This window comes from Arthrobacter sp. H-02-3, from assembly GCF_003097355.1.
In the GTDB taxonomy this organism is placed as follows: Bacteria; Actinomycetota; Actinomycetes; order Actinomycetales; family Micrococcaceae; genus Arthrobacter; species Arthrobacter humicola.
Genome location: NZ_PYUI01000021.1, coordinates 1 through 89,731, shown reverse-complemented (window position 1 = coordinate 89,731; position 89,731 = coordinate 1). Strand labels below are relative to the sequence as shown.

Here is an 89,731-nt window from a genome sequence, read left to right as displayed (position 1 = left end):
TTTGAAACCAGCCAAAAACACCAGACCACACCACGGGGTGGCGGGCCCGGCACATTCAACCAATTCAATACAATAAATTGGTATCAACAAACTTGGCACACTATTGAGTTCTCAAACAACAGACACACCCGGCACCACCACAACCAACAAACAGTCGCGGATCGCTCCGGAGCAACTTTTCAAACTTACCCGATCTCGGGAGTGTTTGCAAATTCGCATTTCTGCGATCTACATTCTCTCGAAAAGGTCCCCACCCTTATTTGGCACGCTAATTGCGAACCATTTTCAGGCTGTTTAGAAGGGGGTCGGTCGCTCTCTTTCCGCATCAGCGGCGGCGACTCGAATTACTTTACACGCCGAGAGGACCCTGCACAAATCGGCCTGCGAAGGTGTCCCCTGGCGGCATATTCCCCGGATCCACGCGGAATCCGGCCGCCGCAGCCGCGCCCAAACGGCAGCGGGCCGGCGTCGGGCTTCTGTGGAGTGGGTCACACGGCTACCGGTCCCCCAGCAGCGCCTGCACCTGGAGCAGGAATTTCAGGCCGCCGTCGGTCAGTTCTTTCTCCCTAAGAAGGAAGCGCGGCGCGGGGACCGTGAGCTGGAGGCAGTCCAGGGTCTCGCGCACCGTGCGGTCAATGTCCCAGGCCCACTGCTCCGGGATCGGATCCCCCGAGCGGTTGACGAAGCCGGAGGCCTCGAGGGCACTGAGAATGACTTTGTCGCGCAGGCTGTAGGACGGGGCGAATCCCTGCACCAACCAGTGCGCCGCAAGCCGGGTCATGAGTTTCAAGGCGTCGTTCTGCGGAGCTCCGATCGTCCCCACCATGTAGTCCCAGAGCTCGTCCGGCTCGTCCAGGCCGATCTTGCCCAAGGGCGCCAGCACCAGCCTGCCATTGCGCTTGTGCAACAGCTTCCAGTCCAGCAGGTGCAGTCGGAGGTTGAGCACGTCCTTGGCGTTGAGTTCGCGGTTTCCCTTGCCCATGATTTCGTCGTGCCAGCCGAGCTCATCCAGCGTGCGACGGACCATCGCCGGCTTCAGGTAACCATCCTTCGTCAGTTCCAGCCCCTCGCCCGCGGTGTTCTCCAGGAACCACATGATGGGGCGGAGCACGGCGTCACGCTCTGCCGGAGTGACGGGCCGCGGCCATAGCTGGAGGCTGAGCCGCCCGAGCTTCCGGTTGACGGCGTCGAGGTCAAAGGCACCGACGTTGAACTTCGAGGCCCATTCGCCTGTGACCTCCGAAAACCAGGTTGCGGCGTCGTAAAACTCCGGGTGCTTCTCGTTCGCGAGCACCTCCGCCAGCCGCCGGTAGCCGCCGGGGCCGCCGGAGTCCTCCACCGGCCCGCGGTTAGCGCCGTCCACACACGTGATCGTCCCCTCCGGAGACAGCCCGGACCCCACAAGCTCCACCTTGTGAATCCAGGTGTCGCCAAAGTCGTATTCGTACTCGAACTGACCGGGACCGGTCCCTTGGGCGTCGATCAGTTCGAAGAGGACGACGCCGGACGCCGGCTCCGCGTCAACGTCCTCAGCTGCTTCGTCGGGGCCAACGATCACTCGGGGCTCGCCGTTGCGGTCGGAGCAGCGGATGCCGTAGAGGTGGCGGTCCTGCCACCCGAAGGCGCACTGGATTGCCTCGTGGAACTGCGGGACGGTGAGCGTTTCCGGGAGGAGGAGACGCCGCCAAATCTCGGGCTCGGTGCCCTCGATGCTGATGCGCAGATCGACGGCCGGGACTGTGCTGGGAACTGTGTTGGGAAGGGCGGGCCCCGCAGTGTGCATGCTGGCCATTGTGCCAGAGACCTGTGTCCCGGAAGCCTGTGTCCCGCCACGTCACGTGTCCCGGTCACGCCCGAACGACTAGCATTCAGCAGTACCGGTGCGATGCACGATCTGGGGCAACGCGGGTTGAGGCTTGAGGAGGAAATTATGTCCAGTTTCCTCTTCGCCACGCTCGACGCCGGCGGCAACCTCCCTCCCCCTCTGGGCATCGGCCGCGAACTGCTGCGGCAAGGACACCGGGTCCGCTTCCTCGGGCACGCGCAGCAGGCGACGGCGGTGGAGGCCACCGGCGCGGCATTCATCCCCTACCGGCACGCGGCCCCACTGGATCTCGCCGTGCCGGCCCCGGCGCACCGGCAGTTCGCGGCCATGCTTTCCTCGTTCAGCGACGCCGGCATCGGCCGCGACCTCGTAGCGGAGGCGCGACGCGAGCCGCCTGACGTCGTCGTCATCGACTGCCTGCTCCTGGGCGCGATCGATGCCGCCGCCAAAGCCGGGCTGCGGCACGTGGTGCTGGTCCACAGCTTCTTCGCATTCTTCGACGGACCGTTCCGGCACGCCCCCATGGGCGCCGCGCTCACGCTGAAGGGGCTGCCTCCGCGCCGCGTGATGCGGCATGCGGAACGGGTACTGGTCTGCGCGGACCCGCTCCTGGATCCGGCCGGCTCCTGGGACAGGGTCTCCTGGGAGAGCCACCCGGACAAGGTGGCGTGGTCCGGGGCCGTAGTAGACGACGTCATCGTGGCCCGTGCCGGGACGACGTCTGCCGAGCAACTGGTTCCCGCACCGCCCCCGTCCGCGGCGCCGTCGTCAGGGGTCTCGACTGCCGGACCGCCTCCCGGGCCCCCGCGGGTCCTGGTGAGCCTGAGCAGCATGGCGTTTCCAGGGCAGCAGGAGGTGCTGCAAAAGATCCTGGACGGGGCGGCCGGGCTGCCGGTGGAACTGATCGTGACCACCGGCGCCGCGGTGGATCCGGCGAGCCTGTCCGCGCCCAGAAACGCCGCGGTGCACCGCTACGTCGACCACAACCGGATCATGCCGGGCTGCAGTGCGGTCATTTGCCATGGCGGCCACGCCACATCCATGCGCGCGCTGGCCCACGGCCTGCCGGTCCTGGTCGTGCCGATGCACCCGATGATGGACCAGCACATGGTGGGTAAGGCCATCAGTACGGCAGGCGCCGGCGTCTTGCTGAACCGCACATCGTCGCCGGAACAGATCGGCGCCGCCCTCGCGGCCCTGTTGGCGTCCGAGAGTCACCGCAAGGCAGCGGCGTATATCGGCGACCGCCTCCGCAGGGCCGCCGGGGCCAGGGCCGGTGCGCAGATCCTCGCCGACCTGGCTGGTTGAGCGCGGGGCGTGAGCCTGCCGCTCCAAGCGGCTGAGCCTGCCGGCACAAGCGGTGGAGCTTCCCGCGACCTCTGTCCCGCCGTCGGCCGCAGGACTAAGATTCCAGCTGCACCGATGGGATTGCCACCGTGCTGAAACCGTTGCGTGGAAGGACATTTGTCATGGAATGCATAACGTGGTTCGCGCCGATCCTGCCCGGGAAACTGGAGGCGTGGAAAGCACTCGACGCCGAGATGAGCGGGGCCCGGGCCGAAGAACACAAACGCTCGCGCGAGCGCATGGGCATGACCCGCGAGGTTGCCAGCCTCATGCAGACCCCACAAGGGGACTTCGTCTGCCTGTTCCACGAGGCCGAGGATTTGGAGAAGGCGTTCCGGGCCCTTTCGACGTCGGACGATCCCTACGACGTGTGGTTCCGGGAGCAACTCGTGGAACTTCACGGCCTGACACCGGAGATGCTGCAGGGCCCTCCCCCGGCCCAGCTGACGTTCAACTACAAGGCGGACTGAGCGGCAAGCCTTCAAACTAGCCAAACCCGCCGGGACTCCTTCGGGACTTGACTAGCAGGGACTGGGAACTCTTCCTCGGAGCTCCCTCATCTGATCCTCAAGGGCCCGAATACCCCGAATTCTCCGCCGCCCGACGACTTCGCCCGCGACCGTCAAGACCACGTACGACGCCGCACTGATCCAGTAAAACCAGAGGCCGTCCGGGTCAATGAGTGCGTCATGGACATTTAGCGCGACGAGACCCGCCATCAATATCGGCGCTATCCAGCGGCCAAACACCAGGTTCCGCCGCCATCTGTCAAGCGCAGGAGCCCAGTCGGCAAAGAGGCTGGCGAGAGGAAGCACACCCGTGCGCAACGCCAGTTCCAACGAGGCGTTCTGCTCGTCGCTGAGCCTATGGTCGTCCTTGAGGACGGCTCTCTCGAGCAGCGGCGCAAAGAGAGTGGATGCCGTGACCAGGACCGCAAAGGTCGCCGCGGACGGCCACAGCTGATCCCGGAATGATGTTTCAGGTGCCAGGGCGACTTGAACGGCGACGCAAATCTGGGTCGCCACGACGAACTGCCCCGCAGTGGCCACCCAGAAGGCCGGTCGGGTCAGCACCCGGCTCATAGTCCATTTCATCAGCTCCAGGCCCCCATCGGTCATCGACCACGCCGCTGTTCCTTGCGAGGACTCTACGCCGCCTTAACGACTGATGACAGGAACTGGGTAGCAACGACAACTCCTGGCCTACTCGACGGCTCGAACCCGACGTTGTTCGGCTGTAGTAAGCGGCGCAAGAAGCCGCGACAGAAGCCCAAAGAGGAGCCGGGCGAAGAAAGCCTCACCCCGCAGGCAGTCCCTCCACGAAGGCCACCTGCGTCGAGTATTGCTGGTAGAGCTTGACGGCTTCGTCGATCTCAATGTGGCCGAAGTTCAACGCGACCTGCAGCCCCTCCAACTGGGCGCTGCAGGTCTCGGCCGCGCTCACGCGGTCTGCCAGCGAACGGGACGTGGCAAAATTTGTGGCCAGCGCCGCGGCAACGGAAAAGATCACCGCGAACAGGCACAGCACGCGCCACACCAGCGAGTCGTCGCTCAGGTTGAAGATTGCCGCCACCGATTCGGTGAACCCCGTGCCACCGAAGGCGGGGCCGGCCGTGAGCGCCGCGGCTAGTGCGCTGCCGACGATGCTGATATTGGCCAGCCGGGTGCGCCGGGGTCTTTCCTTGCTGAGATAGGAACGGAGGGCCTGCTGCTTCTCGTCGATGCGGGAGGACAGCCTTTGCCGCGTATCGGATGTTTCGTCCATGATCTGGTACCAGCTTCCCTCGCCGATCGTGTCCGCACGCCCGGAAAGGGGAACCCGACCGCCAGCGGCCCGACCGCTCCCCCGGAATCCCCCAGCCGGGGCGGCAACTCCCCGCCCCGTTGCCGCTCTCCACCCGAAACGCGCACACGTTTAGGATGCTCCCGCGTCACTGCGGGTGTCTAGACACTGGACCGCCGACGTCGGCCCTGCCCGCGCGCCCGGACTGCCGGCGTCGGCAGTCGCCGTGGGCCCGTCCCTTTCGCGCTTGAGCGCCTTAATGTCGCCTTCCACGGCATTTGGGGCCTATACGGGAGGCCGCCATATTCGCTGCTCGTCGAGAGGGAGGTCAGCCGGCGGGGCGGTGATCTGGGCCGTGATCCCCTGGGCACGGAGTTCGGCCACAAGGATGCGCAGCATTTCCTCCGCCATGCCTTTCGTGAGCTCGCCTTTGGTGTCAGTCCAAATCATGGGGCCCTGATCGGTCAGATAGACGTCGGAGACGTAGTTCGGCGTGTACTGGGGGTATTCGCCAGTCATTTCGGCGCGAGTGAGTTCATTGCCGTCCTGATCCACAGAATAGAAGCGCCCTGCCGCGGCATACAGCGCCCTGGCAGCCTTGTCCTGGTCGTCGGACACGACGAGGAACGCCGGTGACGTTTCCCATCCGTCGCCCAGTCCTTCCTCGTACTTCTCTCCCTGCTGATCGAAGATGTCAGGCGCCACGGTTACGCTCATCGCGCTGTTTCCCTTCAAGGTGCTGTCGCGGGCAATGGGCGTGCTCGACGGCGGGCTCGGTGCAGGGGTTGCCGCCCGCGGGGTGGGCGAAGTGATGACTGGACCGGGTTGTGTGAATCCAGAGCATCCGGCCAAGGCGATTCCCAAAGCCACCACTGCTGCCCCGCAAAGATGTCGTCTTGACATTTATCTCTCCCCCGACGCCTATCAGCCGAGGTCAGCGTACGCTACACCCCTCACGCCGGCCTACACCCGTTGGGGATGGGACCCGCTCGCCGACGCCGCGGGCGGTCTCCATGGGACTTGCCGGGCTGCCCGGCTGCCCGAACCACCGGGTTACCGGGTTATCGGCGGCTTCCGCCGGTGCCAAACCAAGAACCGCGCGACGACGGCGAACGACCCCCGCCTCCAGCGTTGGAGATGGGGGCCTTGTCCGCGCGGTTAGTGGCGTGCGGCTGCTGGGGTTCGGTCAGCGCAGTGACCGCAGCGACGCGTACGGTTCGCTGGGCAGGTTACCCGCCGTCCAGGGGCTGATGGACCGCACGGGCGGGGTGTGGCCCCGGCCGTCGCGGACGACCGCGACGATGGTGGCGACGGCTGCGTAGACCATGAGTCCAACGAGCAGGATGGCGGCAAATTCCATGGAAAAACACCTCGGGCGATTGATAAAGCTGGTTGTTGGGACGAGTGATGAAACTGGTTGCTGGGGCCGGATTCCGGGGTAATCGGTGCGGTGAGGGCTGGAGTTGTGGTCGGGTTTCCGGACCCTTTATTTCCGGTCCCTTGGGGGGACATGTCCAGTTTCCGCGGCCACCGTGTGAGCCAGCGTGTGAGGGGTTTCGCGCCCGTTTTGGCTCCGGCCTGGGTCCGGTCCCGCGAAGACGCCGACGTCGCTATGTCCTGCCTGCCCGAAGTGGAGACTGTTCCGCTGGTGTGGCCACACTGCTACCTTGGCTGGATGGAACGATCTCTAATGAGGCCAAGGAACCGCAAGATCCTCGCGGGAGTCTGCGCAGCTGTTGCTCAACGCTTCGGCATCTCCGTGACGCTGGTCCGCCTCGGTTTCGTGTTCTTCGGCTTTTTCGGCGTCGGCGAGCTGGTCTATATCGCGTTGTGGATCCTCATCCCGAAAGCAAAATAGGGGCCACTTGTCAGGACAGCCCGCCGCGGACACCAGCCCAACGGCGGGAGTCCGGCGGCGTTGCCGGCTTCCCGCCGTCGGGCATGGAGTCGGTGACGCGTTCGCGTTTGATTTCGTGTTCCGTCTGCTCCAACGCAGCCGTGATCGTGACGACCATCGACCCGCGGGAGCCGCCGGACGCTGGCCACTTCAGACGAAAAGTTGCTTCATCGCTCTGCGGTGCGTTGGGGGTCTGCGGCGTATTCGGACCAGCCGCCGGCGTAGAGCCGGCCTTGGCCGAGGCCTGCGTGTTCAAGGGTCAGCAGGTTGTGGCATGCCGTGATGCCTGATCCGCAGTAGGAGACGACGGTGGAACCGTCTCGGATCCCGGCGCGCGCGAACGCCTCGCGCACTTCCGGGATGGGGCGCAGGCGCCCGTGCTGGTCGAGGTTCTCCCGGCAGGGCACATTCACGGCCCCTGGGATGTGCCCTGCCTGAGGATCGGTGGGTAGCTGAAGGCTGCCGTCGAAGCGATCCGTGTTGCGCGCGTCGACGATCGCCCCGTGCCACCTGTCGAGGTCCCCGGCCTGCACCAGGTGTTCTGCGGGCCAGTCGGCAGCGGTGAATGTCGCCGGGAAGGGATGTGTCGGATTCTTCTCGAGCGGGTCCGCCCACGCGGCGATTCCGCCGTCGAGCAGGGCCGCGCGCTTTCCGAGTGCTCGCAGCATCCACACGAGCCGTGCTGCGATGACTCCGCCGGCGTCGTCGTAGGCGACGACCGTCGAGTCGTCGCCGATGCCAAGCGAGGACATTCCTTGCGCGAACACTGCGGGATCCGGCAGCGGATTGAGTCCGTGCGGCCCGGTGTCGCCGGACAGCCACGCGTCGAGGTCGACGAACACAGCGCCCGGGATGTGGCCGCCGTCGTACTGTGTCCGCCCGGACGAACCGTCGAGATACCAGCGCACGTCGACCACGACTACGTTGCCGAGGTTCGCCCGAAGCCACATCGCGTCAACGAAGACGGGAGGGAAGCCACGGGTTGCCTGAGTCGATTCCATGGCCCATGGTAATCATGACGTCCACGATTCAAGACAATAGGTCTCACATTTTGAACACTTGCGATGCGGGCTCTCATCTCAGCACACGTTGTCCGCCCCGGGCGGAGTGCGGGTTGGATGCCTCCAGTTTCTGCGGGGTCTTCTCCAACGGCCGTGAGCAAGCCCCCGAATCCCCCACCCCGCCGCCAGTCCCCCGGCGTAGCATGACTCATATGGCCGACACATGGATTCGGCTCCTCGGTCCGCCCAGGATCGAGTCCGCTGGCACCCCACTCCGGCAGCCCCGGGGCCGCAAGGCCTGGGCTGTGCTGGCCTACCTCGCGCTGCAACCGGACGGCACCGGCCGGGCCCGGACGGCCGCCCTCCTGTTCCCCGACGCCGAGGACCCCCTCGGCGCCCTGCGCTGGAACCTCTCCGAGCTGCGGCGGACCCTTGGCACGGAATCGGTCGGCGGCGACCCGCTGCGGCTCCTGCTGCCGGCCGGGTGGAACTGCGATGTGCTGGCAGCCCTGCACCCCGCCGGCGACGCCGACCCCCGCGCCTTCGACGGCCAGCTCCTGGAGGGTCTCGCCTTCGCGGACTGCCCCGTGTTCGAGTCGTGGCTGGAGGACCAGCGGCACCGGCTCGAGAACTGCGTGCTGGCACTGCTCTACGAGGCGTCGCTCGCCGCGCTGTCGTCAGGAAAGGCGGACGACGCCGTCGACCTCGCCACCCGCGCGCTGCGCCTGGACCCCTTCAACGCCGACTGCCACGCCGCGCTGATCAAGGCCCTGCTCTCCCTGGGCGAGTACCGGCGGGCACGGGAGCAGGCCGACAAGTGCCGGGACCTCTACCGGCGGGAGCTCGGACTCGGGCTGCCCGCGGAGGTGCGCCGGGCCCTGGCGGACGCAGACCCCGTGGCCGAGCCCGGGATGCCGGCCAGTGCGGCCACGGTGCGGTCCTACCTCGACGCCGCCGGGGCATCCCTCTCAGCGGGCTCGGTGGACCGCGGGCTGGAGCAGTTGCGGCTCGCCGTCGGGCTCGCGCAGCGGACCGATGATCATCATCTGCTCGCCGAATCCCTGGTGACGCTGTCCGGGGCCATGATCCACCAGGCCGGCGGCCGCGGCGCAGAGGTGGCCGATCTCCTGCACCGCGCGCTCTCAGCGGAGGGGCCCGACGGCGTCTCCCGGACTGCCGCCACGGCTTTCCGCGAGCTGGGCTACTTGTCCGTGCAGCGCGGCGTCCCGGACCGCGCGGCCGGCTGGCTGGACCGGGCGATGCGCGCGGCGCAGGGAATCCCGGACGAGCAGGCGAGGATTTTGGCGATCCAGGGCATGCTGGCCTCGGACACCGCGCACTACGGGGACGCAGTGACGGCCTTCACCGAATCCGGGCGACTGGCCCGGGAGGTCGGGAACCGTCGGCAACAGGCGTTCAGCGAAGCCCTTCTGGGACGCGTGCATCTGATCCGGGGCGACCTGGAGTTGGCGGCCGCGTGCTTGGACAGGGCCCTGGACTGGGTCGCCGGGGAACACTGGACGGCGTTCGAGCCGTTTGTCGCAGGAGTCCGGGGCGAAACCTACCTTGCCGCGGGTCGGCTGGACGCGGCGGCGGACCTGATTGACCGGTCCTGGGTCATGGCCGAGCTCGCCGGCGACCACTGCTACATGGCCCTGGCGGCGGGCGCCGAGGCCCGGCTGTTCCTGGCGCACGGCGACCTCGCCGCCGCCGAACACTGGATCAACCGGGGCCTCGAACCCACGCCGTGGTATCTCTGGTATTCGGCCCGGCTGCTCGATATCGCGGCGGAAGTGGCCATCGCCACCGGATCGCCGCGTGCTGCCGAGTTCGTGGAGCGTCTGGCCGCGCTGGCCAGCCGGAGCGGCATGCGGGAGTTCGTGGTCCGGGCGCAGTCGCACCGTGCGGTCCTCGGCGACGAGGCCGCAGCTCAGACCGTGCCCTGGCTGGCCCGGGAGATCGACAACCCCGCGCTGACCGCGTTCCTGGACCGGCGCCACGGCGTCTCGCTGTGATGGGGTTGGCCGGCACGTGACCGCGTCGTATTCGTTCCATGGCGAGCTGTGGCACTATCCCGAGGAATCCGGGTGGCACTTCATCACCCTGCCGACTGACCTTGCCGAGGAGCTACGGGACGACGCCGCCCCGTTCCGCAAGGCCTTCGGTTCGGTCAAGGTGACCGTTTCCATCGCCGGGCAGCGGTGGTCTACCTCGGTCTTCCCGGACAGCAAGAGCGGCTCGTACCTCCTGCCGGTCAAGAAGAGCGTGAGGACGGCGGCTGGCCTCCGCGCCGGAGACGAGGTCGACGTCGAACTTCAACTGGAGTTGGACAGTTGAGCGTGACCCAGCACGGGTGGGTTAAACAAAAAAGCAGGGCCCGTCCGAAGACGGGCCCTGCTAGAAACCTAACGGTTCCGGGTATCTAAGGAAATTAGATAGCCTGGATGTTGGTGGCCTGGGGACCCTTGGGGCCCTGCTCGGTTTCGAAGGAGACCTTCTGGTTCTCTTCGAGGGAGCGGAAGCCGGAGGAGTTGATCGCAGAGTAGTGTGCGAAAACGTCCTGTGAGGAGTCATCGGGGGAAATGAAGCCGAAGCCCTTTTCAGCGTTAAACCATTTGACGGTACCAGTAGCCATTATTTTTGTCCTTCGTGAAGGTGGAGGAACTGTCCCGACTTTCGGGTCCTCCTGTTTGGGGTGCTCAAAACCGCTGCTTCAGAAGAACATGGACTTTCGACCATGCGTACTGCCTGAACTACGAACTGCATAAACACAACAACAAGATCAACTGTACAGGAGATTCCGGACACGATTTACCACAGCCCCATCTTCTCAACATCTGCGCGGCCGCCGTCTGCGGCAGCCCCCGGGTGGCGCCGGCCCCGACCGCCTGCGGGCAGACTGCCTGTACCGTTCCCGGCCGCGGGCATATCCTGCAGGAAGACCAGTCCGTGACTATCAGTTACCGGAGGAAGACCCATGGAAATGCCGAAAGCGTCCGACACCGACAAGGAGCACTTCCGCTCGGTGCTCCCGGATCGTCCCGAGGTGGTCATAAAGCCGATGTTCGGGAACCTCGCGGCGTTCGTGCACGGCAACATGTTCGCCGGACTGTTCGGCCCAACCATCGGCGTGAAGCTGGACGAGGACGACAAGGAAATGCTCGAAGGCACCGAGCGGACTGTTCCGTTCGGGCCGCCGGAGCGCCCCATGGGCGGCTACACCGGGCTGCCGGAGATCTGGAATGCCGAGGGCGACGGCGATGAGGCGCGGGCCAGGGCTTGGGTGGAGAAAGCATTCGAACATGTGGCCGGGCTGCCCCCGAAGGCTTCGAAATCCCCCAAGGCTCCTAAGGCTCCGGAGGCGACCGCCTAGTCAAACATGCGAACCGGCCATGCAACCTGACCAAATGCCTCATCGCCGACCGCGCTGCACATCTCCCGGCAGTGCAGTCCCTCCAGTCCCAGCAACAGGACTCCGCTTGCCGCCGTTGCCCGCTGCTGCAAGTATCCCAACCCCGGCGGCCGTTGCTCCCCCGCCCTGCCGCCACTCCCTGCTAGAGGCAGCTGGGCTGATAGGCCGGATCAACGGGACCGGACACGATGCCCAGCGCGTGGTGTCGCTCTCCCGCGACCCAAAGTTACTGGTCAGTACATACTTTCCGCCGGAGGGCGGCCTGGGGAAACCGCCACCCGCGCCTGCACAAACGTTCATTCCACGGGCCGCCGACCGCGCTGGCCAAGGCGTTCGCCGGCTGCGCGCAGTACGAACCCGGCCACTTCACCGCCTACGCGCGGCTGGCGCAGGACCACCCGGACATCGTGCTGCACCTAGGCGACTGCTTGGACGAGTAGCAACGGCGTCTAGACGTCCGCACGGTACTTGATGATGGCTTCGAGCAGTTCATCCCGGAGCTTCTCGAAGCCATATTCAATAGGGCTCGTCGCGACCAGACGATGGCCGCGGCATAAACCCCTGTGGTCCGGTGGATCGGCGCATCAGCCGAAGTTGGGAGGGAAAAGCTGTGAGAACCGCAGAATTGTGAGCCCGACGGTACGATCATCTAGCTGCAGCGCTGCACGGATTCGACCGGGCTGAAGATCGATGGGGGACGACTGAATGGTGGAACTGAAACGCATTTACTGGAACCGCCAGGCTCTGAAGATGGCCTATTCGGCGGTGGTTGTGTGGTTGGGCGCCTCCGTTGTCCTGGCGCTCATGCCGAAGGCCGACGCGGCGGCCCGCCACAACGCATCCACCGTCGCTGAAATTCTTCGCAGCATGGTCGACGGCGTTCTGGCTGCGGTCATCGTCCCCGGGCTTTTCCTGGTGGTTCTGACGGTTGTTGCGGCCGTCATTCGCGCCAGAGACCTGAAGCGCAGGGACCCGGTCCGGCGGTTCAGCCGCCAGCAGCGCCGGGAAGGCCTGGCACGCGCCGGCGGCCAGTGCGAGATGGAGTCCGGACTCCGGCGGCGGTGCCCACGGCCCGCTGAGCACGGTGACCACTTCTACCCGTGGTCCAAGGGCGGATCCACTAGCATGCAGAACTTCGTCGCGGCCTGTGCCAGGTGCAACCGGACCAAGGGCGCGAGGGTTCCCTCGCCCGGTCAGCAGGAAAGACTGGAACGACGACGGCGGACGTACGTCACGCTTGAGGATGCGGTTGCCGTTGGCGAACGGCAACCGCTCGGCTGACCGCCTCAGAATGGAATATCGCTCCGGCGACTGCGTGGTCCAAAGAATCCACCACCTGCCCGGACCTGTACGCTGCGACGCTGCGGGCAAATCCTGCCAACACGTCCAGCCCTGCCCCTTAGCTTGGAAGAAGACCCATGGAGACCCAGGCGTTTACCCGCATCGCAGGCCTGCCACGACCGGCGCCACAACCGAGGCCGTCAGGAAGGAGCTGCGCCGCCCCCCGAACTGAACCGAAATCAGGCTCCGCAGTGGTCAACACCCTGGCGATGGGGACCGGGCAGGCCGGGCTGCCCACCAGCTACGGGCGTACGTGGGGCGAAACGCAGGGCTATTGCAGTTGACACAAATTAATGGCGTAAATGACAGATTTTGTTGAGTAGAAAGGTCTATATCGAACGCGAGTTCCGGTGCTAAGGTCGGCGAGAACTTTCATCTGAATCTGATTTGTGGGGGCACAAATGAATACACGCTTTGGGCGCAAAGATGTTCGATTTCCGGACGGAATGTCTTGCCAGTCGGCCGACGGCAAACGGCTTTCGCCAGTTTCTGGTCGGCTAGCAAAGACCGCAGTCATGGCGAGCGCTGCTCTCCTGGCGCTTACAGCGTGTGGAGGCCAAGCTGTGGCCTCACTAACGACGGCGTCAGCTTTTAGTTCAGCTACGCCAACAGCGTCGGACACAACTAGTGCGCCCGCAACAATCTCCTGCACCACGGAAGATTCAAGTGAAACCCACCAGCAAACCGTCTTTATCTGCACGAAGGCTGACGACGGAAAGCTGCTGTGGATGGAGCAATCAGCATCAAAGCGGGTAAAGGATGCTCGGGCAGCGGCCGCCTCGCTCGCGCTCAAAGCCGCTGCCGCCAAGGCAGCCTCTGATACAGCCGCCAAGGAAGCGGAAGCCAAAGCTGCGCAGGAACAAGCCGCGGCGGAATCCGCACGCCAGCAGGCTGCAGCCGCGGAATCCGCACGCCAGCAGGCTGCAGCAGCGGCGGCTGCCGCAGCCAAGGTTCAAACCCCCGTTCGGCCGGTTGTCCCAGCAGCTCCCTCTGGATGCGATCCCAACTATTCAGGCGCATGCGTACCGATCGCTTCTGATGTGGACTGCGCCGGCGGGAGCGGCAACGGTCCAGCGTACGTACGAGGACCAGTGACCGTAGTCGGAAGTGACATCTACGGCTTGGACCGCAACGGTGACGGTGTTGGCTGCGAATAGCGCGTCTACTCCATTCAACACGTGACCCGTCCGTGATCCTCCACCGGTGTGGGGATAGGATCGCCAAAACCGAGCAGCATGTAGGCCGCCCCTCGGTGTTGTAGTTGCCGCATATCCGCTGAGCGCGGGACTGCCTTTGCGGGGCCTCAAGAGGGCAAGCTGTTGCGGGGGACGGTGGCAGGCTGCTGACAGCGACCTGTACGTAGCGACGCTGCGGGCATATCCTGCCAACAAAGCCAGCCTTGCACCTTGGCTACGGGAGAAGAACCATGGAGACCCCGACGGCCGCCCGACATGCGGCTCCGCAAACCATCAACACCCTCATCATCGGGGCCGGGCAGGCTGGCCTGGCCACGAGCTACTGGCTGAGCCGGGCCGGCGTCGAACATCAGTTGCTGGAACGGCGTGAAACGCTGGGCGGGGCGTGGCAGGACCGGTGGGACGCGTTTTGCCTGAACACGCCGAACTTCTCGCTCGCGCTGCCCGGCATGCCGTATGACGGTCCCGCCCCGGAAGCGTTCATGCGGCGGGATGACCTCATCCGCCATTTCCGGCACTATGCGGAGATCATCGATGCTCCTGTCCGGACGGGTGCGGATGTCACGCGTATCGCGCCCGCGGAGGGCGGCGGCTTCAACGTGGCCACAACCCAGGGCAGCTGGCGGGCCCGGAAGGTGGTGCTCGCTACCGGCGGCTACCAGAAGCCGAAGATCCCGGCACTGTCGGCGCAACTGCCTGGCCACATCCTGCAACTTCACACCGACAGTTACCGCAACCCGGGCCAACTGCCCGAGGGCGCCGTGCTCATCGTGGGCACCGGCCAGTCCGGCGGCCAGATCGCCGAGGAACTGCTCGCCGCCGGCCGCGACATCCACCTGGCGGTGTCCACGTGCCCGGAAGCACCGCGCCGGTACCGCGGCCAGGACCTGATCTATTGGATGATGCAGCTGGCACAATTCGGCCCCGACTACGGACTGAACGGCCTCACCGTGGGGCAGCTGCCCTCCCCCGCGGCGAGGTTTGCCTGCAACCCGCTGGTGTCCGGCGCCGGCGGCGGCCACGACATCCACCTGCGGGACCTGGGCCGGCGCGGCGTCCGGCTGCACGGCCATTTGGAAGCAGCCGACGACGGCGACCTCGTCTTCAGTGATGACCTTCCGGAACGCCTGGGCCTGGTGGAGGCGGCGTTCTATCAGCGGATGAAGCCGATGTTCGACAGCTATATTGCCGCCACCGGCATGTCGGCGCCGGAGCCGGAACCGCCGCGAAAGGACGACTGGCTTCCCTCGGAGCCGGCCCGGCTGAACCTCGAAGCCGCCAACGTCACCTCGGTCCTCTGGGCCACGGGCTACCGGCTGGACTTCAGCATCCTGGACATCCCGGTGCTGGACGAATGGAACTACCCCCGCCACCACCGCGGCATCACCGAACACCCCGGACTGTACGCCGTCGGGCTGCCGTGGCTGACCGGGCACGGCTCGTCCATCGTGGCGGGCGTGGGCCGCGATGCCGAATACATCGCGCAGCACATCGCGGAGAGCAATGCACAGAACATCGCCGCCCGGTGAAGGCGACGTTCCAGAAGGTGGCTACCCCTGTCAAGAACCGTCGAAGTCCACTGGTGCGGTGAGGCCGGCCGAACTGAACCAGTCCCTGGCCCATGCCTGGACCGAGGGTATCGCGAGTTGCTCGGCAACAAGCTCCGGCGGCCCGTCGAACACAGACTTCCCCTCCTCCAGGAGGTCCCCGGTGCCGCTGCCGGCGAGGAGCCCGAAGAGGGCAGGCTGGTCGAGGAAGGGAAGCTTCCCGCCGTCGCCATCGGTCAGCACGCCCCAGCGCGAGGTGAACAGCGAGAACTCCTCCGGACGTTCCCCGTGGTCCGCCGTGAGCGGGCAGGCTTCGCCGTCGAGCTGGATCCGCCGGTAGTTGGGCTCCGTTGCGTCCAGGGCCATCAGTTGGACATCGTCCAGCCACGAAAGCCAGACCGCTGTGCACTCTCCCAGCAACGGATACGGGGCGGCGGCGATGTAGCCGGCCTTGCTCACGTGGGCGGAGTGGCCAACGGCGATGTTGTGGAGCTGCCCCCGGACCAGCGGCAGGACCGCGCTGACCGGCTGGTGGTAGCTGGCGAATTTCCGCCGCATCACGTCGGCGCTTGAATTCGAGCCGATGGAAACCACCAGGGAACGGGCTTCCAGCGGTGCCGCGCTGGCTTGCGCGAGGACTTCATCCAGTCCGGCTGAAAGCCCCAGGGGCCGGAATTCCTCGCCGTCCATGACACCCGAGGCCACGGGCGGCTCCCACGGATACAGCAGCGGATCGAGATGGCCGGCGCCGCTCAGTTCCATGGAGTCAGCCTGGTGAAGCCGTTGGCATCCTGCTGGGCTATCAACGTGGCCCGCTTTCGTGGTCGATACTTCCAGTGTCCCGCACTTTTGGGGGGGAACCGGACCTTCGGCGCTAGAGGCGCAGGCCAGCCGTGCCGCTTCGGCGCGAGGCCCATCCTGCGAACGGGCTTTGTTCAACAAACGTAGGCAGGCCGACTTTCACAGCCAGCCCGCCTTTTGGTGTGTCGGGAACTGTGCAGCTTCGCTAGTTTCACGACGGCGGCCTCCTAGCTTACGAAGCACCCGTCGGCCACGCTTTCCGTGTGGGCGACGATGCGGAGTTCCTGCCGGCGCATAAGGGCCCCGACGGCGCGCGCAGCCTATCCGCCACGGACGGTGGACGGATGGTTTGCAGCGGGCGCCGGCCTCCGTTTGTTGGAGACGACTGGCGGCGGCGTACCTGTCCCGCTTACGGAGGCGGGCAGCGCACGACGCCGGGACAGCCAGGACTTCTGCGAAATTCGCGACCTCAAAGCGTAAACGTTAGATATCGAGGTCAACCAATTTGACTCCATCCCAACTCCAGTTTGAAGCACCGTGAAAGTTGCTGGTTTTGCTAATCTTCGCTCCACTCCGTTCCTTCAGCACCTTCGTCAGCGGCCCGAGAGCCCACTCCTCGCCTTCAAACATGACCTTGGAATCGCTGATCACCTGTGCAGCCATTGCCGGATTTGAAATGAACTCGATTGTCTCTCCAATCAGCGGGTTCAATTTCGCTCGTTGATCGAATGAAGTAGAATTATGATCACTCTGATTCCAGTTGCTCGCGCGCTTAAAGCTGGCTGGAATATTTAGGATTTTCTGGGTAATTAATTCGATGACGTAGTCTTGTCGTCTCCTAATCGACTCGGCGTCCCAGGCCTCTCGGTCCAGGACACGATTCTGGGCGACTTGCAGACCCGATTGACCGGAGTAAGTCTCCTTCTTGTCGCCAAAAGACTTGTTACCGAGCTCCTGATTATGGCGAATTAGTGTAATATTCCCAATATTGTTCACAAACTCCTGATGCACTGCCTCAGAATCTTCCCCCAGCATCTGCCGCCAATCCGCGTTCAATTTCTGAGGCATGATGTGCTCAAGCTGTAACCGGGAATCATCCCATACGGGTCGAGACTTCGTAAGGTGCTCTTCGGCCATAGAGAGAAGCAGTCTAGGGTAACTCCGTGAGCGTCCTAGGTTGTAGAAGTTCAGCCCGCGGAGTCTTGATGTCATTTCATCATCATTGGGTAGTCGCAGCGCATACTCTTGAGAAGAAAGCTGGCGGAACAAGCTTTCCGTTTTGTCTTGAGAGCTAGAAAGCTCGCTCAGACGCTTGCCCAAAACTGGATAAAATTTGTTCTCAGCCGTATTGATACCAAGAACGCGTCGTCGCAACAAATATGTTCTGATGCCGGTCAATACCTCGATGACATCTCCGTCTGACAGAATTCGCGCTTCCCAAGCGGCTAGCACTTCTGCCAAGTACGAGTAGGCAGGCGCTACCCCCACTACGTTGAGATCAAAAATCACCTGGTCAAGCGTTCGGAGCTCCGTCTGGTTAAGTCCACAAACGATTGAGTACGGGTGGGAGAATCTGACGAAGCTCTCAAATAGTTCTTCTGCACTTCGCCCGCGAGTGATCTCCTTAAACGCACCATACAGCTCCTTATAGTTGCTTTCGCGAGCAACTTTGAAGCTCCTATGCTGGTCTGCCTGCATCCAGTCGCGGATGAATTCAGATAGCTTCCCAGGTAGTCGTTTCTCTAGCGTTAGCCAGAATCCATTGTAAAGCTCAGATTGCTGCCGCGTACTCTTCCCCATCAAGAGGTAGTTGCGAACCAGGTCAGCAAGTGAGAGTGGCTTGCCTAACGAGTTCATTGACTCGAATATTTCCTGAGGGTTCTCCCAGGGGTTGCGGTCTGGTTCGAGTTGTATCGAGATTATGCTGAACTTCATCAGGCCCTTTTCAAGAAGGTTCTTCTTGTCTTCGTCGGCCAAAGCGTCAAGCGACTTCAGGAAGAATAGATAATTCTGATATACAGATGAATTCTTCAAGTTCGCAGGCACGTCATGTCCGAGAACTAAGAGCTTATAGGCTTCCCAGTCCGTTTCTACCTGCTTGAGTTTGATTTTGTATTCGACACTTTCGTCAGCTCGATCGTTTTCGAGATAACGCCTTTGAATTTCCTTTTTGTAGTTGCTGTCTTCGATGCTGTCTCGTAAGGCTATCAGCAAGAGCATCGTCGTTGTTATACGCTGCTGTCCATCAGTAAGAACATACTTAGCGGGAACCCCGAAACCTACTTCCTCTACAACGTAGACAATGCTGCCAAAGAAGTGTTCTGTCTTTACCTGAGACAGGTTCGCTTCGGTCACCTGGCTAACATCGGAGAGTAAGACCTTGCAGTTGTCTGTCGACCACTCATAATTCCTTTGATACGGCGGAATGAAAAACGTAACATCGTTGTTTGAGAGAGAGTCGAGCAAATATGTGGGGCTTGCTTTCATGCGAAGTTCCTACCTGGTCGCGACCGGCTTCTAGGGATTCCTTTTCTGGGTAACCTTTTTCGAAGCGCTGGTACTTTTTTGATCCATAAAGTATCGGACTTAGCGTAGCCGTAGGCGTGGGCGAGTGCGCCCTTTGACACACGCAACGAGGCGAACCACCGCAAGAGGTGGCGGTACTTAATTCGGCCCGTTTCCCAGCTACTGAGTCGCGTTCTGCATTCGATGCCGATGAGCCCCGTGACGACCACCAACACCGCGGCCCCGCCGCTGCCGGCGGACCTGGAAGCGCTGATGCGGTCCCTGAAGATGCCCCACGCCCGGGCGCTGGCTCCGATCTGATCGCGACCGCCCGCGCCCAGCGGTGGGAACCGGCCGAGGTCATCAAGGCCCTCTTCGCCGAGGAAGCCGCCGGCCGGGCCCGGTCGATGCTCGCCTCCCGCCGCAAGGCCGCGGGCTTCCCGACCGGGAAAACCTTCGACGCCTGGGACCCCGTCGCGTCCTCCATCCCGGCCCCGACCCAGCAAGCGCTGCGAACCCTGGAATGGATCACGCGCCGGGAGAACCTGGTCGTCTGCGGGCCCTCCGGGACCGGGAAGACGTTCTTCCTCGAAGCCCTCGGCCAGCAGGCCGTCGAAGCCGGGATGCGCGTGGCCTGGCTCCGGCTCGAGGACCTCGGCGTCCTGATCCGCGCGCACCGCACCGATGACAGCGTCACCCGGGCAGTGTCCCGGATCCTGCGCGCCGAGCTCGTGGTGATCGACGATATAGGCCTGTTGCCGGTGGCCACGGACGCCGCCGAAGGCCTCTACCGGGTCGTGGACGCAGCCTACGAAAAACGCTCCGTCGCGATCAGCTCCAACCTGCACCCCGCCGGCTTCGACGAGCTCATGCCCAAAACCGTCGCCACCGCCACCGTGGACCGGCTGCTGCACCACGCCCACGTCTGCCAGACCAGCGGCGACTCCATCCGCCTCACCCAGGCCCTCGCCGGACAAGGAGTCACCCGACTGAACTGACCAACCCAACGATGGCCAACCCCGCCGAAACCAATCAGTGGGCAGATCTGTTGGCCATCACCGGGCAGTTTTACTGGCCACCAGCGGGCACATCAACTGGCCGCCCGTGGGCAGAAACTACTGGCCATTGACAGGCTTGAGCGGGCGCGCCCGATCGAACGGGCCTTCTTGATCATACTTAGGCTATCCAAGACGTCACGTCGCAAACCGGAACTCCACATTGTCGCCATCGTCCCTCAACTAGCCGGCCAAGCGGGAACACCCTCTTCTGGTGGGAGCCGTTTCCGTCCATCACATCTTCTGGTGGGCGAGCTCTACCGAAGCTTCGCGGAATCGATGCCGAACTATTGCGCCACCGCCGCCGCCATCGCAAACACATCCGCCGGCATCGGCCGGTGGAGCTTCCAGGTAATGGCTATAGGCTTCTCACTCGCATGCTGCACGTAGTCCACCTGGCCGAGGCACGTGTACGGAACCGTCAGCCCGGTCTCGTCCTCAGAGGTGTCGCGGGTGAAGACTAGGATCTTCGAGCCGTGCGAAGCCCGGTCCAGATACCGCTTGCCCGTCGGGCTTCCGGGTGAGGTCGCGTTCTGTGATTCCCAGTGAAAGAGCTCTGGACTGATGGCGTAGTCCTTGTACATTGTGGTGGCCGAATGCTTCTTGTCATCCTTGTTGAGCGTGACAAAGAAGGCGTCGGTGGACGTCGCCGGGCACCAGGCCACGCCCTCCCGGTGCTGGACGTTCTTGCCGAGCTCCAGCGAACCGTACTGGAGCGCCGCCAGGATTTCTTCCCGCCGGTAAGTGGCGTGCGAGAGCAGCGGGACGTGCTGCAGTCCCGCCCCGAGGCCCTTCGCGGCATGCTTGGACGAGCCCACTCCGAGCTTCACGATCTGGCGGATCTCGCTACAGACAAACTGGTAGCCGCGCAGATAGTCCAGGCCGGCGTCGTACGTCTGGAAGCCGCCGCCGTCGTCCCAGAGCGTGTAGAACAGCATGCGGGCGAACGTCTGTTCCCGCGTGCCGAGCTCCGCGTAGCGGGGCGCATCGGCGCCGACGAGCATCGAATAGGCTTCGGCGCGTTCTGGATCATCCACGTGGATCAGTGCGGCCATCCGGCCGAGGAGCCTCTTCTCATCGACGTCGGGGAGCTCCCGAATCCTGCCGCTCAGGACCGTCTCCAATGGCGAGAACCCTTTGATCAGCCCGGCCTGGCGCAGGTAGCCGGTCCACGAATCCTTGGTGGACCGGTAGATCGACTTCACGTCGTTCCCGGACCGCTCCAAGTAAGCGTCCAGTTCGGTCTCGGCGTACGAGGCGATGTCTCGGACCAGCTGGAGGCGGTTGAACCGCAGTTGCGCCTTGATGTTGTCCAACACGACTTTCTGCGCCACCCGGTCCAGCACGATCTGCGAGCCCGACGGCAGGTAGGGGAACTCTTCCTCGACAGCCTTTTCCAGCTCCTTGCGCCCGTAACCGGTCAGCGCCCGGTAGCGCAGATCGAAGCGGAACTCCCGGCGCTGCTGGCCAATGAAATCCATGACCGTCAGCACCGCCTTGCCCTCGGCGCGGCGCAGCCCGCGCCCAAGTTGCTGGAGGAAGACCGTGGCGCTCTGCGTGGGCCGGAGCATCAGGATGGTGTCCACCTGCGGAAGGTCCAGGCCCTCGTTGAAGAGGTCGACGGCGAAGATGCAGTTGATCTCCCGTACGGCGAGACGTTTCAGCGCCGCCGCACGGTCGGCGTCGTCGGTGCTCCCGTCGACCGCAACAGAGGCGATCCCGGCGCGGTTGAAGACGTCTGCCATGTAGTGGGCGTGCTGGACCGAGACGCAGAAACCGATGGCCCGCATCTGTTCCGTGCTGGTGACCTTGTCGCGCAGTTCGCGGATCACTTTGGCGGCGCGGGCATCGTTGCCCGTGTAGAGGTTGTTCAGCTGCGCGGTGTCGTAGTTGCCGCGCTTCCACTCCAATTGGCTGAGGTCGACGTCGTCCGAGACGCCGAAGTAGTGGAACGGCACCAGCAGATCGGCGTCCAGGGCATCCCAGAGGCGCAGTTCGCTGGCGGTGCGGCCGTCGAAGAACTGTTTGGCGACGTCGACACCGTCGCCGCGTTCCGGCGTCGCAGTGAGCCCGAGGAGTTGCTGCGGCCGCAGGTGGTCCAGCAGTCGGCGGTAGGTGGGCGCCATTGCGTGGTGGAATTCATCAATCACCACGACGTCGAAGAAGTCCGGTGCCAGCTGTTCAATGCCGAGGGATGACAGCGACTGGACGGAGGCGAAGATGTGCTTCCACTGCCCGGGTTTGTGTTCCCCGACGTAGAGTTCGCCGAAGGCGCCGTCCTGCATGACGTCACGGTAGGTGCGCATGGCCTGTTTGAGGATTTCCTGGCGGTGGGCGACAAAGAGCAGCTTGAGATCACGGCCGGCCGCCTCACACAGGCGTTTGTAGTCCAGGGCCGCGATGACGGTCTTCCCGGTACCTGTCGCTGCGACCACGAGGTTGTGGTCGAAACCCTTGAGCCGCTCAGCCTCCAGGTCTTCAAGCATCTCCTCCTGGTGGAGGAACGGCTGGACCTCGAGTCCGGTGGCTTCCCCGGGGATTGCCGTCCGCCGGCCGCCGTTGCGTTCCAGTGCGGCGTCCAGCTTTTCGCCGTCGCGTTCCGGATCGTAGCTTTGGAAGGCGCGCTGCGCCCAGTAGCTGTCGAAGGTGACCTCGAACTTGTTCAGGAGTGCGGGCGTGCCGACAGAGCTGAGCCGGACGTTCCACTCTAGGCCGTCGAGGAGGGCCGCTTGGCTGAGGTTGGAACTGCCGACGTAGGCGGTGTCGAAGCCCGAGTCCCGGCGGAACAGCCAGGCTTTGGCATGCAGGCGGGTGGCCTGGGTTTCGTAGCTGATCTTCACTTCGGCGCCGTATCGGGTCACGAGTTCGTCGATGGCGCGGCGTTCCGTGGCGCCCATATAGGTGGTGGTGATGACACGGAGTTTGGCGCCGCGTTCCTTAAGCTCCTCCAGCGCCGGATGGAGCAGGCGGAGACCTGTCCAGCGGACAAAGGCGCAGAGCAGGTCCACTGTGTCGGCGGACTCGATTTCGGTGCGGAGTTCCGCTGCAAGGTTGGGATCGTCTTTGCTGTTGGTGAGCAGCGCCGAATCACTCAGCTTCGTTGTGGGCCGGCGAAGGTTTCGGCGTTTGAGCGTGTCCGGGCGGTGGAGCGACTGGAGCTGGGTGGGGCCTTCAGCGATTCGGTCGCTGTGCTGGATCTCTTGGAGGAGCTTGTTCGCAAGGGCCACGCGTTCCGTCGGTTTGGCTGCGGCGAGGGCTTGGCGGACGGCGTCGGCGACGTGGCGGGACAGGATGTCCGGGCTGTCTTCATCGTCTATGTCCGCGAAGATTGACTGCAGTTCTGCCTCTTGGCTGAGACGGTTGCCGAGGACATCCGTGTTCAGAAGTTCATACAAGCCCTCGGGCAGTTGGACCGCTGCCTCTCCCCCAATGAAGTTAGTCACTGCGCCAGGGTATTGGGTTTCTGCTAAATATTCTCAATCCGACGACAGTTCCGCGAATAACCACAACTTTCGAGCCACGTCCTTGCGTGGCTACTCGAACTTGATGCCCGCCTTCGGAAACGCGCGTGATTGTGGAACACAAAGGACCGCTATAGGAGCACGTCGACGTTGACGAGCGTTTGAGCTTCATAGACGAGAATATCGTTCTCACCGCTGCCGTCCATCGCCTCTGGGAGTGAAGGCAGCACACCAACTGAGCTAGTCGCGATGTCAATGGTCACATGCTCGGCATACGAGTCTTGTACTAGCCGGCCGAGTTCCGGCGAGAACCCATTCTTGAGGAGGCAGATGAGGAACTCGTCGGATGTGCCGTATTTGATTCGCCAGTAGAGATCCCGATCGATCAGGCCGAGCGTGTTTAGAATTTCGATGTACTTCACCAGTCGGAAGTCAACAAAGTCTTGTTCTTCTTTGATCTTTACAACAGCGAGATTTATCCGTTCAGCGCGTGTCTTCGAATCCATTCGTACGAACAGGTTTCGGAATCCATCGCCAAAGGGCACTTCTCCCCATCGGTTGCCGACATAGACCAGCTCGTTGCCAAGAGTCTTCCAGTATGCAAGGAAATGGGCGATCATCCTTTTGTAGGGCTCGTTCTGAGACCTCCAGTTGAGAAACATCGAGTAGAAGTTCTGTGCTCTTTCGCTGTTGCGCACACGAATCAGGTCGTCTGAGTCGATGAGCTCGATCTCCTCCAAAAATATTTTGGAGACGACTCCAATAACACTTGAAACATCGACCAGTGGATGCCGTAAGCGCTCGGCGTCCACTCTTCGCTGGATTTCCGCTTCGTTCTCGAAAATGTCGAAATCATGGACACCGTTGCGAAAGCAGAGACGACCGACTTCAGTCTGCGCGCGTCGTGGAGCATGCAGCCCGGATGCTCCGGGCTCTATATTCTCTAAATATTCGAGAGCTGTATCTCGGCGGTTGTCTTGTTCAGAAGCTTGAAGCAGAGGGTTTTCAACATCGTCCTCCAACGATTTTGAGAGATTTGCCACGTTAGTGAGGAAGGAATGCACGTTCCAGTCTTGGCGGGCATAGCTGCTCGGGATCAAGTAGATCCTGGGTTGCAGTAGATCGAGGTTAACTTGAGACGGATCAAATACCTCCCGGAATCGCGCTACTCGACCTATGAGATTACGGAACGCTGATCTCGATAGGTGCCCTCGCCCTCTGCTGGGGGACATCATAACGAGGCTGTCAGCGGGTGTGTTGACGCCCTCCAGGAGTGTCGACGTCGTGACCAGAAGTCGCTTGCCGGTCGAATCGTCCTCGCGGAAGAGCCGCTCAATATATTGCCGCAGGAGGTCTGGGACTTGTCCGTGGTGGAACAAGACGCCGGCTTGGATCGCTTCGATCAGGCTGTAGCTGGGATCGATGAGATCAGCGATGGCTGTGATGGCTCGTCGAGCTTGGGAGGAGAGCTCCGTTTCGCCAGTTCGCTGCGCAAGCCGGATTGCTAGTCCTTGGGCATCCTTCGGCCTGTTGACGTAGACCAGCGTCCTGTGACCTGCCAATGCCAGTACCGCACTCAGCTCACCGGAAGGCACTTCCTCGTCAAGAGAAATCATCCTGTTGAGAAACTGGTCGTAGAGCTCCTGTTGCCCACCGAGCGGAGCGTGCACAATTCGCTCGGCCTTGACATGCTCGTTAACCGTTTTGCTTTTCGCCGTCACGTCAGCGTTGTTGACGTGACGCAGGTTGTCAGGCGCGGAGATGAAGGGGGTGTAGTAGGTGACAGCGAGTGAGACATTACGGGCCCGCGCCGTAAGGACAACCTGTGACAGTTCGATAGACCTTGAATCGTCAGGCAAGAGATTGTGCGCCTCGTCGACCAGCAACTGATCGAGCACAAGTTCCGGTTGCTCAGTGAATAACCTGTGCAGACGTTCTTGTGTCATGACGGCAACAAACCGCATTTCGGCCGTATACGCATCTGGATGGCTGATGATGCGGATCCTCGAGTCACGCACTCGCGAATCACCAACCAACATTGCACGTGTCTGCGCAATGAGCGCGCGCGAAGGGACTATCACGCACGTGGCACCGTCGAGGCGCGCCACAACCTTATCGACAAGCATCTCCGACTTGCCGTACGAGGTCGGCGCAACGACCACGGCTTCCGGTTCTCGCGAGTTGAAAGCGCGTAGCTCCATCTGACCCCGCGTACGAATGACGGCTTCCCCGCTCTGATCTCGGGTGACGAAATTTGTCCGGTGAGCAGCGAAGAGCACCTGCGCCAACGTATCTTGCTCGGCGAGGGCTGGATTGAGACGTTCCGTCGCCGCAACAATGGGCATCAAGTCGCGAGCCTGGGCGATGGCATGCAGTGGCTCGTAATCACGGGTAATCTCGCCGTATTGGAGGATAATCCGGTATCCCAAGCGAGATACGACCTCATCACCCGACCGCGAGAATAAGACCGCGAATCTCAAAGCGTCGGTGAGATCGTCGTCCGAGAGCGCCTCGGAGCGTATCAGTTTTTCATACAGGCGCAGAAAGTCTGAGCCTTCGATATTTGATCTATATCGGAGTTTTGCGATCGTGATCTCTGTCGGCTCAGGCATCAGCAGCCACTTCCGACCTTAGGTAACTCATTATGGTTTCGAGCTCTTCTTGTTGAATCACCAGGATCCGTGTGGCATCAAACCGCTTGCTGTTGACGATCTCCTCGGCGACGCCAGCCGTTGCTTCGACTGACACTCGGCAATGGCCAACCGAGTGAACAACTGTTGCGGCTAGCACCACGTTTTTCTTGATCTGTGTTCCGGTCGCGATAACCCGTGCATCGCTTCGCAGCAAGGCCTTGACCGTCTTCGCTTGGCTTGATTCCAAAGTGAGGCCCGCGTCGTAGACGGCTGCGTCCCACCGGGAACGTTGGGCATCGTGACTTAGCTTCCCCGCAACGTCCGCCGCGGCCGTCATGAGCAGGGAGGATGACTTGTCGTCGGCGGATTCGTTGTCCTTGACATGACCGGACTTGACCTCTCCATACCAGATCGCCTTGGTTCCTTCGTGGAACGTGAGGTCGAAACCCTTCTTGATGCTGCGCTCTTCCTTGTTGAAGTAGATTGCGGAACTGGACAAGGAGGGGTGTGAGCTTGGCATCAGGACATGGACGACTAATTCTCCGACCATGCCGATTTTGGTGGCTTTTGGCTTGCTATCAAATCGTGTGAGCAACTCGGTAATCGTGGCTTCGAAGGAGTAATAGTCAGAGTCCAGTTCGACCTCCACAGCTCCGAAGCAGAAGGCGGCGAGCCGTTGTCGGAGGAGCTCCTTCAATTCGTCCGAGACGTGCTCCACTACGAGTACAGCAGTATCGCCACTCGCCACCGCACTGATTCCCTCCATGGGGTCATTATGTATGGCCGGAAGCGTCCTCATGCGGAGGCCGAGATGGCTGTGCGTGTTGATAATGCATTCTCGGACATGGCGCGGCCGCTGGCGGCGAGGAATACTCGCCACACGATTCCAGTCAGTCCAAAGACTGAGGCTGGCTCCCCCTTTTGAGAATGTCCCTATATGACAGAACTGAATGATGCACCAGTTGCCTGGTGTTCTGCACCGCGACTTGAGCTGTACAGTCATCGCTTTCGCGTTGCTGACCGACTCATTTGAACTGATGAAATGGCGGGCATCTCGGACTCACGATCCCGACGGCTAAACACAACTTCGTAGTGAGTTTCCGCAGTCGCGTCCCCACGCAATCTCGGAACCAGCTGTTTGCATGTCTGGCGGTGCTGAAGAATGATCCTCGCGCGCCCCCTATCAGTGTCGGCTCGGTGTCGGCATCTTCCAATTTTGCAAAGGATCCAAGGGCGACCGTGAAACCGTCGTCGGTCTTCAATAGGCATCGCCTAATGGACCCCGCCCGGCGGTCTCGGAAGGGCCAGTTGGAAATTCTAACGGCGCGTTTGGATCCGCCTCGACCGGAGCAATTTCGCTGTCGCAGCGCCACTTGTCTCGGCATGCACACTTGAAGCGGCCACCCCGGCGAGTGGCCGGCCATTCCGAAATGATGTGACGCCATCGGCCACGCCCAGAGCCTCAGACTCTGGGCGCGCCATACCGCATGATCGGTTCCATGACTGCCCCCGTTTACGAAACGCAACGCGATCCCGCACGCACCCCCTACTGTTGAACCTGAACCGAACGAAACCGTTTACGTAAACCGTTTTCCGAAACCGATTACGTAGCGCACCTAGCAGCCGAAAACAGACACCCCGGAGGAGGAACAGTGGTCACCATTCGCGATGTCGCCAAGCACGCCGGCGTCTCCCCGGCCACGGTCTCCCGGGTTGTCAACGGGCTGGTGGGCTACTCGGACGAGACCCGCGAACGCGTCGAAACTGCGGTCAAGAGCCTCAGCTACGAAACGGACTACCTTGCCCGGGGCCTCAAGACTCGGCAGACGTCTGTGATCGGGCTGCTCGCACCCATGGTGTCCGACGCCTTGGCCTCCCAGGTCATGCAGGGCGTGGAGGAGGAAGCCCAGGAACGCGGCTACGCGGTAATGCTCGGCCGCACCGGTGCCAAATCGGCCTACATCGCCGGCTACCTGCGGACGCTGCGCACCTACCGGGCCGCCGGCGTCATCCTTATCTCCGCGGTGATCACGCCGGAGACGAGGCAACTGCTGGGGCCCAACGTCCCGATCATTTCCGTCGCCATCAGTGACAAGTCCGGCTCGCCCAGCGTGGCCATCGACGACGAGCAAGCAGCCTATGACGCGACCCGTCATCTGCTGCGGCTCGGCCACCGGCGCATCGGCCTCCTCACCGGAGACCCGGCGTCGATCTATGTTGCCCAGCCCCGGGAACGAGGCTACCTCCGTGCCATGGCCGAAGCCGGCTGCACCCCCGTGACCGCCACCGGCAGCTTCTTCTACGAAAGCGGCGCCGCCGGCACGGACGAACTGCTGCAGCAGGAACCCGGGCTCACCGCGATCTTCGCGATGAGCGACGAGATGGGTGCCGCCGCCGTCAATGAACTGCAGCGCCGCGGGCTCCGGGTGCCGGAAGACGTCTCCGTCCTCGGCTTCGACAACACTTCCACCTCCTTGCACGTAAACCCGCCACTGAGCACGATGGCCCAGCCGCTCGAGGACATGGGACGGATGGCCGTGAAGAAGCTGCTCCGCTCCCGCGACCTGGGGCCGAAGATCATGCCGCACCGGCTGATCGAGCGCGGCTCCACCGCACCCCCGGGTTCCGTGCCGCCCAGTCCAACACCGGTAACCCCGGCCCCGCCCGGCGAATAAGCCGGCGACCAAGTCCTGGTCAGCTAGCCAACACCCCAAACACCACCACCCACGGCGACCGCCGGCACTCCCCCGTGCCATCAGGCGACTCGCCGCGATTCCGCATGCACCAAACGACCCGCACCACCCACTTCGCACAAACCCAAGAAACAAGGAGCAACACATGAGGCAGCGCCGCCGCACCTGGCAGACTCTTCTCGCCACCACCGCATCCCTGGCCGTCGCCGCCGTCGCCCTCACCGGCTGCGGCGGGACCGCCACGGATGCGAAGAGCGCCCCGAAGGCCGCCGCCGCGTCCTTCGAGGGCAAGGGCCCCATCAACTATGTCTCCAACCGCGATGCCTCCGGCGCCGCGAACAAGAGCATCGAGGAATGGAACGCCGCCCACCCGGAGGAGAAGGTCACGTTCATCGAACTGCCGGACTCCGCGGACCAGCAGCGCCAGCAGCTCATCCAGAACGCCCAGATCAAGTCGGACACCTTCAGCGTGCTGAACCTGGACGTCGTCTGGACCTCCGAGTTCGCCGCCAACAAGTGGATTCTGCCGCTGCCCGCGGACGCGATCCCCACGGACAAGATGATCCCCGCCACCGTCAACGCCGCGACGTACCGGGACACCCTGGTGGGCGCCCCGTATTACACCGACGGCGCGCTGTTCTACTTCCGCTCGGACCTGCTCAAGGCCGCCGGCATCGCCGCCCCGCCCAAGACCTGGGACGAAATGAAGACCGCCTGCAAGGCCATCCTGGCCCTCCCGGAAGCCGCCGGCATGTCATGCTACGCCGGCCAGTTCGACAAGAACGAGGCCCTCACGGTCAACTTCTCCGAGGCCGTGGCCTCCGCCGGCGGCACCGTGGTGGACGCCGAGGGCAAACCCACCGTCAACACCCCCGAAGCCAAGGCTGGCCTAAACCTGCTGGTGGACGGCTTCAAGGACGGGCTCTTCCCCTCCGATGCCATCACCTACCTCGAAGAGCAGGGCCGCCGCGCGTTCCAGGACGGCAAGCTGGTCTTCATGCGCAACTGGCCCTTCCTGCACGCCTCCCTGAGCGCCACGGACGGCTCCAGCAAGGTGGCCGGAAAGTTCGGCATCACCTCCATCCCGGGCACCGACGGCCCCGGCGTCTCCACCCTCGGCGGCCGCAGCCTCGCCATCTCGCCGTTCACCGCGAACAAGGCCACAGCCTTGGAGTTCGTCAAGTTCTTCACCAGCGAGGAGCAGGCGCAGAAGCGCCTGGCCTTGTCCTCCCGCGCCCCGGTGTACGCGTCCCTGTTCGCGGATCCCGCCGTCGTGGCCAAGCGCCCGTTCTTCCCCACCCTGCTGACCTCGCTGAACAACGCCCAGCCCCGGCCCAAGGTGGTCCAGTACGGCGCCACCACCAAGGCGATCCAGGAAGAGGCGTACGCGGCCATCACCGGCAAGAAGGACACGGACACGGCCCTGAACGACATGCAGGCCAAGCTCACCGAGCTCTCCGCCAAGTAATTCCGGACTATTCGAGCACCAGCCGGGCCGGCCGGTTCACCCCGGCCGGCCCGGCAGCTGCAACCCCAGTGAGGTTCCCAGAATGACGACGACGACGACCGCCCCGCCCGCCGGCGCGCAGCCCGGCACGCCGCAAACAGCCAGCCCAGCCAGCCCGCGCAAACGCGGCCACCGCGGCAACCGCACTCCCGGCGAAGGCCGCATGGCCGCGCTGCTGCTCTCCCCCACCCTCCTGGTGCTGGCCCTGGTGATCGTGTACCCGCTGCTCGCCGCAGTGCACCAGTCCCTCTACCGCGCCGAATCCGGACTGGACGCGGACGGCTTCGTGGCCGACGTCGAATCCTTCGTGGGCCTGGCCAACTACGCCGACCTCTTCGTGGGCGAAACCGGTCGGCGCTTCCTCAACGCCCTCGGCAACACCACCTTCTTCACCCTCACCACCGTGTTCCTCGAGACCGTGCTGGGCCTCTGCCTGGCCCTCGCCATGAACCGCGCCTTCCGCGGCCGGTCCTTCCTGCGCGCCAGCATCCTGGTCCCCTGGGCTGTGCCCACCGCCGTGTCCGGCCTGCTGTGGCGCTGGATCTTCCAGTCCGACGGCATCGCCAACACCCTGCTGGGCAGCGAAATCCTCTGGACCGCCGAGGGCAACGCCTCCCGCGCGGCCATCATCATCGCCGAAGTCTGGAAGACCGCCCCGTTCATAGGCCTCCTGGTCCTCGCCGGCATGCAGGTCATCCCCGGCGAAGTCTATGAGGCGGCCAAGATCGACGGCGCCGGCTGGTGGCGCCAGCTCGGCTCCATCACGCTTCCCCTGGTCAAGCCCACCTTGCTGGTAGCCGTGCTGTTCCGCATGCTCGACGCGCTGCGCATGTTCGACCTCCCCTTCGTGCTGATCGGCCCCGGCAAGGAATCCGTGGAAACCCTCTCCATGTTGGCGTGGGATGAATCCAACCAGCTCCGCTACGGCTCCGCCTCCGCGTTCGCGATCATGCTCTTCTTGTACGTCGCCGTCGTCGCGATCGTGTTCGTCAAGGTGCTCGGCGCCGACGTCACCGGTGCCAAGGAACTGAAGCTGATCTCGAAGAAGTCCCGCACTAAGGCAACCCGCACCCAGAAGGCCGAGGCCACCCGATGACCATCTCCGACCTCCGCAACGCCGCCAAAGACTCCGGCGCCTCAGGCGCATCCGGTGCCGGCACGCCCGGCGCGAGCGCCGCCGTCGGCCGCTCCGGCAAACCGAAAACAGGCAAACCGAAAAAGCAGCGCACGTGGCGCTCCTACTCGGTGTACGTGGGCCTGGCGCTGATCTTCGCCTACTGTCTGGCCCCGTTCTACTGGATGCTGGTCTCTAGCCTCCGCCGCACCGCCGACATTTTCGACAACACCCTGCTGCCGGCCCCGTTCTCGCTGGAGAACTACGCCAAGGTGTTCGACGGCTCCACCATGTTCGGCCAGGCCCTGCTGAACTCCCTGATCGTGGCCGGCACCACCACGGTGTTCGCCCTGCTGCTCGGGGTCTTCGCGGCCTACGCGATCTCGCGGCTGAACTTCCGCTTCAAGTCGGTGATCCTGGGAGTTATCATCGCGACCTCGATGTTCCCCGGCATCGCCGTGGTGGTGCCGCTGCTGCGCCTCTTCACGGACCTCGGCTGGATCAACACCTACCAGGCGATGATCGTCCCCAGCCTGTCCTTCGCGATCCCGCTGGCCGTCTGGAACCTCACCACCTTCATGAAGGCCCTGCCGTTCGACCTCGAGGAAGCCGCCATGATCGACGGCTGCACCAAGTGGCAGGCGTTCCGCCGGGTCCTGCTGCCGCTCGCCGCGCCGGGCGTCTTCACCACCGCGATCCTGACCTTCATCCACAGCTGGAACGAGTTCATCATCGCGCTGTCCATGATCAACGACCCCCGGATCCAGACCGCCACGGTCGCGATCTCCAAGTTCACCGGTGCCACCGAATTCCAGGCGCCCTTCGGCGAACAGATGGCCGCCGGCGTGATCGTCACCGTACCGTTGGTGATTATGGTGCTGATCTTCCAGCGGCGGATCGTCGAAGGCCTCACCGCGGGCGCGAGCAAATGAGCGCTCCTCTTGTTGAGGGGACCGCCCTCGCGCCCGCCACCGACTGGTGGCAGTCGGCCGTCATCTACGAGGTCTACCCGCGCTCCTTCGCCGACGGCGACGGCGACGGCGTGGGCGACCTCGCCGGCCTCATCGCCCGGCTCCCGTACATCGCCGCGCTCGGCGTCGACGGCATCTGGATGACCCCGTTCCAGCCCTCCCCGCAGGTGGACCAGGGCTACGACGTCGCCGACTACTGCGGCGTGGACCCCCTGTTCGGCACCATGGAGCAGTTCGACTCGCTCCTGGAGCAGGCCCACGCGCTGGGACTGCGGATCCTGCTAGACGTCGTCCCCAACCACTGCTCCTCCGAGCACCCGCTGTTCCAGGCGGCCCTCGCGGCCGGCCCGGGCTCGCAGGAGCGGGACATGTTTCACTTTGTGCCGGGTCCCATGGGCATGTCCGACGACGGCGGCGCCGGCTCTGCGTCGGACGCCGCCTTGGGCGGGTCAGCCGCCGGCGCTTCAAACAGCGATGTGCCGCCGAACAACTGGCAGAGCGTGTTCGGCGGCCGGGCCTGGAGCCGCGCCAACCCGGGCTCCGACACGGACACGGACTGGTACCTGCACCTGTTCTCGGCCGGGCAGCCGGACTGGAACTGGCGCAATCCCGCAGTCGGCGACTACTTTGACGGCGTGCTGCGGTTCTGGTTCGACAAGGGCGTGGACGGGCTGCGCATCGACGTCGCGCATGCGCTGTTCAAGGCCGACGGCCTGCCGGACTCGCCCTCCACGGGCGGGGTCGTGGACGGGCTGCGGTCCAACCCGCAGGTCTCGGACCAGGAGGACGTCCACGAGGTCTACCGGCGCTGGCGCACCCTGGCCGAGAAGTATGAGCCGCACCGCCTGCTGGTGGGCGAGGTCAACCTGGAACCGGCCCGCGCCGCGCGCTACACCCGGGCCGACGAGATGCAGCAGGCCTTCGCGTTCGCGTTCGTGAAACTCGGCTGGGACGCTGAGGCGTGGGCCGCCGTCGGGAACGAACTCGAAGCCGCCCGGCAGCTCCACGGAGCCGCCCCCACGTGGGCGCTGGAAAACCACGATATCGTGCGCTCCGTCACCCGGTTCGGCGGCGGCGACCTCGGCGCCGTCCGGGCCCGGGCCGCACTCGTGGCTTTGCTCGGACTGCCCGGCGCCGCGTACCTCTACCAGGGCCAGGAGCTCGGCCTGCCCGAGGTCGACGTCCCGGCTGAAGCCCGGGTGGATCCGATGTGGGCCCGCGGCGGAGTCTGCCGCGACGGCGCCCGCGTCCCGCTGCCGTGGACAGGCGATGCTGCACTGAACCACGGCTTCTCGCTGGTTGAACCGGCTGCGGACCCGTGGCTGCCGGTCCCCTCAGGCTGGGGCGCAGTTGCCGTCGAGCGGCAGCAGCAGGACCCGGAATCCGCCCTGAACTTGACCAAGGCAGCGCTGGAGCTGCGCCGGCAGCTGTGGAACAACGAGGTGTTCACCGCGGACGACGGCGGCAGCTGGCGGGTCGAGGCCGGAAACCTCCTCATCTGCGAACGCAACGAGCACTTCCTCGTCGCCGTCGCGATGGGCACCGAGCCCGTGCAACTCCCGGCAGGATCGGTCCTGCTTAGCGCCGCGCCGCTGGCGGAGGACGGCTGGCTGCAGCCGAACAACGCGGCGTGGGTGCTGAAGGGCTAAAGGTCCGGCGGCCCGAATCTTGGTTAGTGTGGCCAGGTTCTGAGGAAGTCGATCAGGGCGCACTGTGTCACTGAAGTAGTGGGCAATTCGTATTCTCAGGGACGTAAGAGGCGCTGGGAACGTGAAAGCATAAGCCGGTGCACACGAACCAGTACGGACCAGAGAGCGCGCCTCCTGTCTTGCTCCTGCACGGTGGTGGCGCCGCCGGTTGGATGTGGCAATCCCTGCGTCGTAGCCTGGAATCCCGGCACCGTGTGATCGTCCCCGACCTCCCGGGGCACGGAGAGAGCTCCAGCGAGGAGTACATCTCGCATTCCGCGACCGTAAATGCCCTGGCCGAGCTGGTGTTGCAGCGGGTGGGTTCGCCAGTAGCAGTGATCGGCTTCTCGCTCGGGGCCCAGCTATCCATCGGTCTGGCGACTCAACATGCGCCCCTGGTGAGCCGAGTTATGGTCGTCAGTGCCCAAGCGAAGCCGATGGCGTACGGTGGCCTCACCCTTGGCATTCTCGGTTTGAGCGCGCCACTTGCACGGAGGAGATGGTTTGCCCGGCTGCAGGCCCGGCAGCTGTTCATACCCCCGGAGCTGATGGAGCAGTACATCGACACCAGTGCAGGCATAACGAAGGCGACATTGACGGCCGCCGTCGGGGAGAACCTGCGCTTCGCATTGCCTGAGAATTGGTCCCGCTTCCCCGGGGAAGCCCTCGTGATGGTGGGTCAGCGTGAACGGAGGCTGATGCGTGACTCTGCCGCTGCGATCCATGCCGCCTTACCTGGAAGCGACTTGGAGGTTGTGGATGGGTGTGGCCACGGAATCCCCCTTCAACGCCCGGACTGGTTCAACGCCACGGTCTCGGCTTGGCTCTCTCAGGAGTAATGAGGTGGACCGACCGGGCCGTCAGCAGCTGCGCGGAAGTTTGAAGAAGCCTGCAACGTCGGCGGCGCCCAGGAGATCGTGACGGAAGGCGATGGCGTCCACGGGCCGTGTGTCGACGAACAGGACCGCCACCGTCCGGGAGTGGACCACGGCGTACCGGGTCGGTCCGTCCAGCCAGGAGTGTGGGTCGTCCGCGTTCCAGACACACCCTCGTTGCGCTATCACCTATAGCTGTTCTCAGCGCTCAGAACGCCCACAAGTGCTAGCGCAACGGGACCACGTTCCGCAGTTGACTAACCTCCGGAGTTACTTCTAGACCATCGCCTCGCTGCCGGTCTCAGACCCCTCCGTCTGTTCGCCGCGCTTTTTCCGCTTGAACAGCCCTGCGACGCTTCCACCGACAGAGCCCGCAGTACCCGCGATGGCGCCGCCGACGCCCTTGACTGCACTGAGGGCCTGGGGCTCATCCGGGATCCCATCCCCGTCGATATCCACGCTCCGGAACGCGCGCGTTACCGTGTCGGCTGCGGTTGCCATCCCGGAGCCCACTGCCACAGCGCCCGTTGCAATGCCGCCCCCGACTGTGCTGGCAGTGCCGGCAATCCAGTTGCCCGTCACTTTTGCGGCATCTTCCATGGCTGCGAGAGCCCGGTTCTGTTCGAAGTCTCGGTCTTCGGCGCCAGCATCTACAGGAACGGCCAGATGTTCGGGGAACGTGTCTGGGGCCTCGGCGAATGCTGCCCGGGCTGCGACGATCACGTCGCGACCGAACACGAAGCGCGTGACGCCGCCTGCCAAGGCTCCAACTCCGTATTCAATCGTCGCCTGCTGCTTTCCACTCAAGTTTTCGCGCACGGCGTCCAGCTGCCCCGTCTCCATGGTCCGAACCAGACTCTGCGCGGCGCCTCCAGGGAGGGTGTCCGCGAGCGTGTTCGCCCAGTGCGACCAGTCCGTGCGGCCAGCAGCGATCTTATTGCCGACGCCGACGACGCCTTCAGACGACGCGCTCGATAGGTCTGTCGCCATCGTGGCGATTTGCTTCTGGCTCACACGTTCGTTCGAGAGTCCGTAGACAAGGGCGAGGGCCTGGTCTTTGTCGAGGTCCATTCCGTGAATATCGGCAATAGCGAGCGCGAAAACCGCGGTGATCTCGAACTGCAACTGCTCATCGCCGGCGGGAAGTAGAGCAGCGGCTCGCGTTGCACCGTTCTTCGCTGTACCAAGCGCCATGTTCTTTGCGGCCTGTTTCGCAGCGCTCTTTGCGGCAATTTTGACGGCTTCCTTGCCAGTCTTCTTGGCGGCCTGTTGTCCCGCACTCTTCATGCCGGCTGCTGCCGCCCCGACTCCGGGAATCATCGCGATACCAATATCAGCCGCGATCACGCCGGCGCTAATGAGGGCACCAGCGGTGGTGATCGAGGTTCCGTAGTGACGCTCTAGCATCTGGATCACCTCAGCGGGCGTTGCGTCCGGATGCCGCCGGCGGAGCCGCATGACGTACTTGCGAGCGATCGAGTGACGGGCGCTGACCGCCTTCGCAATGTCACGCGTGGCGTCCTCGCCGACGAGCTCCGCCTCCAGCGTGATGCTCTCGATATTGGTCATCGCATACTCCTCTGTGGTTGCACCTCTCCGGGAGGTGGGGACGCGGCTGATAGGTGAGAACCCGCCGGTGCCGCCTGGATCTCTGGTGATTGTATTCGTGGATCCTGGCTTGGCAGGTCGCGGCGCGTTCAAACTCCTCGACCAAGTGGCGCCCACCTGCTAAAACGAAGACCGGCCCTGAACCTACCGAAGTAAGCGGAGCCGGTCATGTTGCGATTGGATTACCTCACCATTCGGTGGCCGACGAGTTTCACCTAGAGTGCCCGTTAGACGGGGTGCCATCCTCATTTGGGACAGTCCTTAGGGAAATCTCCGCCTAACTTCCGAGCCCTCTGGTGTGCCGGAGGGATGGGATGGGGCCCCCACTACAGCCCACTCTGCGCAGTCGCGCAAAGGGCGCGCCCGGCCAAAGCCGGACCCGCCCTTCGTGTGTCCAAAACTAGTGAATCGGTACACACCACCTGATTCAGTCGATGAGCACCGGCTGCTTGGCACCATCCGAAAACTCGACAACCGGCGAAACCTTCCCCGACCGGTGGTGCATCCAGTTAGCCACCGCCAGAAGCGCTACGAGTCCGAAAGTGCTCAGGAGCTGGGGACGGGAATCCTCGCCGATGAAGCCCACCGTGAAGATCGCCGCGAGGATGAGCAGGCCAAAGCCCGTCAGCCACGGGAAGCCGGGCATCCGCAGGGGAAGCTCCGTCCCCTCGCGGTCGGCGCGGAGGCGCAACGCGAGCTGGGCGAGGAGCGCGGACGTCCACACCAGCAGGCACGTCGAACCCACAATGTTCAGAAGGACGGGAAGGACCTTCTCGGGGAAGGCCAGCTCCAGCACAACCGTGACAACGCCGAAAGCGACGCTGGCCAGGACTGCGACAACCGGAACCCGGGCCTTGGACACCGAGGCAAGCAGACGTGGTGCCTCACCCCGCTCCGCGAGGGAGTACGCCATCCGCGATGCACCGTAGAGGTTGGCGTTGAGGGCGGAGAGCAGTGCTGCCACGGCTACCAGGGTGATGGCGGTGGCCGCGCCGGGCATGCCGGCGGCGTCCAGCACAGCGGCGAACGGGCTCTTCAGCCCCGCCGAACCGACGGGAACCACGGCTGCGATGACGAAGATGGCGCCGATGTAGAAGACCAGGATGCGCCACAGCACCGTGCGGACCGCTTTCTTCACGCTGCGGGCAGGCTCGGCGGTCTCAGCTGCCGCCACGGACACGATCTCGGTGCCGCCGAATGCGAACGCCACCACGAAGAGTGCCGTGGCAATCCCGGCGAAACCGCTGGGAGCGAATCCGGCTCCGGTGAAGTGGGACAGGCCTGGCGACGGGACGCCCGGCAGCCAGCCGAAGAGCAGGGCAACGCCCACCAGCAGGAACCCGACGATTGCTGCCACCTTGAGCAGGGCGAACCAGAACTCGAATTCGCCGAAGTTCTTCACACTGGTGAGGTTCACGGCGGTGAGCACCACGATGAACACGAAGGCCATCAGCCACACCGGCAGGACGGGGAAGATGGTGGCCAGCAGGCCTGCCGCACCCAGCGCTTCGGCCGCGATGACCACCACGAGCTGCAGCCACCACAGCCAACCCACCGTGGCACCGGCCACCGGACCATAGGCCTTGGCGGTATAGACGGAGAAGGCACCGCTGTCCGGATTGGCGGCGGCCATCTCGCCGAGGGCCCACATCACCAGGATGATGAGGGTGCCGGCCACGAGGTAGGAGATCAGCACGGCCGGGCCCGCGGCCTGGATGCCGGCGCCGGAGCCGATAAAGAGGCCCGCGCCGATGGCGCTACCGAGCCCCATCATGGTGAGCTGGCGGGGTTTGAGTGCGGCGCCCAGTGGGCGGCCAGACGTCATTGTCTGTTGTTCCATGAGGAGTCCTCTGGTTTGTTGGTGGAACGGATGGGGTTTCAGGTCAGTCGGTTTCTCAGGCTGCGTGGGCTGCCAGGAGCCCGAGCACGCGGTCGTTGGAGGCGGGATCGGCAACGGTGATCCGCACGCCGTCGCCCTGGTACGCCCGGACCATGATGCCGGCGGCGTCAAACGCGTCCACCAGCCTCGCCCGGAGGCGTTCGTCCGCGCGGATCCACAGGAAATTGCCCTGGCTCGGCTGCAGCTTCCAGCCCTGGGCTTCCAGCTGCGCGGCCATCCGGGCGCGCTCCTGCCTGACCCCGGCGACCCTCGCTTCCATCTCCTCCCCGGCGTCCAGCGACGCGATGGCCGCCTTCTGGGCCAGCGCGCTCACCGAGAAGGGAAGGGCGGTCCGGCGCAGTCCCTCGGCGATGTCCGGCGCCGCCACGGCGTATCCAACGCGCAGGCCCGCGAGTCCGTAGGCCTTCGAGAAGGTGCGCAGGATGCAGACGTTCGGGTACTGGCGGTAGAGCGCCAGGGAATCGGGGCCGCTGCCCGCTTCGGCGTATTCCACATAGGCCTCGTCGATCACCACGAGGACGTCCGAGCGGACGGACCGCAGGAAGGCCTCGATGCGGTCGTGGCTGATCGGCACGCCGGTGGGATTGTTGGGGGTGCAGAGCAGGATGACCTTCGTGCGGGCAGTGACAGCCGCGGCCATGGCGTCAAGGTCGTGCCCCTCAGCGCCGTCCAGCGGGATGCGGACAGGCTGGGCGCCTGCCAGCTCCACCAGGATGGGGTACGCCTCGAAGGAACGCCACGCGAAGATCACTTCATCCCCGGCGTCGCACAGGCCGGTGATGATCTGCTGGAGGACGCCGACGCTGCCGGGTCCCACCGCCACCTCTCCGGCCGTTACGCCGAGGTGGCGGGCAATCCGTTCGCGGAGTTCGACGGCGGCACTGTCAGGGTATCGGTTCATCGTACCGGCCGCTGCGGCCACCGCAGCGGCGGCAGCGGGCAGTGGCTCGTAGTGGCTTTCGTTGCTGGCGAGGGCGGCGATGTCTGTGCCGGCGCTGCGCCGGCCCGGGACGTAGGGCGGAAGTCCGGCCACCGCGCCACGAAGGGTGGGAAGCGCGGTGTCCGGTGCGGTCAGGAGCTGATCACGGGTCATGAGGATCGATCATGATTGTGACCCCTCCCACATTGCAAGATACCCTCAAACCATTGGGACTTCTGCTCAAGATCTACTGTCTGTGGTGAAAATATGACCATCCCGAACTCTCGCACCGTGGATTCTCTCGACGGCAGGATCATCCTGGCCCTCGACAAGGATCCCGAAGCAAGCGCCCTGGCACTCTCGCGGACGCTCGGCGTCGCACGGAACACGGTCCACGCCCGGCTGGCACGGCTCGAGCGCAGCGGCGCCCTCCGCTCCTTCAGCCGGAGGCTGGACCCCGCCGCGCTTGGCTATGACCTGATGGCCTTCCTCTCGCTGTCCATCAGCCAGACGCGGACAGGTGCGGTCGAAGACGGGCTCGCCGCCATTCCCGAGGTCATCGAGGTGCACGCCACCACCGGCGACGCGGACCTCATGGCCAAGGTGGTGGCACGCAGTACGGCCGATCTCTACCGCATCACCAACCAGATCCTGGAAATCGAGGGGATCCAGCGGACCAGCACGGCCATTTCCGTTCTAGAACTCATGCCGCCCCGCTACGACGGCCTCCTAAGCCGGCTCTCGGAGCAGGAGTCCCACCCCTCCGATTAAGAGCGGGTGATGCACGCCACAAGTGGGCATATTTTCACTTCTAGCTCCAGCGCCTGCCAAATATCCCACCGCAATACGCGTCTCTTGCCTATCTGTGGGTCAGCACACAAGATTTCTGCATGACTTCACTTACCGTCTCCGGCCGCGTGACGCAGGTTCTCAGCAGCTACCTCAGCGATGTCTTCGGCGTCATGGGCAACGGAAACGTCTACTTCCTGGACGCCGCGGAAAAGCTGGGCCTCCGCTTCTCCCCCGTCCGCCATGAAGGCGCCGCCGTCGCCGCGGCCGACGCCTACTACCGGACGTCGGGACGTCTCGCAGCGGGCACCACCACCTACGGCCCCGGCTACACCAACGCACTCACCGCACTCGCAGAGGCGGTCCAGGCACAAATCCCGGTCGTGCTGGTCACCGGGGACGCGCCGAGCAGCGGCGCCCGGCCCTGGGACGTGGACCAGACGGCCATCGCGGCAGGCCTCGGTGCGGCGACCTTCACGGTCACGCGCGACGCCGCGGGCTCCATCACGCAGCAGGCGGTGGAGTACGCGCTCACTAAGCGGACCGCCGTCGTCATTGCCATTCCCTACGACCTCGCGGCCCTCGAGGCTGCGGACGAGGAACTTCCGGCGCCGCTGGCACCGGCGGTGAGTGACGACGTCGACGGCGGCCTCGGGCAGGTAGCCCGGCTGCTCGCCGGGGCGAAGCGGCCGCTGATCCTCGCCGGCCGCGGTGCGCATCTCGCCGGCGCCGGCCCGGAGCTCCGGGAACTCGCCGACCGTCTGGGCGCCCTGACCGCCGGAACCGCCCTGGCGCTCAACCTGCTCCAGGGTGAGGGATACCTCGGCGTCGCGGGCGGGTTCGGGACGGACACCGCGGCCGGGCTCATGGGTGAGGCTGATGTGGTCCTCGTGGCCGGGGCAAGCCTGAGCCCCTTCACCATGCGGTTCGGGCACCTGCTCGGCCCGGACAGCACCGTCATCCAGATCGACACCGCACTGCAGCCGACGCACCCCCGGGTGGACACGTTCGTCAGCGCGGACGTGAAATCTGCTGCGGGACGCATCCTGGGGATGCTGGATGGCACGGCCTCGCCGGACGCCCGCCGCGCAGAAGCCTGGCGCGCGGAAGCCCGCAGGCGCCTGGCCGAGGGACCGGGCCACCAGGCAGGCTCATCGGAGACGCCGGACGGCCGGCTGGACCCGCGCGCCCTTGCCACAGCATTGGATGCCGTGCTGCCGGAGCGCCGCACGGTGGTCCAGGACGGCGGGCACTTCCTCGGTTGGGCCCCCATGTACTGGAACATTCCGCGGCCGCAGGACCTGGTCATGGTGGGCACGGCCTTCCAGACCATCGGGCTGGGCCTTGCCAGCGCCGTCGGGGCAGCCCGCGCAGTGGAGGACGGCCGCACCCTGGTGCTGGCCTCCGGCGACGGCGGTTTCCTGATGGGCCTGTCCGACCTCGAATCGCTGATTGGGGCGGCCAGCAGCGCCGTCGTCGTGATCTACAACGATGCCGCCTACGGAGCCGAAATCCACCAGTACGGCTCCCGGGGCCTGACCGAAAAGCCCATGCTGATCCCCGAGGTGGACTTCAGCGGCATCGCCCGGGCGCTCGGTGCCAAGTCGGCGATCATCCGCTCACTGGCAGACCTTTCCGCGCTCCAGGACTGGATCGACGCCGGTGCCAGGGGAACCTTCGTGGCCGACTGCCGGATCACGTCGAGCGTCCGGGCACCGTGGATGAGCGAATGGATGGAGGCCTCGCAGGCAGCGAAGGCGGTGGTGGTGGTGGCGGGCTAGCGGAGAACAAGCCGCCACAGCGACGTGACCTCCGCGGCGCGCGCCTCGAACAGAGGATCGTCGCGGTCCGACGCCTTCGGATGCGTTGGCTTGGTGTCCAGCCGTTCCACCACCTTCAGCCCGGCCGCCGTAATGGCGGTCAGCAGATCCTGACGTGTCCGCAGGCCAAGGTGCTCGGCCAGGTCGGAGAGGACAAGCCAGGCCTCACCGCCCGGCTCCAGATGGTCGGAGAGTCCGTTCAGGAAGCGGAAGAGCATCCTGCTCCCGGGGTCGTAGACGGCGTTATCCAGGGTGGAGTGCGGCGTTGCCGGAATCCAGGGCGGGTTGCACACGATGAGGGGTGCCCGCCCGGGCGGGAACATGTCGGTCAGGACGGCCTCAGCACGGTCCTGGACACCGAGGTTCCGGAAATTCTCAGCGGCGCAGGCGATGGCACGCGGTTCATTGTCCGTCGCCACCACGCGGTGGACGCCACGGCGCGCGAGGACGGCAGCGAGCACACCCGTGCCGGTTCCGACGTCGAACGCCAGTGTGTCAGAGGGCAGCGCAGCGGCGGCCATGAGATCCACATACTCACTGCGGGTGGGGAAGAACGTGCCGTAGTGCGGGTGGATGCGGCCCTGCAGGGCATCGACGTAGACGCCATTACGCCGCCACTCGTGGGCGCCAATGGCGCCGACAAGCTCATGCAGGGACACGATGGAAGATTCACCGATCTCACCGTACGCTTCAGCGGCGGCCTGCCGGATGTCCGGTGCGCGCCGGAGCGGCACCACCGGGCCCGGATCAAGAGGAATCAGCAGCAGGCCGAGAACCCGTGCACGGTGCGACCGGGACTGGCGGTGCCGATAGAACTTATCGACCGGAGTTGCTGCGATCTCTTTCTTTCCGACGCCTATCCGCCGGTCCAAGGCGTTGAGGATCTGCCGTGCGTTGTGGAAGTCACCGTGCCAGAGCATCGCGATCCCCTGTGACGCCATCCGGTTCGCATCATCGGCCGTGAGGGAGTCGGACACCACTTCGACGCGCGTCGGCGCCGGTCTGCCGTTCGCCGACCGCCATCGCGCGGTCATGCTGATCCCGGCCTCGGCCCAGGTCACAATGGCCGGCTCATCCCCCGCAACTGCGCGCACCGGATTGGGGACGGGCGTCGGGATTCCCACGGGGGCTGGTGTGTCAATGCTGATAGAGGATCCATTCCGAGCATTCGGGAGCCGATCGCAGACTGACGATTGCGGTGGCGATTCGACGACGTCCAAGGCTGCGGCCCAGCTTCCAGACCCCTCATCCGGCTGCGCACCAGGCTTGGTCGATGGCCGCTGGGGCCCTTGAACTACATTCTCAGGATACAGGGGTGCCGCAGCCGCGCTGCGGGACCACACGCTTTAGGTCGTCAACCGTTCAGTTGCGTGCTCAGGGGCATTCCGTGCAGGGATTTCCGTGTCGACGGAATGCCCTGCAGAGATCTGCCGCTTAACCTGCGCAAGCTCGTCTTGGAGCAGGTCAACGGTGGCACGGTATTTCTCGAAGTCCGCCGAGCGGCGCCTCGCCATGGCAAAACTGATGACTGCGGGGCCCATCCGGCCCGTATTTCAGGTCCCTTGACGTCGTTGCGGCCCACCAGGCGCGAGGGACCCATACTGCCGGCGCACCAACGGGCTACTGGCACTTTGATGGTCGCACCCCGGCTGCGCCCGGGGTGCCGCCTCTAAGATGAGGCATGGACTTCGAGGACACGCTCTGGACGGTTTTGGGGACCGGGCTGGTTCTGCTGATGCTCGTTGACGTCTTCCGTACACTCCTTTATCCGCACGGTTCCGGTCCTCTGGGCCGGGCGATCATGCGCGGATTCTGGCTTGTATCGAGAAAACTGCGGGGCCGGGGCTCCTTCATCGCAGCACCCTTGGCGATGGCCGCTGTCATTGGAGCCTGGGCAGGCTTGGCGGCGATCGGCTGGGCTCTGCTATACCTGCCCCATCTGACGGACGGTTTTGTTTACGGAGCCGGGGTTCCACTGCGGGCCGACTTTGCCGAAGCCCTCTACATCTCCATGGTCACTCTTTCCACCGTGGGGTTTGGCGATATCGTGGCAACGGATCCGGTGCTCAGGCTGGTTGTCGCCCTCCAGGCCGTCACCGGTTTCGGCTTGCTGACAGCAACGGTCACTTGGATCCTGCAGACGTTCCCGGCCCTGAACCGCCGCCGGGCCCTTGCCCACCAGCTGACTCTTTTCAGGGAGGCTGCCGGTCCGGCCGGTGTATTGGACATGGAGCCCAGTCACGCTACCGGATTGCTGGAGGCAATTGCCGGAAACGTGGCCACGGTGACCATAGACCTGCTTGCCTTCCATGAAACGTACTACTTCCGTGAAATTGAGCAGCGCGGCTCCTTGCCCGCCACGGTGGCCTACGCCCACGAACTGGCATCCCAGGCCCAGCGCAGCGAGAGCTCTGAACTGCAGTTCGCTGGACGGATGCTCCACGCGGCGCTCGACGGACTCGCGGAGGTCCTTCGCGGCAAATTCGGCCATTCCGGAGCCACATCTTCCGATGTGTTCGACAGCTACGAACTCCACCACCGGCACCTCCGGGGTGGGAAACCCGACACGAACTAGGGTGCGGGTAGCCGCTGCTGCGAACGCTGCTGTTCTGAACGCGCTCGATGCCCTGTCCAGCGGCGACGTCATCCCCGAAACCGCCTCCCGCTTTGAAGGCGCGGTCCGGTTCCCTCCGGCTCCGTTGCCGGCGGTAGCGATGGTATGAGTCGCTGATCGGTGTCAGACTCCGGCCTACGAGCGCTGGGCGATGTTGATGATGTTCCCCTCGCTGTCCAGGAACCAGGCCGCCTTCCCCCAGCTAGCGGTGGCAATACCGTTCTCCGTCTTCAGGCCGGGAAAATCGTAATCTTCAAAGACGACGCCGCGGCCTCGCAGTTCCTCCATCTCGCGTTCGAGATTGTCCGTTTCCCAGCCCAACTGGGTGTTCTTGGCGGTCCCGGCATTCTCTGTCTGGTAAACGAGGAAGCGGGTTCCTTGGCCGCAGTTGTACATCACACTGCCCTCCTCCATGGATTCGGAGGGTTCGATTCCCAGCTTCTCCCGGTAAAACTCCTTCGCCCTGTTGATGTCCTTCGCGGGGAGGACAGCCATGATGTTTGAATCCTTGAGCATGATGATTCCCTTCAGTGCGTTAATGATCGCAGCAACGGCGTTGCTCCCCCCGGTTTCGGTCCCCGGAATCCTTGTCCGGAGCCCGTGACCGTCCCTTGTGCAAAGCCGGGGCAGCCACCTGGGACTCTTCAACGCCGCACCACCCATCGTCAGCGTGAGGGATCCCCGAAGTTATGTGGCCATTATGGACCGATTTGGGTCTGCGGAAATAGGGCCGCCTGGTATCCGGCTGACGTCTTGCGCGCAGCGCCGCCCGACGGCGAGCCCTTCCATTTCGCGTTGTCACGGACGCCCACGCTTAGAAAAGTACGGCCAGCAGGGCCCATGGCGCTCTCCGCCATCTGGACCGCTGTGCGACGATGTCGGAATGGAACAGACCACGGAAGTCCTGCGCTATGCCGCCTTCACCACCACCCCCGACGGCGGAAATCCGGCGGGAGTAGTCCTGGACGCAACCCGGCTCGATGAAGGCCGGATGCAGGCCATCGCAGCGGACGTCGGATATGCAGAAACGGTCTTTGTCACCGAGCCAGCGGTTGACGGAGACCCCCGACGAAACCGGGTGCAGTACTTCTCCCCGATCGCCGAGGTGCCGTTCTGCGGCCATGCCACGATTGCTTTGGCGGTCGCGCTGTCACGACGTGACGGTGCGGGGACCTTTATCTTCGACACGCCGGTTGGGCCCGTCGCGATCGAGACTGCAGGCCAGAGCTCAGCGGTGACGGCATCCTTCACGAGCGTAGAGCCGCGAGTGGCCGAGTTCCCCGACGGTGTCCTGACCACCCTGCTCGGGTTGCTCGGCGTGGACCGGGACGATCTGAACCCCACCTACCCTCCGATGATCGCTTTTGCCGGGAACTGGCACCCCATTCTCGTCTTCGCAGAACGAAAGACTTTTGACTCGTTCGTTTTCGAGCCGAATCCTATGCGCACGCTGATGGATGCCCAGAACTGGGCCGGCACCGTCACGACCCTCTACGAGATGGGGCCGGGCGAGTTCGACTCGCGCAACCTCTTCCCGGTGGGCACCATCACCGAAGATCCGGCGACCGGTTCGGCTGCCGCTTCTTTCGGCGGATACCTCCGCCTGCTATCACTTGTGGAGCCGCCAAGCCGCGTGGTGGTACACCAAGGCAGCCATGTCGGACGTCCGAGCGTCCTCACCGTCGACATTCCCCCGACCGGCGGGATTATCGTGAGCGGTGAAGCCGTCGAGATCAGTTGAATCGTGCGAGCCGGTCGTGGGGTCGAGCTCCTCAGGACTCGGCCGGCCGACGACTGGCTTCCCTCAGAGCCGGACCAGCTGGCCCTGGCAGCGGAGGGCGTGACGTCCGTCCTGTGGGCTACAGGCTAACGGCGCCGCCGTCGAGCAGCGCCGACGTCAAAAGGCTCCGACGTCGAAAGGCTGTCCGCGTTTCCCTGTAGGGAACGTGGACAGCCACTTTTTCTTTGCGGGGCGTCGGCCCCCTGTTGTTCGTCGCCTAGCTCAGCCAACGGCCACGGCGCCAATCTGCTGCATGAGGCTCAGGTTGTCCGTGGTGCCCCAATGCTCGGCCACCTTGCCTCCCTCGACACGGATGATGTCAGTGCAGTCGAACTCGACACTCTTTCCCGTTGCGGGGAAGCCGGCCAAGTCCCCACGATGCGTTCCCGCGAGAACCACGTGGCACGCCTCCATGTTTCCGGCCGTCACCGAGGGCTGGATCTCCTTGACCTTGATATCCGGGAAAGCCGACCGCATCGTGTTCACAAAGAATTTGACGCCATCTTTTCCGGACGGCTGCCCGGGGAGGGCCATTTCGTGATCCACGTAGCTATCCGCGGCCAGCTCATCAATGAGGGCGAGGTTACCGCTCTCTATGACGTCCTTGTAAAACCGCTCAATCAATCCAACACCTTCAGACATTTCCGACTCCTTGTTGCGAGAGACCGAAATTGGATCCCCCCGGCGTCATGCCTCGCCGCACGCGCAGACCCACCCGCCGTCGGGTCGCCCGGTCAGGCCGTCGTTCCCGGCCGCGCCCGGGGCGCTGCCGGGTGCCACAGTTTGCTGTGGTCCCCAACTATCCGGAGCCGGCACAGGAGGATCTCTCCTTTCCTGGCTTCGCGGCCAGGCGTCAGCGGCCCGCGTAGAGCGCCGAGTAATACTGTGAAAAAACCAGTGAGAAACGGGCGAAGTGCCTCGTTAAGGCCGAAGGTATTCCGGGATCTTAGGCATGTCAAGATGCCGCGATGTCTCCCTGATGGGTGGTCGCCGTCGTTCCTGGCCAGGCTCGATCCCCGCCGTCGTGCTTGAGTGCGAAGAAGCCGAACGGCTCGCTGTCACCTACGCACATGCCCGGAAAATACTCGAAGACGGCACGTGTCCCGACCCGCTGCCGCCGGCTTCGTGACACCACGGTTTGCCGGGCCAATCCGCTGTCAGGGCAGAATGGACGCATGACCCTCACGACTTTTGCGCTCATCCGTCATGGCCAGACCGACTGGAATGCGCAGCGCCGGCTGCAGGGATCCACTGACATTCCGCTGAACGACGTCGGCCGCGGCCAGGCGCGGGATGCCGTCGCCACGCTGTCCGGCTACGAGTGGGACGCGGTCGTGTCCTCGCCGCTGAGTCGTGCCGCGGAAACGGCTGACCTGATCGCCGCCGGGCTCGGTCTCAGCGTGACACGCCGCGTCCCGGAGCTTACCGAGCGCAGCTTCGGGCCCGCCGAGGGTCTGCAGGCCGGCCCCGAACTGGAGGCCTTGCGCACCCCCGACGGTTTCCGCGGCGCCGAAAGCGACGACGACGCGGCCAACCGCGGGTTGGCCGCGCTGGAAGCCCTAGCCGAGGAGTTCCGCGGGCGCCGCGTCCTGGTGATCGCCCACGGCACGCTCATCCGGTTGAGCCTGGGCCGCGCGGTCGGCCGCACGCTGCAGAGCATCGACAACGCCGCGCTGAACCTGGTCCACCACCACCACGCCGTCGATGGCTGGCAGCTCGAATACCTCAACGGCGAGCGGCTGACCGCGGCCGCCATCGGCTGACCACGGTCCGAAAAGAGTGAACCCATGCTGAAACGACTGAAGACCGCCGATCAGGCCCGGCTGCACCTGATCCTCATGCTCGTGCTGACGTTCTCCACCGGGGTCATCGACGCCGTCGGCTATCTGGGCCTGGACCGGGTCTTCACCGGCAACATGACCGGCAACGTTGTCATCCTGGGCATGGCCCTGCTCGGTGCCGACAACCTGCCCGTCGTCGGGCCCTCGATTGCCCTGGCCTGTTTCATGCTCGGCGCCGTGATCGCCGGCCGTGCCCTTCGGCCCGAAGCGGCAGGCTGGAGCCGGCGAACCACGGCCCTGCTGACCGCCGTCGGCCTCACGATGGCGGCCGTCGCCGTCGTCCTGTTCTTCCACGCCCCGCACGCCGGCGACCCCGTCACCCTGGCAATCACCGGCGCGCTGGCGGTCGCGATGGGGATCCAGGCGGCCACGGCCCGGCACCTGAGCGTCAAGGACGTCACCACCGTAGTGGTGACCTCGACGCTGACCGGGCTCGCCGCCGATTCCCGCCTCGGTGGCGGCAAGGGCGCCCACGCAGGCCGCCGGTTTGGCGCCGTCGTGCTCATCCTGGCCGGCGCGGCCGTCGGCGCGGCCCTGCTGCACGTGCATCCGGGCTTCGGCGTGCTGCTCACCGCACTGCTCACAACGGCTGTGGCCCTCGCCGGCGGCATCGCCCGGAAGCGGGCACAGGATGGGGATCCTGCGCCCGCCGGGTCTGCCGCGTCCCTCGAGGAAGAAGCGGTCCGCTAGCGTTATGCGGGCGTGCGGATCAGTTTCTTGTTGACGAACTCTTCCATTCCCGAGCGCGCCAGTTCGCGCCCTACGCCTGAACGTTTGACCCCGCCGAACGGCAGGTCCTCCTGGGAGTCGGCCGTGCTGTTGATGAAGACCATGCCCGTGTCCAGCCGGTCAGCCACGGATTTGGCCCTGGCAATGTCCGCGCTGAATACAGAGCCGCCCAGGCCGTAGGGCGAGCTGTTGGCCAGCTCGATGGCCTCGTCGGCGTCCTTCACCTTGTAGATGACCGCCACGGGCCCGAAAAGTTCCTCGTGGTAGGCGCGCATCTGCGGAACGACGTCGGTCAGCACGGTGGGCTTCATAAACGAGCCGGCGCCCTCAACAAGGCTTCCGCCGGTACGCAGGGTGGCGCCCTTTTGGACCGCATCCTGAACCTGCTCGATCAGTTCAGCGGCGGCTTGCTGCGAGGCAATCGGGCCGAATTTGGTGGCCGAATCCAATGGATCTCCATGTTTAATGGCGGCCATTCGGTCCGTGAATTTCTCCACGAAGGCGTCGTAGATGTCCTCGACCACCATGAAGCGCTTGGATGCGGTGCAGGCCTGCCCGGCGTTGCTCATGCGCCCGCCCACGGCGGCCTTGATCGTCGCGTCCAGGTTTTCACCGTCGAGGACAATGAATGGATCGGAACCTCCGAGTTCCAGGACGTACTTCTTCAGGTGACGGCCGGCAACCTCCGCAACGGCGGAGCCTGCCCGCTCGGAGCCGGTCAGGGAGACGCCCTGCACGCGGGGGTCCGCAATGATTTCCGCGATTTGCCCATTGGTGGCGAAGACGTTGACATACGCGCCGGCCGGCAGTCCGGCGTCGTCGAAGATCTGCTGGATGGCAAGCGCCGACTGCGGACAGTTCCGGGCATGCTTCAGCACGATCGTATTGCCCAGCATCAGGTTCGGAGCGGCAAAGCGCGCCACCTGATAGTAGGGGTAATTCCACGGCATAATCCCCAGAAGTACACCCACGGGCGCGGAACGGACAATGGCTTCGCCGCCTCCGCGCACGGTGAGCTGCTGATCCTCCATGAATCCAGGGCCTTCATTGGCGTAGTAGTCAAAGATGTCGGCCACGAGCCCCACCTCGCCGGCACCCTGGGACACGGGTTTGCCCATCTCGACGCTGATGATCCGGGCAAGCTCCTGCGCCCGCTCCCGGTACAACGACGCCACGTTGCGCAGAAGGCGGCTGCGTTCGGCCAAATCGAGCTGCCGCCAGGAAAGGTATGCCGACTGGGCAGAGTCCAGGGCCTGGGAGATTTCTTCCGCGGTGGCTGCGGGGAATTCGGCCACGACTTCGCCGGTGGCCGGGTTGATTGTGCGGTAGTAGGTCATAGAAGCAAAGTACGGGAAAGTCGCTAAATAATCTAGTATTGAAGGATTATTTTTTGTTAGGATGATGTCAGTTTCCGGCGAAGCGCAACCCGCTCCGTCCGGGACCGCTAACATGAAGAAACCCGTCGACCAACCAGTGGAGCGCAGACACCTTGGAAACGCCCACGTCCTTCCAACTGCAGATCTACAGATCACTGCCGGAAGTCGAACGCGCAGACGCCATAGTCAACCGGATCACCAAAGCCATCGCCCTGGGAATGCTCAAGGTCGGCGAGCGCCTGCCCACTGAGGCCGCCCTCTCCGAGATGTTCGGCGTCGCAGGCGCCACCCTCCGGGAAGCGTTGGCCGACCTGCGGGAACAGGGCATTGTCGAGACCCGCCGGGGCAGGAGCGGCGGAACGTTCATCGTCAAACAGCCCTCGACGCCGGACGGCGCGATGCGCGCCTGGTTCCTGGCGACGTCGATCGCGGAAATCCGCGACATCGGCGACGAACATTCCGCCATCGCCGCGGCCGCAGCGCGCCTGGCCTGCGAACGGGCAGAAGCCCATGACATCGAGCGGCTCCAGGACCTGGCGAGAGGTACGGCACTTGCCCCGTCTCCTGAAGTCTGCGCCCGGGCGGACAGCCGCTTCCATATCGAAGTGGCCGTCACGGCCCAATCTCCCCGCCTCACCAATGCGGAGATCCGGCTGCAGGCCGAAACCGGCCACCTCCTGTGGGCACCGCTGGCGACGAAATTCGATCCGGAACGTGCCGCGGCCGAACACCTCGCCCTGGTTCGAGCCATCGCGGAGGACCGGTCGAGCGAAGCACAGCAACTGGCCCTGGACCACATTCGACGCAATGTCCACCATCTGATCGATACCAAATTGACCCTCGGCTACGCCGAAGAAAAGCAGGAGGGCAAATGACACCCCAACCGGTCGAGGCCGCCGACGCCCTTTCACGCTGGATGAACACCGTGGCATCCGACGTCACCGCTTTCACAGGCGACGTCACCGAGCTGCTCGCCCGGAACCTTGGCGGCCGGGACAAGGTAGACCAGGACTCGCTCCTGGGTTTGGAACAGCTCTCCAGGGAGTTCCTCGCGGGGCACCCGTTTGCCGTCGGCGCAGGGGCAATCTTCTCCTCCGCGGTCATTGAAAAACAGCAGGGTGTTCTTGAATGGTGGTCCCGGACCAAACCCGGCGTCGTCGAGAAGCTGGAGTTTGACCTCGCGCCCGGCGGCGAGCGCTTTTACGATTACGAGAAGCTCCCGTTCTTCACGACGGCGGCTGCCACTGGGCAGCAGACGCTCTGGGGCCCGTATTTGGACTACCTCGGCGCCGACGACTACATCCTGACGCACACCAACCCGTTCTTCGTGGGCGGTCGCTTCATGGGTGTGGCAGGTTGCGACATCAAGGTCCAGGAACTGGAGACGGCGTTCATGCCGATTCTCCGCTCCATCCCCGGTGACGCTGCCGTCGTGAATGCCAGCGGCCGGGTAATTGTCGGCAACTCCGGCAAGTATCTGGTGGGTGAACGCGTCAAGCCGGATTCGGCCGGCGAGCTCCGCCTTGACCTCAACGTGCCGCACTTGGGCCTGTCCCTGCTCTGCCAAAAATGAAAAAGGCGCGTCCGGAGCGGCTGCTGGCCGCTCCGGACGCACCGGTTTTATCAGGAAACGCTGAAAGAGGCCTCCAGCCCCTCCGCGGCCTCCAGCCCCTCCGCGGGGTCCAGCCCCAGCCGGCGGCGCTGAACGGCCTGGGCCACGAACTCGGTGAAGAGCGCCCGCCGGTCCACGGCCGAAGCGGCCGGGTCTTCCGGGTGCCACTGCACACCCACAACCCACGTCTTGCCGGGATGCTCGGTTCCCTCCACCACGCCGTCGTGGGCGAGCGCCGCGACCCTGAGTGCCGGAGCCACTTCGCCCACGGCCTGATGGTGGCCTGATCGGACAACCAGCCTGTTCCGGCCAAAGATCGCGGCAACCTTGGAGGCCGGCTGGAGCGTGACCTCCTCGTCAAGGAAGAGGGGCTGCCCGGGACCGCCCTTGTGCAGGTCCGAAGGAACCAAATCGGGGATGAGTGTCCCGCCGCAGGCAACGTTGAGCAGCTGGGAGCCGCGGCAGATGGCCAGCAGTGGCTGATCGGCAGCCAGTGTCTGGTGGATGAGGTCGAGGCAATAGTGATCTGCCCGGCTGTCCACCCCGTAGGAGTTGGGCACCGGCCCCTCGTGCCCGTAGAGCGTTGCATCGACATCCCCGCCGCCCAGAAACAACACGGCGTCCGCGTTCGCAACGATCTCCGGCGGCGGAAGCTGAGCAGCGGCGCTGTCCACCAGCACCGCGCGGGCTCCGACCTCGAGCAGTTCCTGAAAAGCACCCCTCGTGAAGTCCTCCATCAACCGCTGGCTTTCAGCCCCCATCCCGGGAAACGTCAGCGAGACGACGACGGCCACCTCCGGCGCGTCGTCGGGAAGGCCGTCGAAACCGGCCGGCACCACTGCCCTGGGATCAACCCGCAGGTGTCCCCTATCCTCGGCGGCCATCAGAGTAGGGCTCCCGCGCTGGCTGGTTCGGGGTGGTGGTTCACCGCAGGCTGGCGCCGTCCGGCGCGCCGCTGGTCGGCCTCGGCCACCAGCCACTCAAACAGGAGCTGATCGCTGAGCCGGGCCCCGGCGTCGTCCTCCGGATGCCACTGCACCGCCAGCACCGCCGATCCCGGTACTTCCAGGGCCTCCACCACGCCGTCGGCGGCGCTGGCTGTGACGCGGAGCCCGCTGCCGAGCTGGCCAACGGCCTGGTGGTGATAGGACGAGACAACAATGCTCCGCTCCCCCGTCACCCCGTGCAGCAGGGAGCCCTCGGCGACGGCGACGTCGTGGAGCTCGCCGCGGTGTCCGACCCGGCTGCCCTCCAAGTGTTGGACCAGGCTGCCTCCCAAGGTGACATTGAGTAGCTGCATGCCTCGGCAGATGGCCAGCAGGGGAACTCCGGAGTCCAGACATGCGCTGATGACGCCGGCCTCGAACTCGTCCTGGCCGGCGTAGTCCGCGGGCGCATGGTTGGCATCCGGTTCCTGGCCGTACCGTGCCGGATCGATGTCCGATCCTCCGGGAACGAGCACCGCGTCGAAGCGGCCCAGCAGGTCCCGTGTGTCCTGGGAGCTGCCCGGGAAGATGATGACAGGCTCTCCCCCGGCACGGTCGATCGCTTCCAGCACGGCGACGGCGACAGCGGCGCCCGCGAAGCGCAGCCCGTGGACAGAGTCGGACCACATCCCCGGGACACCGATGAGGGGCCGGCTCATGCCGGCACCTGCCGGCTCGCTGAAGCTTGGGCCGCGGACGCCAGCGGAAAGTCCAGGTGCGGCATCCACTTGGTCCAGATCTCCTCCAGCCGGCCGTCGGCGATCACGTCGCGGAGCGCACGGTTGAACTCGTCCAGCAGCCCGGGGTTTGAATAGGCGACGCCGATGCCCCAGCGGTTGCGGGTGGCCACGGTAAAGGCGACGTCGTACTCCGGTTCCTCCCCCAACGGGACGGTGACGACGTCGTCATCCACCATGGCGTCGACGTCGCCGTTCCGCAGCGCTGCGAGCATGTCGCCGAAGACGTCCTCGCCGGTGAACGCGACGGGAACTGCATCCGGGAGCGTCACGGCGAGCTTCATGTTGGCGCTGCCCTCGATCGCGGCCACGCGGTAGCCGGCCAGGTCCTCCGGCGCCCGCGCGGGATCGCCCTTGCGCACCAGCACGGTCTCATCGAAGATGGCGTAGGGATCGGTGAAGGCCACCACGACTTTCCGTTCCGGAATGATGCCCTGGCCGCACCAGACGGCATCGACCAGTCCATCGCGTACGGCCGGCAGCATGTCGTCCCAGGCCAGGAACGTCCATTCAATCTCGTGGCCCATCGCAGACACCACCAGCTCCGCGGCCTCCGGCTCGTAGCCGCGCCGGCGCCCGGCGTCGTCCTTCAGATCAAACAGCGGCAGTGCCTTCGAATCGATGCAAGCAAGTTTCAGGAGGCTCATTACGGGATCGTCTCCCAGTACATCTCGCGGTCCCATTCGGTGATGGCGCCGCAGTAGCGGGCCCACTCCTCTTGCTTGAGTTTGGTGTAGATGCCCACGAGGTCGGCCGGCAGTTGGCCGGTCAGGTAAGTGTCCCGGGTGAAGGCGTCGACGGCGTCGCCCAGCGTCAGCGGAAGCTGTCCCTGGCTGGAGGCTCCGGTCTCATCCGGCAGACCGGGGTTGATCTTGCGGTTCAGTCCGTCCTCCATGGCCGCGATGATCAGCGTGTGGGACAGGTAGGGGTTGACCGCGGCGTCGGGAACGCGGTATTCCATCCGGCCGTTCGCGGAGATGCGGACCAGGCAGGCGCGGCTGTCCAGGCCCCAGTTGGCCAGGCTCGGGGCGAACTGTCCGGCGTCCCAGAAGCGCTTGTAGGAGTTGACGGTGGAGGCCATCACGGCCATGGAACCGGGGGCGTGTTCGAGCAGGCCTCCGATGGCGTGCTTTGCGGTCTCGGTGACGTGCAGCTCCACCCGTCCCTGGTCCTCGATGACGTTGGTGTCGCCGGCCCACAGGCTGAGGTTGTGGTGGCACCCGTTGCCCATCTGGCCGTTGTAGGGCTTGGGCATGAAGCTGGCGGTCACGCCGAATTCCCTCGCCACCTGCTTGCAGATCTGCCGGTAGGTCACCAGGCGGTCGGCGGTGTTTTCCACGCGGTCGTACATCCAGTTCAGCTCGAGCTGGCCGTCGTCCTCGTAGTCCCCCTCGATCATGTCCAGCCCCATGGCCTTGCCGTAGCTGACCAACTGCTTGTAGATGGGCCGCATACGCTCGAGGTTTTCCACCTGGTAGGCCGGGCTGGAACCGGGCTTCTTGACGACTTCCATGCCCGGGCCCTCCCAGGTCATCTCCGGCTCGGTGCCGGAGCGGACCTCAAACCCGGTGCGGGACGTGAAGGCCTGGTGGGCGCGGATGAGCAGCGCGCGGCTGTCGATGGCGAGCGGCCGGCCACCGACTTCCGGCAGGTGCGGCGGCTCGTAGGCGGTGCAGAAGATCCGCGCCACCTTGGTGTCCCACGGCAGCACCACAAAGGTGTCCGGTTCCGGAAGCGCCCAGAACTCGTGGGCCTCGACCCCGCCGCCGATCAGCGCGCCGTAGCGGTCCGTCTGCAGGTCGGAAAGGGCCGTCCGGTGGAAACAGATGCCTTTCTCGAGGTTACGGCGAAAATGGTTTGCGGGCACCATCTTGGCCACCATCCGGGAGCCAAGGGTCGGCAGCGCGTAGTAGATGTACTCGACGCCGGCCGCCTCGATCTTGCGGCCCAGCTCCCGCACGGTTTCGGCCCGCAGGTTCCGCTCCTGGTGTTCGGCGAACGCGCCGCGGTCTTGAAGAAGATCGTGAACAGTGGTCAATGCTTCCAAAGTCATGTGGATCAAGCTCTTTTCGTTGGTTGTTAAGTTCGGGAAGCTACGCCGGGCGCCACGGCAAGGGCGCCGGGCGGCTCTTGGTTGAGCACGGCAGTGCGGTAGCGCAGCTGGATGCCGGCCGGCAAGCCCGCGGTGACTGCTCCGATCAGGCGGCCCGCCCTGAAATAGCCGACGGCGACCCCCGCCTCCGGGGCGGAGGCGTCGCCCTCGAAAACCTCGACGGAATCGGCGAGCGCCGGGCTGCCGACACCCTGGATACGGATCTTGAACAGGTCAGTCCAGAAAGACGGCAGCGGGGCGGAGGCTGCTGGCGGGTCCTCGCCGGCGAGGTACGCCAGGAGCGCGGGGGCGGCGATCTTGGCGGTGTCCGTCGGGATGGCCCAATGCTCCACGCGTCGGGCGCCGGCACCCGTGCGAAGGTCCGGGAAGCGGGCAACATCGCCCACCGCCACCACGGGTCCTGCGTTCACGACGCGAAGATGTTCGTCGCAGAGCACCCCGTCGCTGAGGTCCAGGCCGTTTCCCTGCAGCCACTCGGTGTTCGGGTGGGAGCCCACGGCCTCCACCACGACGTCGGCCGCCAGGCGCGTCCCGTCGCTGAGGACAACTCCGCCGCACGTGCCGGCGTCGTTGCCGTTCTCCTTGGTGAGGAATTCCGTGACGCGCGCCCCGGAATGAGTCTCCACGCCGCGGGCATTGAGGAAGCCGCGGACGCCATCGGCCAGTTCCTTGCCCAGGGAGCGTTCCATGGGTCCGCTGGCGCCTTCCACCAGGACCGTGCTGCAGCCGAGCTCGCTGGCGGTGGCGGCCACTTCGCAGCCGATGAAGCCCGATCCCACCACCAGCACGCGGGCCCCTGGCACGAGTTCTTTGTGCAGGGCGAGAGTGTCCTCGAGGGAGCGGACCACATGGCGGCCACCCAGCGGCCCGGGCGCGACGATCCGCGCCGGGCGAAGGCCTGTGGCAATGACGAGCCCGTCATAGCTGATGCTTTCGCCGCTGCCCAGCGTCACGGTCCGGGCGGCGAGGTCTGCCGCGACAATCCCGGTGCCCAGGCGCCATTCGATGCCGGTGGCGCTGGCCCGGGGCCGGAACTGCACGGCGGCGAGAGCCTCCTCCGGCGTGCCCGGCGCGGCGAGGAGCGCTTTGGACAGTGGCGGCCGGTTGTACGGCGGGTGGGCTTCCTCGCCGACGACGACGATCTCCCCCTCCCACCCTGCGGCGCGAAGCTGTTCGGCGGCCCGGAGGCCGCCCATCGACGCCCCGGCAACGACGATCCTGGACGACATGGCTAGTCCTTCAGGAAGATCGCCTGGACGGGGCAGACGTCGATGGCTTCCTCCACCTCGTCCAGAAGGGTGTCGGCAAACCCCTCGTCGAACTCGAGAATGCCGTCGTCGTTCATTCGGAAGACGTCCGGGGCGGCGATGGCGCACTGGCCGTGGTTGTCGCAGAGTTTCCGGTCGACGTGGATGTTTCCCATGATGTTCCTTAATTCGTGATGCGGTTGGTTCTTGGCGGTTCAGCGCTGGCTGTCCGGCGTGCCATGCGCGCTGGTTGCGCTATGCGAGCCAGGCGGGCTAGGTGCGCTTGGTGAAGCCGATCGGCAGGCGGATGGGGCCCGTGTTGCCGGAGTCGGGCAGCCACTCATCGCCGCCGGTCAGGTGGGGGTTGGCGATGCGCCTGGCGAGCAGGGGAAGGGCTTCACTCATGTCGGCGCGTGCAACGAAGTGGCCCAGGCAGTGGTGGACGCCGCCGCCGAAGCCGTAATGCGGCGGGTTCTCGGCCAGCAGGTCCATTTCGGGGTTGGGGAACGCTTTAGGGTCCGTGCCCGAAGACTGCGTGAAGAGGTGCACCGTGGTGCCCTTTTCAATGAACAGGTCCTGGTACGTGAAATCTTCGACTGCCTCGCGGGTCACCCACGTGACGGTCGGGTTGGTGCGCATGACTTCCTCGACCGCTTTGCCGCCCAGTTCGGGGCGTTCGGCGAGCAACTCCCACTGCTCGGGGTTGCGCATGAAGGATTGCATGGCCAGGCCGAGCTGGTTGCGGGTGGTGTCCATGCCGCCGAAGATCAGCAGGACCAGTGCGTTGCGTAGTTCCTCGTCGCTGAGCCGGTCGCCGTCGCGGCTGGCGAGAACCAGGCGGCTGAAGAAGTCCTCACCGGGATTCTTTTGGCGGTCCTTGATCAAGGCTTCGGCGTACTCATAGAGTTCGCCGACGGCGGCGTCCACCTTCTCGAGGTCACGCTTGAACGTGACACCCAGGGCCAGCCCCACCGTGGAGGCCAGACGGGCGATCGTGGGGCATTCGCTTTCGTCGATGCCCAGCAGGATGGTCAGCACCCGGGTGGCGTAGGGTTCCGCGAAGTCACGGATGAACTCGCATTCGCCGTCGTCGATGAAGTTCGAAATCAGTTCCTCGGCCAGCGCCTGGAAGCGCGGGGTCAACTCCTTGATCATTCGGGGAGAGAACGCGGGGTTGAGCAGACGGCGGATGCGGTGGTGGTCTTCGCCTTCGAGAACGAGCAGGTTCTTGGTCCACCAGTCGTAGAACAGTCCGCCGTGCACGCCGTTGTGGTCCGGCCATTTGCCGCTTCCCTGTGAAAGCTTGGGGCTCTTGAGCAGCTTGCTCACTTCGTCATACCGCAAGACGGCAATGCCGTAGTTGGTGCGTGCGTACCAACTCTGTTCGCGGGCTTCGCGAAGCTGTTCGGACTGCATGGCGAAGCTGGGGTCGGAAATATCCAGGTATGGAGTTTCCAGGGAGATGCTCATAGTGGAGCCTTTCTTCCGGCATGCCGCAGCGCAGGCATGCGGCCTGTTCTTGGTGGATGCCTGCGGATCGCCGCAGGCGGGGCGGTGCTGCCCTTAGCTAGATCGGACCTCAGCTGTTGGAGGGGACGGTGATTCGTGGCTCCCCGGAAGGGATTGCGTCGGCTGCAGGGACGTTGCTGTGGCGGTACGGCTTCTTTATGAGCATGTAGGCCAGGCCGATGCCGACGACGACGGCGGCCGACAGCAGGACGAGGTAGTTTTCGTACCAGGGGGCGTCCGGCGTGCGGGGCCAGATCATGTTGGCGATGCCCAGGACGCCCTACGTGAGTGCAGCAACGTTGACGGGGACTCCCCATTTGCCGAGCCGGAACGATCCTGCGGGCTGCCAGCCCTTGAGGCGGGCGCGCAGTGCGGCCAGGACCACCATCTGGAAGGCGACGTAGATCCCCAGTGCGGCGAAGGACACGATGACGACGAGTGCGTTCTCCTGGATGGCGGAGGCCATCACCACCAGCGCGGGTACAACGGCTGCCAGGACCAGCGAGTAGGGCGGGACGTGCCGCTTTTCGTTGAACTTGGACAACAACCGGCTTCCGGGCAGCATTTCGTCGCGTGCCATTGAATAGCCCAGCCGGCTAGCCGCGGCCTGGAGGCTCATGACACAGGACAGGAACGAGACAAGAACCACGCCCAGCACGAGCCTGTAACCGAGAGGTCCGAAGCTGGATTCGAGGACCGAACTGACGGGGTCAACGTCCTTGCCGCTGATCACGGCGCCGAAGTCCGGAACCGCAAGGATCAGGGAAAGGCAGACGAAGGTTGCGGCGAATCCGCCGATGTAGATGGTCATGCGCATGGCTTTCGGAATGCGGCGGCCCGGGTTGGCGATTTCTTCAGCGACATCCCCGCAGGCTTCAAACCCGTAGTACTGGAAGATGCCAATCAGCCCGGCGGCGGCGAACGCCGTGAAGTAGTTCCCGCCGTCGCCCGCCCCAAAGGAATCGAAAAGCACGCTCAAGTCATGGTGGCGGGAGGTGGTGAGGAGCCAGAAGCCGACCACCAGCGCGCCGGCGAGTTCGGCGATCAGTCCGAGCATGGCGATGGTGTTGAGGACTTTGGTTCCGCCCAGATTGATCGCCGTGGCGCAGGCGATCAGGATCAAGGCCCACATTCTGGTGCTGTCCGAACCCAATTCCACCCCGGCAACGGCACCGATGTAGGCGCCTGCACCGAACGCGACGCCTGCAATGGTCACGAGCATGGCCGTCAAGTACACCCAGCCGCTCATCCACCCCCACTTGCGGCCCCACAGGCGTCGCGCCCAGGGGTAGATGCCGCCGGCGACCGGGTAGTTGGAGACGATTTCACCGAATACCAACGCAACGAGGAGTTGCCCCACCCCCACGATCAGGAATGACCAGAGCATCGGCGGGCCGCCTAGGCCCAGCGACGAGGAAAACAAGGTGTAGACGCCCACGACGGGCGACAAATACGTGAAGCCGAGAGAGACGTTCCCCCAGAACGTCATTTCGCGTTTGAACTGCTTGTCATAGGTGTAGCCGAGCCGCGCAAGGTGCGCGGCGTCTTCATCCAGCGGCGTCGTTGCCGGCTGGGGCGATGCTGTTTCAGACATCGAAGCTCCTTTGAGAGGCACAGGGGGTGCCAAGGTGTACAAGGGGTGAGGGTCCGCCGTGTGATGCGGTTCACTGCTAAAACTGTAGTTATGCATGTATTAAATGGCAAGAGATTGGTTGATCGGGTTTGGAATCGCCTATAGATGCCTGAAATCTAGGCTCCGAGAGTATCCGTAACATTCGCAAAAACTTCTAAAATGAAGGAAAAGATCGGACGAAAGTCCTGTTCACCAGCTCGTAGTGGCTGTCCTGCCATGGATGATCGGACGGCCCGGCTTCCACCATCACGGCCGATGGCGACCTACCCGAGGCGATGAGGCTGCTCCTGACACACGTAGAGAGAGGGCGGACCAGCTGCTGTTTGGTCCCCCTCCCTCTATCTGCCTCTCTCTGCCCGGCGCGGCCCTCGCCGGCGGCATCGCCCGGAACCGGACGCAGGATGATGCCGCCGCCGTAGAGAGGCGGCATCGGTGGCATCAACCCGTTGAACCCCTAGCGTCTGGTGTCCGGCCGGCGGTTGGCCTTCAGCGCCGAAATTGTTGGGGGACGGGCGAAATGCCTCGTTAAGGCCGAAGGTATTCCGGGGTTCCGGGAGTGTCATGGCGCTACGACTACCGCCCTGCAAGGTCCGCCCATCCCCCGAACATTGTCACACCGGCCACGTAGTCTGCCCTCACGAGCTTGAACCGTCCGACAGGGGATGACATGGCTGACCTGATCCACGAGGCAAACGACAGGACGCCTTCCCCGCCTGCAGCAGTTGCCTCGGTCCCTGAAACCTTCGAGCCGAATATCCGTGACTGGCCGCAACTACTGACAGCCGGCGGTGAGTTCACCGACGACGCCGTCGCGGACTACCTGCGCCGGCTGAGCCAATACGACCTGCTCACCGCCGAGCAGGAGGTGGAACTGGCACAAGAGATCGAGGCAGGGCTTTTCGCGGAACAGCTCTTGGTGGACGGCACGTCGCGGGTCGGCCAGGACATAGCCGAGCTGCGGACCATCGTCCTTCTGGGCAAGCGTGCCGGCGACGCGCTGCTCCACGCCAACCTCCGGCTAGTAGTGTCCATCGCCAAGCACTACACCCACCGGGGCCTCGACTTTCTCGACCTGATCCAGGAAGGAAACCTCGGACTGCACAGGGCCATCTGCAAGTTCGACTTCACCAAGGGGTTCAGATTCTCCACCTTCGCGACGTTGTTCATCCGCGGCGGCATCCTCCGGGCGCTGGCTAATCAGGCCCGTCTTATCCGGCTGCCGGCGAACGTCGTCGATCAGCTGCAGAAAGTGAGGTCAGCACAACGGACGGCCGCAATGACGGGAACCCTTTGCAGCAAGGAAGATCTTGGCCGGCTGACGAACAATTCGATCGAGAATGTCGAGTATCTGCTGACCTTGGACAATCCGGTCGATTCGCTGGACGGTCCAGTGCCCGACGGCAAGGGCGGCACCGAAGCGCTGGCCGAACAGCTGTTGGATCCCTCTGAGCCCGACGCGGCTGAATTACTCTTCCACCAACAGCTGAAAGCGCAGGTGCATGCCGTACTCGGCACACTTGAGGAGCGCGAGGCAGGGATCATTGCGATGCGCTTCGGCGTGACGGGCGGTGCAGGGAATACCTTGGACGCCGTCGCGAAAGCGTTCGGCATGACCCGCCACCGCGTACGCCAGATCGAGGCCACGGCGATGGAGAAGCTCAAACAACCGTCCCGGTCCAATGCCCTGCGGCAGTATCAGTTTGACTGCTAGAGCCCATCCCGCGGGGAGACGGCGTCGGCGTCCGCGCTGACGGCCCCTAAGCTTTCCGCTGCTCCCGCCACAGCAGCGACACCACGAACACCACAGCACCCAACCCCAGCATGACGAACACCATCAGCCCCCAGTTCTCCTGATTAACGCCGGTGCCATAAAAGATACCGATCAGCACAGTGGCCGTGATCGCCCCCAGGTACCGGCACGTCTGGTAGATCCCCGCGGCCACCCCGCGCTCTTCCATCCGGGTGGACAGGTACATGCCCTGGCTGGAAGCGATGCCGACCACGCCGTAGGGCACGCCCAGCAGTGCGGTCAGCCCAAACACCAGCGGAATGGCGAACGACGCCGTCAGCAGCCACATCGCCCCCGACGCCACAATCAGCAGCACGACGCCGGCGATCAGCACCCGCTTCACGCCGAAACGGTCAATCGCGCGGACCGCGAGCGGCGTCACCACCACCGACATCGCAGCCAGCGGCAGCATCAGCAGACCCACGATCCCGGGATCGTAACCGCCGGCCTCCTGCAGCAGCTGCGGGAGACCGAAGAACGCGAAGTAGTAGACGCCGCTGAACACCGCGAAGCCCAGATAGACCAGCAGCAGCGGACGGTTGCGGCCCAGCAGCCGCAGGTCCAGGAACGGCGGCTTGAACCGCAGCTCGCGCCAGACGAACAGCACGGCGAGCAGCATCCCGCCGCCCAGTAGCCACCAGCGGTAGGCGGGCAGCACGTTCAGGAGCGCCATCATCACCAGCACCATGGCGCCCAGGAACGCCAGAATGCCCGGGATGTCCGAGTCCCGCAGCAGCTCGGAGGCCCGGCCGCGTTCCCGTCCTTCGTCGGCGGGCGCAAACCGCCGAACCAGCAGGATGGCCGCGAGCGAGAGGGGCACGTTGATCAGGAACAACGCCTGCCACCCGACCAGGCTCACCAGCAGTCCACCCACCACCGGCCCGACGGCGGCAGCGGAGGTGTTCGCCATCTGGATCCGGCCCAGCGGCCGCGTGGACTTCACGTTCGCCTGCCGTGCCAGCGCCGCGACCATGACGACGGCGCTCGGAAAGGCGGTCGCGGTACCCAGCGCCATGAAGGCACGGGCCACGCAGAGCAGGGCAAAGTTCGGCGCGAAGGGAGCCAGCGCGCACGTCACCGCCACCAGGGCCATGCCGAGCATGAACAGCCGGCGCGGGCCGAAGCGGTCCGCCAGCCGTCCCATGAGCGGCTGGCCCGCCGCGGAGGTGAGATAGAACGCCGTGATGACCCAGGTGACCGTGGCGACGTCGAGCCCGAAGTCCGCGCGCAGCACCACAAGGGCGACGGCGATCATCGAGGAGTTCAGCGGGTTCAGGGCCGTGCCGAGGCTGAGTCCGGCGACGGCGATGCCCGTCCGGGGAGAGTTGCTCACGGCAACAGTCTGTCCTACGGCGTCGGCCGAAATCGAACCGGACGACACATGCCAGGACAGCCAACGCGTCTAACGTGTCACGCAGGGCAGTCTTTGATCTCCGCGTCAGCCGAGATCCCCCGGGAAACCGCGGAAGACCTACCCAGGCACCGCAAAGACTGCTTTTCGTGACGCGGGCACGGCTCCGAGGCGGCTCCGAAGTGACGCCGGCCCGGCGCCGCGGGCACCGTGGCGAGTAGCCGTTCCCGCGTGTCCGGCAGTGAATCGACGGCGAGGACCTGCCTGCCGCCGTCGAGCAACGCCAGTGTTTCCTTGCCCGCGCCGCACCCCAGATCTATGGCCCGTCGCCCGTTCCCCGGACCGGCCAACCCCATCGCCTCGAGGCAGAGCGGGCGCACGCCGCGCGTTGCCTGGGCGGCGGTGTACTCCGTCCAAACCTTGCTGTCCGCGGGGTTGTCCACGGGCGGCCAGCGGATCTGCCTGCGGAGCTGTCCAAGCGATCACTCGCCGGCCAACGGCCCTGCCGGCGGAGATGCGGACGGAGGCGCCGACGGCGACGCCACGTACCCTGGGTCCCGGTGCCCCCATGCCAGCTCACGGAGCCGGACCAGGTCCAGGGCCGGCTGGGCGGGCGGCACGCCGGGACGTTTACGCGGAACCAGGACCCGAAGGGCACCGGGTTCGATGCTGCACCGCACAGGCGTGCTCATCTGCAGGGCCTCGCCGTCCACTCCGACGGGGATTGCTGGCACGTCTGCGTCAACCACCACCTCCGAGGCGGCGCGTTGGATCAGGCCGTGCTTGGTCGCGCGGCGCAGCAGGCCCACGGCTTCACGGGTGGTCGCGGCGGAAATCGTCACCGCGCCGAGCACGCCGCGGTCCAGCCGGGTCCGCCGGCCCAGGCCCGCGAGGTCGTTGCTGCCGTAGGGGCCGTTGCTCACCAGCACCGCCTGCGGTCCGTCCACCGTCACGCCGTCCAGCTGGGCTCGCAGCCGCGTGCCTTTGTCCCCCTTGATCAGGTCCGGCAGCATCTGCAGCACGGTGCCGGTCTTGTCATCGCGGTACTCCGGGCTCTGCACCACCTCCGCGTACACGCCGAAGGAGGCGTTGTTGACGAAGGTGCGGCCGTTGATCTTGCCGAGGTCTACGTTTAGCTCGACCCCGTCGCGGAGGGCATCCAGGCAGCCGGTCGGATCCTCCCGGTCCAGCCCGAGATCCAGGGCGAAGTGGTTGCGGGTGCCGGCGCTGATCACCAGGAACGGAAGGTTGTGCTCGGCCGCGATGCCGGCCACGAGCGCCTGGGTCCCGTCACCACCGGCGACGCCGAGCAGATCCGCCCCGCGCTCAACCGCCTGCCGGGCCAGCGCATCGACATCCACCGGGCCCGGGCCCTCGAGGAGCGCCACCTCGGCGCCGAGTTCCTCCGCCTTCCGTTGGAGGTCGAACTTCACCACCTTGCCCCCGCCGGAACGCGGATTCATCACCAGGAAAGCATGCCGCCAGGTGGGAGCGGGGTACTCGGGCATCTTTGAGCCTTCCCGGCTCTCCCGGAGGGCCGCGCGGGCACACACCAACGCCACGAACACGAGCCCCACCGTGACCATGACCTCCCACAGGAGTCCGGCTTGAACGAACAAGAACAACACGACCAGCGGGGCGAGCACCGCCAGTCCCAGTGCGCACCAGCGCAGGACTCCGCGGCTGATGAGGAACCAGTAGATCCCGGCCACGGTCACCACGAGGCCGCCGGCACCCGTCAGGAGCAGTGCGATGGTTCCTGCCAAACCCGCAGCCGCCAGGGGAACGAGCGCCGCGCAGACGATCGCGACGTAAGCGGCCCTGGCCCACCACCGCCGGGTCTGTGGGACTTCGTCAAAAGGGATGACAGTCATGTCCTGCTCCTTGCGGTAATCCGGCCCCTGGTCGATCGACCGGTCTCCCCGCCTGCGGCTGTGCCGTCAGGTATTGATCTTGGCCACGGTCATCAGGACCGCCGAGTCCTCTTCCGCTTCCAGGCTGTGCAGCCCGTCGGGCACGATCAGCAGATCGCCGGACTTGCCCTGCCAGGATTCGTTGCCGGCCCGAAGCCGGACACAGCCGCGGAGCACAAACACGGTCGCTTCGCCGGGGTTCTGATGCTCGCTCAACTGCGTCCCCGCCCTGAATGCCATGACGGTCTGGCGGAGGATTTTCTCATGCCCGCCAAACGCCGTGTCCGCCGCACGTCCACTGGGGGCCGCCACCGCAGCTGCAATCTGCTGCCGGGCAAGGGCATCAAGCGATATCTTCTGCATGGGGCCACCCTACTCAGAAAGACGTTCCCTGCCGAGGGTCCTTTGCCCCGTTCAGCCCGGACGCGCCCTGCCATCAGCGCCTCGCACGTTTCGTAACTGTCGCGGCAAGTCCTACCCTGAAATCAACGGCCCGCACCATGGCCGCCCCGCCTCACCGCCAACTGTCGCAACGGAGCTGCAATCATGACCGAGGCCGTCGCTTCCAGCGCGGATCCGCCGGTACCGGCCGCCCCGGCGCCCCAGGTTCCAGCGCTCCCGGCGCCCCAGCTCCCTCCGCCCCAGCCTCCAGTGAACGACGACGCCGACCTCCGCCACCTCGCGGACGTCACCTTCGGCCTGGCGCACCTCCGCGAAGGCCAACTCACCGGGATGCGCGCCCTCGCCGCCGGCAGGGACGTCCTCGCCGTCATGCCCACCGGCTATGGGAAGTCGGCCATCTACCAGGTGCCCGCCCTCTTGCTGCACCGACAGCAGCAGCGGCCCACCGTCGTCGTGTCCCCGCTGATTTCCCTGCAGGAGGACCAGCTGGACGGGTTGCGGGACGCCGCGGGGCCGGCCGTCGCCGTCGCGGTCAACTCCTCACACAGCGCCGGGGAACAGGAGCACGCCTGGCAGGCGGTGGAATCCGGCGAGGCGGCGTTCCTCTTCCTCGCCCCGGAACAGCTCGCCAAGACCAGTACGGTGGAGCGGATCGCGGCGCTCAACATCGCCCTGTTCGTGGTGGACGAGGCCCATTGCGTCTCCGCCTGGGGCCACGATTTCCGGCCCGATTACCTCCGGCTCGGCGAGGTCCGCGAGCGCCTCGGCAACCCGACCACCGCGGCGCTGACGGCCACTGCCTCTCCCCCGGTGCGCGAGGAAATCCTGGCCCGCCTCGGCATGATCGGCCCGCTGGTCCTGGTCCACGGCTTCGACCGGCCCAACATCCGCCTGGAGGTGGACCGCCACCATGAGGACAAGGAGAAGCGCGTCGCCGTCGTCAACCAGGTCACCGAACTGGTCGCCGGGCACGCCGCCGAAGTCCTCCTAGAAGGTGTCCCGGGCCCGGTCCCCGCGAAGCCCGGGCTCGGGCCCGGGCTGGTGTACGCCGCCAAGCGGAAGGACACCGAGAAGTACGCCGCGAGGCTGGCCCGGAATGGCCTCCGCGCCGCGGCGTACCACGCCGGCCGCACGGCCGCCGAGCGGGAACTTGTCCATGAGCAGTTCCTCGACGGCCGCCTGGACGTCGTGGTTGCCACCACAGCGTTCGGCATGGGGATCGACAAGCCCGACGTCAGTTTCGTCATCCACGCCGACATCCCCGAATCGTTGGACAGCTACTACCAGCAGATCGGCCGCGCCGGACGGGACGGGCGGCCCGCCGTCGCAGTGCTCCACTACCGCTCCGAGGACCTCGGCCTGCGGCGCTTCTTCGCCACCCACACTCCGGACGAGGCCTCGCTGCTGGCGGTCCTCACCGTGCTGCGGGAGGCGGGCGGCCCCCCAGCCACAGACGCTGGCCGAGTGGACTGGTTTCCCCGCCCGACGGATTACCGGCCTGCTGAACCAATTGCAGGACACCGGCGCCGTCACAGCACACCACGACGGCGTCCGGCTCGAGGTGGCGCTAGACCCGGCGGCGGACCCCGCCCGCGTGGTCGAACGCGCCGTCGAGCTCGCCGCAGCCCGCGAGCGCGTGGACAAGTCCCGCATCGCGATGATCCGCAACTATGCCGAGACGCACCGCTGCCGCCGCCAGTTCCTCCTCGGCTACTTCGGTGAAGACCTGCCCGAACCTTGCGGGAACTGCGACACCTGCACGGAAGGCTCCGCGCTGCTCTTGGAGCACGGGCACGACGGCCAGCACGACGGCGGGGCTGCCGCCGTCGGTGTTTCCGCAGTCGGTGTTTCCGCGGCCCGCATCTCCGCCGGCATTTCCGCCAGCGGTGCTGAGGCGTTCCCGCTGAACTCCCGAGTGGAGCATGCCCTCTGGGGTCCGGGCCTTGTGATGGGGCACGACGGCGAGCTCATCACGGTGCTGTTCGACCGCGAGGGCTACCGGACGCTGTCCCTCAAAGCCGTCCTGGGCCACGGGTTGCTGACGCTCAGTACACCACCCGGAAACCAGTAAACGCCCCCGTCGCCGCCGACACGGACTCCTGGACGTCCTCCACCCGGCCCGGCGCCTCCGCCGAGCGCAGCCAGCGCCGCAACTCCAGCACCAGAGGCTGCGGCCCCTCCGCCACAATGCCCACGGAGCCGTCGTCGTTGTTCCTGACAGTGCCGGTCAGCCCGAGGTCTTCGGCCTTCCGCACCGTCCAGTACCGGAAGCCGACCGCCTGGACCACGCCGGACACCCGCGCGTTCAGCCGCACGGGCTCCCCGGCATCCGCGGAAAACTGCCCAGGGTGCGTGTCAGTCATGCTCCCAATGTAGCGCCCGGCACAGCCCGGGGGGCTGGTCCCACGGGTGCGGTCCCACGGCTGCGGTCTCACCTGCCAGATAGTAAGGGACCTTAGCCTCTTATTCGCGGCTGCAGTCCGCGCAAGGCTGGCTGCCAGCACTACGGCTTGTCGAAAACCGGCAACAGCACAAGGAAGTGCTCTTAACCTCCCCGGCAGCAACAACTGCCCGAAAGGACAAGACGATGGCTGGACAGTTCGAAATCTTCACTGACTCGGAATCCAACGTCCGGTTCCGGCTTCTCGCCGCCGACGGAACCGTATTGGCCATTTCCACAGCATTCGACGACAAGCGCCAGGCGGCGGACGGCATCATGGCCGTGCGCGAGTGCGCAGGCACCGGGCTGATCAGTGAGGCCCGCAGTAACCCGTGGACAGGGCCGCGCGCTAGCAGGAGCGCCTCGCCGGGGCCGATAAGCCGTCGCCGACGGCATCTGCCCGCCGTGTAGCCGGGCTACTTCGCCGGCTCGCTCACCGCACCCTTTGCAGGACGCAGCGACGTGATCATCTTCCGGACATCCTGGTACTCCGCCGTGGTGGCGTAGAGTTTCGCCTTCTCCAGATACGGCAGCCCGGGGTCCCCCGGCGTCGTGTTGTTCGCCGGGTTGTAGGCCTGGCCGAATAGCGCGCCGCTGGGCGGCCAGAGGAAGAGCTGGAACATCGGGCACGCCGTGGGCCCCGTCTCCGGCGGCATCATGGTGATTCCGTAGGCGGCGAGGGTGGACGCAGAACTTTCGGCCGCACCGAAGTCGCCCCGGGCTTCGAAGACGTAGCGTGGCCCGTTCTGGTCGGCCGAGCCGGGTTCGGTGAGTGCCTGCATCGGCTCCGAATCGATCAGCAGGTAGGGCTGCTGATCGCCGCATTCGGCGCCCGTGACGATGTTCGTGCGCAGCGCGGCCATCTGCTTCCCCGTAGCGTTCAGCACGTCCACGAATTCGCCTCCCAGCGGCGCCTGCCCGGCGGGATCCTTGACGGACCAGGCGGCCGGATAGTCAAAACGCAGCGTCCCGTCCGACGTCGTGAATGTCTTCCAGTCCGACGACGGCGGCCCCACCGCCGTCGCTGAGCCGTCCGGCGGCGATGTTCCCGATGCTGTTCCGGGAGAGCTTCCCGGCGTTGCCGATGAAGCGCCCGGCGATGCGGTCCCCGGCTCTGTTCCCCGTTCGGTTCCCTGTTCAGTTCCCTGTTCAGTTCCCTGTTCAGTTCCCTGTGACTTTCCAGGGGAGTTTCCCGGCGTCGCGGTTCCCGAAGCCGGGCCTGCCGTCGTCGCAGCGGCGGAAGGCGCCGGCGGCCCAGCGGGCGAACCGCAGCCGACCAGCAATAGGGCCGCGACCGTCAGCGCGGACAGTACAGGAGCGGGAACCACTGCCGGAGCCACTGCCGAACCGGCGGAAGACGCCGCCGCCCGTCCCTTCATCCCCATTGCCACGAGCCCGGCCGCCTCTACTGCCCCGCCGGCCGCAGCGAGGTGATCATTCTCTTGACGTTCTGGTATTCGGCGGTGTTCATGTACGCCTCCGGGGTGTCCACATTGGGCTCGTTGCCGGGGGTGGTGTCCAAGGGGTTGTAGACGCCGCCGAACGAGGCTCCGCCCGGAGGCCAGGTGAAGTAGTGGAAGATCGGGCAGGCATCGGGGCCGGCCGGTTTGGGTGCCGAGCTGAGACCGTACGCCATGACGTTGGCCTTCGTGGGGTCCTTCTCGGCCGGATAGAGCCGCAGCTCAAAGATGAAGTGCGGGGTGACCCCCTGCTGGGCCAGGGCGGGCACGGGAACGAGGTCGAGCACCGAGTACGGGATCCTTGGCGTGCACTCGGCACTGGTGGCCACATTGGTCCGCAGCGTGGCCAGCGACTTGCCGCCCGGGTTGAGGACCTCGAGGAATACCCCGCCGGGGGTGGCCTCGGCGCCGCGGTCCTTGATGGTCCACTCGGCCGGGTGGTCGAACTGCAACTTCCCGTCCGGCGTCTTGAGGGTCTGCCAGTTCGCCGCCGTCGGCGCGGGCGTGTCCGGTGCCGACGACGGCTCAGTCGGCGCGGTATCGGCGGCGCCGCTGCTGGCGGGCGCGGAGGTCAAAGGCGGCACTGTCGGCATGGTTGGCGACGGCGAACCAGAACCGGAGGGCGAACTGCAGGCGCCGAGCAGCGCCGCAACCAAGACGCCGGCCGATGCTGCCGTGCCGAGTGCCGAAAGTCGACGCATGTCACCCTCCCCCTGGGATTCAAGTGGTTCGACCATTCTCGATCGCCCGTCCGCAGAAACCAGAGCCAAAAGTCCCGCGGCGGCCACGCCGTTCCAAGCCGCGGCGGCCACAGAACCGGGCCCGGTGCGGCCGTGGCGCCGCCGAACGAAACCGCGTGCCCCGGCGTGACGCCACCGCGTGCAGCGGCGTGACGGGACGCACGTTGACATTCCGCCGATTTCAGTTGGCCACGGAAGCTTGCTAGAGCTTAAGTAATGCAAGAGTTCCTGACACAAGCAATGCCGTTCCTGGCCATGGCCCTCGCCGTGGTTGCCGGACTCGTCCTGTCCTGGCTGGTGCGCAAGATTGTGCTCCGGCTCAACCGCAGCAAACCCGAACTGCGCGAGACCTCCCGCGTGGCCCGGCTGCCGCTGCGCTTTTCCCTGTGCCTGATCGCCGTGCGGATCGCGCTGGCCATTTCCACCGGGGACCTCGAATGGCGCCACGCCCTGGACCATCTGCTGCTCATTGCGCTCATCGCCTCCCTGGCATGGCTAGCCATCGCCATGCTGCTGATCGTCGAGGCGATGGTCCTGACCCGGTACCGGGTGGATGTCGCGGACAACCGCCGCGCCCGCCGGCTGCGCACCCAGGTGATCCTGGCCCGGCGGATCGGCGTCGCCCTGATCGTGGTGGTGGCCCTGGGCAGCATGATGCTGACGTTCCCCGCGATCCAAGCTCTGGGTGCCGGGCTGCTGGCCTCCGCGGGCGTGATCTCGATCGTCGCCGGCCTCGCCGCGCAGACCTCGCTGGTTAACGTCTTCGCCGGCATCCAACTCGCCTTCACGGACGCAATCCGGGTGGACGACGTTGTGGTGGTCCAGAAGGAATGGGGCCGGATCGAGGAAATCACCCTGACCTACGTGGTGGTCCACATCTGGGACGACCGCCGCCTGATCCTGCCCTCGACCTACTTCACCACCACCCCGTTCGAGAACTGGACCCGCCGGCAGTCCGAAGTCATGGGCACCGTGGAGTTCGACCTCGACTGGCGCGCACCGGTCGAGGCGATGCGCGCCGAGCTCAAGAAGGTCCTGGCCGACACGCCGCTGTGGGACAAGCGCGTGGGCATCCTGCAGATCACCGACGCCACCGCCGGCTTCGTCCGGGTGCGCATCCTGGTCAGCGCCGCGGACAGCGCCTCCCTCTTCGACCTCCGCTGCCTGATCCGTGAAGAACTCGTGCTCTTCCTGCAACAGGACCACCCGACGGCGCTCCCCCACGTGCGCCTCGAACGGCTGCCTTCGGCCGCCACTGCGTCCTCCGCTTCCAGCGCCTCCGACGCCGGGACAGGTCCCCAGCGCCCGGGGTCCCAGCGACCGGGCACTGTCTCCGCCGCAGACGAGCACCACCGGCACACGGACCCCCACGACTCCCAGCTGTTCACCGGGTCTATCGAGGCGATCCAGCGTTCCAAGGCCTTCTCCGGTCCCGGCGAGGATGTCTTCGAGGACCGCGACAACGCCATCGCCTCGCAGAACTAGCGCCGGGCCGGCCCTAAACCCGGCAAGGTCTTCCCAGCCCCCGCCAACTGGTCAATAATCAGACGTTGGCGGGGGCAGCAACAGCGCTCTCCCGCATCGCCTGCCGGACCAGCTGAGGAGTCCCATGACGGTTGAACATGCCCCCGCGGAAATACCTAAGGCGACGTCAAGCGACTGGTTCCAACGCGCCGTCGTCTATCAGATCTATCCACGCAGCTTCGCCGACTCCAACGGCGATGGCATCGGCGACCTCCGCGGCATCATCAGCAAACTGGACTACCTGAAGCGCCTGGGGGTCGACGTCGTCTGGCTGTCCCCGCTCTATACCTCGCCGCAGGACGACAACGGCTACGACATCAGCGACTACCGCAATGTCGATCCGCTTTTCGGCACGCTGGAGCAGCTCCGGGACCTGACCGACGGGCTTCACGCGCGGGGCATGAAGCTGGTGATGGACCTCGTGGTCAACCACACCTCGGACGAGCACCCCTGGTTTGTTGAATCCCGCTCCTCGAAGGACAACCCGAAACGGGACTGGTACTGGTGGCGGCCGCCGCGCGAGGCGGCTGCTGCCGGGGCCGGCCCCACACCGGGCACGGGCTCGGAGCCGAACAACTGGGGCTCGGCGTTCTCCGGGCCCGCGTGGGAGTTCGATCAGGCCACCGGGGAGTACTACCTCCACATCTTCTCGAAGAAGCAGCCGGACCTGAACTGGGAGAACCCCGAGGTCCGCGCGGCGGTCTACGAGATGATGAACTGGTGGCTGGACCGGGGCGTGGACGGCTTCCGGATGGACGTCATCAACTTCATCTCCAAGGACACCTCCCTCCCGGACGGCCCCCGCGGCGACGGCAAACTCTACGGCGACGGCACCCCGTTCTACATCGACGGCCCCCGCATGCACGAGTTCCTGCAGGAGATGCACCGGGAAGTCTTCGCCGGCCGCACCGGAGAACTCCTCACCGTCGGCGAAATGCCCGGCGTGACGGTGGAGGAAGCCGTCCTGTACACCGACCCGGCCCGGGCCGAGGTGGACATGGTGTTCCAGTTCGAGCACGTGGCGCTGGATCAGGAAGAGGGCGACAAGTGGCGGCCCAAGAAACTCCTGCTCACCGAGCTGAAGCAGACCCTGGGACGCTGGCAGGACGGCCTGGCCGAGCGCGGCTGGAACAGCCTGTACTGGGGCAACCACGACCAGGCCCGGGCCGTGTCCCGCTTCGGCGACGACGGTACGTACCGTGAGCTGTCCGCCAAGATGCTGGCGGGCATCCTGCATCTGCACCGCGGCACGCCCTATGTCTACCAGGGCGAAGAACTCGGCATGACCAACATGACCTTCGGTGCGATCAGCGACTACCGCGACATCGAGGTCCTCAACCACCACCGCGAGGCCACCACGCACCTCGGCCATACCGACGCCGAGGTCCTCGCCGCCCTCGCGCCCCTCAACCGGGACAACGCGCGGACCCCGGTCCAGTGGGACGCCTCCCGGCATGCCGGTTTCACTACCGGGGCTCCCTGGATCGCGGTGAACCCGAACGCCAACCACATCAACGCCGCCGCCCAGGTGGATGACCCGGACTCGGTCTTCAGCTTTTACCGCAAGGTGATTGCGCTGCGGCATGCGGAGCCGGTGGTCTCGCACGGGGACTTCACCATGCTCCTGCCGGATGACCCCCACGTCTACGCGTTCACGCGGTCGCTGCCGGATACCACGTTCCTGGTGCTCGGCAACTTTTCCGGTCAGGACCAGAAGGTGACGCTCGACGACGCCGACGTTGCGGTTGGTGATGTTCCAGCTGTTTGGGACAGCGCGGAACTGGTCCTGGGTAACTACCCTGCAGATGCCGCGGTGCCCCTACTGCATCTCCGGCCCTGGGAGCTGAAGGTCCTGCGCGCCGGAGCAGGGCGGCCGGCTCGATAGACCACCGGACCGGAAGTCCGGCGCAACACACACCATCCGCAGAGACTGAGGGAGCCTGACATGACAATTCCTCCGACACCAGAACCCGATCCGTTTCCGCCGGAACCGGGACCCACGACGCCGCCGCCGGAGCCCGGGGATCCGTTTCCGCCCGAACCCGGTCCGATCACGCCGCCGCCGGTTCCTGGGCCTGAGCCGGGGCCCGAGCCGATGCCAGGACCGGCGCCCACGCCATCACCGGCACCGGGTCCGTTCCCGACGCCCAATCCCCTCCCGATTCCGGATCCAGGCCCGATGCCGCCGCGGCCGGACCCAACCCGGTTCTAGCGGAGGCGCCCGGTCCTAACGGAGGCGCCCGATTCTAGCGGGCGTCAACCTTTCGGGCTGGCTCACCCGGCAATCCCGTGCAGGAAGTTCCGCACTTCCCTATTGAAGGCGTCCGGCGCCTCGACGGCGGCCATGTGTCCGACGTCGGGAATCGTCACGAGCGTCGAGCCCGGGATCCGCTGGTTCATTTCGCGGGCCACGCTGAGCGGCGAGCGGACGTCCTCCGTGCCGTACAGCAGCAGCGTGGGCACCTCTATGGTTGGCAGGACATCGCGATAGTCGGCGTGCGCGTTCGCGTTTAGGAGTGCCCGCATGCCGCTGGGATGGAAGTCGGCCATGATGGCGCTGACTTCTTGCACCACCGCGGGATCGGCACGGTCGGTGAACAACGTGGGCAGCCATAGGGGGATGAATTGTTCCGGCGGCTTCTCAAGTTCGGCCAGCACCTGCGCGTAGCGGCGCCCCACTTCCTCGGGCGGCAGGGATCCCGCCCAGCCGGCGTACGCCGAGACCAGCAGCAGCGACGCAGGGACTGACGGGTGTGTCCGGTAGAGCTCCAGGGCAATGCCGGAGCCCATGGACAGTCCGAGGACGTGCGGCCTGCCGGGCACTGCTTCGCGCAGAAATCCGGCCAGGGCGTCGCCCAAGTCCTTTCCGGTGAAGTCCGGTGGCGGGTCGTCGGAGCCTCCGCACCCGGGGGCGTCCCAGGCGAAGACCGTGAATTCATCCGAGAGCGCGTCGAGCTGCCGCCGCCAGATCCGGCTGTCTTCGTAAGCACCGTGCAGCAGGACCAGCGGCGGCCCCTGGCCCGCACGCTGGTACCGGATTCGCAGGCCCGCGAGCTCGACGGTCTCCACGAGGCAATGCTAGGCCGGTCCGGGGTCCCAGGGCAGGCTCAGGATGCGCAATTCCGCCCGCGACGCGCAAATGACCCTTCGATGCCGGAATTCAGGCATCGAAGGGTCATTTGCGCGTCAGTCGGGAGATTGGGTGTCAGGGCCTACCGCAGAACGATGTCCCGGGTGCGGTGGTCGTACTGAATGACCAGGACGCCGCCGTCGTGGTGGACCTCGTGGTTGGGGCCGTCGAAGGTGCCGAACGCGCCGTAGTTTTCGTCCCACGAGCGGTTCAGGGCGATCTTGAAGGTGTAGAAGCCGGCGGGAATGTCCGCGGCGATCTTCCACAGCTGGTCCACCAGGTCCAGTTCCATCTGGACTTCGTCATACTGCGGCGCCCAATTGGCCGGCGCGCCCAGCAGGATGTTGAAGTCGCCGGCAACCGCGACGGCTTCCGGCTGGTCAATGGTTTCGGTGCTGACGGCCGGTGCTTCTGCTGCCGGAGCTGCCGAAACGGCCGTCGGGGCTTCTGCCGCAGGGGCCTTGGCAGCGGGCTTGCGCTTCCGCACCGCCTTGGCGACGGGCGCAACGGCCTCCTCGACGAGCTTGGCGGCCTTGTCAGCGACCTTACCGGCTGTCGACGGCGCCTTCTCGGCCTTCGCTGCGGTCTTTGCTGTGGCCTTCGCAGCAGTCTTGGCCGGAGTCTTCGCGGCGGGCTTTTCTGCCGGCGCAGACGGCAGCGGGGTGCCGGCCGGAACCGGAGTACCGGCGTCGAGCGCTTCGGCGAAGGCGCCGGGCTCGGCGAAAGCAACCGTGGCGCGCTGGCCGTCGTCGGTGATGGACCAACCGGAGCGGCCCTTGACCAGCCAGCCGGCCTTGACCAGCTTGGCCGTGGCGGAGGTCAGCGTCTTGTGGCCGCGGGGAATGCCGCCGCTCAGCAGTTCACGTTCGTGGTCGTTGAGGGGCACCCGCACGATGGCCTCGCCCAGGACGGCTCCGGCGTTCAGCTTTTCGCCGGTCCATACCTCCTCTGCCAGGACATCCAGCACGGCCTTTAGCCGAAGGTTGGTGTTTTCCGCGGTGTTCGCGCCCATGGGTCTCCTTTAGAAGCAATTGATCCACCTGCATTTTGCCAAGGAAACGTTGGTTTTTGCGAGCGGGATCTGTTAACTCTATGTGTCGTGACCCACTATGACAGCGCCGACCCGGGCGCGCGCGGGATCAACTCACCAGTACCCGCCAGTAGCAAAGCAATGCGGGTCAGTCCCCGCTCAGTCCTCCGTGCTCCACGTAGCCCCCGTGAGAGCCACGTAAGCCGCCACCGCAGCGTCGAGGGTGGGGTAGAAGTGGTGCGGATCGATTTCCTGTTTGAGCCCGTAGAGTTCGATCTTGTCCTTGACCCGGTGTTTGAGCTCGGCAAACACCAGGGACGTGCCCTGCGCGTCGAGTTCGCGGTCCAGCTCGATCAGCACGTCCGCGGCGGTGGTGTCCACGTCCGTGATCGGTTCGGCCGCGAGCAGGATCCACCGCGGCTTGGGTTCGGTCCGGGCCAACTGACGGATGTTGTCGCGGAATGGTTTGACGTTGGCGAAGAACACCGGTGCGTCCCAGCGGTAGATCACCAGTCCGGGCAGATGCTTCGCGTCGGGGTGGAAGTTCACATCGTGAAATCCCTCGTATCCCGGAACCCGCCCGATCACCGTCTCATAGGGCCACCATGCCCGGCGGAAGATGTTGAGAATGGACAGCCCGACGGCGATGCCGATGCCGGGCAGCACACCCAGGAACGCAACCCCGAGGAAGGCAGCAAGCGACAAGCTGAATTCGGCCTTGCTTTGGCGCCACAGACGCACGGTGCCGGGGATGTCGGCCAGAGACACGGACGCCGTGATCACCACGGCCGCCAGAGCCGGCTGTGGCAGGTTCCGGAACAGCCCGGGAAGCAGCACCAGCATGAGGAGCACCAGCACGGCACCCGTCACACCCGTGAGCTGGGTCTTGGCCCCGGAACGTTCCGCGACCGCTGTCCGGGAGCCGCTCGTGCTCACCGGAAAGCCCTGGAAGAAGCCCGCGGCCAGGTTCGCGGCACCGATGCCGATCATCTCCTGGTTGCCATGAACTTCTTGGCCTGAGCGTGCCGCGAACGCCGACGAATTCGAGATCGTGTCCGTCAGGGACACCAGCGCAATGCCCAGGGCGCCGGCGAACATCAGTCCGATATCCGAGAGCTCCACGCGGGGAATGGTGAACGGCGGGAAGCCTCGCGGGAGTTCCCCGACAAGGGAGACGCCCCGGCTGGCCAGATCAAAGACCGTGGTCGCCACAATGGCAAGGACCACCATGACGAGCACGGCAGGGACCTTCGGCAGCCACTGCTGCAGGGCAAGTATCAGCACGATCCCAGCGATGCCGACTGCTGCGGCCGCGACCACTGTCTCGCCGTTGGCCACGCCCTGAACAAAGCCGACGAAGTCACCGACGAAGGTATCGCTGTCCACTTTGAAACCGAAGAGCTTCGGAAGCTGGCCCACCAGGATGGTGATTGCGAGGCCGTTCATGTAGCCGATCATGGTGGGTTTGGAGATGAGGTCGGCGATGAAGCCGAACTTGGCCACGGACGCCAGGACCATGATGAGGCCGACCATGAGCGCGAGCATCGACGCGAGTGCCACCGCCTTCTGCGGGTCGCCGTCGGAGGCGATGAGCGGCAGGACTGTCGCGGCAATCATTGGACCGAGCGCAGAGTCCGGTCCCAGCACCAGGATGCGGGACGGGCCGAAGACCGCATAGGCGAGCAGGCAGAGGATGGTGGTGTACAGCCCGGTGATCGTCGGCAGTCCTGCCAGCTCCGCATAGGCCATGCCCTGGGGAACGAGCAACGTCGCCAGGACGACTCCGGCGATGATGTCCTTGCCGAACCACTCTCTCTGGTACGTGGCGGGGACGTCGAGCCCAGGCATCACCCCGCGCAGCCATCCGACGCGCCGCTGTCCAGTCTTCGTCATACGTGCACTCTGCCGTTCGGCGCCGCCCGGCGCATCCTCCGGCGAGGGTGAACCGGGCCGGCCGCTGTTCCGTTGTGCCGCTCGCCCGATGGGCCTAGAGTGGCGGTCTGCCCACTGCGCGCCGTCCGGCCGCCCTGTCAGATGCCCGATCGGTGCCGGATCAGGTGCCGGAGGCCGCCCCCGCCGTTCTTTTTGAGGAGATTTCCATGGAAACCCGCACACTCGGTTCGCTCACCGTCTCAGCCCTGGGTTTGGGCTGCATGGGCATGAGCGAGTTCTACGGCCACGGCGACGACAACGAGTCCATCGCCACCATCCAGGCCTTCCTCGACGCCGGCGGAAGCCTGCTCGACACCGCGGACATGTACGGCCCCTTCACCAACGAAACCCTCGTCGGCCGGGCCATCGCCGGCCGGCGGGACGACGTCGTCCTGGCCACCAAATTCGGCAATGAACGCCGGGCCGACGGATCCTGGGTGGGCATCAACGGCTCCCCCGCTTACGTGCGCGCCGCCTGCGACGCAAGCCTGCAGCGGCTGGGCGTGGACCACATCGATCTGTACTACCAGCACCGGGTGGACAAGACCGTCCCCATCGAGGACACCGTCGGAGCCATGGCCGAGCTTGTCCAGGCCGGCAAGGTCCGGCACCTTGGCCTGTCCGAGGCCAGCGCCGACACCGTCCGCCGGGCCCATGCGGTGCACCCCATCACCGCCTTGCAGACCGAATACTCGCTCTGGGAACGCGAGCCGGAGACGAAGGTGTTCCCGGTGCTCGCCGAGCTGGGCATCGGCTTCGTCCCGTACAGCCCGCTGGGCCGGGGCTTCCTGAGCGGACAATTCCGCAGCCCCGATGACTTTGCGGCGGACGATTTCCGCCGGCACTCCCCGCGTTTCCAAGGCGAGAACTTTGCCCGGAACCTGCAGCTCGTGGATCGGGTCAAGGAACTGGCCGACGCGAAGGGCTGCACCCCGGCGCAGCTGGCGTTGGCCTGGCTGCTGGCCCAGGGCGCGCACATCGTTCCGATCCCGGGCACCAAGAAGCGCGACCGCCTGCGGGAGAACCTGGGGGCCGTCGACGTCGAACTCTCCGCCGAAGACCTCAACCGTCTGGATGAGCTCGCTCCGGCCGGGGTGGCTGCCGGGGCGCGGTACCCGCACATGGACTCGATCGACGTCTAAGCGCCACCGCCGTTGCCCTATCACTTATGGCTCCTATCCGGCCGTTTTAGCGACCATAAGTGATAGGGCAACCGTGGTGTTAGACGCCGGACGCTGCCAGCTCGGCCAGCAGCTCGGCTTTGCGCTCGTCGCTGGCGAAGGAGGAGCGGATTGAGTTCGCGGCCATCCTGACGCAGTCAAACTCGGACAGGCCGATCACCGACTTCAGCTGGGCGAAGTTGTCGTCCACGTAGCCGCCGAAATACGCGGGATCATCCGAGTTCACGCTGACGTTCAGGCCCGCCGCGAGCATCGCAGGCAGCGGGTGCTCGGCCAGGGTGTCCACCGCGCGGAGCCGGACGTTGGATAGCGGGCACACGGTCAGCGGCATGAGCTCGTCAACCAGCCGTTCCACGAGTTCTGGGTCTTCCATGCACCGGATGCCGTGATCGATTCGCTCCACGTCCAGCAGGTCCAGCGCATCGATGATGTACGACGGCGGCCCCTCCTCGCCGGCGTGCGCGATCCGGTGGAGGCCGGCGTCCTTGGCCCGGGCGAAGAGCCGCTGGAACTTCGCCGGCGGGTTGCCCACCTCGGCGGAATCCAGGCCGATGCCCGCAATCGGGGCGTCCAACTCGAGGAGCTGCTCCAGCACCTCGAGGGCAGAGTCCTCGGAGAGGTCACGCAGGAAGGCCGCGATCAGCAGGGTGGAAATTCCGAACTCCTCCTGGGATCCCGCCAGTACCGAGGCGACGCCGTTGACACATGTCTCCAGCGATACCCCGCGCGACAGGTGCGCCTGCGGGTCCAGCATGATCTCGGCATGCCGCACCCCGGCGAGCGCCGCCCGGCTCAAGTAGGCCCGCGTCATGTCCGCGAAGTCCTGTTCGGTCTGCAGCACCGCCATGTTGGCGTAGTACAGGTCCAGGAAGGACTGCAGGTCAGTGAACTCATACCGGGAACGCAACTCGTCCAGGTCCGCATAAGGCAGCTGGATCCCGTTGCGCTCGGCGAGCGCGAAGATCAGCTCCGGCTCGAGCGTGCCCTCAATGTGCAAGTGCAGTTCAGCGACGGGAAGTACGTGGGCTTCCTGTGGGATCTCGGCAAGTTCGGCGGCCTCGGTGAGTTCCGGGGCTTCGCCGCTGTCAGGACCGGTAGCGGACGCATCTGTGCCGGCGGCGGTTTCGGTGCCGGTGCCCGTGCCGGCGTCGTTTGTTTCCATTCGGTAAGGATATGCCTGCGCTCCTATATGCCCGCACCGATATGCCCGCACCCCTCCGACACCGATAGAGTCGAATCAATGCAAAGTAAACAGCATGCTTCCGATCTGCCCGGCCCCATCGTTCCGGATCTGGCTCCGGGGAGCCCCACGGACGGTTTTGTGCGGGTGCGCGGCGCACGGGAGAACAACCTGCGCAACGTGGATGTGGATGTGCCCCGCGACGCGATCGTCGCCTTCACCGGCGTCTCCGGCTCCGGCAAGTCGTCCCTCGCCTTCGGCACCATCTACGCCGAGGCCCAGCGCCGCTACTTCGAATCCGTGGCCCCTTACGCCCGCCGGCTCATCCAGCAGGGGCACAACCCCAAGGTGGAGATGATCACCGGGCTGCCGCCCGCCGTCGCGCTTCAACAACGCCGCGGCACCCCGAGTTCGCGCTCCACCGTGGGCACGCTCACCACGCTGTCCAACTCGCTGCGCATGCTCTTCTCCCGCGCCGGCAGCTACCCGGACGGCGCCGCACCGCTGGACTCGGACGCGTTCTCGCCGAACACCGCGGCCGGCGCCTGCCCGGAGTGCCACGGCCTGGGGATCGCGCACACCGTGACCGAATCCTCCCTGGTCCCGGACCCTTCGCTCACCATCCGCGACGGCGCCATCGCCGCGTGGCCCGGGGCCTGGCAGGGCAAGAACCTGCGCGACATCCTCACCCACCTGGGCTACGACGTAGACACGCCTTGGCGGAAGCTGTCCAGGAAGGACCGTGATTGGATCCTGTTCACCGAGGAACAGCCCGTGGTGGAGGTGACGCCGCAGCGCGACCGCGTCGCCAAGCCCTACAAGGGCCGGTTCTGGAGCGCCAGGAGCTACGTGCTGCACACCCTGGCCGATTCCAAGAGCACCACGATGCGTGAGAAGGTGCTGCGCTTCATGGAAACCGGCCCGTGCCCGCGATGTGGCGGCAGCGGCCTGACGCCCGCCGCCCTGGCCGTGACCTTCGCGGGCCGCACGATTGCCGAGCTCAACGCGGTCCCGATGACGGAGCTGGCGGACATCATCCGCCCCACCACCGAGCTCACACAGGCCGGGACCGCCTCACGCAAACAGACCCCCGGCAAGCAGTCCTCCGCCGAGGGCAACGAGGTGGCCGTCGCGATCACCCGGGACCTCCTGCAGCGCGTCACCGTGTTGCTGGACCTCGGCCTGGGCTACCTCGCCCTGGGCCGCTCCACCCCCACCCTCTCCCCCGGCGAAATGCAGCGGCTGCGGATCGCCACCCAGCTCCGCTCCGGCCTTTTTGGCGTGATTTACGTACTGGACGAGCCTTCCGCCGGGCTGCACCCCGCCGACGCCGAGCCCCTGCTCTCGGTCCTGGACCAGCTCAAGTCTTCCGGCAACTCGGTGTTCGTAGTGGAGCACAACATGGACATTGTCCGCCGCGCCGACTGGCTGGTGGATGTGGGCCCGCGCGCCGGTGAGGGCGGCGGCGAAGTGCTCTACAGCGGTCCCGTGGCCGGTCTCGCCGAGGTGGACGCGTCGGTTACCCGGCCGTTCCTATTCCCGGATGGTTCGGCAGGTTCCGCTGGCGGCGCTGGTACTACGGACGACGACGGCGGCCCGGCTGACGCTGACACGGCCGGCGGCGGCGCCCGCCGGGAAGCCGCGGGCTGGCTGGAACTGCGGGACGTCAGCAGGCACAACCTGCGCGACCTCGACGCCAACTTCCCGCTGGGCGTGCTAACCGCAGTCACGGGCGTCTCCGGTTCCGGCAAGTCCACGCTGGTCAGCCAGGTCCTCGCCGACGTCGTAGGCGCCCGGCTCCATCCAGAGGCCGACGCAGCGGCGAAAGCCCCAGAGGACCTGGAGTCCGAGGCCGGCGAGTCCGCCGAGCCGCTCAGTGTTGGCCCGGTCACCGGGCTGGACCGGCTGGACCGGCTGGTCAAGGTGGACCAGAAGCCGATCGGCCGTACCCCGCGCTCGAACCTCGCCACCTACACCGGACTCTTCGACGCGGTCCGCAAGGAATTTGCGGCCACGGACCAGGCCAGGGCCCGGGGCTTCGGCGCCGGACGCTTCTCCTTCAACGTTGCCGGGGGCCGTTGCGAGACCTGCCAGGGTGAAGGCTTTGTGGCCGTGGAACTCTTGTTCCTGCCCGGCAGTTACGGTCCGTGCCCCGAATGCCACGGCTCGCGCTACAACCCGGAGACCCTCGAGGTCACCTACCGCGGCAAGAACGTCGCCGAGGTACTGGGCATGACCGTCAACGCCGCCGCGGAGTTCCTCGCCGGGGTACCGGCGGCGGCACGCAGCCTGGAGACGCTGCGCGAGGTGGGCCTGGGCTATCTGCGCCTCGGCCAGCCGGCCACCGAGCTCTCCGGCGGGGAGGCCCAGCGCATCAAGCTCGCCACCGAACTGCAGCGGGCCCAGCGCGGCCACTCCCTTTACCTGCTGGACGAGCCCACCACCGGCCTGCACCCGGCCGATGTCCAACTGCTCATGGCCCAACTTCACCGGCTCGTGGACGCCGGCAACACCGTCATCGTGGTCGAGCACGACATGGATGTGGTGGCGGCCGCGGACTGGGTGATCGATCTGGGCCCGGCTGGCGGCGACGCCGGCGGTCAGATCGTGGCAACCGGGACGCCCGCCGCCGTCGCGCGCTCCGGGACGAGCCGGACGGCGCCGTACCTGGCCACCATGCTTGGGGGCTGACGCGAACATGTTCGCGTGAGCCAGCGGCGGGATGATAACGGCAGAAACGGGAAAAATAACGTCTTGATAACGGGCGGGCCCTGCCTTAATCTGGTTTGCATGCCCGGCAACCGGGTATTGAATGCCCGGTGCTGCCACCACCAGATACTGCCCGACCGGTAGACACCGTAATGACCTCTAATGTCAGGGGCGGGCAGTGGCGCGACAACGTCCGGGGACGGACCGAGCGCCGGTGGCCCTCAGGAGCATCTGAACCATGAAGAAATCCACCTATGGCACTGCCGCGCGCCGCGGCATCACTCTGGCGGCTGTCTCGATTGCAGGCGTCGCATTGTCGGCCTCTGCAGCCAACGCGGCCGCCCCGGCCACAGCCCCCGCCTCCACGTGGGACTCCCTGGCCCAATGCGAAAGTGGCGGCAACTGGGGCACCAACACCGGAAACGGTTACGGGGGCGGGCTGCAGTTCAGCCCCGGCACCTGGGCCGCTTACGGCGGAACAGGCTCTGCGGCCAATGCCAGCCGTGAGCAACAGATCGCCGTCGCCGAGAAAGTGCAGGCCGCCCAGGGTTGGAGCGCATGGCCCGCCTGCGCCGCGAAGCTGGGCCTGCACGGAGGCGTCGGGGCTCCGCAGAGCGCAACAACGTCACGACAGCCCGCCGCGGTTGCAGCCCCAGCGAGGGTGCCCGTGCGGAATGTAGCGCTCAAGGCAGCCGTCCCGGCACCCCGCCACGTTGCACCGGTATCAATCAGTGGCCAGACCTACACCATCCGGAGCGGCGAAACCCTGAGTAGGATCGCCGAGAAGCTCAACATTGCCGGAGGCTGGCGCTCGCTGGCCGACGCGAACGCGGCGATCATCAGCAACCCCCATGTGGTGTTCCCGGGCCAGGTGCTGCAGCTTCCCGGATAGGCCACCCGCTAAAGCACGACGCCGTTACAGCACGACGCCGGAGCAATCCCGCGAGGGGACGCTCCGGCGTCGTGGTGGTGCGTGAGTGACCCGTGCTTCCCGGGTGAACGGTGCTGGTTAGGCGGCCTGCGGGATTTCGCGGACAATCTGAAGTTTCCATGCGGCGTCGTCGCTCGTGTCCAGCAGGGCAACGGTGCCCATAGCCAGGTGCAGTGCCACCCGCTTCGCGGCGAGCAGTTCAAGGTAGAGGTTTTCGTTCACGCGCGCAGGGGCGTCGATGACGTACTTCACGGCGTCGCGGACCTTGCGGTAGTTGTCGCTCCGCTCCCGGTGCAGGTGCAGTTCCAGCATGCGGCGCTGCTTGATCCGCGGCTCGTTCCGGTTCAGCCAGGACACTGCAGCGTGGACGGCGACCACCAGGGTCAGCGAGACCGCGTAAATCCACCAGCCCGTGTTGAGCAAAAAGAGCGGCAGGTTGGCGATCGCCACAATGGCGATGCAGAGGCGAAGCGCCAGTATCCGCCGCATGGTCAGCGCGACCGATGCCATCGCGGCGCGGAACCCATGCTGTTCCTTACGGGCTGCTACGGGGTCAAGAATGACCTCCTCCAGCACCACAATGCCGTTCGCTTCCGGGTCGAGCAGTTGGCCGTATTTCGGCACAAACGGCATAACAGGGGCTGGATTCATGGCGTGTCCTCCGGGCGGCATTGATGGGGTCCTGCTATATTACGCCCCTTCGTAATGAGCTGTCTGCTTCATTCCAAAATGTGAACATGCGCACGCGCGGTCCTGTGCAATTGGTGGATTCGTCGCGTGGCCTCAAACTGGAGAGATGCAGACTTTCCTCCCCTTCCCCGATTTCCAGCAGAGCGCCGCGGTTTTGGACCGCGAGCGGCTCGGCAAGCAGCGCGTTGAAGCGCTGCAGATTCTGCGTGCGCTGGTGATCCCGGAGTATGGCTGGCAGTCGCACCCGGCGATCCGGATGTGGATGGGGTACGTCCCCGCATTGACGATGTACGGCCTGGCCGTGGTGGATGAATGGACGGCCCGCGGCGGCGAGGACACCACCCGCGAGAAGATCATGGAGTTTGCCCCGCAGGCGGCCCACCCAGACTACGCCGCCAAGATTCCGATGCCGCCGTGGCTTGGCGACCCGGATTTCCACCTCAGCCACCGGTCCCGGCTGATCGCCAAGGATCCGCGGTTCTATGCCAAGGTCTTCCCGGGCACGGACCCGGACCTGGAGTATGTCTGGCCGGAGCCCAGGCTCGAGCTCGTGCCCGAGGATCCTGCCGGGGAGCGGATGTGGGTCCTGCGCCTGCCGCTCGGCGACACCGAGCCGGAGCAGCTGAAGACTGTCAGCCTGCCGCCCGTGGGACGCGCCAAGCCCGCGGCCGATGACGACTACCAGTTCGTCTACGCCGATTCGGGCTCCCGTCGTCCCAAGGTACGTAAGCTGCCGCCGAAGCAGCTCGTCAAGAAGCCCACCCGCAAGCGCCAGCAGCAAGAAGATGCGTTCACCACCCTTCCGGGCAACTCCGTGGTCGCCATCCCGGTCAACGGCGGCACCTCCTTCGCCATCGGCAAGGTCCTAGGCCGTCCGATCACCGTGGGCGGCCAGTTCGCGCGCAACTTCCAGGTCGACGAGATCGTGGACCGCTCGGCCTTCGATTACCCGGCCCTGCTGCAAGACCCGCGGGCCTTCTTCCCGATTCCGGCGAGGTAGCCGAACGGCTACGGCCGAACGACGTCGGGCGGCGTCCGACGTCGGGCGGCGTCTGGCGTCGGGGTCTGGCGTCGGGTCCGCTGGTTCAGTGGGCCACAAGTTCAGTTCAAGTTTTGCCCGGGCCTGTGCGTAGCGCCTCGTGAAGGCTGGCAGACTGGCCCTATGACTGTACTTTTGGCCGGTTGCGGCGATCTGGGCACTGAGGCGGGGCTGCGTTTTGCGGCCGCCGGACACCGTGTGGTGGGCTGGCGTCGCTCGCCGGGCAAGCTTCCGGCTGCCATTGAGGGGGTCGCGGCGGACCTGAGCTCGAGCGAGCTGCCGGCCGTCCCGGCGGACACTACCGCCGTCGTCGTCGCGATTGCCGCCGATTCCCCCAAGGAAGACGCCTACCGGACCGCATATGTGGATGGTCTCGCGCACGTGCTGGACGCCGTTCTGGCGTCCGGCGCCAGCGTCCGCCGGGTGTTGTTTGTGTCCTCGACCGCGGTCTACGGTGACGCCGGCGGCGGCTGGATCGATGAACGCACGACGCCGGAACCCGGCGGGTTCTCGGGCCGCATCATCCGCGAGGCAGAGGAACTCCTCTACAGCCGCCTGACGGGCACCGGCATCACCCCCGTCGTGCTGCGGCTGGGCGGCATCTACGGTCCCGGCCGGACCCGGCTGATCGACCAGGTGCGCGGCGGAACGGCCGTCATTCCGGCGACGTCGCGCTATACCAACCGTATCCACCGGGACGACGCCGCCGCGGCAATCGTCCACTTGTGCACCATGGATGCGGTCCCCGGGCCCGTGTACATAGGCGTCGACAACGAACCGGCCGAGCTCGGTGACGTGCTGGGCTTCCTGGCGGCCGAGCTGGGACTCCCCCACCCGGCGTCGGAGTCGGCGGACGCATCGGGCGCAGCTTCGCCGTCGGGCGGGACTTCGACGTCGGGCGGGGAACCGTCACGGGGTGGCAACAAGCGGGCGAGCAATGCCCTGCTCCGCAGCACCGGCTTCGAGTTCCAGTACCCGAGTTTCCGCGAAGGCTACCGGGCCATTCTTGCCGGGGTCGGCGTCCGGCACCCCTAAGGCCTGCTTCGATCACCGCACACTCCACTACCACCTTCAATGAGGGGAACCATGGATCTTCAGCACACTATTGAGACGGTCGGCAGCTTCATGGACTTCGCGGGAGTGGCCGTCATGGTGATCGGCGCGGTCATATCCATCCCCCTGGCGCTGCGGGGATATCAGCCGGAACGGCTGCCGGCGGGATCCGCGCCGCTGACCGTCTACCGTTCCTACCGGCAACTGCTGGGCCGGTCCATCCTGTTGGGTCTGGAGCTGCTGGTCGCGGCCGACATCATCCGGTCGGTCGCCGTCACTCCGACCTTCGAGGGTGTCGGCGTGCTGGGCATTATTGTGCTCATTCGAACCTTCCTGAGCTTCTCGCTCGAGCTGGAAATCACCGGACGCTGGCCCTGGCAGAGCCAGCGCGGAGGTCCATCGGCCTCCTCAGTGACCGGCTAGAGCCATTCCAGACGTCGCCGCCGAACTGAGGCGACATCTGAACTGAGCCGACGTTCGAGTTGGGGGCGCTGAACTACGGAGCGTGAAGGAAGGAAAATTCACATGAACATAGATCCTTGGCCCGCCGCACCCGAGCTTCCGCGCCCGATCATCATGGATCAACGCTGGACCGATGCTGTCTTCCTGCACTGGCGAATCCCTGAGCCGGTGGCGGCGTCGTTCATGCCTCCGGGAGTTGTCCCGGACAGCTTTGACGGATCCGCCTGGGTGGGGCTCATCGGTTTTCGAATGCAAGGCGCCGGTCTGGGCCGCGGACCCGGTATCCCGTATTTCGGAAGCTTCACCGAGATCAACGTGCGCCTCTACTCCCGGGAACCGGACGGCAACCGGGGAGTCGTCTTCCTCAGTCTGGATGCGTCGCGGTTGGCTGTGGTGCTCGCTGCGCGGGCCGCCGGGATTCCCTATGTTTGGTCTCGCGCGAGCTTCGCCGGTGGGGATGCCGTGCCACCCAGGGAGCTTGGAGCCGCCGGGATGGCGGGGCCCCAGAGCGGTTACTTGGTGCGGCGTTTCCGGGGAGGCGCTCGGAGCGATTTCGCCGTCGTGCCGGAGTTCGACATCGAGGCGACCGACTCGTTATCAGTACACCTGACGGCCCGGTTCGGCCTGCATTCCCGGTTTAGGGGCAAGACCCTCTATGTTCCGAACGAGCACACCGCGTGGCCGCTGTACCGGGCGCACGTGACCCGGCTGGAGGATCAATTGGTGCGCGCTGCTGGCATTGAAGTCACCGGGGCGCCGGAGTCCGTGCTCTACTCGCCCGGAGTGCGCACGCAGTTTGGCCGGCCGCGGGTCCTGACCCGCGCGCCCTGACCCGCGCGCTTTGACCCGAGTGTCCTGAAATCCTGGCGGCCGGGCAACCGCTCCGCGGACACAACGGGTTCGCGCACGGTTCCCGCTAAGAATGTCAGACCCCCGGAGGAGACTGGTGTCATGGAAGCCGCCAGGGGTTTCATTCCGTTCGGGGACGACGGGCAGGGCACGGATGGGTGCACCGGTCGCGCTGCAGGCTGCGGCGCGGATCCCGGCACGGGCCGCGGCGCATGTGCCGGTTCGGGTCCGGCCGGGCGGTCGGGTGTGGATGTTGCCCTGGCCGCGTTGGAGGCTGTGGGGTCGACGGCGGTTCAGGATGCGGCGTTGTGGGATTTCCGGGCCGCGTCGGACTTCGCCGGGCGGGTGGAGGAGCTCTCGCGCCGGGTGGAGTTTTTGCAGCTGGTGGCGGCCGGCGCGGTGGACCGGACCCGGACAAAGGCCGCGGCGGCGGCCGCGAAGACGGGCACGTCGTGGACGACGGGCTGGCGCGACGACGCCCCCGGCACCGCGGCCGCTGAGGCTTTGCCCGTTTCCGCGGCTTCGCCCGGCGCGCTGACCGGGGAGGGTGTGCCGTCGGATGCGACCGGTGACGCGGCGGTGGTCGATGACGGGTACCGGAACACGGCGGAGTTCCTCCGGGCGCGGCTGCGGATCAGCGCCCCGGAGGCTAAACGCCGGCTCTCCCTGGCCTGTAATCTGTTACCCCGCCGGGGACTCACCGGCCAGCCCGTCCCGGCCGTGCACGCGGAACTCGGTGCGGCGGTCGCGGCCGGGCAGGTCGCATCCCGGGCCGCGACGATCATCACGGCGGCGCTGGAGAAGGTCCGGCACGTCTGTGACGCCGGGACCCTGGGGCGGATGGAGCACACCCTGACGCGCACGGCCGCGGAAAACGACGCGGACTTCCTGGCCCGGGTCGCCAGGGGCTGGGCCGACGCGCTGGATCAGGACGGCGCCGAGCCCTCCGAGGAGCTGCTGCGCCAGCTTCAGGGCGCCTTCATCCGGCGCCCGCGCCACGGCCTGCACCATCTTGAGATTTTCGCGACCACCGAACAGTTCGAATACCTCCTCACCGTCATGAACACCGGCACCAACCCCCGCACCGCCACCACAAACACACCCGCCGCCGCTTCTGAGGGATCGGCCGCCGGCGCCGAGGGCACCGCGGCCTGCGCTGAGGGCTCCGCCACCCGCGGTGCCGCCGCTTCTGCTGGCTGGGCCGCAGGTGCCGAGACCGCCGCCGTTCACGGCCGGGCAGGTGATGCCACCGACGCTGAGGCCACAGCCGCTTCTGCTGGCTGGGCAGCCGAGCCCGCCGGCACCGCTTTCGCCGTGGGGTGGGCCGCCAATGAGCCGACCCGTGACGGCCGGGGCGTCGGCACACACGCCGGCGAGCGTTCGAGCCTCGGACCCGCCGACGCAGCCGGTGCCGGCGGTCAGTGGCCGGTCACGGGTGCCGGGGCCGGCGTGTCGGCCTGTGATGCCCGGGCCGTGGGCGTGTCGACTCTTGCGGATGTCCAGGCTCCCGCCCCGGGGAATCATTCCGTTCCGGACGATGACCCTGCCGGAGCGGGGCAGCCGGTGTGCGAGGAGGATCCGGGGGCGGCGGGGCTGGATCTTCGGTCCCGGGCCCAGCGGCTGCTCGACGGCCTGGTCGGTGCCTGCGGGATCGCCCTCGCGACCGGCGGCCTGCCCGCCGCGGGCGGGCTCCGGCCCCAGGTCATGGTCACCATCGATTACCGGGACCTGCTGACCCGGCTCGGCACCACCACCGACCGCACTGCCGCCGGTGAGGCAAGCACGGCCGGCGCGGCGGGCGAAGCCGGTGAGGCCGCCGGCCAGAGCGGCCCGGCAGAAGCTCAGGAAACGGCCGGTGGGGCGTTCCGGCCCGCGGGGGCGGTGCGGGAAACGGGATCGCTGCTGTTCACCGGACCCGTCACCGCCTCCACGGTACGGAAGATCGCCTGCGACGCCGACATCATCCCCGTCCTGCTCGGGGGTGAGGGACGGATCCTGGACATCGGCCGGGCCTCCCGGCTCTTCCCGCCCCACCTCCGCAAAGCCCTCATCGCCCGGGACC

The 89,731-nt window shown here is 65.6% G+C and carries 75 protein-coding genes and 2 pseudogenes; 37 read left to right on the top strand and 40 right to left on the bottom strand.

Features of this window, described 5'->3' with window-relative positions:
- Positions 1-496 precede the first annotated feature (496 nt).
- Positions 497-1,783, bottom strand: coding sequence for a plasmid pRiA4b ORF-3 family protein (locus C9424_RS17465; protein ID WP_161958248.1), 1,287 nt, complete (start codon positions 1,781-1,783; stop codon positions 497-499).
- Positions 1,784-1,930: 147 nt separating this feature from the next.
- On the opposite strand from C9424_RS17465, the gene C9424_RS17460 reads away from it, so the two are divergent.
- Entirely contained in the window at positions 1,931-3,133 is a 1,203-nt protein-coding gene (locus tag C9424_RS17460) for a glycosyltransferase (protein WP_161958247.1), read from the top strand.
- A gap of 161 nt (positions 3,134-3,294) precedes the next feature.
- The gene (locus tag C9424_RS17455; protein WP_116768147.1) at positions 3,295-3,642 is read left to right on the top strand and encodes a DUF6176 family protein; all 348 of its coding nucleotides are present in this window, start codon (positions 3,295-3,297) and stop codon (positions 3,640-3,642) included.
- 51 nt (positions 3,643-3,693) lie between these two features.
- Here C9424_RS17455 and C9424_RS17450 read toward each other — a convergent pair whose 3' ends face one another.
- The 4 genes from C9424_RS17450 to C9424_RS21735 all read right to left on the bottom strand — a co-directional run bounded on the left by C9424_RS17450 (position 3,694) and on the right by C9424_RS21735 (position 6,314).
- On the bottom strand, positions 3,694-4,290 hold the full coding sequence (locus tag C9424_RS17450) for a hypothetical protein (protein WP_116768146.1): 597 nt from the start codon (positions 4,288-4,290) through the stop codon (positions 3,694-3,696).
- 178 nt (positions 4,291-4,468) lie between these two features.
- Positions 4,469-4,936, bottom strand: a complete 468-nt coding sequence (locus C9424_RS17445) for a hypothetical protein (protein ID WP_116768145.1) — start codon at positions 4,934-4,936, stop codon at positions 4,469-4,471.
- A gap of 303 nt (positions 4,937-5,239) precedes the next feature.
- The gene (locus C9424_RS17440; protein WP_116768144.1) at positions 5,240-5,671 is read right to left on the bottom strand and encodes a hypothetical protein; all 432 of its coding nucleotides are present in this window, start codon (positions 5,669-5,671) and stop codon (positions 5,240-5,242) included.
- A gap of 469 nt (positions 5,672-6,140) precedes the next feature.
- Positions 6,141-6,314: a hypothetical protein gene (locus C9424_RS21735; protein ID WP_202615913.1), complete on the bottom strand. Its 174-nt coding sequence runs from the start codon at positions 6,312-6,314 to the stop codon at positions 6,141-6,143.
- Between the two features lie 330 nt (positions 6,315-6,644).
- Here C9424_RS21735 and C9424_RS17435 point away from each other — a divergent pair, with 330 nt between their 5' ends.
- Entirely contained in the window at positions 6,645-6,812 is a 168-nt protein-coding gene (locus C9424_RS17435; RefSeq protein ID WP_237563535.1) for a PspC domain-containing protein, read from the top strand.
- 206 nt (positions 6,813-7,018) lie between these two features.
- Here the strand turns inward: C9424_RS17435 and C9424_RS17425 are convergent, their stop codons facing one another.
- A complete protein-coding gene (locus tag C9424_RS17425) occupies positions 7,019-7,852 on the bottom strand; it encodes a sulfurtransferase (RefSeq protein ID WP_116768143.1) in 834 nt (277 codons plus the stop codon).
- Between the two features lie 212 nt (positions 7,853-8,064).
- Between C9424_RS17425 and C9424_RS17420 the strand changes: the two genes are divergently transcribed.
- Together C9424_RS17420 and C9424_RS17415 are read left to right on the top strand one after the other, a co-directional pair.
- Positions 8,065-9,867, top strand: coding sequence for a BTAD domain-containing putative transcriptional regulator (locus C9424_RS17420; RefSeq protein WP_116768142.1), 1,803 nt, complete (start codon positions 8,065-8,067; stop codon positions 9,865-9,867).
- Between the two features lie 16 nt (positions 9,868-9,883).
- Entirely contained in the window at positions 9,884-10,189 is a 306-nt protein-coding gene (locus tag C9424_RS17415) for a DUF1905 domain-containing protein (protein WP_116768141.1), read from the top strand.
- A gap of 94 nt (positions 10,190-10,283) precedes the next feature.
- Here the strand turns inward: C9424_RS17415 and C9424_RS17410 are convergent, their stop codons facing one another.
- Positions 10,284-10,487 carry a cold-shock protein gene (locus C9424_RS17410; RefSeq protein WP_011690916.1) on the bottom strand — a complete coding sequence of 68 codons (204 nt, stop codon included), beginning with the start codon at positions 10,485-10,487 and terminating at the stop codon, positions 10,284-10,286.
- 342 nt (positions 10,488-10,829) lie between these two features.
- Here C9424_RS17410 and C9424_RS17405 point away from each other — a divergent pair, with 342 nt between their 5' ends.
- The 4 genes and pseudogenes from C9424_RS17405 to C9424_RS17385 all read left to right on the top strand — a co-directional run bounded on the left by C9424_RS17405 (position 10,830) and on the right by C9424_RS17385 (position 15,330).
- A complete protein-coding gene (locus C9424_RS17405) occupies positions 10,830-11,225 on the top strand; it encodes a TfoX/Sxy family protein (RefSeq protein WP_116768140.1) in 396 nt (131 codons plus the stop codon).
- 347 nt (positions 11,226-11,572) lie between these two features.
- Positions 11,573-11,701, top strand: a pseudogene (locus tag C9424_RS21970) (alkaline phosphatase D family protein); the annotation flags it as partial.
- A 268-nt stretch (positions 11,702-11,969) separates the two neighbouring features.
- Entirely contained in the window at positions 11,970-12,545 is a 576-nt protein-coding gene (locus C9424_RS17395) for an HNH endonuclease (protein ID WP_116768138.1), read from the top strand.
- 1,486 nt (positions 12,546-14,031) lie between these two features.
- Complete coding sequence (locus tag C9424_RS17385) at positions 14,032-15,330, top strand: flavin-containing monooxygenase (protein WP_116768136.1); 1,299 nt, start codon at positions 14,032-14,034, stop codon at positions 15,328-15,330.
- Positions 15,331-15,360: 30 nt separating this feature from the next.
- Here C9424_RS17385 and C9424_RS17380 read toward each other — a convergent pair whose 3' ends face one another.
- The gene (locus C9424_RS17380) at positions 15,361-16,110 is read right to left on the bottom strand and encodes a hypothetical protein (RefSeq protein ID WP_116768135.1); all 750 of its coding nucleotides are present in this window, start codon (positions 16,108-16,110) and stop codon (positions 15,361-15,363) included.
- 522 nt (positions 16,111-16,632) lie between these two features.
- Complete coding sequence (locus tag C9424_RS17375; RefSeq protein WP_116768134.1) at positions 16,633-18,636, bottom strand: DUF262 domain-containing protein; 2,004 nt, start codon at positions 18,634-18,636, stop codon at positions 16,633-16,635.
- A gap of 167 nt (positions 18,637-18,803) precedes the next feature.
- Between C9424_RS17375 and C9424_RS17370 the strand changes: the two genes are divergently transcribed.
- On the top strand, positions 18,804-19,652 hold the full coding sequence (locus C9424_RS17370) for an ATP-binding protein (RefSeq protein ID WP_272914160.1): 849 nt from the start codon (positions 18,804-18,806) through the stop codon (positions 19,650-19,652).
- Between the two features lie 344 nt (positions 19,653-19,996).
- Here the strand turns inward: C9424_RS17370 and C9424_RS17365 are convergent, their stop codons facing one another.
- From C9424_RS17365 to C9424_RS17355, 3 genes are all read right to left on the bottom strand, one after another.
- Positions 19,997-23,152: a DUF3427 domain-containing protein gene (locus tag C9424_RS17365; RefSeq protein WP_116768133.1), complete on the bottom strand. Its 3,156-nt coding sequence runs from the start codon at positions 23,150-23,152 to the stop codon at positions 19,997-19,999.
- A 149-nt stretch (positions 23,153-23,301) separates the two neighbouring features.
- A complete protein-coding gene (locus C9424_RS17360; RefSeq protein ID WP_116768132.1) occupies positions 23,302-25,782 on the bottom strand; it encodes a DEAD/DEAH box helicase in 2,481 nt (826 codons plus the stop codon).
- Entirely contained in the window at positions 25,775-26,569 is a 795-nt protein-coding gene (locus C9424_RS17355; RefSeq protein WP_116768131.1) for a hypothetical protein, read from the bottom strand. The genes C9424_RS17360 and C9424_RS17355 overlap by 8 nt, the downstream gene beginning before the upstream one ends.
- 886 nt (positions 26,570-27,455) lie before the next feature.
- On the opposite strand from C9424_RS17355, the gene C9424_RS17350 reads away from it, so the two are divergent.
- The 6 genes from C9424_RS17350 (at position 27,456) to C9424_RS17325 (ending at position 34,615) form a co-directional block, all read left to right on the top strand.
- The gene (locus C9424_RS17350) at positions 27,456-28,478 is read left to right on the top strand and encodes a LacI family DNA-binding transcriptional regulator (RefSeq protein ID WP_116768130.1); all 1,023 of its coding nucleotides are present in this window, start codon (positions 27,456-27,458) and stop codon (positions 28,476-28,478) included.
- A gap of 163 nt (positions 28,479-28,641) precedes the next feature.
- Positions 28,642-29,964: an ABC transporter substrate-binding protein gene (locus C9424_RS17345; protein WP_116768129.1), complete on the top strand. Its 1,323-nt coding sequence runs from the start codon at positions 28,642-28,644 to the stop codon at positions 29,962-29,964.
- 82 nt (positions 29,965-30,046) lie between these two features.
- Positions 30,047-31,099: a carbohydrate ABC transporter permease gene (locus tag C9424_RS17340; RefSeq protein WP_237563534.1), complete on the top strand. Its 1,053-nt coding sequence runs from the start codon at positions 30,047-30,049 to the stop codon at positions 31,097-31,099.
- Positions 31,096-32,049: a carbohydrate ABC transporter permease gene (locus tag C9424_RS17335; protein WP_116768128.1), complete on the top strand. Its 954-nt coding sequence runs from the start codon at positions 31,096-31,098 to the stop codon at positions 32,047-32,049. The genes C9424_RS17340 and C9424_RS17335 overlap by 4 nt, the downstream gene beginning before the upstream one ends.
- A complete protein-coding gene (locus C9424_RS17330; RefSeq protein ID WP_116768127.1) occupies positions 32,046-33,737 on the top strand; it encodes an alpha-amylase family glycosyl hydrolase in 1,692 nt (563 codons plus the stop codon). Before C9424_RS17335 ends, C9424_RS17330 begins: the two co-directional genes overlap by 4 nt.
- A gap of 137 nt (positions 33,738-33,874) precedes the next feature.
- Entirely contained in the window at positions 33,875-34,615 is a 741-nt protein-coding gene (locus tag C9424_RS17325; RefSeq protein WP_237563533.1) for an alpha/beta fold hydrolase, read from the top strand.
- Positions 34,616-34,636: 21 nt separating this feature from the next.
- Here the strand turns inward: C9424_RS17325 and C9424_RS21730 are convergent, their stop codons facing one another.
- From C9424_RS21730 to hisC, 4 genes are all read right to left on the bottom strand, one after another.
- Complete coding sequence (locus C9424_RS21730) at positions 34,637-34,840, bottom strand: hypothetical protein (RefSeq protein WP_116768126.1); 204 nt, start codon at positions 34,838-34,840, stop codon at positions 34,637-34,639.
- A gap of 87 nt (positions 34,841-34,927) precedes the next feature.
- Positions 34,928-36,220 carry a hypothetical protein gene (locus tag C9424_RS17315; RefSeq protein ID WP_116768125.1) on the bottom strand — a complete coding sequence of 431 codons (1,293 nt, stop codon included), beginning with the start codon at positions 36,218-36,220 and terminating at the stop codon, positions 34,928-34,930.
- A 466-nt stretch (positions 36,221-36,686) separates the two neighbouring features.
- Positions 36,687-38,099 carry an amino acid permease gene (locus C9424_RS17310; RefSeq protein WP_116768124.1) on the bottom strand — a complete coding sequence of 471 codons (1,413 nt, stop codon included), beginning with the start codon at positions 38,097-38,099 and terminating at the stop codon, positions 36,687-36,689.
- A gap of 55 nt (positions 38,100-38,154) precedes the next feature.
- Positions 38,155-39,252, bottom strand: a complete 1,098-nt coding sequence (gene hisC / locus C9424_RS17305; protein ID WP_116768123.1) for a histidinol-phosphate transaminase — start codon at positions 39,250-39,252, stop codon at positions 38,155-38,157.
- Positions 39,253-39,345: 93 nt separating this feature from the next.
- Between hisC and C9424_RS17300 the strand changes: the two genes are divergently transcribed.
- The gene (locus C9424_RS17300; RefSeq protein WP_116768122.1) at positions 39,346-39,849 is read left to right on the top strand and encodes an Lrp/AsnC family transcriptional regulator; all 504 of its coding nucleotides are present in this window, start codon (positions 39,346-39,348) and stop codon (positions 39,847-39,849) included.
- Positions 39,850-39,968: 119 nt separating this feature from the next.
- Positions 39,969-41,648, top strand: a complete 1,680-nt coding sequence (locus C9424_RS17295; protein ID WP_116768121.1) for a thiamine pyrophosphate-binding protein — start codon at positions 39,969-39,971, stop codon at positions 41,646-41,648.
- Here the strand turns inward: C9424_RS17295 and C9424_RS17290 are convergent.
- On the bottom strand, positions 41,645-42,721 hold the full coding sequence (locus tag C9424_RS17290) for a N5-glutamine methyltransferase family protein (RefSeq protein WP_116768156.1): 1,077 nt from the start codon (positions 42,719-42,721) through the stop codon (positions 41,645-41,647). The two genes, C9424_RS17295 and C9424_RS17290, sit on opposite strands and share 4 nt — an antisense overlap.
- Positions 42,722-43,368: 647 nt before the next feature.
- Here C9424_RS17290 and C9424_RS17280 point away from each other — a divergent pair.
- Positions 43,369-44,262 carry a potassium channel family protein gene (locus C9424_RS17280; RefSeq protein ID WP_116768119.1) on the top strand — a complete coding sequence of 298 codons (894 nt, stop codon included), beginning with the start codon at positions 43,369-43,371 and terminating at the stop codon, positions 44,260-44,262.
- Positions 44,263-44,436: 174 nt separating this feature from the next.
- On the opposite strand, the gene C9424_RS17275 is transcribed toward C9424_RS17280, so the two are convergent.
- The gene (locus C9424_RS17275; RefSeq protein ID WP_116768118.1) at positions 44,437-44,817 is read right to left on the bottom strand and encodes a VOC family protein; all 381 of its coding nucleotides are present in this window, start codon (positions 44,815-44,817) and stop codon (positions 44,437-44,439) included.
- Between the two features lie 367 nt (positions 44,818-45,184).
- On the opposite strand from C9424_RS17275, the gene C9424_RS17270 reads away from it, so the two are divergent.
- The gene (locus C9424_RS17270; protein ID WP_116768117.1) at positions 45,185-46,042 is read left to right on the top strand and encodes a PhzF family phenazine biosynthesis protein; all 858 of its coding nucleotides are present in this window, start codon (positions 45,185-45,187) and stop codon (positions 46,040-46,042) included.
- Between the two features lie 261 nt (positions 46,043-46,303).
- Here C9424_RS17270 and C9424_RS17265 read toward each other — a convergent pair whose 3' ends face one another.
- Entirely contained in the window at positions 46,304-46,723 is a 420-nt protein-coding gene (locus tag C9424_RS17265; protein WP_116768116.1) for an ester cyclase, read from the bottom strand.
- A 533-nt stretch (positions 46,724-47,256) separates the two neighbouring features.
- Here C9424_RS17265 and C9424_RS17260 point away from each other — a divergent pair.
- Positions 47,257-47,844, top strand: a complete 588-nt coding sequence (locus C9424_RS17260; protein WP_116768115.1) for a histidine phosphatase family protein — start codon at positions 47,257-47,259, stop codon at positions 47,842-47,844.
- 24 nt (positions 47,845-47,868) lie between these two features.
- Entirely contained in the window at positions 47,869-48,612 is a 744-nt protein-coding gene (locus C9424_RS17255; RefSeq protein WP_116768114.1) for a YoaK family protein, read from the top strand.
- A 2-nt stretch (positions 48,613-48,614) separates the two neighbouring features.
- Here C9424_RS17255 and C9424_RS17250 read toward each other — a convergent pair whose 3' ends face one another.
- On the bottom strand, positions 48,615-49,988 hold the full coding sequence (locus C9424_RS17250) for an NAD-dependent succinate-semialdehyde dehydrogenase (protein WP_116768113.1): 1,374 nt from the start codon (positions 49,986-49,988) through the stop codon (positions 48,615-48,617).
- A gap of 152 nt (positions 49,989-50,140) precedes the next feature.
- Here C9424_RS17250 and C9424_RS17245 point away from each other — a divergent pair, with 152 nt between their 5' ends.
- Together C9424_RS17245 and C9424_RS17240 are read left to right on the top strand one after the other, a co-directional pair.
- Positions 50,141-50,902 (top strand): FadR/GntR family transcriptional regulator, encoded by a 762-nt coding sequence (locus tag C9424_RS17245; protein ID WP_116768112.1) that lies wholly within the window; start codon positions 50,141-50,143, stop codon positions 50,900-50,902.
- Positions 50,899-51,600: a cache domain-containing protein gene (locus tag C9424_RS17240; protein ID WP_116768111.1), complete on the top strand. Its 702-nt coding sequence runs from the start codon at positions 50,899-50,901 to the stop codon at positions 51,598-51,600. The genes C9424_RS17245 and C9424_RS17240 overlap by 4 nt, the downstream gene beginning before the upstream one ends.
- 50 nt (positions 51,601-51,650) lie before the next feature.
- On the opposite strand, the gene C9424_RS17235 is transcribed toward C9424_RS17240, so the two are convergent.
- From C9424_RS17235 to C9424_RS17200, 9 genes are all read right to left on the bottom strand, one after another.
- Positions 51,651-52,523, bottom strand: coding sequence for a gamma-glutamyl-gamma-aminobutyrate hydrolase family protein (locus tag C9424_RS17235; RefSeq protein WP_116768110.1), 873 nt, complete (start codon positions 52,521-52,523; stop codon positions 51,651-51,653).
- Positions 52,523-53,284, bottom strand: coding sequence for a gamma-glutamyl-gamma-aminobutyrate hydrolase family protein (locus C9424_RS17230; RefSeq protein WP_116768109.1), 762 nt, complete (start codon positions 53,282-53,284; stop codon positions 52,523-52,525). The genes C9424_RS17235 and C9424_RS17230 overlap by 1 nt, the downstream gene beginning before the upstream one ends.
- Positions 53,281-54,009 carry an ABC transporter substrate-binding protein gene (locus C9424_RS17225; RefSeq protein WP_116768108.1) on the bottom strand — a complete coding sequence of 243 codons (729 nt, stop codon included), beginning with the start codon at positions 54,007-54,009 and terminating at the stop codon, positions 53,281-53,283. Before C9424_RS17225 ends, C9424_RS17230 begins: the two co-directional genes overlap by 4 nt.
- A complete protein-coding gene (locus C9424_RS17220) occupies positions 54,009-55,415 on the bottom strand; it encodes a glutamine synthetase family protein (RefSeq protein WP_116768107.1) in 1,407 nt (468 codons plus the stop codon). Before C9424_RS17220 ends, C9424_RS17225 begins: the two co-directional genes overlap by 1 nt.
- A 26-nt stretch (positions 55,416-55,441) precedes the next feature.
- Positions 55,442-56,704, bottom strand: a complete 1,263-nt coding sequence (locus C9424_RS17215; RefSeq protein WP_116768106.1) for an NAD(P)/FAD-dependent oxidoreductase — start codon at positions 56,702-56,704, stop codon at positions 55,442-55,444.
- Between the two features lie 2 nt (positions 56,705-56,706).
- Positions 56,707-56,898, bottom strand: coding sequence for a ferredoxin (locus C9424_RS17210; RefSeq protein WP_116768105.1), 192 nt, complete (start codon positions 56,896-56,898; stop codon positions 56,707-56,709).
- A 97-nt stretch (positions 56,899-56,995) separates the two neighbouring features.
- On the bottom strand, positions 56,996-58,192 hold the full coding sequence (locus C9424_RS17205; protein WP_116768104.1) for a cytochrome P450: 1,197 nt from the start codon (positions 58,190-58,192) through the stop codon (positions 56,996-56,998).
- Between the two features lie 109 nt (positions 58,193-58,301).
- Complete coding sequence (locus C9424_RS21965) at positions 58,302-58,490, bottom strand: hypothetical protein (protein ID WP_237563531.1); 189 nt, start codon at positions 58,488-58,490, stop codon at positions 58,302-58,304.
- A gap of 21 nt (positions 58,491-58,511) precedes the next feature.
- On the bottom strand, positions 58,512-59,825 hold the full coding sequence (locus C9424_RS17200) for an APC family permease (protein WP_237563530.1): 1,314 nt from the start codon (positions 59,823-59,825) through the stop codon (positions 58,512-58,514).
- Positions 59,826-60,531: 706 nt separating this feature from the next.
- Between C9424_RS17200 and C9424_RS17195 the strand changes: the two genes are divergently transcribed.
- Complete coding sequence (locus tag C9424_RS17195) at positions 60,532-61,575, top strand: sigma-70 family RNA polymerase sigma factor (RefSeq protein ID WP_116768103.1); 1,044 nt, start codon at positions 60,532-60,534, stop codon at positions 61,573-61,575.
- A 46-nt stretch (positions 61,576-61,621) separates the two neighbouring features.
- On the opposite strand, the gene C9424_RS17190 is transcribed toward C9424_RS17195, so the two are convergent.
- The 3 genes from C9424_RS17190 to C9424_RS17175 form a co-directional block, all read right to left on the bottom strand.
- The gene (locus tag C9424_RS17190) at positions 61,622-62,986 is read right to left on the bottom strand and encodes an MFS transporter (RefSeq protein WP_116768155.1); all 1,365 of its coding nucleotides are present in this window, start codon (positions 62,984-62,986) and stop codon (positions 61,622-61,624) included.
- 500 nt (positions 62,987-63,486) lie between these two features.
- The gene (locus tag C9424_RS17180; RefSeq protein ID WP_116768101.1) at positions 63,487-64,878 is read right to left on the bottom strand and encodes a diacylglycerol/lipid kinase family protein; all 1,392 of its coding nucleotides are present in this window, start codon (positions 64,876-64,878) and stop codon (positions 63,487-63,489) included.
- Positions 64,879-64,944: 66 nt separating this feature from the next.
- A complete protein-coding gene (locus C9424_RS17175; protein ID WP_116768100.1) occupies positions 64,945-65,280 on the bottom strand; it encodes a cupin domain-containing protein in 336 nt (111 codons plus the stop codon).
- A gap of 288 nt (positions 65,281-65,568) precedes the next feature.
- Between C9424_RS17175 and C9424_RS17170 the strand changes: the two are divergent.
- A pseudogene (locus tag C9424_RS17170) lies at positions 65,569-67,390 on the top strand (RecQ family ATP-dependent DNA helicase).
- Here C9424_RS17170 and C9424_RS17165 read toward each other — a convergent pair.
- Entirely contained in the window at positions 67,365-67,682 is a 318-nt protein-coding gene (locus C9424_RS17165; RefSeq protein ID WP_116768099.1) for an acylphosphatase, read from the bottom strand. The pseudogene C9424_RS17170 and the gene C9424_RS17165 overlap by 26 nt on opposite strands.
- Positions 67,683-67,906: 224 nt before the next feature.
- Between C9424_RS17165 and C9424_RS17160 the strand changes: the two genes are divergently transcribed.
- Positions 67,907-68,170: a YegP family protein gene (locus C9424_RS17160; protein ID WP_116768098.1), complete on the top strand. Its 264-nt coding sequence runs from the start codon at positions 67,907-67,909 to the stop codon at positions 68,168-68,170.
- A 5-nt stretch (positions 68,171-68,175) separates the two neighbouring features.
- Here the strand turns inward: C9424_RS17160 and C9424_RS17155 are convergent, their stop codons facing one another.
- Together C9424_RS17155 and C9424_RS17150 are read right to left on the bottom strand one after the other, a co-directional pair.
- Entirely contained in the window at positions 68,176-68,775 is a 600-nt protein-coding gene (locus C9424_RS17155) for a hypothetical protein (RefSeq protein WP_237563529.1), read from the bottom strand.
- Positions 68,776-69,164: 389 nt separating this feature from the next.
- Positions 69,165-69,920 carry a hypothetical protein gene (locus C9424_RS17150; RefSeq protein ID WP_133247534.1) on the bottom strand — a complete coding sequence of 252 codons (756 nt, stop codon included), beginning with the start codon at positions 69,918-69,920 and terminating at the stop codon, positions 69,165-69,167.
- A gap of 255 nt (positions 69,921-70,175) precedes the next feature.
- On the opposite strand from C9424_RS17150, the gene C9424_RS17145 reads away from it, so the two are divergent.
- A complete protein-coding gene (locus C9424_RS17145; RefSeq protein ID WP_202615912.1) occupies positions 70,176-71,444 on the top strand; it encodes a mechanosensitive ion channel family protein in 1,269 nt (422 codons plus the stop codon).
- A 124-nt stretch (positions 71,445-71,568) separates the two neighbouring features.
- Positions 71,569-73,368, top strand: a complete 1,800-nt coding sequence (locus tag C9424_RS17140) for a glycoside hydrolase family 13 protein (protein WP_116768096.1) — start codon at positions 71,569-71,571, stop codon at positions 73,366-73,368.
- 389 nt (positions 73,369-73,757) lie between these two features.
- Here the strand turns inward: C9424_RS17140 and C9424_RS17135 are convergent, their stop codons facing one another.
- From C9424_RS17135 to C9424_RS17125, 3 genes are all read right to left on the bottom strand, one after another.
- On the bottom strand, positions 73,758-74,552 hold the full coding sequence (locus C9424_RS17135; protein ID WP_116768095.1) for an alpha/beta fold hydrolase: 795 nt from the start codon (positions 74,550-74,552) through the stop codon (positions 73,758-73,760).
- A 143-nt stretch (positions 74,553-74,695) separates the two neighbouring features.
- On the bottom strand, positions 74,696-75,625 hold the full coding sequence (locus C9424_RS17130) for a pullulanase X25 domain-containing protein (protein ID WP_116768094.1): 930 nt from the start codon (positions 75,623-75,625) through the stop codon (positions 74,696-74,698).
- Positions 75,626-75,802: 177 nt separating this feature from the next.
- Positions 75,803-77,536, bottom strand: coding sequence for a SulP family inorganic anion transporter (locus C9424_RS17125; protein ID WP_116768093.1), 1,734 nt, complete (start codon positions 77,534-77,536; stop codon positions 75,803-75,805).
- Positions 77,537-77,742: 206 nt separating this feature from the next.
- Between C9424_RS17125 and C9424_RS17120 the strand changes: the two genes are divergently transcribed.
- Positions 77,743-78,717 (top strand): aldo/keto reductase, encoded by a 975-nt coding sequence (locus C9424_RS17120; RefSeq protein ID WP_116768152.1) that lies wholly within the window; start codon positions 77,743-77,745, stop codon positions 78,715-78,717.
- Between the two features lie 79 nt (positions 78,718-78,796).
- Here the strand turns inward: C9424_RS17120 and C9424_RS17115 are convergent, their stop codons facing one another.
- Positions 78,797-79,918 (bottom strand): adenosine deaminase, encoded by a 1,122-nt coding sequence (locus C9424_RS17115; protein WP_237563528.1) that lies wholly within the window; start codon positions 79,916-79,918, stop codon positions 78,797-78,799.
- A gap of 78 nt (positions 79,919-79,996) precedes the next feature.
- Here C9424_RS17115 and C9424_RS17110 point away from each other — a divergent pair, with 78 nt between their 5' ends.
- Positions 79,997-82,627 carry an excinuclease ABC subunit UvrA gene (locus C9424_RS17110; RefSeq protein ID WP_116768092.1) on the top strand — a complete coding sequence of 877 codons (2,631 nt, stop codon included), beginning with the start codon at positions 79,997-79,999 and terminating at the stop codon, positions 82,625-82,627.
- 256 nt (positions 82,628-82,883) lie between these two features.
- Positions 82,884-83,537, top strand: a complete 654-nt coding sequence (locus C9424_RS17105) for a LysM peptidoglycan-binding domain-containing protein (RefSeq protein ID WP_116768091.1) — start codon at positions 82,884-82,886, stop codon at positions 83,535-83,537.
- A 117-nt stretch (positions 83,538-83,654) separates the two neighbouring features.
- Here C9424_RS17105 and C9424_RS17100 read toward each other — a convergent pair whose 3' ends face one another.
- Positions 83,655-84,227: a hypothetical protein gene (locus C9424_RS17100; protein ID WP_116768090.1), complete on the bottom strand. Its 573-nt coding sequence runs from the start codon at positions 84,225-84,227 to the stop codon at positions 83,655-83,657.
- Positions 84,228-84,372: 145 nt separating this feature from the next.
- On the opposite strand from C9424_RS17100, the gene C9424_RS17095 reads away from it, so the two are divergent.
- The 5 genes from C9424_RS17095 to C9424_RS21960 form a co-directional block, all read left to right on the top strand.
- On the top strand, positions 84,373-85,266 hold the full coding sequence (locus C9424_RS17095; RefSeq protein WP_116768089.1) for an MSMEG_6728 family protein: 894 nt from the start codon (positions 84,373-84,375) through the stop codon (positions 85,264-85,266).
- A 162-nt stretch (positions 85,267-85,428) separates the two neighbouring features.
- Positions 85,429-86,340 carry an SDR family oxidoreductase gene (locus tag C9424_RS17090; RefSeq protein ID WP_116768088.1) on the top strand — a complete coding sequence of 304 codons (912 nt, stop codon included), beginning with the start codon at positions 85,429-85,431 and terminating at the stop codon, positions 86,338-86,340.
- A 51-nt stretch (positions 86,341-86,391) separates the two neighbouring features.
- A complete protein-coding gene (locus tag C9424_RS17085) occupies positions 86,392-86,781 on the top strand; it encodes a DUF1622 domain-containing protein (RefSeq protein WP_116768087.1) in 390 nt (129 codons plus the stop codon).
- 102 nt (positions 86,782-86,883) lie between these two features.
- Entirely contained in the window at positions 86,884-87,651 is a 768-nt protein-coding gene (locus tag C9424_RS17080) for a YqjF family protein (protein ID WP_202615911.1), read from the top strand.
- A gap of 120 nt (positions 87,652-87,771) precedes the next feature.
- Positions 87,772-89,731, top strand: a 1,960-nt coding sequence (locus C9424_RS21960) for a DUF222 domain-containing protein (RefSeq protein WP_237563527.1), incomplete at its 3' end; no start/stop codon positions are given.

Bases quoted from the DNA above. Each gene is read 5' to 3' on its own strand.
- C9424_RS17465 (WP_161958248.1), bottom strand. From the start codon at position 1,783: ATGCACACTGCGGGGCCCGCCCTTCCCAACACAGTTCCCAGCACAGTC.
- C9424_RS17460 (WP_161958247.1), top strand. From the start codon at position 1,931: ATGTCCAGTTTCCTCTTCGCCACGCTCGACGCCGGCGGCAACCTCCCT.
- C9424_RS17455 (WP_116768147.1), top strand. From the start codon at position 3,295: ATGGAATGCATAACGTGGTTCGCGCCGATCCTGCCCGGGAAACTGGAG.
- C9424_RS17450 (WP_116768146.1), bottom strand. From the start codon at position 4,290: ATGACCGATGGGGGCCTGGAGCTGATGAAATGGACTATGAGCCGGGTG.
- C9424_RS17445 (WP_116768145.1), bottom strand. From the start codon at position 4,936: ATGGACGAAACATCCGATACGCGGCAAAGGCTGTCCTCCCGCATCGAC.
- C9424_RS17440 (WP_116768144.1), bottom strand. From the start codon at position 5,671: ATGAGCGTAACCGTGGCGCCTGACATCTTCGATCAGCAGGGAGAGAAG.
- C9424_RS21735 (WP_202615913.1), bottom strand. From the start codon at position 6,314: ATGGAATTTGCCGCCATCCTGCTCGTTGGACTCATGGTCTACGCAGCC.
- C9424_RS17435 (WP_237563535.1), top strand. From the start codon at position 6,645: ATGAGGCCAAGGAACCGCAAGATCCTCGCGGGAGTCTGCGCAGCTGTT.
- C9424_RS17425 (WP_116768143.1), bottom strand. From the start codon at position 7,852: ATGGAATCGACTCAGGCAACCCGTGGCTTCCCTCCCGTCTTCGTTGAC.
- C9424_RS17420 (WP_116768142.1), top strand. From the start codon at position 8,065: ATGGCCGACACATGGATTCGGCTCCTCGGTCCGCCCAGGATCGAGTCC.
- C9424_RS17410 (WP_011690916.1), bottom strand. From the start codon at position 10,487: ATGGCTACTGGTACCGTCAAATGGTTTAACGCTGAAAAGGGCTTCGGC.
- C9424_RS17405 (WP_116768140.1), top strand. From the start codon at position 10,830: ATGGAAATGCCGAAAGCGTCCGACACCGACAAGGAGCACTTCCGCTCG.
- C9424_RS17395 (WP_116768138.1), top strand. From the start codon at position 11,970: ATGGTGGAACTGAAACGCATTTACTGGAACCGCCAGGCTCTGAAGATG.
- C9424_RS17385 (WP_116768136.1), top strand. From the start codon at position 14,032: ATGGAGACCCCGACGGCCGCCCGACATGCGGCTCCGCAAACCATCAAC.
- C9424_RS17380 (WP_116768135.1), bottom strand. From the start codon at position 16,110: ATGGAACTGAGCGGCGCCGGCCATCTCGATCCGCTGCTGTATCCGTGG.
- C9424_RS17375 (WP_116768134.1), bottom strand. From the start codon at position 18,636: ATGAAAGCAAGCCCCACATATTTGCTCGACTCTCTCTCAAACAACGAT.
- C9424_RS17360 (WP_116768132.1), bottom strand. From the start codon at position 25,782: ATGCCTGAGCCGACAGAGATCACGATCGCAAAACTCCGATATAGATCA.
- C9424_RS17355 (WP_116768131.1), bottom strand. From the start codon at position 26,569: ATGGAGGGAATCAGTGCGGTGGCGAGTGGCGATACTGCTGTACTCGTA.
- C9424_RS17345 (WP_116768129.1), top strand. From the start codon at position 28,642: ATGAGGCAGCGCCGCCGCACCTGGCAGACTCTTCTCGCCACCACCGCA.
- C9424_RS17340 (WP_237563534.1), top strand. From the start codon at position 30,047: ATGACGACGACGACGACCGCCCCGCCCGCCGGCGCGCAGCCCGGCACG.
- C9424_RS17335 (WP_116768128.1), top strand. From the start codon at position 31,096: ATGACCATCTCCGACCTCCGCAACGCCGCCAAAGACTCCGGCGCCTCA.
- C9424_RS17330 (WP_116768127.1), top strand. From the start codon at position 32,046: ATGAGCGCTCCTCTTGTTGAGGGGACCGCCCTCGCGCCCGCCACCGAC.
- C9424_RS17315 (WP_116768125.1), bottom strand. From the start codon at position 36,220: ATGACCAATATCGAGAGCATCACGCTGGAGGCGGAGCTCGTCGGCGAG.
- C9424_RS17310 (WP_116768124.1), bottom strand. From the start codon at position 38,099: ATGGAACAACAGACAATGACGTCTGGCCGCCCACTGGGCGCCGCACTC.
- hisC (WP_116768123.1), bottom strand. From the start codon at position 39,252: ATGACCCGTGATCAGCTCCTGACCGCACCGGACACCGCGCTTCCCACC.
- C9424_RS17300 (WP_116768122.1), top strand. From the start codon at position 39,346: ATGACCATCCCGAACTCTCGCACCGTGGATTCTCTCGACGGCAGGATC.
- C9424_RS17295 (WP_116768121.1), top strand. From the start codon at position 39,969: ATGACTTCACTTACCGTCTCCGGCCGCGTGACGCAGGTTCTCAGCAGC.
- C9424_RS17290 (WP_116768156.1), bottom strand. From the start codon at position 42,721: ATGACCGCGCGATGGCGGTCGGCGAACGGCAGACCGGCGCCGACGCGC.
- C9424_RS17280 (WP_116768119.1), top strand. From the start codon at position 43,369: ATGGACTTCGAGGACACGCTCTGGACGGTTTTGGGGACCGGGCTGGTT.
- C9424_RS17275 (WP_116768118.1), bottom strand. From the start codon at position 44,817: ATGCTCAAGGATTCAAACATCATGGCTGTCCTCCCCGCGAAGGACATC.
- C9424_RS17270 (WP_116768117.1), top strand. From the start codon at position 45,185: ATGGAACAGACCACGGAAGTCCTGCGCTATGCCGCCTTCACCACCACC.
- C9424_RS17265 (WP_116768116.1), bottom strand. From the start codon at position 46,723: ATGTCTGAAGGTGTTGGATTGATTGAGCGGTTTTACAAGGACGTCATA.
- C9424_RS17260 (WP_116768115.1), top strand. From the start codon at position 47,257: ATGACCCTCACGACTTTTGCGCTCATCCGTCATGGCCAGACCGACTGG.
- C9424_RS17255 (WP_116768114.1), top strand. From the start codon at position 47,869: ATGCTGAAACGACTGAAGACCGCCGATCAGGCCCGGCTGCACCTGATC.
- C9424_RS17250 (WP_116768113.1), bottom strand. From the start codon at position 49,988: ATGACCTACTACCGCACAATCAACCCGGCCACCGGCGAAGTCGTGGCC.
- C9424_RS17240 (WP_116768111.1), top strand. From the start codon at position 50,899: ATGACACCCCAACCGGTCGAGGCCGCCGACGCCCTTTCACGCTGGATG.
- C9424_RS17235 (WP_116768110.1), bottom strand. From the start codon at position 52,523: ATGGCCGCCGAGGATAGGGGACACCTGCGGGTTGATCCCAGGGCAGTG.
- C9424_RS17230 (WP_116768109.1), bottom strand. From the start codon at position 53,284: ATGAGCCGGCCCCTCATCGGTGTCCCGGGGATGTGGTCCGACTCTGTC.
- C9424_RS17225 (WP_116768108.1), bottom strand. From the start codon at position 54,009: ATGAGCCTCCTGAAACTTGCTTGCATCGATTCGAAGGCACTGCCGCTG.
- C9424_RS17220 (WP_116768107.1), bottom strand. From the start codon at position 55,415: ATGACTTTGGAAGCATTGACCACTGTTCACGATCTTCTTCAAGACCGC.
- C9424_RS17215 (WP_116768106.1), bottom strand. From the start codon at position 56,704: ATGTCGTCCAGGATCGTCGTTGCCGGGGCGTCGATGGGCGGCCTCCGG.
- C9424_RS17210 (WP_116768105.1), bottom strand. From the start codon at position 56,898: ATGGGAAACATCCACGTCGACCGGAAACTCTGCGACAACCACGGCCAG.
- C9424_RS17205 (WP_116768104.1), bottom strand. From the start codon at position 58,192: ATGAGCATCTCCCTGGAAACTCCATACCTGGATATTTCCGACCCCAGC.
- C9424_RS21965 (WP_237563531.1), bottom strand. From the start codon at position 58,490: ATGATCTGGCCCCGCACGCCGGACGCCCCCTGGTACGAAAACTACCTC.
- C9424_RS17200 (WP_237563530.1), bottom strand. From the start codon at position 59,825: ATGTCTGAAACAGCATCGCCCCAGCCGGCAACGACGCCGCTGGATGAA.
- C9424_RS17195 (WP_116768103.1), top strand. From the start codon at position 60,532: ATGGCTGACCTGATCCACGAGGCAAACGACAGGACGCCTTCCCCGCCT.
- C9424_RS17180 (WP_116768101.1), bottom strand. From the start codon at position 64,878: ATGACTGTCATCCCTTTTGACGAAGTCCCACAGACCCGGCGGTGGTGG.
- C9424_RS17175 (WP_116768100.1), bottom strand. From the start codon at position 65,280: ATGCAGAAGATATCGCTTGATGCCCTTGCCCGGCAGCAGATTGCAGCT.
- C9424_RS17165 (WP_116768099.1), bottom strand. From the start codon at position 67,682: ATGACTGACACGCACCCTGGGCAGTTTTCCGCGGATGCCGGGGAGCCC.
- C9424_RS17160 (WP_116768098.1), top strand. From the start codon at position 67,907: ATGGCTGGACAGTTCGAAATCTTCACTGACTCGGAATCCAACGTCCGG.
- C9424_RS17150 (WP_133247534.1), bottom strand. From the start codon at position 69,920: ATGCGTCGACTTTCGGCACTCGGCACGGCAGCATCGGCCGGCGTCTTG.
- C9424_RS17145 (WP_202615912.1), top strand. From the start codon at position 70,176: ATGCAAGAGTTCCTGACACAAGCAATGCCGTTCCTGGCCATGGCCCTC.
- C9424_RS17140 (WP_116768096.1), top strand. From the start codon at position 71,569: ATGACGGTTGAACATGCCCCCGCGGAAATACCTAAGGCGACGTCAAGC.
- C9424_RS17130 (WP_116768094.1), bottom strand. From the start codon at position 75,625: ATGGGCGCGAACACCGCGGAAAACACCAACCTTCGGCTAAAGGCCGTG.
- C9424_RS17125 (WP_116768093.1), bottom strand. From the start codon at position 77,536: ATGACGAAGACTGGACAGCGGCGCGTCGGATGGCTGCGCGGGGTGATG.
- C9424_RS17120 (WP_116768152.1), top strand. From the start codon at position 77,743: ATGGAAACCCGCACACTCGGTTCGCTCACCGTCTCAGCCCTGGGTTTG.
- C9424_RS17115 (WP_237563528.1), bottom strand. From the start codon at position 79,918: ATGGAAACAAACGACGCCGGCACGGGCACCGGCACCGAAACCGCCGCC.
- C9424_RS17110 (WP_116768092.1), top strand. From the start codon at position 79,997: ATGCAAAGTAAACAGCATGCTTCCGATCTGCCCGGCCCCATCGTTCCG.
- C9424_RS17105 (WP_116768091.1), top strand. From the start codon at position 82,884: ATGAAGAAATCCACCTATGGCACTGCCGCGCGCCGCGGCATCACTCTG.
- C9424_RS17100 (WP_116768090.1), bottom strand. From the start codon at position 84,227: ATGAATCCAGCCCCTGTTATGCCGTTTGTGCCGAAATACGGCCAACTG.
- C9424_RS17095 (WP_116768089.1), top strand. From the start codon at position 84,373: ATGCAGACTTTCCTCCCCTTCCCCGATTTCCAGCAGAGCGCCGCGGTT.
- C9424_RS17090 (WP_116768088.1), top strand. From the start codon at position 85,429: ATGACTGTACTTTTGGCCGGTTGCGGCGATCTGGGCACTGAGGCGGGG.
- C9424_RS17085 (WP_116768087.1), top strand. From the start codon at position 86,392: ATGGATCTTCAGCACACTATTGAGACGGTCGGCAGCTTCATGGACTTC.
- C9424_RS17080 (WP_202615911.1), top strand. From the start codon at position 86,884: ATGAACATAGATCCTTGGCCCGCCGCACCCGAGCTTCCGCGCCCGATC.